This window comes from Phaeocystidibacter marisrubri (genome assembly GCF_008933165.1).
Classification (GTDB): domain Bacteria; phylum Bacteroidota; class Bacteroidia; order Flavobacteriales; family Schleiferiaceae; genus Phaeocystidibacter; species Phaeocystidibacter marisrubri.
Genome location: NZ_WBVQ01000002.1, coordinates 633,193 through 748,535, shown reverse-complemented (window position 1 = coordinate 748,535; position 115,343 = coordinate 633,193). Strand labels below are relative to the sequence as shown.

Annotated in this window: 106 protein-coding genes and 2 tRNA genes (2 of these 108 only partly in view); 49 read left to right on the top strand and 59 right to left on the bottom strand. The window is 45.1% G+C overall.

The window, feature by feature from the left end; translation table 11 throughout:
* Window positions 1–551, top strand: partial view of a T9SS type A sorting domain-containing protein gene (locus F8C82_RS10735; protein WP_170266232.1) — the 3' end only. It extends 1,441 nt beyond the left edge of the window; the window shows 551 of its 1,992 coding nt (coding positions 1,442–1,992); its start codon lies off the left edge, out of view; its stop codon occupies window positions 549–551.
* On the opposite strand, the gene F8C82_RS10730 is transcribed toward F8C82_RS10735, so the two are convergent.
* Window positions 534–1,421, bottom strand: a complete 888-nt coding sequence (locus tag F8C82_RS10730; RefSeq protein WP_151693585.1) for a T9SS type A sorting domain-containing protein — start codon at window positions 1,419–1,421, stop codon at window positions 534–536. The genes F8C82_RS10735 and F8C82_RS10730 overlap by 18 nt on opposite strands.
* A gap of 33 nt (window positions 1,422–1,454) precedes the next feature.
* Entirely contained in the window at window positions 1,455–1,832 is a 378-nt protein-coding gene (locus F8C82_RS10725; RefSeq protein WP_151693584.1) for a phage holin family protein, read from the bottom strand.
* 50 nt (window positions 1,833–1,882) lie between these two features.
* Between F8C82_RS10725 and F8C82_RS10720 the strand changes: the two genes are divergently transcribed.
* The 4 genes from F8C82_RS10720 (at window position 1,883) to F8C82_RS10705 (ending at window position 6,901) form a co-directional block, all read left to right on the top strand.
* Window positions 1,883–3,757 carry a M1 family metallopeptidase gene (locus F8C82_RS10720; protein ID WP_151693583.1) on the top strand — a complete coding sequence of 625 codons (1,875 nt, stop codon included), beginning with the start codon at window positions 1,883–1,885 and terminating at the stop codon, window positions 3,755–3,757.
* Between the two features lie 10 nt (window positions 3,758–3,767).
* Window positions 3,768–4,730: a glycosyltransferase family protein gene (locus F8C82_RS10715; RefSeq protein WP_151693582.1), complete on the top strand. Its 963-nt coding sequence runs from the start codon at window positions 3,768–3,770 to the stop codon at window positions 4,728–4,730.
* Between the two features lie 7 nt (window positions 4,731–4,737).
* Entirely contained in the window at window positions 4,738–5,457 is a 720-nt protein-coding gene (locus F8C82_RS10710) for a DNA alkylation repair protein (protein WP_151693581.1), read from the top strand.
* A 70-nt stretch (window positions 5,458–5,527) separates the two neighbouring features.
* Window positions 5,528–6,901, top strand: a complete 1,374-nt coding sequence (locus tag F8C82_RS10705; RefSeq protein ID WP_151693580.1) for an aldehyde dehydrogenase family protein — start codon at window positions 5,528–5,530, stop codon at window positions 6,899–6,901.
* Here the strand turns inward: F8C82_RS10705 and F8C82_RS10700 are convergent.
* The 5 genes from F8C82_RS10700 to F8C82_RS10680 form a co-directional block, all read right to left on the bottom strand.
* On the bottom strand, window positions 6,898–7,473 hold the full coding sequence (locus tag F8C82_RS10700; protein ID WP_151693579.1) for a hypothetical protein: 576 nt from the start codon (window positions 7,471–7,473) through the stop codon (window positions 6,898–6,900). The genes F8C82_RS10705 and F8C82_RS10700 overlap by 4 nt on opposite strands.
* 6 nt (window positions 7,474–7,479) lie before the next feature.
* Window positions 7,480–8,175, bottom strand: a complete 696-nt coding sequence (locus F8C82_RS10695) for an alpha/beta fold hydrolase (RefSeq protein WP_151693578.1) — start codon at window positions 8,173–8,175, stop codon at window positions 7,480–7,482.
* Window positions 8,172–10,160 (bottom strand): DNA primase, encoded by a 1,989-nt coding sequence (gene dnaG / locus F8C82_RS10690; RefSeq protein WP_151693577.1) that lies wholly within the window; start codon window positions 10,158–10,160, stop codon window positions 8,172–8,174. Before dnaG ends, F8C82_RS10695 begins: the two co-directional genes overlap by 4 nt.
* A 173-nt stretch (window positions 10,161–10,333) precedes the next feature.
* Window positions 10,334–10,837: a hypothetical protein gene (locus F8C82_RS10685; protein WP_151693576.1), complete on the bottom strand. Its 504-nt coding sequence runs from the start codon at window positions 10,835–10,837 to the stop codon at window positions 10,334–10,336.
* A gap of 60 nt (window positions 10,838–10,897) precedes the next feature.
* Window positions 10,898–11,872 carry a polyprenyl synthetase family protein gene (locus tag F8C82_RS10680; protein WP_151693575.1) on the bottom strand — a complete coding sequence of 325 codons (975 nt, stop codon included), beginning with the start codon at window positions 11,870–11,872 and terminating at the stop codon, window positions 10,898–10,900.
* A gap of 125 nt (window positions 11,873–11,997) precedes the next feature.
* Between F8C82_RS10680 and F8C82_RS10675 the strand changes: the two genes are divergently transcribed.
* Window positions 11,998–12,654: a SanA/YdcF family protein gene (locus tag F8C82_RS10675; protein WP_151693574.1), complete on the top strand. Its 657-nt coding sequence runs from the start codon at window positions 11,998–12,000 to the stop codon at window positions 12,652–12,654.
* Here F8C82_RS10675 and F8C82_RS10670 read toward each other — a convergent pair.
* Window positions 12,651–13,415 carry a TerB family tellurite resistance protein gene (locus F8C82_RS10670; protein ID WP_223279537.1) on the bottom strand — a complete coding sequence of 255 codons (765 nt, stop codon included), beginning with the start codon at window positions 13,413–13,415 and terminating at the stop codon, window positions 12,651–12,653. The genes F8C82_RS10675 and F8C82_RS10670 overlap by 4 nt on opposite strands.
* A 20-nt stretch (window positions 13,416–13,435) precedes the next feature.
* Between F8C82_RS10670 and F8C82_RS10665 the strand changes: the two genes are divergently transcribed.
* Window positions 13,436–14,200, top strand: a complete 765-nt coding sequence (locus tag F8C82_RS10665) for a DUF1853 family protein (protein WP_151693573.1) — start codon at window positions 13,436–13,438, stop codon at window positions 14,198–14,200.
* Between the two features lie 2 nt (window positions 14,201–14,202).
* Here F8C82_RS10665 and F8C82_RS10660 read toward each other — a convergent pair whose 3' ends face one another.
* The 8 genes from F8C82_RS10660 to F8C82_RS14960 all read right to left on the bottom strand — a co-directional run bounded on the left by F8C82_RS10660 (window position 14,203) and on the right by F8C82_RS14960 (window position 20,419).
* Window positions 14,203–14,424 carry a hypothetical protein gene (locus F8C82_RS10660; protein ID WP_151693572.1) on the bottom strand — a complete coding sequence of 74 codons (222 nt, stop codon included), beginning with the start codon at window positions 14,422–14,424 and terminating at the stop codon, window positions 14,203–14,205.
* 178 nt (window positions 14,425–14,602) lie between these two features.
* Window positions 14,603–14,785: a hypothetical protein gene (locus tag F8C82_RS10655; protein ID WP_151693571.1), complete on the bottom strand. Its 183-nt coding sequence runs from the start codon at window positions 14,783–14,785 to the stop codon at window positions 14,603–14,605.
* A gap of 116 nt (window positions 14,786–14,901) precedes the next feature.
* Entirely contained in the window at window positions 14,902–15,384 is a 483-nt protein-coding gene (locus F8C82_RS10650) for a hypothetical protein (protein ID WP_151693570.1), read from the bottom strand.
* Entirely contained in the window at window positions 15,372–15,722 is a 351-nt protein-coding gene (locus tag F8C82_RS10645) for a hypothetical protein (protein ID WP_151693569.1), read from the bottom strand. The genes F8C82_RS10650 and F8C82_RS10645 overlap by 13 nt, the downstream gene beginning before the upstream one ends.
* A 90-nt stretch (window positions 15,723–15,812) precedes the next feature.
* On the bottom strand, window positions 15,813–18,320 hold the full coding sequence (locus F8C82_RS10640) for a ribonucleoside-diphosphate reductase subunit alpha (protein WP_151693568.1): 2,508 nt from the start codon (window positions 18,318–18,320) through the stop codon (window positions 15,813–15,815).
* 48 nt (window positions 18,321–18,368) lie between these two features.
* A complete protein-coding gene (locus tag F8C82_RS10635; protein ID WP_151693567.1) occupies window positions 18,369–19,358 on the bottom strand; it encodes a ribonucleotide-diphosphate reductase subunit beta in 990 nt (329 codons plus the stop codon).
* Window positions 19,359–19,683: 325 nt separating this feature from the next.
* Complete coding sequence (locus F8C82_RS10630) at window positions 19,684–20,256, bottom strand: DUF3109 family protein (protein WP_151693566.1); 573 nt, start codon at window positions 20,254–20,256, stop codon at window positions 19,684–19,686.
* Window positions 20,257–20,293: 37 nt separating this feature from the next.
* Entirely contained in the window at window positions 20,294–20,419 is a 126-nt protein-coding gene (locus tag F8C82_RS14960) for a hypothetical protein (protein WP_262714055.1), read from the bottom strand.
* Window positions 20,420–20,551: 132 nt separating this feature from the next.
* Between F8C82_RS14960 and F8C82_RS10625 the strand changes: the two genes are divergently transcribed.
* The gene (locus F8C82_RS10625; RefSeq protein ID WP_151693565.1) at window positions 20,552–20,785 is read left to right on the top strand and encodes a hypothetical protein; all 234 of its coding nucleotides are present in this window, start codon (window positions 20,552–20,554) and stop codon (window positions 20,783–20,785) included.
* On the opposite strand, the gene recJ is transcribed toward F8C82_RS10625, so the two are convergent.
* The 4 genes from recJ to F8C82_RS10605 form a co-directional block, all read right to left on the bottom strand.
* Complete coding sequence (gene recJ / locus F8C82_RS10620) at window positions 20,772–22,475, bottom strand: single-stranded-DNA-specific exonuclease RecJ (protein WP_151693564.1); 1,704 nt, start codon at window positions 22,473–22,475, stop codon at window positions 20,772–20,774. The genes F8C82_RS10625 and recJ overlap by 14 nt on opposite strands.
* A gap of 66 nt (window positions 22,476–22,541) precedes the next feature.
* Complete coding sequence (locus F8C82_RS10615) at window positions 22,542–23,642, bottom strand: chorismate mutase (RefSeq protein WP_151693563.1); 1,101 nt, start codon at window positions 23,640–23,642, stop codon at window positions 22,542–22,544.
* A gap of 40 nt (window positions 23,643–23,682) precedes the next feature.
* The gene (rsmI, locus tag F8C82_RS10610) at window positions 23,683–24,345 is read right to left on the bottom strand and encodes a 16S rRNA (cytidine(1402)-2'-O)-methyltransferase (protein ID WP_151693562.1); all 663 of its coding nucleotides are present in this window, start codon (window positions 24,343–24,345) and stop codon (window positions 23,683–23,685) included.
* A 62-nt stretch (window positions 24,346–24,407) separates the two neighbouring features.
* Window positions 24,408–25,130, bottom strand: a complete 723-nt coding sequence (locus tag F8C82_RS10605) for a hypothetical protein (protein WP_151693561.1) — start codon at window positions 25,128–25,130, stop codon at window positions 24,408–24,410.
* Window positions 25,131–25,200: 70 nt separating this feature from the next.
* Here F8C82_RS10605 and F8C82_RS10600 point away from each other — a divergent pair, with 70 nt between their 5' ends.
* From F8C82_RS10600 to F8C82_RS10590, 3 genes are read left to right on the top strand one after another with little or no spacing between them, the layout of a single operon-like run.
* Window positions 25,201–25,791: a thymidine kinase gene (locus tag F8C82_RS10600; RefSeq protein WP_151693560.1), complete on the top strand. Its 591-nt coding sequence runs from the start codon at window positions 25,201–25,203 to the stop codon at window positions 25,789–25,791.
* The gene (locus F8C82_RS10595) at window positions 25,788–28,274 is read left to right on the top strand and encodes a bifunctional UDP-N-acetylmuramoyl-tripeptide:D-alanyl-D-alanine ligase/alanine racemase (protein WP_151693559.1); all 2,487 of its coding nucleotides are present in this window, start codon (window positions 25,788–25,790) and stop codon (window positions 28,272–28,274) included. The genes F8C82_RS10600 and F8C82_RS10595 overlap by 4 nt, the downstream gene beginning before the upstream one ends.
* Window positions 28,274–29,440, top strand: coding sequence for an O-antigen ligase family protein (locus tag F8C82_RS10590; protein ID WP_151693558.1), 1,167 nt, complete (start codon window positions 28,274–28,276; stop codon window positions 29,438–29,440). Before F8C82_RS10595 ends, F8C82_RS10590 begins: the two co-directional genes overlap by 1 nt.
* On the opposite strand, the gene F8C82_RS10585 is transcribed toward F8C82_RS10590, so the two are convergent.
* The 6 genes from F8C82_RS10585 to F8C82_RS10560 form a co-directional block, all read right to left on the bottom strand.
* Entirely contained in the window at window positions 29,362–30,555 is a 1,194-nt protein-coding gene (locus F8C82_RS10585) for an O-antigen ligase family protein (protein WP_170266231.1), read from the bottom strand. The genes F8C82_RS10590 and F8C82_RS10585 overlap by 79 nt on opposite strands.
* A 106-nt stretch (window positions 30,556–30,661) precedes the next feature.
* Window positions 30,662–32,320, bottom strand: a complete 1,659-nt coding sequence (locus F8C82_RS10580) for a S41 family peptidase (protein WP_223279536.1) — start codon at window positions 32,318–32,320, stop codon at window positions 30,662–30,664.
* Between the two features lie 83 nt (window positions 32,321–32,403).
* Window positions 32,404–32,775 (bottom strand): ribonuclease P protein component, encoded by a 372-nt coding sequence (gene rnpA, locus F8C82_RS10575; protein WP_151693556.1) that lies wholly within the window; start codon window positions 32,773–32,775, stop codon window positions 32,404–32,406.
* A gap of 95 nt (window positions 32,776–32,870) precedes the next feature.
* Entirely contained in the window at window positions 32,871–33,617 is a 747-nt protein-coding gene (locus F8C82_RS10570; RefSeq protein WP_151693555.1) for a uroporphyrinogen-III synthase, read from the bottom strand.
* A gap of 35 nt (window positions 33,618–33,652) precedes the next feature.
* Window positions 33,653–34,291, bottom strand: coding sequence for a DUF4271 domain-containing protein (locus F8C82_RS10565; protein ID WP_170266230.1), 639 nt, complete (start codon window positions 34,289–34,291; stop codon window positions 33,653–33,655).
* A 75-nt stretch (window positions 34,292–34,366) separates the two neighbouring features.
* Entirely contained in the window at window positions 34,367–35,182 is an 816-nt protein-coding gene (locus F8C82_RS10560; RefSeq protein ID WP_151693553.1) for a T9SS type A sorting domain-containing protein, read from the bottom strand.
* Window positions 35,183–35,288: 106 nt separating this feature from the next.
* On the opposite strand from F8C82_RS10560, the gene F8C82_RS10555 reads away from it, so the two are divergent.
* On the top strand, window positions 35,289–36,467 hold the full coding sequence (locus F8C82_RS10555) for an acyl-CoA dehydrogenase family protein (RefSeq protein WP_151693552.1): 1,179 nt from the start codon (window positions 35,289–35,291) through the stop codon (window positions 36,465–36,467).
* A gap of 54 nt (window positions 36,468–36,521) precedes the next feature.
* Here F8C82_RS10555 and F8C82_RS10550 read toward each other — a convergent pair whose 3' ends face one another.
* From F8C82_RS10550 to F8C82_RS10530, 6 genes are all read right to left on the bottom strand, one after another.
* A complete protein-coding gene (locus F8C82_RS10550; RefSeq protein WP_151693551.1) occupies window positions 36,522–36,833 on the bottom strand; it encodes a DUF962 domain-containing protein in 312 nt (103 codons plus the stop codon).
* Window positions 36,834–36,887: 54 nt separating this feature from the next.
* Window positions 36,888–38,339 (bottom strand): M20/M25/M40 family metallo-hydrolase, encoded by a 1,452-nt coding sequence (locus tag F8C82_RS10545; protein ID WP_151693550.1) that lies wholly within the window; start codon window positions 38,337–38,339, stop codon window positions 36,888–36,890.
* Complete coding sequence (locus F8C82_RS14755; RefSeq protein ID WP_170266229.1) at window positions 38,336–38,488, bottom strand: hypothetical protein; 153 nt, start codon at window positions 38,486–38,488, stop codon at window positions 38,336–38,338. The genes F8C82_RS10545 and F8C82_RS14755 overlap by 4 nt, the downstream gene beginning before the upstream one ends.
* A gap of 43 nt (window positions 38,489–38,531) precedes the next feature.
* A complete protein-coding gene (locus tag F8C82_RS10540; protein ID WP_151693549.1) occupies window positions 38,532–38,984 on the bottom strand; it encodes a hypothetical protein in 453 nt (150 codons plus the stop codon).
* A gap of 119 nt (window positions 38,985–39,103) precedes the next feature.
* The gene (locus F8C82_RS10535) at window positions 39,104–39,859 is read right to left on the bottom strand and encodes a LytR/AlgR family response regulator transcription factor (protein ID WP_151693548.1); all 756 of its coding nucleotides are present in this window, start codon (window positions 39,857–39,859) and stop codon (window positions 39,104–39,106) included.
* Window positions 39,856–40,929, bottom strand: coding sequence for a sensor histidine kinase (locus F8C82_RS10530; protein WP_151693547.1), 1,074 nt, complete (start codon window positions 40,927–40,929; stop codon window positions 39,856–39,858). The genes F8C82_RS10535 and F8C82_RS10530 overlap by 4 nt, the downstream gene beginning before the upstream one ends.
* A 119-nt stretch (window positions 40,930–41,048) precedes the next feature.
* Here F8C82_RS10530 and F8C82_RS10525 point away from each other — a divergent pair, with 119 nt between their 5' ends.
* The 3 genes from F8C82_RS10525 (at window position 41,049) to F8C82_RS10515 (ending at window position 45,035) form a co-directional block, all read left to right on the top strand.
* Window positions 41,049–41,495, top strand: a complete 447-nt coding sequence (locus F8C82_RS10525; RefSeq protein ID WP_151693546.1) for a hypothetical protein — start codon at window positions 41,049–41,051, stop codon at window positions 41,493–41,495.
* Window positions 41,492–42,688, top strand: a complete 1,197-nt coding sequence (gene hflX, locus F8C82_RS10520) for a GTPase HflX (protein ID WP_151693545.1) — start codon at window positions 41,492–41,494, stop codon at window positions 42,686–42,688. The genes F8C82_RS10525 and hflX overlap by 4 nt, the downstream gene beginning before the upstream one ends.
* A 61-nt stretch (window positions 42,689–42,749) precedes the next feature.
* Window positions 42,750–45,035, top strand: coding sequence for an NADP-dependent malic enzyme (locus F8C82_RS10515; RefSeq protein ID WP_151693544.1), 2,286 nt, complete (start codon window positions 42,750–42,752; stop codon window positions 45,033–45,035).
* A gap of 15 nt (window positions 45,036–45,050) precedes the next feature.
* Here F8C82_RS10515 and F8C82_RS10510 read toward each other — a convergent pair whose 3' ends face one another.
* Window positions 45,051–45,773, bottom strand: coding sequence for a Crp/Fnr family transcriptional regulator (locus tag F8C82_RS10510; RefSeq protein ID WP_151693543.1), 723 nt, complete (start codon window positions 45,771–45,773; stop codon window positions 45,051–45,053).
* Between the two features lie 116 nt (window positions 45,774–45,889).
* Here F8C82_RS10510 and F8C82_RS10505 point away from each other — a divergent pair, with 116 nt between their 5' ends.
* Window positions 45,890–48,265 (top strand): heavy metal translocating P-type ATPase, encoded by a 2,376-nt coding sequence (locus F8C82_RS10505; protein WP_151693542.1) that lies wholly within the window; start codon window positions 45,890–45,892, stop codon window positions 48,263–48,265.
* A 34-nt stretch (window positions 48,266–48,299) separates the two neighbouring features.
* On the opposite strand, the gene F8C82_RS10500 is transcribed toward F8C82_RS10505, so the two are convergent.
* Complete coding sequence (locus F8C82_RS10500) at window positions 48,300–48,755, bottom strand: GatB/YqeY domain-containing protein (protein WP_151693541.1); 456 nt, start codon at window positions 48,753–48,755, stop codon at window positions 48,300–48,302.
* 111 nt (window positions 48,756–48,866) lie between these two features.
* Here F8C82_RS10500 and F8C82_RS10495 point away from each other — a divergent pair, with 111 nt between their 5' ends.
* Window positions 48,867–49,748 (top strand): T9SS type A sorting domain-containing protein, encoded by an 882-nt coding sequence (locus F8C82_RS10495; protein ID WP_151693540.1) that lies wholly within the window; start codon window positions 48,867–48,869, stop codon window positions 49,746–49,748.
* 38 nt (window positions 49,749–49,786) lie between these two features.
* Here the strand turns inward: F8C82_RS10495 and F8C82_RS10490 are convergent, their stop codons facing one another.
* Complete coding sequence (locus F8C82_RS10490) at window positions 49,787–50,905, bottom strand: tetratricopeptide repeat protein (RefSeq protein WP_151693539.1); 1,119 nt, start codon at window positions 50,903–50,905, stop codon at window positions 49,787–49,789.
* Between the two features lie 135 nt (window positions 50,906–51,040).
* Here F8C82_RS10490 and F8C82_RS10485 point away from each other — a divergent pair, with 135 nt between their 5' ends.
* From F8C82_RS10485 to F8C82_RS15000, 4 genes are all read left to right on the top strand, one after another.
* On the top strand, window positions 51,041–52,141 hold the full coding sequence (locus F8C82_RS10485; RefSeq protein ID WP_151693538.1) for a hypothetical protein: 1,101 nt from the start codon (window positions 51,041–51,043) through the stop codon (window positions 52,139–52,141).
* A 141-nt stretch (window positions 52,142–52,282) separates the two neighbouring features.
* Window positions 52,283–52,355, top strand: a tRNA-Met gene (locus F8C82_RS10480).
* Window positions 52,356–52,462: 107 nt separating this feature from the next.
* Window positions 52,463–52,780, top strand: a complete 318-nt coding sequence (locus F8C82_RS10475) for a hypothetical protein (RefSeq protein WP_151693537.1) — start codon at window positions 52,463–52,465, stop codon at window positions 52,778–52,780.
* 362 nt (window positions 52,781–53,142) lie between these two features.
* Complete coding sequence (locus F8C82_RS15000; RefSeq protein WP_151694080.1) at window positions 53,143–53,391, top strand: tyrosine-type recombinase/integrase; 249 nt, start codon at window positions 53,143–53,145, stop codon at window positions 53,389–53,391.
* A gap of 228 nt (window positions 53,392–53,619) precedes the next feature.
* Here the strand turns inward: F8C82_RS15000 and F8C82_RS10465 are convergent, their stop codons facing one another.
* A complete protein-coding gene (locus F8C82_RS10465) occupies window positions 53,620–53,937 on the bottom strand; it encodes a hypothetical protein (protein ID WP_151693536.1) in 318 nt (105 codons plus the stop codon).
* Window positions 53,912–54,316 (bottom strand): hypothetical protein, encoded by a 405-nt coding sequence (locus F8C82_RS10460; RefSeq protein ID WP_151693535.1) that lies wholly within the window; start codon window positions 54,314–54,316, stop codon window positions 53,912–53,914. Before F8C82_RS10460 ends, F8C82_RS10465 begins: the two co-directional genes overlap by 26 nt.
* A 682-nt stretch (window positions 54,317–54,998) precedes the next feature.
* On the opposite strand from F8C82_RS10460, the gene F8C82_RS10450 reads away from it, so the two are divergent.
* Window positions 54,999–55,886 (top strand): hypothetical protein, encoded by an 888-nt coding sequence (locus F8C82_RS10450; protein WP_151693533.1) that lies wholly within the window; start codon window positions 54,999–55,001, stop codon window positions 55,884–55,886.
* A 2-nt stretch (window positions 55,887–55,888) separates the two neighbouring features.
* Here F8C82_RS10450 and F8C82_RS10445 read toward each other — a convergent pair whose 3' ends face one another.
* Both F8C82_RS10445 and F8C82_RS14750 read right to left on the bottom strand, forming a co-directional pair.
* Window positions 55,889–56,944 carry a DNA methyltransferase gene (locus F8C82_RS10445; RefSeq protein WP_151693532.1) on the bottom strand — a complete coding sequence of 352 codons (1,056 nt, stop codon included), beginning with the start codon at window positions 56,942–56,944 and terminating at the stop codon, window positions 55,889–55,891.
* A gap of 1,485 nt (window positions 56,945–58,429) precedes the next feature.
* Window positions 58,430–58,633 carry a hypothetical protein gene (locus F8C82_RS14750; RefSeq protein ID WP_170266228.1) on the bottom strand — a complete coding sequence of 68 codons (204 nt, stop codon included), beginning with the start codon at window positions 58,631–58,633 and terminating at the stop codon, window positions 58,430–58,432.
* Window positions 58,634–59,345: 712 nt separating this feature from the next.
* Here F8C82_RS14750 and F8C82_RS10440 point away from each other — a divergent pair.
* The 5 genes from F8C82_RS10440 (at window position 59,346) to F8C82_RS10420 (ending at window position 65,666) form a co-directional block, all read left to right on the top strand.
* Entirely contained in the window at window positions 59,346–60,392 is a 1,047-nt protein-coding gene (locus F8C82_RS10440; protein WP_151693531.1) for a DUF262 domain-containing protein, read from the top strand.
* Window positions 60,389–61,075, top strand: coding sequence for an MAE_28990/MAE_18760 family HEPN-like nuclease (locus F8C82_RS10435; protein ID WP_151693530.1), 687 nt, complete (start codon window positions 60,389–60,391; stop codon window positions 61,073–61,075). Before F8C82_RS10440 ends, F8C82_RS10435 begins: the two co-directional genes overlap by 4 nt.
* Before the next feature lie 733 nt (window positions 61,076–61,808).
* Window positions 61,809–62,684: a GTPase Era gene (gene era / locus F8C82_RS10430; RefSeq protein ID WP_151693529.1), complete on the top strand. Its 876-nt coding sequence runs from the start codon at window positions 61,809–61,811 to the stop codon at window positions 62,682–62,684.
* A gap of 281 nt (window positions 62,685–62,965) precedes the next feature.
* The gene (gene der / locus F8C82_RS10425) at window positions 62,966–64,273 is read left to right on the top strand and encodes a ribosome biogenesis GTPase Der (protein ID WP_151693528.1); all 1,308 of its coding nucleotides are present in this window, start codon (window positions 62,966–62,968) and stop codon (window positions 64,271–64,273) included.
* An 85-nt stretch (window positions 64,274–64,358) separates the two neighbouring features.
* A complete protein-coding gene (locus F8C82_RS10420) occupies window positions 64,359–65,666 on the top strand; it encodes a TlpA family protein disulfide reductase (protein ID WP_151693527.1) in 1,308 nt (435 codons plus the stop codon).
* A gap of 1 nt (window position 65,667) precedes the next feature.
* On the opposite strand, the gene gldA is transcribed toward F8C82_RS10420, so the two are convergent.
* Entirely contained in the window at window positions 65,668–66,573 is a 906-nt protein-coding gene (gene gldA / locus F8C82_RS10415) for a gliding motility-associated ABC transporter ATP-binding subunit GldA (RefSeq protein ID WP_151693526.1), read from the bottom strand.
* A gap of 104 nt (window positions 66,574–66,677) precedes the next feature.
* Between gldA and rsgA the strand changes: the two genes are divergently transcribed.
* From rsgA to F8C82_RS10395, 4 genes are read left to right on the top strand one after another with little or no spacing between them, the layout of a single operon-like run.
* The gene (gene rsgA / locus F8C82_RS10410) at window positions 66,678–67,616 is read left to right on the top strand and encodes a ribosome small subunit-dependent GTPase A (RefSeq protein WP_151693525.1); all 939 of its coding nucleotides are present in this window, start codon (window positions 66,678–66,680) and stop codon (window positions 67,614–67,616) included.
* Entirely contained in the window at window positions 67,609–68,442 is an 834-nt protein-coding gene (locus F8C82_RS10405) for a 5'-nucleotidase, lipoprotein e(P4) family (protein WP_170266227.1), read from the top strand. Before rsgA ends, F8C82_RS10405 begins: the two co-directional genes overlap by 8 nt.
* Entirely contained in the window at window positions 68,442–68,894 is a 453-nt protein-coding gene (gene dtd / locus F8C82_RS10400; protein WP_151693523.1) for a D-aminoacyl-tRNA deacylase, read from the top strand. Before F8C82_RS10405 ends, dtd begins: the two co-directional genes overlap by 1 nt.
* Window positions 68,894–69,223, top strand: coding sequence for a nucleotide pyrophosphohydrolase (locus tag F8C82_RS10395; protein WP_151693522.1), 330 nt, complete (start codon window positions 68,894–68,896; stop codon window positions 69,221–69,223). Before dtd ends, F8C82_RS10395 begins: the two co-directional genes overlap by 1 nt.
* Window position 69,224: 1 nt before the next feature.
* Here F8C82_RS10395 and F8C82_RS10390 read toward each other — a convergent pair whose 3' ends face one another.
* The 3 genes from F8C82_RS10390 to F8C82_RS10380 are packed head-to-tail and all read right to left on the bottom strand — an operon-like array spanning window position 69,225 to window position 71,437.
* Window positions 69,225–70,247, bottom strand: a complete 1,023-nt coding sequence (locus tag F8C82_RS10390) for a cytochrome-c peroxidase (RefSeq protein WP_151693521.1) — start codon at window positions 70,245–70,247, stop codon at window positions 69,225–69,227.
* 9 nt (window positions 70,248–70,256) lie between these two features.
* Window positions 70,257–71,027 carry an MbnP family protein gene (locus tag F8C82_RS10385; RefSeq protein ID WP_151693520.1) on the bottom strand — a complete coding sequence of 257 codons (771 nt, stop codon included), beginning with the start codon at window positions 71,025–71,027 and terminating at the stop codon, window positions 70,257–70,259.
* Between the two features lie 35 nt (window positions 71,028–71,062).
* Complete coding sequence (locus tag F8C82_RS10380; protein WP_151693519.1) at window positions 71,063–71,437, bottom strand: hypothetical protein; 375 nt, start codon at window positions 71,435–71,437, stop codon at window positions 71,063–71,065.
* Window positions 71,438–71,581: 144 nt separating this feature from the next.
* Here F8C82_RS10380 and F8C82_RS10375 point away from each other — a divergent pair, with 144 nt between their 5' ends.
* Entirely contained in the window at window positions 71,582–74,611 is a 3,030-nt protein-coding gene (locus tag F8C82_RS10375; RefSeq protein ID WP_151693518.1) for a S8 family serine peptidase, read from the top strand.
* Window positions 74,612–74,668: 57 nt separating this feature from the next.
* Here F8C82_RS10375 and F8C82_RS10370 read toward each other — a convergent pair whose 3' ends face one another.
* The 3 genes from F8C82_RS10370 to F8C82_RS10360 all read right to left on the bottom strand — a co-directional run bounded on the left by F8C82_RS10370 (window position 74,669) and on the right by F8C82_RS10360 (window position 77,521).
* Window positions 74,669–74,959 (bottom strand): F0F1 ATP synthase subunit epsilon, encoded by a 291-nt coding sequence (locus F8C82_RS10370; RefSeq protein WP_151693517.1) that lies wholly within the window; start codon window positions 74,957–74,959, stop codon window positions 74,669–74,671.
* Between the two features lie 58 nt (window positions 74,960–75,017).
* Window positions 75,018–76,529 (bottom strand): F0F1 ATP synthase subunit beta, encoded by a 1,512-nt coding sequence (gene atpD, locus F8C82_RS10365; protein ID WP_151693516.1) that lies wholly within the window; start codon window positions 76,527–76,529, stop codon window positions 75,018–75,020.
* 128 nt (window positions 76,530–76,657) lie between these two features.
* Entirely contained in the window at window positions 76,658–77,521 is an 864-nt protein-coding gene (locus tag F8C82_RS10360) for a hypothetical protein (RefSeq protein WP_151693515.1), read from the bottom strand.
* A gap of 74 nt (window positions 77,522–77,595) precedes the next feature.
* Here F8C82_RS10360 and F8C82_RS10355 point away from each other — a divergent pair, with 74 nt between their 5' ends.
* Both F8C82_RS10355 and F8C82_RS10350 read left to right on the top strand, forming a co-directional pair.
* On the top strand, window positions 77,596–78,528 hold the full coding sequence (locus F8C82_RS10355; protein WP_151693514.1) for a bifunctional riboflavin kinase/FAD synthetase: 933 nt from the start codon (window positions 77,596–77,598) through the stop codon (window positions 78,526–78,528).
* Window positions 78,497–79,096 (top strand): leucine-rich repeat domain-containing protein, encoded by a 600-nt coding sequence (locus F8C82_RS10350; protein WP_151693513.1) that lies wholly within the window; start codon window positions 78,497–78,499, stop codon window positions 79,094–79,096. Before F8C82_RS10355 ends, F8C82_RS10350 begins: the two co-directional genes overlap by 32 nt.
* A 47-nt stretch (window positions 79,097–79,143) precedes the next feature.
* Here the strand turns inward: F8C82_RS10350 and F8C82_RS10345 are convergent, their stop codons facing one another.
* From F8C82_RS10345 to F8C82_RS10325, 5 genes are all read right to left on the bottom strand, one after another.
* Window positions 79,144–81,492 (bottom strand): TonB-dependent receptor, encoded by a 2,349-nt coding sequence (locus F8C82_RS10345; protein ID WP_170266226.1) that lies wholly within the window; start codon window positions 81,490–81,492, stop codon window positions 79,144–79,146.
* A 219-nt stretch (window positions 81,493–81,711) separates the two neighbouring features.
* Window positions 81,712–82,224, bottom strand: a complete 513-nt coding sequence (locus F8C82_RS10340; protein ID WP_151693511.1) for an AAA family ATPase — start codon at window positions 82,222–82,224, stop codon at window positions 81,712–81,714.
* Complete coding sequence (locus F8C82_RS10335; protein WP_151693510.1) at window positions 82,214–82,489, bottom strand: hypothetical protein; 276 nt, start codon at window positions 82,487–82,489, stop codon at window positions 82,214–82,216. Before F8C82_RS10335 ends, F8C82_RS10340 begins: the two co-directional genes overlap by 11 nt.
* Window positions 82,486–83,247 (bottom strand): phosphoglycerol geranylgeranyltransferase, encoded by a 762-nt coding sequence (locus tag F8C82_RS10330; protein ID WP_151693509.1) that lies wholly within the window; start codon window positions 83,245–83,247, stop codon window positions 82,486–82,488. Before F8C82_RS10330 ends, F8C82_RS10335 begins: the two co-directional genes overlap by 4 nt.
* Window positions 83,248–83,279: 32 nt before the next feature.
* On the bottom strand, window positions 83,280–83,918 hold the full coding sequence (locus tag F8C82_RS10325) for a 4'-phosphopantetheinyl transferase family protein (RefSeq protein ID WP_151693508.1): 639 nt from the start codon (window positions 83,916–83,918) through the stop codon (window positions 83,280–83,282).
* 71 nt (window positions 83,919–83,989) lie between these two features.
* Between F8C82_RS10325 and ahcY the strand changes: the two genes are divergently transcribed.
* The gene (ahcY, locus tag F8C82_RS10320) at window positions 83,990–85,306 is read left to right on the top strand and encodes an adenosylhomocysteinase (RefSeq protein ID WP_151693507.1); all 1,317 of its coding nucleotides are present in this window, start codon (window positions 83,990–83,992) and stop codon (window positions 85,304–85,306) included.
* A gap of 76 nt (window positions 85,307–85,382) precedes the next feature.
* Here ahcY and F8C82_RS10315 read toward each other — a convergent pair whose 3' ends face one another.
* Window positions 85,383–85,808, bottom strand: a complete 426-nt coding sequence (locus tag F8C82_RS10315) for a hypothetical protein (RefSeq protein ID WP_170266225.1) — start codon at window positions 85,806–85,808, stop codon at window positions 85,383–85,385.
* Window positions 85,809–86,023: 215 nt separating this feature from the next.
* On the opposite strand from F8C82_RS10315, the gene F8C82_RS10310 reads away from it, so the two are divergent.
* The 5 genes from F8C82_RS10310 to F8C82_RS10290 all read left to right on the top strand — a co-directional run bounded on the left by F8C82_RS10310 (window position 86,024) and on the right by F8C82_RS10290 (window position 95,756).
* On the top strand, window positions 86,024–89,635 hold the full coding sequence (locus tag F8C82_RS10310) for a TonB-dependent receptor domain-containing protein (RefSeq protein ID WP_151693505.1): 3,612 nt from the start codon (window positions 86,024–86,026) through the stop codon (window positions 89,633–89,635).
* Between the two features lie 27 nt (window positions 89,636–89,662).
* Window positions 89,663–93,697, top strand: coding sequence for a T9SS type A sorting domain-containing protein (locus F8C82_RS10305; RefSeq protein WP_151693504.1), 4,035 nt, complete (start codon window positions 89,663–89,665; stop codon window positions 93,695–93,697).
* A gap of 28 nt (window positions 93,698–93,725) precedes the next feature.
* Complete coding sequence (locus F8C82_RS10300; RefSeq protein ID WP_151693503.1) at window positions 93,726–94,769, top strand: PorV/PorQ family protein; 1,044 nt, start codon at window positions 93,726–93,728, stop codon at window positions 94,767–94,769.
* Window positions 94,770–94,877: 108 nt separating this feature from the next.
* Window positions 94,878–95,351, top strand: coding sequence for a transcription elongation factor GreA (greA, locus tag F8C82_RS10295; RefSeq protein WP_151693502.1), 474 nt, complete (start codon window positions 94,878–94,880; stop codon window positions 95,349–95,351).
* 9 nt (window positions 95,352–95,360) lie between these two features.
* Window positions 95,361–95,756 (top strand): HIT family protein, encoded by a 396-nt coding sequence (locus tag F8C82_RS10290; RefSeq protein WP_151693501.1) that lies wholly within the window; start codon window positions 95,361–95,363, stop codon window positions 95,754–95,756.
* A 2-nt stretch (window positions 95,757–95,758) separates the two neighbouring features.
* Here F8C82_RS10290 and ruvC read toward each other — a convergent pair whose 3' ends face one another.
* Entirely contained in the window at window positions 95,759–96,310 is a 552-nt protein-coding gene (gene ruvC / locus F8C82_RS10285; protein ID WP_151693500.1) for a crossover junction endodeoxyribonuclease RuvC, read from the bottom strand.
* 35 nt (window positions 96,311–96,345) lie between these two features.
* On the opposite strand from ruvC, the gene F8C82_RS10280 reads away from it, so the two are divergent.
* Window positions 96,346–97,452: a glycosyltransferase gene (locus tag F8C82_RS10280; protein WP_151693499.1), complete on the top strand. Its 1,107-nt coding sequence runs from the start codon at window positions 96,346–96,348 to the stop codon at window positions 97,450–97,452.
* A gap of 195 nt (window positions 97,453–97,647) precedes the next feature.
* Here the strand turns inward: F8C82_RS10280 and F8C82_RS10275 are convergent, their stop codons facing one another.
* The 3 genes from F8C82_RS10275 to F8C82_RS10265 are packed head-to-tail and all read right to left on the bottom strand — an operon-like array spanning window position 97,648 to window position 102,258.
* Window positions 97,648–99,036, bottom strand: coding sequence for a mechanosensitive ion channel family protein (locus F8C82_RS10275; protein WP_151693498.1), 1,389 nt, complete (start codon window positions 99,034–99,036; stop codon window positions 97,648–97,650).
* Window positions 99,037–99,051: 15 nt separating this feature from the next.
* Window positions 99,052–99,906, bottom strand: coding sequence for a DUF4249 domain-containing protein (locus tag F8C82_RS10270; protein WP_151693497.1), 855 nt, complete (start codon window positions 99,904–99,906; stop codon window positions 99,052–99,054).
* A gap of 3 nt (window positions 99,907–99,909) precedes the next feature.
* Window positions 99,910–102,258 (bottom strand): TonB-dependent receptor, encoded by a 2,349-nt coding sequence (locus F8C82_RS10265; protein ID WP_151693496.1) that lies wholly within the window; start codon window positions 102,256–102,258, stop codon window positions 99,910–99,912.
* Between the two features lie 225 nt (window positions 102,259–102,483).
* On the opposite strand from F8C82_RS10265, the gene F8C82_RS10260 reads away from it, so the two are divergent.
* Genes F8C82_RS10260 through aat form a run of 3 tightly spaced genes read left to right on the top strand, consistent with a single transcriptional unit; the run spans window position 102,484 to window position 106,300 of the window.
* Window positions 102,484–104,565 (top strand): carboxy terminal-processing peptidase, encoded by a 2,082-nt coding sequence (locus F8C82_RS10260; RefSeq protein WP_170266224.1) that lies wholly within the window; start codon window positions 102,484–102,486, stop codon window positions 104,563–104,565.
* Window positions 104,562–105,611 (top strand): ABC transporter permease, encoded by a 1,050-nt coding sequence (locus F8C82_RS10255; protein ID WP_151693494.1) that lies wholly within the window; start codon window positions 104,562–104,564, stop codon window positions 105,609–105,611. Before F8C82_RS10260 ends, F8C82_RS10255 begins: the two co-directional genes overlap by 4 nt.
* Complete coding sequence (aat, locus tag F8C82_RS10250) at window positions 105,608–106,300, top strand: leucyl/phenylalanyl-tRNA--protein transferase (RefSeq protein WP_151693493.1); 693 nt, start codon at window positions 105,608–105,610, stop codon at window positions 106,298–106,300. Before F8C82_RS10255 ends, aat begins: the two co-directional genes overlap by 4 nt.
* Here aat and F8C82_RS10245 read toward each other — a convergent pair.
* Window positions 106,297–107,670 carry a short-chain fatty acid transporter gene (locus F8C82_RS10245; protein ID WP_151693492.1) on the bottom strand — a complete coding sequence of 458 codons (1,374 nt, stop codon included), beginning with the start codon at window positions 107,668–107,670 and terminating at the stop codon, window positions 106,297–106,299. The genes aat and F8C82_RS10245 overlap by 4 nt on opposite strands.
* A gap of 191 nt (window positions 107,671–107,861) precedes the next feature.
* Between F8C82_RS10245 and F8C82_RS10240 the strand changes: the two genes are divergently transcribed.
* On the top strand, window positions 107,862–110,252 hold the full coding sequence (locus F8C82_RS10240) for an alpha-amylase family glycosyl hydrolase (protein WP_151693491.1): 2,391 nt from the start codon (window positions 107,862–107,864) through the stop codon (window positions 110,250–110,252).
* Window positions 110,253–110,514: 262 nt separating this feature from the next.
* Here F8C82_RS10240 and F8C82_RS10235 read toward each other — a convergent pair.
* Window positions 110,515–110,596 (bottom strand) — tRNA-Leu (locus F8C82_RS10235).
* Window positions 110,597–110,698: 102 nt separating this feature from the next.
* Here F8C82_RS10235 and F8C82_RS10230 point away from each other — a divergent pair.
* Complete coding sequence (locus tag F8C82_RS10230; protein WP_151693490.1) at window positions 110,699–111,601, top strand: flavin reductase family protein; 903 nt, start codon at window positions 110,699–110,701, stop codon at window positions 111,599–111,601.
* Between the two features lies 1 nt (window position 111,602).
* Complete coding sequence (locus F8C82_RS10225; RefSeq protein ID WP_151693489.1) at window positions 111,603–111,971, top strand: DUF3127 domain-containing protein; 369 nt, start codon at window positions 111,603–111,605, stop codon at window positions 111,969–111,971.
* Between the two features lie 122 nt (window positions 111,972–112,093).
* Here F8C82_RS10225 and F8C82_RS10220 read toward each other — a convergent pair whose 3' ends face one another.
* Window positions 112,094–113,233 (bottom strand): SPOR domain-containing protein, encoded by a 1,140-nt coding sequence (locus tag F8C82_RS10220; RefSeq protein WP_151693488.1) that lies wholly within the window; start codon window positions 113,231–113,233, stop codon window positions 112,094–112,096.
* A gap of 174 nt (window positions 113,234–113,407) precedes the next feature.
* On the opposite strand from F8C82_RS10220, the gene tig reads away from it, so the two are divergent.
* Window positions 113,408–114,757 (top strand): trigger factor, encoded by a 1,350-nt coding sequence (tig, locus tag F8C82_RS10215; protein WP_170266223.1) that lies wholly within the window; start codon window positions 113,408–113,410, stop codon window positions 114,755–114,757.
* 33 nt (window positions 114,758–114,790) lie between these two features.
* Window positions 114,791–115,343, top strand: the 5' portion of a protein-coding gene (clpP, locus tag F8C82_RS10210; RefSeq protein WP_151693486.1) for an ATP-dependent Clp endopeptidase proteolytic subunit ClpP. The gene runs 122 nt beyond the window's last position; only the first 553 of its 675 coding nucleotides appear in the window; its start codon is at window positions 114,791–114,793; the stop codon falls past the right edge of the window.

Here is a 115,343-nt window from a genome sequence, read left to right as displayed (position 1 = left end):
GCAATGAAACACATTGGGAGCTTTTCAACGACGCAGGTCAGATCGTAGCTTCACGCGATGGCTTGAGCAGTAACCAGTTCTTTTATGATACGCTCGACTTGCCGAGTGGTTGTTACGAATTGCGTGTTATGGACCGTGGCAAAGACGGACTTTCTTGGTGGGCTAACAATGATGGAGCTGGATATGTGCAACTCCGCAACAACGGAGGTACAACTCCATTGTTCCTAAAACTTCAGGCAGATTTCGGGACAGAGATTCGCCACATGTTCACCATTGATGGTGAGCTTTCCGTTAGTGAACACAACCTCGATGAATTTCTCGATGTAGCTCCGAATCCGAGTAACGGAATTTTCGAAATGCTGTACTCAGGAGATGCATCTCCCCAAGCATGGGTTGTTACCGATCTTCAGGGCAGAGTCATTGCTCAATCACATGGAGAAATAGACGTTCGCACAATGATCGATCTCAGTTCGGAAGCAGTGGGAATGTACGTGTTACGCTACACAACCGACCACGGAACCATCACCAAAAAATTAGTGATTAATCGCTAGTTTTTCGCGGTGAACAAGTTGATCTCCTTCAAACAGGAGCACCGTATATAATCCAGAAGGCAGATGCTGAACAGAGAGTTCGGCATCTGCCTTTTTTCTTTCTACTACCTGTCCATTAACATTGATTATTTCTACAAATCCATCCTGAAGAGGGCTGGAGAAATAAACCATTCCTGAGGTCGGATTAGGGTAGATTGTCCTCGTGTTCTTCTGGTTTTCGGAAGTAGAGAAGTTGCTATATCCACATTGATATTCGCCCACTGTTGGAAAGTAAGAGGTATCATTCACACTCGCGCAATCCAAATAGTCTAAGCAGTCGATTCCTTGGTAGTTATGCTCTAGGAATCCTCGCAGGTTGCCAATGCCATAGACCCAATATTGTCGGGAGTAAACGGAAGAGTCTTGAAATTCGTTGAGTCCGAGGATGAGTGAATCTGAAGAGAGATTCCAGAAGGTGCCATTATCGGTAGTGTCTAATACGACGTAATCTCTCAAATAATTGGAGCTTCCAAATTTGGAGGAATAGACATTTCGAATGGTGTCTCCTATTTCTAAAGAGAAATCTAGGAAAATGTATTCTGATGTGTCATTGGCCGGATATATCCACGCCCGAAGCGAGTCCGCTCGTATGCCACCCACAAATTGACTGTGGTGAATGTCGCCGAATAACATTCTATAGGTGACCCCTCCAATGGCCGTGTCTGCTGTTCCGGTTGAATAGTAGGAAAAGCGAAACTGAGGTGGACTCCATTCGTTGTCTATGCACTCGTTTGCGTTGATCCAAGTGGCATTATCTAACGGAATACACGTGGTTTGCCCCAATGTAAAAAGTGAGAAGCCAAAGAGGAATAGGGTAAGTAGACTTTTCATAGAGAGAGATTTAGCTCCATGAAAGTACTAAAATTATTCTGCTGAACGATCGCCCAATCGGTACAGGACGCTGTTAATGAGTGAGATTAGAAGGCTGAATAGAACGGCCCACCAAAATCCATGGACGGTGAATCCACTGATCCAATCGGCTGCAATGTAGATGACAATGGCATTGATGACCAGAAGGAACAGTCCAAAGGAGAACACAGTAAGCGGTAGTGTCAATAGAATCAACAACGGCTTAATGGTTACATTGAGGATGGAAAGGGTAATGGCTACCCAAATGGCGGTAGTTACAGAATCTACAATAACACCGTCTAGGAGGTAAGATGCAGCAAAAATGCTAAGTACATTTACCACCAATGAAATTAAAATACTGCGGGGTCGACCTGACTCATATCGAATTTCCATAGCTCGAATCTACGACAATTTTTACCTTGAGCCCTCTAAAGTGAAAACCCATGAAAAAGTTAGCGATCCTTGCTGCGGTTGCCTTGGTTGGATGTCAGTCCAATGAATCTCAACCTTCAGAATCTGAAGAAACTACCATGAAATACGCAAACGATATTCACAGTTTTAGCAAGCCAAATGAGGCTGCTGTGAAGCATTTGGATATTTTTTTAGATGTCAATTTCGACACGAAGATTATTACGGGTGTGGCTGACTGGACCATTGAAAGTGCAGAAGGGGCTACGGAAATCATCTTCGATACGTACCACTTGGGGATTGAATCGGTTTCAACCGACGATGGCGGTCAAGTTGATTTTTCCATGTCGGATGAAGATGAAATCTTGGGTTCTGCACTACACATTCCGATCACGAACGAAACAAAACACGTAGTCATCAACTACGAAACATCGAGCGATGCCAAAGCGCTTCAGTGGTTAGATCCTGAACAGACTTCGAGCAAAACCGCTCCATTCTTGCTCACTCAAAGTCAGGCGATCCTAGCCCGAACTTGGCTCCCTTGTCAGGATGGCCCAGGTATTCGCTTCACCTACAAGGCTGAGGTGAAAGTTCCAGAGAACTTGATGCCAGTGATGAGTGCAGGAGGTAATCCTACCGAATTGCATCCAGATGGTTCGTACAACTTTGAAATGCCTCAAGCCATTCCTAGCTACTTGATGGCCTTGGCTGTTGGCGATATTGAATTCAGAGCCATTGGTGAGAATACGGGCGTTTATGCTGAGCCAACAATAGTAGATACAGCGGCTTGGGAATTTGCCGATATCGATGCGATGATTTCTGCGGCAGAGGATCTGTATGGTCCTTATGCGTGGGGTCGTTACGACATCATTGTCCTTCCAGCTAGCTTCCCTTTTGGTGGTATGGAGAATCCTAGAATCACCTTTGCTACACCAACCATCTTGGCGGGCGATCGCAGTTTGGTGAGCCTCGTAGCCCACGAGTTAGCGCATAGCTGGAGTGGTAACTTGGTGACCAATGCAACTTGGAACGACTTCTGGCTGAACGAAGGTTTCACGGTGTATTTCGAGCAGCGAATCATGGAATCGGTTTATGGACGTGAATACTCAGAAATGCTAGCCAGCCTCGCTCATGAAGGTTTGAAAGATGAGGTGGCAGAGTTCATGCACGGACATGCAGAGGACACCAAATTGGCCATCGACTTGACCGATCGCAATCCAGACGATGGGGTGACGACCATCGCTTACGACAAAGGTTATCACTTCTTGAGATTGATCGAACAAACGGTGGGTAGAGATCGATTTGATGCCTTCTTGAAGAATTACTTCACTTCCCATGCCTTCCAAGTGATGACGACGGAAGAGTTTGTGAACTTATTAGAGTCTGATCTTCTCACTCCAGAAGAAGTAAAGGAGATTGGTGTTCAAGAGTGGATTTACGGCACAGGACTTCCTGAAAACTGTCCGGTTCCCAATGCGGTACGCTTTGAGAAGGTGGATGCAGCTGCATCGCTTTTCAAAACCGAAGGAACGTTGCCAACGTCAGAAGAAGCTGCCGCTTGGTCGTCTCATGAATGGATGAGATTTATCCAAGAACTCGGTGAGCTATCGGTCGATCAACTAACTGCGCTAGACAATGCATTCCACTTCTCTAAGAGTGGCAACTCTGAAATCTTGGCTGCGTGGTTCCAACCGACTATTCGTGCGGGATATGAGCCTGTTCGTCCGGTTGTAGAAGACTTCCTTATTCACGTTGGTAGAAGAAAATTCCTCACCCCTACGTATAAGGCCATGTTGGAGAGTGATAAGTCAGAATGGGCAAAAGAAGTGTATCAAAAAGCCCGTCCGAATTATCACGCTGTAGCCCGCGAAACCATGGATGACCTGCTTGACTATCAAATGGCAGAGTAACTAGAACACTATGAAAGTATCCGGCTTCACCTTTGTGAGAAATGCCGATAAGCTCTTTATCCCCGTTAAAGAGAGTATCCTATCCGTTTTGCCCTTGTGCGATGAGTTTGTCATCGCACTGGGCAACAACGATGAGGACGATAGGACAGAGGAGTTCATCCACAGCATTGGCTCTGACAAGATCAAGATTGTCCGCACGATTTGGGATAGCTCGAAGTATTTGAAGAATACGGAGTACGCCCGCCAAACGGACATCGCCAAAGAGCATTGTACCGGAGACTGGCTGTTCTACATCCAAAGTGATGAAGCGGTTCACGAAAAGGATCACGCGGAGATTCAATCTGCCTTAGAAAAGTATGTGGATGATGAAACGGTTGATGGGTTTGTTTTTAACTACAATCATTTTTGGGGAGATTTCAACCATGTGCATCGTTCCCATGGGTGGTACCGTCAGGAGATGCGTATCATTCGAAACCGTCCAGATATCCATAGCTACAAGGATGCGCAAAGCTTCCGTATTTACGATTCCTTCCGAGAGGGAGATTACAGAGAATATCTCCGTACAGAAGGGACGCACAAGTTGAACGCCGTAGCACTGAATGCAGACATCTATCACTACGGATACGCTCGTCCGCCTTACATTATGGCGGGGAAGCGGAAGCAAACGCACGTAACCTTTAGAGGCACGGATGAAAGTGTGAAGGAGGCAGAGGCCATGAAGCCCGATTACGATTACGGTCCACTGGATCGAATTCCGGTATTCAAAGGAACCCATCCTGCGGTGATGAAAGACTGGATTGCTCGCTTTGATTGGGCTGATCAGTTGCAATATTCAGGTAAGCCAGATCCCGAAAGGAAGCCTCACAAACACGAGAAATTGAAGTACAGAATGATATCTTGGGTGGAGAATAACCTTCGTGGAGGAAAGGCCATGTTTGCTTTCCGCAATTTTGAAATCATCAACCCCAAATAATTTGGCCATGGTTGTAGATGAGCTACTGGTTGCTCTTGAAGCACTCTCAATTCCCAAGCGGAAAGAGCACAATCCCAAGTTCTTTAAAGCGGGCAAAGGAGAGTACGCCGAGGGCGATAAATTCATCGGAAACAAGGTGCCCGATATGCGAACCGTTGCCAAGGATTTTGCTCCCAAGATGACCGATGCAGGCTTTGTACAAGGCCTGCATTCCGAATGGCATGAGCTGCGCCTCACCGTGCTGTTCATGATGATTATCCAGTACAAAAAAGCCAAGAAAGACCCCGTTCGCAGAGAGGAGATCATTCAGATCTACTTGAATAACTTAGAGGGAGTGAACAACTGGGATTTAGTGGATTCTTCGGCTCCTTATTTGTTGGGAGATTGGTTGATGGATAAAGACCGTCAATTGCTGCGAGATTTTGCCACTTCGGGGAATCTTTGGAAACAACGGATCGCTATGGTGACGACTTACTGGTTCATCAAGAAAGGGGAGTACAATGACACTCTAGAGTTGGCGGAAATCCTGCTTTTCCACAAGCACGATCTCATTCACAAAGCGGTAGGGTGGATGTTGCGCGAAATGGGGAATAAGAATGAAGATTTACTCAGGCAATTTTTGAAGCATCACGCCCATCACATGCCAAGAACAGCACTTCGGTATTCCATAGAGAAATTGGATGCCGAAGAAAGGCAACATTGGATGACGGCCAAGGATAGAGTTTGACTATCTTGGTGAAAGGAGATGAAAGGGTATACGTTTATCCCTTTCCAACACCGATCGAATTCTGCATTTTATGGATCTCAAGGACATCAGCGCCCAGCAAACCGCGTATTACAAAACTCGGGTCACCCGCCCCATTTCCTTCAGGAAAGAACAACTGCGATTGCTAAAACAGGCTATCCAGAAACATGAATCTGAGATTACGGATGCACTTCACCGCGATTTTAAGAAGCCAGCTTGGGAAGGATGGGTTTCGGAAATTGGAGTGGTGTATGCAGAAATTGACCACACCCTTTCCCATTTAAAGAAATGGGCCAAACCAGAACGCGTTAGAACGCCCTTAGCGCTATTGCCCTCTTCAAGTAGGGTGTATAAAGAGCCCGTTGGGAGGAGTTTCATCATTGCTCCCTGGAACTACCCTTTTCAATTGGTTATGGCTCCCTTGATAGCATCCCTTGCTGCTGGGAATACGGCTCTCATCAAACCTTCAGAACTGACGCCAGCAACATCGGCTATTATAAAGAAAGTTTTAGCCAGTGTTTTCTCTCAGGAATATGTAGCTGTGGTACAGGGAAGTGGAGAAGAGGTTGTTCCCCGAGTGATGGAAGAGTATGTGCCTCAACATGTGTTCTTCACAGGATCACCAACGGTGGGGAAGATTATCGCGAAGCAAGCAGCCGAACGCCTCATTCCTTGCGTACTTGAATTGGGAGGGAAGAGTCCGGTGATTATTGACGGTTCCGTAAATATGCGGGTGACTGTTCGCCGAGTTCTGTTCGCTAAATTTGTGAATGCTGGACAGACGTGTATTGCACCGGATTACGCCATTGTTCACAAGAGTGCCGTTGACTCCTTTTTAAAAATATTTAAAGAGGAGCTCCAGCGCAGTTATGGCGACAATCCTTTGGAGTCTGATGACTTCGCCGCTATCATTCATGAGCGTGCCTTTGATCGCCAGTTAAAGCTGATGGAGGGAGCGAATATCGAATGGGGAGGTAAAAGTGATAGAACGTCTTTGAGAATAGAACCAACACTGGTGACCAAGACGAGTATGTCCTCTGCTCTGATGCAGGAGGAAATCTTCGGCCCAATTCTGCCCATACTCACGTATGATAAAGAGGAGGAAGTCTACGATATCGTTCAGGAGAATCCAGACCCGTTGGCTTTATATGTGTTTACTTCCAATCGACGATTTGCAAAGCGAATTATCCGAGATATTCCCTTTGGTGGGGGCTGCGTAAACAACGCTCTACTACACATTGCGAACACTCACTTGCCGTTTGGAGGCATTCGAAACAGCGGGTTAGGGAGTTATCACTCCAGCAAGGGTTTTGAAGCCTTCTCACATTCCAAGTCCATGTTGCTCAGTTCAACTTGGTTTGATCCAAAGTTCAAGTATGCACCGTATTCCAACTGGAGTTTGAAGATTATCAAGAAACTTCTCTAATCCAGAGTCTCCATTTCTAGATCATTGCTTTTCATCAGGCGAACTATCCAAAGTGTTGCAATAAACGATATAGTGGATAATAGTATGAATGCTATTGGCCCTAGAATAATCCAAGTGTAGTCAGGGCCAATAAAATCCCGATGAAAGGAGGAGAAGGAAATGATGAAACGGTCGATGTTCAAAAGGAAGAGCACCGCGAAGGAGTACATGAATCGGTAGAACACAGATTGCTTTAGGGCTTTCACGCGAAATAGCTGTCTGCCTAGAACCACGGTTGTGAAGACGATTCCCCAGTAATAAAGAAAGTCACTAGAGAAGTAACCAGCGTGCCCGTGATAGGCCAATTCTCTCACCAAATTGAGGTAGATGACGGATATGAGAACAAGCGAGGCGTAGGCAATTCCAGAAGTAATAATCACTTTGGAGAAGCCTTTGTCTAATTTTTGAATTCTCGGTTTTGACCTCCCAAGTAGCGCAATCACATTCCAGAAGAAGGCACCCGAAAGAACCGTACGAATGAAGCGGTCTGTGATGTAGAAAGCCATTTCCAGTATATCCGTGAATGCATACATAATGGGCTATCCTAACTTCTTAAGAATATAGGCCGCTAATTCTTCCGTAGGCAAAAGCTGAATGGGATGCGGCCAACCTTCAATCTCTTCATACGTTGCATCCGTTAAGGAAGTCGCCATGGTCTGAGTTTCTTCTGCACTCACCATGACATCTCTACTACCTCGGGCTAGTACAACAGGATGCTGAATGAAGTTTGCAGTATAGTCGTCCAGTAGTGGATTGTCACCAAGCTTGTGCATGAGCTTGGCCGTAGCTCTCAGCACGTTCTCCCAGTTTCCACCGTGTAACGACTCCAGATAAGTAGCGAACTTTGGAACCTTTTCACGTATTTTCTCAGGAATAATCTGACTTACCTCTGCTTTAGCCGATTCTGCTGCCCAGTGAAATTTAGTTCCCAAGGTGAGAATGTGCCGAATGCGTTCAGGGTGATTTCGAACGGCAAGTAGGGCAATGTATCCTCCCATGCTGTATCCAAAGATGTCGGCTCCCAGTAAGTTATTTTTTCGCAGGAATTTTCCAAAGTTGATCGCGAGTTCTCCCATTTCAAATCCGTTTTCGGGAATGTTGGAAGAATCCTTTCCGTGACCCGGACAATTATATATCCAGATTTCTCGATCGGTGAGAGCTGCCAATTCGGATTTGAGAGCTTCTAACTGGGCTCCACATCCCAAAGCGCCATGTATCAATACCAAGGGGTTCATAGTACCCTGTTTAGTTGGTGATTGATTTTATTGCGCATCGCTGTGTATTTCGAAATTTGAACCAGCAACTCCGTTTTATCTTCTACCGTATGATCGCGAAGTTTCTCCTTGGCATCAGCGATGAGTTTTTCAACTTTGCACGCCTTGAAGCGAAGGACACTCTCCATGGTGTATCGAGAGAGGTGAACGATTTTATCGGTTACAAATACTTCCTTCCGTTTCCAATCGCTTAAGGCATGGCGTTCCGTCATTAAGTCGGTAGCCATCGAAGCAATGGCTTGATCTTCAGATCTGGCAAACTCTTGTCCCGAAGGAATAGTTTCGTCTTCGTCGTATTGCTTTGCGATGATGTTGTAGACCTTTTGAAAAATGGCGTTTTCAAAGGCGAACCCGTCGTGAAAGAGTTCTTCCATTACAAACACACCTGCGGGTTCTTCGATCTTTTCCTTGTTTTCCGGATTGTCGGGTTCCGCATCGTAGCGAATCTCGTCGGCAGCGTGGTTGAGTAAGATCCAAATGATGGCTTCTTCTTGCTTGTAATGAAGGCTGTCTTGTGCATCTGAGAGAAAAGCCTCGGGATACATTTGAGCCAGCACTTCAGGTGGAGGAGTATTGTCTCGTACCACTTCCATTCTGCGTTCGTCAGAACGGGTGCGCTTGGATTTATCGTCTATGTGTTTCTTGCGGAGTTGAGCGAGCTCAGAATAGAGCACTTTCTCCTCCATATCCATGATGCTCGCACATTCGCGTAAGTACACATCTCTGGAGATATCGTCAGGAATTAGAGCGATGCTCTGAACGATATCTCGAATCACATTGGCCTTCCCAATAGGGTCATTTTTGGCATCAGCCATGAGGAGTTTGGCCTTAAATCGAATGAAGTCGGTTTCTTCTTCATTGATAAAATCTTCCAACTCATGTGCGGGGTGCTTTCGGGCAAAACTATCGGGGTCTTCTCCATCGGGGAAGAGCAAAACGCGAACGTTCAAACCCTCCTCTAAAATGAGATCTATCCCTCGGAAAGATGCTTTAATACCTGCGGCATCGCCATCGTAAAGAATGGTGATATTATTGGTAAGTCGACGTACCAGTCGAATTTGCTCAACCGTAAGCGCAGTACCCGAACTGGAAACGACGTTCTTAATTCCGGCTTGTGACAGGGAGATTACGTCGGTATACCCTTCAACAAGAAGACATTTATCGGCCTTTACTACGTGAGTTTTAGCTTGATAAAGGCCGTACAAGATTTTACTCTTGTGGTAAATTTCGCTCTCTGGAGAGTTGAGGTATTTGGCCGTTTTGGCATCGCTGCGAAGAACGCGGCCTCCAAAGCCCAGAGTTCTACCCGAAAGGCTATGGATAGGGAACATGACACGTCCCCAAAAGCGATCGACCAACTCACCATTATCTCGCTTAATACTTACGCCACTCTTAACGAGGAATTCCTCTACATAGCCTTTGCTGAGGGCTTCTTTGCTAAAGACACCTCTGCCGTTGGGAGAATATCCCAAGTGGAAACTCTTGATGGTTTCTTCGGTAAATCCCCTCTCCTTAAAATAGCTCAGGCCAATGCTTCTTCCTTCATCACTATTCCAAAGCTGGTCCTCGAAATACTTCTGTGCATATTCACTGATGATGTGGAGACTCTCCCTTTCTGTAGCCGCTTCTTGCTGCTCTGTAGAAAGTTCGTCTTCTTCAATTTCAATGTTGTATTTGCGAGCTAGGTAACGGAGCGCTTCTGGGTAGGTGAAATGCTCGTGTTCCATCAAAAAAGTGACAACCGTTCCCCCTTTTCCGGAAGAGAAATCTTTGTAGATCTGCTTCGCTGGAGAAACGATAAAGCTCGGTGTTTTCTCATCCGTAAACGGGCTCAAGCCCTTCAGGCTGGCGCCGGCTCGTTTCAAGTTTACAAACTCACCGATTACTTCTTCGATGCGCGCAGCATCAAATACTTTTTCAACGGTTTCTTGAGAAATTCTACCCATGTGGCTAAGGTAAGAGATTGTTGGGTTATGGGAAGGGGGAGAGAGGTTTATGGGGTTTTATGGGTTTAGAGGTTTAAGGGGTTTAAGAAGTTTTATGGGTTAAAGGGGTTTAAGAGGTTAAAGGAGGTGAGTTTTAGTGGTTAGGCTAAGACTGGCGACTAGTGCTCAGCTCCTCATTTCATCTTTTGTTGGATGAGTTCAGCCACTCTCCAGAGGCTTACGCCGCGGTCGTCTATCTCCCATTCGGGATCATTGAGGGCTCGTTCAAAGAAGGGCTTTCCACCTTGAGAAAGGCTCATTCCAAAGAGAATGCCCGCTGATCTATCGTTGGAAATCCATGTCCCAATTTCGTAATACTCTTGAAGCTTTTCGGTGGTCGGATGAATGTGCGGAAGCATTCCGGGTAGCCATTCGTTAAATGAATTGTCGCGGTTTACGACATGAAGCGCAGATTTAATTCTCTCGCGATGTTCTGACAGATCCCATGAATGAAGCCCCTGAACCGCATGCATACAACAGTAGTAATCCGTGGATTCTAGTGCGTAGTAGAGCAAAAGGGGTAAGGCGGGAGCGTATAGTCCTTCACCAAGCGTTAGAAGGACCTCTGATTCCTCTGAATCCACTAAGCGGTTGTCTTTTACTTTCTCCTGATATAATCGGTAGTGTTTTGTCGACATATCACAATGAGTTTGAGAAGCTGGGACACGGCTCCAGGTTCCGGCTACTAGCCAACAACCCTACTTCTTCCTATCAATCACATACGCCACCAACTCGAGAAGAGCGGTTTTGTAATCGGATTCGGGGTAGGATTCGAGAACTTCTAGGGCCTTGTTTTGATATTCCACCATTCGGGAGTGGGCATATTCAATTCCGCCGCTTTTGTGGACGAAGTCGATGACCTCAGCGACCTTCTTTGGGTTATTGTGATGTTTCTTCACAATTCGAATCACACGCTTTTTATCGGCAGGAGTAGCAGTGTTCAAGGCGTAAATCAAAGGCAAGGTCATCTTTTGCTCCTTGATGTCGATACCCGTTGGTTTACCCGTTTTGTTCGTCGCTTCGTAGTCGAATAGGTCGTCTTTAATTTGGAAAGCGATGCCGAGCCATTCTCCGAATAGGCGCATTTTTGCTACGGTTTCCGCGTCGGCTCCAACACTGGCAGTACCTACTCCACAACATGACGCAATGAGCGATGCTGTTTTTTGACGGATGATTTCGAAGTAAATTGATTCATCGATGTCCAGGCGACGCGCCTTTTCGATTTGGAGCAATTCGCCTTCAGACATTTCGCGAACAGCAGTAGAAACGATCTGCAGTAATTGATGCTCTTCATGTTCAACGGCGAGGAGCAATACTTTTGATAGTAAGTAATCACCAACGAGAATGGCGATTTTATTTTTCCAAAGTGCGTTGATGCTGAAGAAGCCACGACGCATATTGGAGTCGTCTACCACATCGTCGTGTACCAAGGTGGCGGTGTGCATCAACTCTATCAAACTGGCACCTCGGTAGGTAGATTCATTTACTTTCCCGTGCATATTCGCTGTTAGGAATACGAGCATGGGACGCAATTGCTTGCCTTTTCTACGTACAATGTAATGGGTGATTCTATCGAGTAGAGCAACACGACTCTTCATCGCCTCTTTGAACTTAGGTTCAAAGGCGGCCATTTCACTGGCGATAGGTTTTTTGATGTGGTCGATGCTGGCCATGGATCGGGATCAAAGGTAGCAATCCGTGCGCTTTTGTGGATGGTTATTTCGTCTTTTTGAAAACTTTCGAATTTCACCCCCTTGAGAATGCAAGAGAGTCTGTTCTTTTTCGTTTTTTCACAAGTATGAAATGGCGTCCCTCCAAGAAGTGGTTAAAGCGAATAATCGCGACCTTGATTCTACTCATCGCATCCGTGTTTTGGGTGGATCATCACGTAGCGTCATATTCGTCTCCTTTCTGTTCATCCTCGCTCTCGGATATGCCACATGTACACGTTGGAGTTGTTTTGGGGACAAGTCCAAAGCTCTCAAATGGTCAGGATAATTTCTATTTCAAGTATAGAATTAAAGCGGCAACGGAGCTCTATTTTGCTGGGGTAGTTGACCGAATATTGGTGAGTGGAGATAATCGGACGGTTTATTACAATGAGCCTGTGGAAATGCAAAAGGCCCTTATTGAGGCAGGGATTCCCAAAGATCATATTCACTTGGATTTTGCTGGTCTACGAACCTTAGATTCTATGGTGAGATCTAAGGAGGTGTTCGGCCAAGACAGTATCGTAGTGATTAGTCAGGCTTTCCATAATGAAAGGGCCATTTATCTCGCTCGTGAAAACGGAATTAAAGCGTGGGGCTACAATGCCAAAGACGTTTCAGCCAAAATGGGCTTCAAAACGAGAACTCGCGAGTACTTTGCACGATGTAAAATGATGCTCGACCTCTATATTTTAGGAACGGATCCACGTCATTTGGGGGAACCTGTTGAAATCCCGGCCGACTAGCTGATGCCTTTTGCTTTACAAATCGCATCGTAGGCTTCTTGAACCTTGATGAATTTTTCCTGTGCGGCTTTTTGCACGTCTTCTCCCAAATGTTGAAGCTTGTCGGGGTGATATTTAACCGCCATTTTACGGTAGGCCTTTTTGATTTCGGCTTCTGATGCATCTTCTGATATCTCCAAAATCACGTATGCAGCTGCGAGGTTGTTGGCTGGCTGGAAAATGGCCTTAATCGATTCAAAGTCGGCATCGCTGATGTAGAGATTTCGCGCAATTCTGCGGATCACATCAACTTCGGAAAAATCTGTTGTTCCATCTGCACCAGCTACTCCAAATAGGAAGTAAATGAGTTGCAAACGGCTACTGTGAGCCATATTGCGACGAATCTGTTCGCAGATCGGTGTTACCTTAATGTCTTTATTGACGATGGTTTTAAAAATCTCAAAACTCTCATTGGCCTTTTGCTTTCCAAACATCTGCACGAAACGCTGGCGTACATAGTCCAACTCTCTTTGATCAACTACGCCATCTGCTTTAATGACAATTGCAGAAAGCACAAGTAAACTCACATGGAAATCGCCGGGTTGTACATGTTGATCTTTGGCTGATCTTCCTCCAGTACGGAAGGCATCAGCCGCTCTTCGTTTTGGACCACTTTGATCGGTTGTAAGCAATTCAGCTAGGGCAAATCCAATGAGACCACCGATTGGACCACCCATGAGCCAACCGCTCACTCCGCCAATTACACTCCAAATTTTCTTCACTATTCTCTTATCTTAGATTCATGTTGACGCTCCCCAGCCACAAGGAATTGAAAACCGCCATAGAATGGATTATTCACTCGCCTAATTTACTGGTGTTAGACGCAACATGGAATTTTCCAAACGATTTTTCTGATGGAATTGTTTCAGAGGTGCTCGATTCCGAGTTGGAGCAGATTTCAGAGTGGTTGGCCACGAGTAAAGTTCGCTTAGGTCGACTCTTTGAGCGATTAGTTCTTGCCGCATTTGAAGCCCATTCAGAATACGAAGTATTGGAGCGCAGCATTGATATTTTTGAAGGGAAGCGCCAGTTGACGGAATTGGACTTCATCATTCGAAAGCCAGACGGTGGAATACTTCACCTTGAGGTATCGGTAAAATTCTATCTCTATATCTCTGTAAATGGGATGTATCAAATTTCAGGATCAGACGGGAAGGATGTGATCGATGAGCGCTTGATGAAGTTTGATCGACAATTGCGAGAAGGAATGAAGTATACCCAAGAGCACTATCCAAACGATAGGGTGGAAAGTAGAATTTTGTCGAAAGGCCGACTCTTTGAAGAACGAGGAGGAAAGCATTGTGAAGATCCATTGATTCACCCAGATTCTGAGCGAGGAGAGTGGACATTTGATACACCTGATGGCGACGAGCACCCCTTTAAAGGAAGGTGGAATTGGATCAGTTGGCCACCGGAACCATCTTCAGAAACCATTGTGCGGTTAGAGGGTGAGCTTCATGCTTGGAAAGAGGGACCCAAGCACATCATCTTTAGAAGGAACGCCTAGCGCTATTCCTCTTCCGTTCGTTTCGATTTTTCCAATTCCTCACGATGAATGGTATTCTTGGAATCGTATCGATAGAACAAGAACAGAGGTACCCATAAAAAAGCAAAAGCCAGCATTCCCGCTGGGAATGCATGGCTAGTAAAGTTGTCTTCTCCTGTGGGTAGAATTCCTACTAACAAGAGGAGTGCGACAAGTCCTGAAACAATTTTTACAGCCGTTTTCACAGCGCAAAGATACGTTTCAATCTCGGGGGTTACGCACCTGCTGCAGATATTGCGAAGCCGACAATTAATGCGATGATTAAAAGGACCCCTGCAATTTGTAGATTAAAGGCTTTCATAATCAGTAAGTTGGGATTGTTCGACTATGAAAATACAATTAATTACAATTGTAACCAAATTCTTACAATTGGTCGGCCATCCAAATTGCGGCGGCTACGATGGCGCCAATCACTAGGATCACAAAGAAAATTTGGGTCCATTCAGCCTTCGTCAGCTTTCGACTTTGGGTTTTCTGAATTTTTTTAGCGCGTTGACGAATTGCCTGTCGTTGCCGGTAGCTTCGTCGGTCACGTGGATCACTCATGTTCGTTCAGGTTGTTGTTCTGTTTGAATATACACAATTGACCTGAAAGGGATTACCAAAGAGAGTGAGTTCTTACGCTTTTGTGGATAAATACTCCTTTTATAAACCGATTCACATTAGTCAAGTAGGTAATAGCTCTTTTCGTGGGTGAGGAATATCCTCAATTTATCCAATTCGATGACCAGGTATTTTTCATCAATGTACCAGATGTCCAATTGCTGTTTTGGGCCATTGGCTTCAGTGAATAGGGATAAGGTGTAGTCACTTCTGCGGTACTGACCTTTTACTGAGATGCCCACCTGGCGCGGATTGTTGGGGTCGATGAGATCAATTTGAAACTCACTTTCTCCAAAGGAATATCGATCTCCTACAGCTTCTTGTAGCGATTCTACCGTTTTGGGAGTCGTCATGTCCCAGTAGGCAAGCGCTTCCCACGAACCCGCTGCCAAGAGCGAATCGATATTTCCATGGGCCGTATGCTCTTCCGTAGTTAGTGCGTTGAGAACGACGGTCATCACGCTATCGGGATCTATCTGCGTTTGGGCCATGGCAGTTGTGCCTAGGATTAGGAAGGATAGAAGGTGGATTATTTTTGCCATAGGGCTTTGATCAGTCTTTGATTGTCAAACGCACTCATTGCACAGAGTGTTCCAAAGAGCAGGGCTAAGTAAAAGTTTTGATAGTGTAGGGTGTAGAAGAAAGTCCACAGATAGAGTACGAATTCTCCTATGAAGCGAATTCGATCCGGAATCAGCTTAATATGCATGGGGAAAAAGATGCGATTTGGAGATGGAAAGAGGAGCCACAACGCAGCAATGAGCCCTGCACCTACTCCAATGCCAAAGGAAGGCACATGCAGTCGGTAAAGCGCCCAAATGAGTTCGTAAATACTGAATAGCATAAGGGCCATCGCAGTGAGAATCTTTTCCACTTTCATATGTACTAAGGTAAAAAGAAATGCCCCGCACTATGGAGATGCAGGGCATGACTTACCGGAAACCGGCGCGCTATGAACGTTTAAGATGATTTATGAGCCACAAGCTTCACATTCATCTGGATTGTCAATGGAACAAGTAATCATTTCTTCGTCGGTGTACGACTTACCTTGAACAGGCATAACTACTTGGTTTTCCATCGTCATCGACTTCTGAGCTTCAGCGAGCTTCTGAGCATTTGCTGCTGCTTGAGAGGCTACTTGGGCTTCTGCTGCCGATGGTGCAGTTGTATTGATTTTACCTTCTGTTACAGGCTCAACTTCAGACTTTGCTTGTTTAGCAACGGTGAATTTGATAGCAGCTGATGCTGCTTTTGTTCTGAGGTAGTACATACCGGTTTTGAGACCTTTCTTCCATGCGTAGAAGTGCATAGAAGTAAGTTTACCCATGTTCGGTGCCTCGATAAACAAGTTGAGGCTCTGAGATTGGTCGATAAATGCACCGCGATCTGCAGACATATCGATGATATCTCTCATGGACAATTCCCAAACGGTTTTGTACAATTCTTTGATGTTTTCAGGAATGACATCGATGTGCTGAATAGAACCATTGGCACGCATGATTTCATTCTTGATGTCTTCGTTCCACAAACCGAGGTTTACGAGGTCTAGAAGGAGGTGTTTGTTCACAACGATGAACTCACCCGAAAGAACTCGACGTGTGTAAATGTTTGAGGTGTAAGGCTCAAAACACTCGTTGTTACCCAAGATTTGTGAGGTAGAAGCGGTTGGCATTGGAGCGAGTAGAAGTGAGTTTCTCACACCTGTTTTCACCACTTCTTTGCGAAGGTTTTCCCAATCCCAGCGTCCGCTCAATTCGCTTGCAGAGATTCCCCACATATCGAATTGGAATTCGCCTTTAGAGATCGGAGAACCGGCCCAAGTTTCATAAGCACCTTCTTCTTGAGCGAGATCCATTGACGACTTCAATGCAGCGAAGTAAATCGTTTCAAAGATGTCTTTGTTCAACTGCTTCGCTTCATCCGAAGTGAATGGATAACGCATCATGATGAATGCATCGGCCAAACCTTGAACACCGATCCCAATTGGACGGTGGCGCATGTTGCTATTGCGCGCTTCTGGAACTGGGTAGTAGTTGCGATCAATGATCACGTTCAAGTTACGCGTCACCTTATAGGTTACATCGTAAAGAAGTTGGTGGTTGAATTCACCATCTTCAATGAACATAGGCAATGCGATAGACGCGAGGTTACATACTGCAACTTCGTCTGGTGCAGTGTACTCAATGATCTCTGTACAAAGGTTAGAACTGCGGATGGTACCGAGGTTCTTTTGGTTACTCTTGGAGTTAGCCGCGTCTTTGTAGAGCATGTATGGAGTTCCCGTTTCAATTTGAGACTCCATGATTTTTTGCCAAAGCTCACGTGCTTTGATGGTCTTGCGACCTTTGCCTTCAGCTTCGTATTTGGTGTAAAGTGCATCAAATTCTTCGCCATAGGTATCACATAGATCCCCACACTCGTTTGGATCCATCAATGTCCACTGTCCATCTTCTTCAACGCGCTTCATGAAAAGATCGTTCAACCACATTGCGTAGAAGAGGTCGCGTGCACGCATTTCTTCCTTACCGTGGTTCTTCTTCAAATCGAGGAATTCGAAGATGTCAGCGTGCCATGGCTCAAGATATACGGCGAATGAACCCTTGCGTTTACCACCACCTTGGTCAACGTAACGAGCTGTATCGTTGAATACGCGAAGCATTGGAACGAGACCGTTTGAGGTGCCGTTTGTTCCGCGGATGTAAGAACCTGTTGCACGAATGTTGTGAGCGCTAAGACCAATCCCACCTGCACTTTGTGAAATCTTAGCACATTGCTTCAACGTGTCGTAAATACCATCAATGCTATCGTCCTTCATTTGAAGAAGGAAACAAGATGACATTTGAGGTTTTGGAGTACCTGAATTGAAAAGGGTTGGAGTTGCATGTGTGAAGTATTTCTTCGACATCAACTCGTACGTTTCAACAGCAGCTTCCAAGTCTTCTTTGTGAATACCGATAGAAACGCGCATCAACATGTGTTGTGGACGTTCGGCAATCTGACCGTTTACGCGAAGAAGGTATGAACGTTCAAGTGTTTTAAACCCGAAGTAGTCATAACTGAAATCGCGGTCGTAGATCAATGCTGAATCTAGGAACTCTGCGTTCTTCTGGATGATCTCATGCACATCATCAGCAATTAACGGAGAGTGAAGACCGGTTTTTGGGTTCACGTACTCGTGCAAATCGTTCATGGTTTCAGAGAACGATTTGGTCGTGTTTTTATGAAGGTTAGAAACCGCGATACGCGCAGCTAGTTTCGCATAATCAGGGTGCTTGATGGTCATTGAAGCTGCAATCTCAGCAGCTAGGCTATCTAACTCCGAAGTGGTCACTCCGTCGTACAAGCCCTCAATAACACGCATTGCAACAGCGGTAGGGTCCGTAAGCGGACTCAATCCGTAGCAAAGCTTCTGGATTCTCGCTGTGATTTTGTCAAATTTAACGGCTTCTTTCCGTCCGTCTCTTTTTAATACGTGCATGATAAACAGGGATTTAGGTGGCGTTCTATACTCAGTGGTGGGTGTTCTTTAAAAATCGTCGTCGAAGCTGAACGAGTTCTCCTCTTTTTCTTCGTCGGCTTTTCCAGTTCCAACTCCAGCTTTGCGGTAGTCTGATACTCTCTTTTCAAAGAAGTTGGTCTTTCCTTCTAAAGAGATCATTTCCATAAAGTCGAATGGATTGCTAACGTTGTAGATCTTATCACACTCTAGTTCAACAAGCAGACGGTCTGCTACAAACTCGAGGTATTGAATCATGAGCTTACTGTTCATACCAATCAAATCCACTGGAAGAGATTCGGTGATAAACTTGCGCTCTATATCGAGGGCTTCCGTGATGATTTGAACAATGCGCTCTTTTGGCACCTTGTTCACCAAGTGATTGTTGTGAAGGTGGCAAGCGAAATCACAGTGCATACCTTCATCTCGAGATATCAACTCGTTTGAGAAAGTAAGTCCAGGCATCAAACCGCGTTTCTTCAACCAGAAGATGGAACAGAATGAACCAGAGAAGAAGATCCCTTCCACTGCTGCGAATGCGATGAGACGCTCGGCAAAAGATGGAGATTCAATCCAACGCAATGCCCATTCTGCTTTCTCTTTGATTGCATCAAAGGTGTCAATCGCGTGGAAGAGGTGATCTCTATCCGCAGGATCTTTGATGTAGGTGTCAATCAACAATGAGTACGTCTCACTGTGGATGTTTTCCATCATGATTTGGAATCCATAGAAAAACTTGGCCTCGGTGTATTGAACCTCATTTACGAAGTTCTCCGCTAGGTTTTCGTTCACGATACCATCACTTGCAGCAAAGAATGCCAACACGTGCTTGATGAAGTAGCGCTCGTCGTCGTTGAGTTTGTTCTCCCAATCTGAAAGATCTGAATGAAGGTCGATTTCTTCGGCTGTCCAAAAACTCGCTTCTGATTTCTTATACCATTCCCAAATGTCGTGGTGCTCAATCGGGAATAGTACGAACCGATCTTTGTTCTCTCTGAGAATAGGTTCTACGTTACTCATGTCGTCAAATATATAAGGGCGCTACGCTCTGCAACGCCGATTAGTAGTGTTTATGATGCTGATTATAAAGACGTTAGGTCTTTTGAAACATGCGACTCGTTTGTAGGGTCTGCGTCATGTTCTATTACAAATCTGGAAAATGGATCTCCTCAATCCAAGGAGGGGTTATTCACAATTTGTAGGACTTTTCAACATGTGTTGAATTGCCCCTACGACGTAAAGCCCTGTGTATTCTGAGTTAGAAAAAATGCAAACGGATTTGACAAAAAACGACTCAAAGAAATCAACACTGATTGTTGAAAACCATGAGCGGAGAGACCTCCTTTTACCGATTGAGCCAGGCTTGTGCTACTTCATCCAGCTCTTTGTACCATTCTTCGCCGTATTTCCGCTCAAGTGCCTCGCGTGCAAATTGATAGGTTGGCACCTTGAGTTCTTGACCTAAGGTGCAGGCGTCGGAACAGATGTCCCATTTGTCATAGTTGACCGCATCAAAGGATGGATAGCTCTTGATGCGGATGGGGTAGAGGTGACAAGAGACGGGTTTTCGGAAATCAACCACACCATCTCGCCATGCTTTTTCAATGCCGCACAAAGTGGTGCCTTTCTCGTCGAATACCACATAGGCGCATTCGGCATTGTTGACCAGTGGGGTAACCAAATCTCCATCAGAATCTGCCGTCCACGTGCCCTGCTCGGCTATGGCAGCCCTGCCTTCTGGACGCAGGTACGGGTCTACAGCCTCTCGAATGGACTCGAGGATAGCTGTCTCACTTTCAGAAAGTGGTGCGCCTGAGTCGCCTTCAACACAACATGCACCCTTGCATGCGTTGAGGTTGCAGACGAACTCCTTTTCTATGATGTCTTCTGATATAAGTGTTTTCCCGATCTGAATCATGCTGCAAAGGTAGAATATGCGTCGGGCTTTGACGAGTCTAGCGCTTACTACTTCGCTTCAATTTCTTCAAATTGTCAATGGCCACTTTCATGGTTATGATTCCAGTGATCAGTGCCAACACGCCTATGGGATCTAAGTCGGTCATAATCTTGTGCTTACCCATAGTACGTGATGCGCTCTTCTCTCAAGGCCAACTTCTGTGGGATTTATTGAGTGAACCTCTCGCGTTTGGGATAAGGATTTTTATTAAACCATCAGATAATGAACGATATACGTTTTCTGTTGTTATATGTGTATGGAACTTTCAAAACGACTTCAACGGTGGGTATATGCCCTTTCAACATGTGTCGCTGTATATATGGTGAGCTTCTTTGTTCCGCTACCTGAGGCGGAAAGAGTATCACTCTTCCTAGGACTCGCTATTCCCATTGCAGTGATCCGTATGGTCTATGTTATTCTCAGAAATGAGCGGCCATCAGAATGGACGTTTGATTCGCATTTCTACGAAGATGGTCCTAGCCGACTGTAGGTGAGTCTAATGGCTTAATATCAATGACCCGAACTTGTTCAAACTTGACGTTTCGGAATTCATTGTATTCCAAATGGTAGGCGATCTTAACGCGCTCGTTCACAAGGTCTTCTAACCAATTCGCACATCCAAATGCAATGCAATCAACCCCTTTCCATTTGAATTTGAGATGTGATTTATCTGCCCCAATTACCTTGACTTCCTCGATCCCTTTAGGAATTCCAATGAAGGTTGGTAGATCGTTCTGTGGTCCGTGTGGGTGGAAGAACATCAGGCGCCTCATCCATTGATCATTTAGGTCCTCAACGTCGAAGGACGCATCAATCAACAGGTCTTCTACTTTCTGCTCCTCGGAGATGTTTTCGCGAACATAGTTCTCAAAAGCCGATTTGAAATCGTGGTACTTTTCGGGTGCCATGGTCATTCCAGCCGCATATTTATGTCCGCCAAATTGAATGAGGTGTTCGGAGCAGGCGTCCAGTGCGTCGTACACGTTAAAGCCCTTCACGCTTCTAGCGCTTCCCGCCAAAATGCCCTTGTTTTCTGTAAACACAACGGTGGGACGGTAATACGTTTCAATGAGTCGAGAGGCGGCAATTCCAATCACACCTTTGTGCCAACTACTGTCGAATACGACGCTGCTGTAGGTGCAATCCGCATCCTTTTCTAGCATGGCCAAAGCACTGGCAGCGGTCTCTTTATCGAGGTCTTTTCTGGTTTGGTTGAATTCGTTAATCTCTTTGAGAATGGACTGTGCTTCGTGCGTGTTTTGGGAGTTGAGTAGCTGGACCGCAGCATTTGCGTGATCTATTCGGCCTGCAGCATTGATGCGCGGAGCGATGGTGAAAACTACGTCGGTAATGTCAAATACCGACTTCTTTGCCTGTTGCATGATGAGGCGAAAACCAGGGCGTGGATTTCTATTCAGTCGTTCTAATCCCAACTGTGCCAAGATTCGGTTTTCACCGGTAATGGGAACGATGTCGGCTCCAATGCTTACCACCAATAAGTCGAGCAGTGGTTCCAGCTCGGATTCTGGTCGCCCGAATCGCTCATTAAGCGCTTGGCAGATTTTAAACCCGATTCCACAACCTGAGAGCTCGTCGTACGGGTAGGAGCAATCGCTTCGCTTTGGATCGAGAATGGCAAAGGCCTCGGGAAGCTTCGGTCCAGGTGTATGATGGTCGCCAATAATGAGATCGATGCCGTTTTCCGATGCAAACTTCGCCTGTTCTACCGCTTTGATGCCGCAATCCAATGCGATGAGAACGGTACAGCCATGGTCGGATGCAAACTGAATTCCATCCATGGAAAGTCCATAGCCTTCCTTGTATCTGTCTGGAGTATAGGTGATAATACGATCGGTGAAGTTGCTGAGATAAGAAGAAACGAGAGCCACCGCTGTTGTGCCGTCTACGTCGTAATCTCCATAAATCATGAGGGTTTCTCCTTCGTTAATGGCCCTCATGATGCGTGGAACGACGATGTCCATATCCTTCATCAAAAGAGGGTTGTGGAGGTAGCTCCAACTCGGTCGGAAGAATCTTCTTGCCGCTTCGAAGTCGCGAATCCCTCGTGTCCACAAAAGTGCGGTTAGGGTTTCGTCAAATCCCAATGCCTCTTGAAGTGCGGTAAATTCGGCATTTACTTCACAGGTGCGAGTGATCCAATTCTTCTTGTCGTTCAACATAGTGCAATGTTAGGAAATGCTTTCCTGAAGAATCGTTTGCAAACGTGTGTATATGAGTGCAGCCGTTTATGAACGGTTTTTATTTTGGAAGACTTCGTTCTGACGCTCCACGCTGTATTTGTGGATGGTTTGGAAAAGCTCTTGAATGAGTGCTGTGTTCAACTCGAGTTCTTTCCCTTGGAGTCCGCGCTTGGCCAAAATTTCAAACCATCGGTCCATTTGAAAAATGGAGATGTCGTTGTCCACTTTGATTTGGCCGATTTCACGAACTAAGTCCATGCGATCTTTGAGTAAGTTCACTATTTGCTGATCGAGCCCGTCGATTTTTGTGCGCAATTGATCGAGCTCAAGGTGAGCATTCTCATTCCTCGGTTCACTAGAGCGCAGAATAAGACGATTGATCATGGAAACGAGATCAGCAGGAGTGAGTTGTTGAGCGGCATCGCTTAAGGCCTTTTCAGGCGTGATGTGGCTTTCAATCATCAAGCCATCTAGATTGATATCCAGTGCGGTTTGACTCACTTGTTCTACTAGGTTTCGCTTCCCGGCTATATGACTTGGGTCGCAAATGATTGGGATGTCTGGAGCCTTAGCGCGCAAGGCAAAACTCATTTCCCATTTGGGTTCGTTTCTAAAAGGCGCGTCAGAGTCGGTGTAAAATCCGCGATGAACGGCAGCGAGTTTCTGAATACCCACCTTTTCCAATCGCTCTAATGCACCTACCCATAATCCGAGATCCGAATGGATGGGGTTCTTGACGAGGACGGGAATATCGGTTCCCTTAAGTGCTTCGGCTATTTCTTGAACGTAGAATGGGTTGACCGTGGTTCGAGCGCCAATCCATAAAATGTCTATTCCCGCTCTAAGGCAATGTTCAACGTGTTGGGCATTGGCCACTTCGGTGGCGACAGGGATTTGCAGTTCTTCCTTTACTCGAGTGAGCCATGGGAGGGCGTGAGGACCGATTCCTTCAAATGAATTTGGGCGAGTTCGAGGTTTCCAAATACCCGCACGTATCGCACTCACTGCGCCGCTTTCCACCAGTTGTTTAGAGGTCTCAAAGAGTTGTTCCTCGCTTTCGGCTGAACAAGGGCCGGCAATGACTAAAGGTTCTCTTCGAACGTCAAACCAATCGCGAATCGCTTTCAATTTCAATGCTGCAGTCATATCGGTATTTGAAGGTACAACACCTCCGTGGAGAATTGGTTTAGGCGCCGCCTAAGATGAGAACGAATTCTCCCTTGGGTGCTGTGTTTTGAAAGTGCTCGAGAACTTCTCCCACACTTCCGCGAATGGTCTCTTCGAATTTTTTACTGATCTCTCTGCTCACGCTACATGGGCGGTCGGCTCCGTAGTGTTCGGCAAAATCCCCAAGTGTCTTTACGAGTTTGTGCGGACTTTCGTAGAAGATCATGGTGCGTTTCTCCTCTACTAATGAAAGGAGCTTGGTTTGTCGGCCTTTCTTGGGAGGAAGAAATCCTTCAAAGGTGAATCGATCGCTTGGCAATCCGCTGTTCACTAAGGCTGGGACAAAGGCAGTTGCACCTGGTAGGCACTGAATTTCAACGCCTTGCTTCACTGCTTCCCGGATCAATAAAAATCCTGGGTCTGAAATACCTGGAGTTCCTGCATCGGTTACCAGGGCCATGGTTCTGCCGCTAGCGAGCTCATTTGCCAATCCTTCTACAATCTTGTGCTCATTGTGCATGTGGTATGAACGCATTGGCGTTTCAATTCCATAGTGCTTGAGCAAGAAGCCCGTTGTTCGCGTGTCTTCAGCCAAAATCAATTCAGCTTCTTTCAAGACGCGAATGCTTCTGAAAGTCATGTCTTCCAGATTGCCAACAGGGGTGGGAACTACAAAAAGCATGGGGCAAAGGTACAATGGTGAAATTCAAACCTCATTATGGAGTGCCCCGTGGTTTTCAATTTTTATCGATTAAAGCGATTGGCGACTAGGTCTAAGAGGCGTTGTTCGGTCTCTTCTACGCTGCTCCAATCGTAATCAGGCTTCACCACATTTTTGATGAAATCGATGGTTTCACCGTATTCATCCATGGTGTTAATCTGGCTTATTACTCGTTGGTAATCTTCTTGAGACCCCATGAATAGCTGCTTGACGAACGCTATGCGATCGTTTAGTCCGATGTTCAACTTGGTCAATCTCGAGTTGGATGAACTCTGCGCAGGTTGGGACGGAACGGTGCGTTCTTCCAATACTCTACGAAGTTCTTCTGTATGTGAAACCGGTTCTTTTACAGGAGTCGGTTGAGGGGTTGGTTCTGGTTCAGGAGTTGTTGTAGGCTTCACCTCTTGAGCGGGAGCGGTTTGCTCTTCCCTTGGGGTTGGCTTTGGCGGACCTTCCGGATGTGGCAACACTTTTACTTCGTCACCATACTTAGCGGCGGTACTCTGATCCGGTTGAGGAGTGGATGCTGGAGCAGGTGCTTCTGGTGTTGGAATATTCGCGGCTCGATCTCGAACGTTTTGGTGAATAGCCGACATTTTTTGTTGTCGGATTTGCAGAAATTGCTCCAAAAGAGCCTCTTCGTAGAGTCGTTCTATCTGTTGAATAAGGTCGTCATTCATTCCCCCATCCGCTTGTAATATTCGGTTACAGATCGCTTTAAGGGTTTCATTGTGCATGTTGGACATCTAAAGGGCTTTTTGCAAATGGCTTTTCTTAGCTTTGCTTTCGTTCGAAAAAGCGGTTGGAAAGTACAAAATGTTTCTCGAAAACACAGTTAATCACCAGCAACACAGTGGCTGGATAGAAGTGATCTGCGGGTCGATGTTCTCCGGAAAGACGGAAGAACTATTGCGTCGTTTAAATCGCTCAGTTATTGCACGTCAGAAGGTTGAGATCTTTAAGCCGGCTGTAGATAAGCGCTATCACGACACTTCGGTAGTGTCGCATGATAAAAAGTCGATTTCATCTACACCCGTAGAAAGTGCCGAACACATTCTGCTTCATGTCAGTAAAGATGTAGATGTGGTGGGTATTGATGAGGCACAGTTTTTTGACGAGGCCATTATCGACGTTTGCAATTCGCTAGCGAACCGTGGCGTTCGGGTGGTTGTGGCTGGACTAGATATGGACTTTGAAGGCAGACCATTTGGTCCGATGCCTTACCTGATGGCGGTTGCAGAGTATGTAACTAAAGTCCATGCGGTTTGCGTGAAGACGGGAAACTTAGCCCACTATTCCCATCGAAAAGTAGAAGACACCTCCAAAGTTCTTCTGGGTGAACAGAATGAATACGAACCCGTTAGTAGAGCAACATTTTGTGAGCTCAAAGACAAAAAGCACAAATGAATAAAGAAGGTTGGACTACCGGAGAATTAGCCAAGGTTCTCAATGCCGAGCTTTACGGTAGCTCTGATATTCACATTCATCAAGTTCTCACCGACTCTCGGCGTTTGAGCTTTCCCACCGATACGGTGTTTTTTGCTCTGCGTTCCTTCAAGAACGACGGACATCGATATATTCCCGAATTGTTTGCAAAAGGAGTGCGTGTGTTTGTGGTGGATAATATTCCTCAAGTACATCGCAGTGAAGCGGTGTTTCTCCTTGTGAAAGATACCATGGACGCACTCCACGATGCAGCATCTGCCTGGAGAAGCGCATTCCATTTCGCCGTTTTGGGCATTACGGGCAGCAATGGAAAAACAGTGGTGAAAGAATGGGTTCATCAACTTCTCCATCACCAATTCAGAATTGTCCGCAGTCCGAGAAGCTACAATAGCCAAGTTGGTGTTCCGCTTTCGCTTTTTCACATGAGAAGCGGGCATGAGCTAGGTATTTTTGAAGCAGGCATTTCTCAGATTGGAGAAATGGAAAAGCTGGAAAAGCTCATCCGACCTACCTGGGGAATTTTTACCAATTTGGGAGATGCTCATCAAGAGCACTTTGCCAATAAAGAAATCAAGTTACAGGAAAAGCTGAAGTTGTTTGAGCATGCTGAACACTTGATTTATTGCAGTGATGTAGAAATGGTTCGGAATGCCATTCTCCATAAATTTCAAGACTCTAAAGTACAGTTGCTCTCTTGGGGGCATCAAAAGGAGCACTCGGATATTTGGATAGAGAAACAACGTACCAAAGGAGCTGGAACCAAGTTGAAGGTGCACTGGAAATCAAAAGCGCTGGATGTCCATTTGCCTTTTACCGATGATGCGTCCTTAGAAAATGCAATGCACGCCTTGGCGTTCTCCTTGGCTTTTGGCGTAGGGCCGAAAGTTTTGTTGGATGGAGTGAAGCGACTCTCCTCCATTGCCATGCGCCTGGAACTTAAGAAGGCTAGGAATGATTCGGCGGTCATTAATGATTCGTATAACTCCGACCCTCAATCCATTCGTATCGCACTCGATTTTACGGGCCAACAGGCGCAATACTCCAAAAAGGTTGTCATCCTTTCGGATCTAGAGCAGAGTGGTGTGGATGATGCGGAGCTCTATCCGATGTTGGCAGAAATGCTAGAGCATAGAAAGATAGATTTGTTGATAGGAATTGGTGATCGAATCTCTGAATTTAGGAGCTCATTCCAGATTCCCGCGCACTTCTACCCCAGCACTTCCGCATTCGTCGCGGAACTTCCCCTTTTCGATTTAGGGGATTCCATCATCTTGTTGAAAGGCGCCCGTCGATTTGCCTTCGAGACCATCGCCCATCATTTGGAAGAGCGCGTTCATCAAACTGTTTTAGAAATCAATCTCAGTGCAGTTGCCCACAATTTGAACTATTTCCGCAAGCTCATCCGACCCGAAACCAAAATAATGGCCATGGTTAAGGCCTTTGGCTATGGTGCGGGGAACTACGAATTGGCGAATGTGCTAGAATATCACAACATTGATTTTTTGGCGGTGGCGTATGCCGATGAAGGTGTGGCGCTGCGTCAGGCAGGGATTACCGCCCGTATAATGGTGATGAATCCAAGTGAAGAGAGCTATGAACAAATATTGGAATACAAGCTCGAGCCTGAGATTTACTCGCTTTCAGAGTTGTATTCCTTCCATCGTTCGGTGCAGCATTATTCAGGGGAAATGCAAGATTTGGCCGTTCCTGTTCACGTAAAAGTTGACACTGGAATGCGTCGTTTGGGTTTTGAACCCGAGCAAATGGAAAGGGTAGCCGATGAGATTTTGGCAATGCCGGGTATTCGCGTGGCTTCCGTTTTTTCACACCTTGCAGCAAGCGACGATCCTTCAGAATCTGCCTTTACAGAGGCTCAGATTTCAACTTTCAGAGACGCAGCTGCTCGCTTGGAAAGTGGATTGGGTTATGTTGTTATCAAACACATTCTGAATTCATCCGGCATTCACAATTACCCTGAAGCCCAGTTTGATATGGTCCGTTTGGGGATTGGTTTGTACGGTATTTCCTCCGTGTCGTGGGAGCGCCATCACTTGAAGAGAGTGAGCCGATTGATTACCCGAATATCGCAGATCAAGAGTATTTCTCCAGGTGAATCAGTGGGATATGGCCGATCCTTCAAGGCCGAACGCTCTATGAAATCAGCAACTTTACCCATAGGTTATGCTGATGGGATTGACCGAAGATTGAGCAATGGTGCAGGCGAAGTTTGGTTGAATGGCCAACGAGCGCCTATCATTGGAAAGGTGTGCATGGACATGATTATGGTAGATGTCACTACTATTGATTGTCAAGAAGGTGATGAAGTAGAGATTTTCGGGGATCACATCTCGATCTATGAATATGCCGAACGCACAGGAACCATACCTTATGAAGTTCTGACATCTGTATCTTCGCGCGTCAAGCGAATCTATTTTCAAGAATAATGAAGAAGGCCTTAGAGATTTTGTGTGGATTGATGCTTGTGGTATTTCCCATTTGGGGACCAGGAGCTTCGTTCTTTATGATTTTGTCGGGTCTTTTGAGTGTGTACATCCTTATTCAAAACCGATCGGCTTTCGATTGGAAATTGTGGATGCCATTTGTGGCTTATATCGCTATTTACGCCTTTGGAATTCTTTGGTCAGACAATGTGGATTTGGGGATCGCTGCTGTTCGCGTGCGTTTGGGGATGATCGTTTTACCGCTCATTGCCATGGCTGCTGTTCACGTTGGAATTTCACGAAGAGGTTTATGGAGTGCAACGGCCTTGGGGTTCCTCGTTTCTATGGTGTTTATGGGGGTAGATGTGGTTTCTCATGTGTTGGACGGTGAATCATTTCGGGATAGCATCGACGGGAGTCAGCTGTGTTTGCCTTATGCCCATAGAGCTTACTTTATGAATTACCTGATGGTGGTTCTTCTGGGGTGGTTGTTTGTATACAAAGAGATGCCCAAGTGGTATTCATGGCTGTTTTACAGTTTTGTGATTGCTGTGTTCTGGACGCTTCAAGGGCGCATGAATATCGTTGCAATGATGGGAGTTTACGCCCTAGCATTATTGTACGCCATCTTGAAAAAGCAGAACAGAGTTTTGTTCGGTTCTGTGGTTGGTATCGCGATTCCTCTCCTGATGTTGATTACCAATGCAGTTCCCAATCGTTTTAATCCGGATGGAATTGAAAGCGAGTTGGCGCTTCCTGAAGACGATGCCGCTCCAACCAGCGTAGCCAGAACGTATGTATGGCTGAGTGGAATTGAAGTTTACAAACGAAATCCCATTTTGGGCGTTGGATCGGGTGATATGCACCAAGAGTTAAATGCCTATTTCGAAGAAACGGGATATACGTTCGGACTAGAGCGTAACTACAACACGCATAACGATTACATCCAAACACTGATGACATTGGGACCGATAGGATTACTGCTATTGTTGCTCCTCTTTGTACGTCCCTTGTGGAAGGCGTGGAAGTCTGTGGATATGCTGCTGGTGCTTTGGCTCCTCTATTTTGGAGTGGTGATGATGAGCGAATCTTACTTCGACAGGTTTGCCGGTGTGTTCTTATTCGCCAGTGTTACCTCATTTCTTTGGGCAACCACTAAGAGGGCATAGAATACGGCAAACCACATTACGCCAGCCTGTCTTTCTAGCATAGATTCCGTCAAGAAACTTACGGTAGCCAGTATAATAAATCCCGACGTTAAGATGTCTCCGCGTTTTGTGGCGCGAACCAGTGGAATAAATAGAATAGCCACAATTAGAAGGAACCCAATGATGCCATGTGTCATCCAAGCCTGTAGGAATACATTGTGGGCATTGTATTCCTTTTGATAGAGGTAGTAGACGTTGCTTCCATCCCAATACTTGGCGTCACAGTCTTTCAGGTTTTCTCGAAGGGCTGCATTGCCTCCGCCTGTTCCCGTTCCCAATAGCCAGTTTTCGCCGATGGTTTCGCTGGCATATTTCCATAGGTAAATGCGGTGATTGGTTTGCTTTTTATCCACCACATGGTTGATGCTGCGCAATTCGTGATACGTCTCAATGATCCGTCTTTGCGTACCCGGAAGAATGGCAATGACGGCCAAAAGAACCGCTCCAATTCCCAATCCTTTGAGAATGCCCCTTCTGGTGAGGAGGTGTTTCCGCTTTGCGGTGAGCAGTAAAGGTAAAATGGCTAGAGGAAAAGCGATAAACTGATTTCGAACCGAAAGAAGCCCTTGCGTGAGCAGGAATAATGCGATCAGAATGTAGAGCTCAATGTGTTCTATGGTTCTGAAGGATTTTCGTTTGAAGAACCAACGGAAGATGAGGATGATGATTGCAAAACTTACATACATGCCCATGTAGTGTTGGGGAACCAAGGGCCATGCCGACAAGTTTTTGTAAAAGAAATGAGAAGAGTTGCCATCTTCCAAATAAGCAAAAGTGGCAAGCATGAGGCAGAGTACAACCGATACACCCATAGCTCTTACAAAGAGCATAGTCAATCGATCGATCATTTTCTGGTTCACTACATTGAGAGCAGCCAGTCCAAGTGGCCAAGCTAAAAGTGAGATTTGGACTTGAAGATCGGCGCCACCTTCTTTTGGGAAATCGGTGTAGGTGAGTCCGATGGCCACCCATGCGTAGTAAGCGAGGATGAGCTTGAAGTAGAGGTTTGAACGAATGTTTTTGAGGTAATCCCTATCTATGAAAAACAGGAAGACTACGCCTAGTAGCATAATCATCAAGGAGATAGGGGGGAACTTCCATTGGAAGGGAAGCAAAACGACAAAAGCTGAGAGAACGAATTCCGTAGAACGTTCTCGCAGCTTTGTGTTTGTGCGCCAACTCTTAATTCTGTGGAGAAAGGAGTTGGTCATATTTTGCTCTATCACGTAATACCATCAATGCTTCTTCGATCTCTGGATCATTTCTCAGCATGAATTCAATTTCGCCTTCTTCGTAGTAATATCTACCGATAATTTCGCGCTCAAGAAGCTGTCTGATCTGTGTTTTGTACACTTCAATGTCGTCTTCCTTGCGGTCTTCATAGGCGGCCTTTAGCGAAGCGATTTCGCTATTCAATGCCTCGTTGTATCCCTCTCTTTCAGCAGCTTTTTCTAGTCGCTCTATCACTTTTTCCGTTTCCGTTACATAGTGATACTCCTTATCGCTCAAGAAGTGGAGAAAGTCGTCGTACTCTCCTTTGGTAAGTGCGAATTCAGAAGGGGAAGGCAATTGCGGGTGAGATTGGACGTACTTGGTGGCGTACTCGAACAAAAGGCCTTTTACTACAAGTGAATAGAGAACACCGCTCACTTTGTCTGGGTCAACCGCTACATCTGGATCAATACCACCTCCGTCGAGTACGGTTCTTCCATTAGCCGTTTCGAAGGCTGTTCTCAGACTGTCTGGAATACGAGCAACCGAACCATCTTCATTCCTTTCTGCGTAGTTGATGGCCTGAATACATCTGCCCGAAGGGGTGTAATACTTTGCAATAGTGATCTTCACTTGAGCGCCATAGCTGAGTGGACGGCTTTGTTGAACCAGCCCCTTGCCGAAAGAACGCTGACCAATCACAATCCCACGATCGAGATCTTGAATGGTGCCGGCTACAATTTCAGAGGCGGAAGCGGAGCCTCTATCGATGAGAACGGTAAGTGGCATTTCTGTGTCAAATGGATCGTTCAATGTGCGGTACACTTGATCCAATTCAGGCAGACGACCACGGGTGCTTACCACTTCGGTATTTTTAGGGATGAATAAGTTAGCCACGTTTATAGCTTCGCTTAAAAGTCCTCCAGGGTTGCCTCGAAGATCAAGAACAAGTGATTTCATTCCGTGATTTCTCTTGAGGTCGGTAATGGCTGCCTTTATTTCTGGACTTGCTTTGTCGGTGAAACTGCGCAATACAACGTAACCCGTTACATCGTCGATCATTCCATAGTACGGAACCGATTTTACTTGAATTTCTTCTCGTTTCAATTCTACCATCTGGCGCTCTCCGTAGCGTTCAATTTCCAGTTTAACCACACTTCCAGGAGAGCCTTTTAGCAGGTTGCTCATGTCCGATGGAGTGGCGCCCTTCATGCTTTTTCCATCTACAGAAATGATGAGGTCGCCCGATTTTAATCCGGCTTTATCCGCTGCATACCCTTTGTAAGGTTGATCGATGGCCACATAATCTCCAATGGTGCGAATGGTAGAGCCAATGCCTCCGTATTGCCCTGTTTGTTGGATGCGGAAATTTTCAACGTCATCTTCGGGAATGTAAACGGTGTATGGATCTAGCTCCTTCAACATGTCATTGATCGCATCTTCCATCAGTGCGTCTGGCTCCGTTTCATCCACGTAGTAAAGGTTCACTTCGCGGAAGAGGTTGGTGAAGATATCCAGTTGCTTGTTGATTTCGAAGTAATCTAACTTCCAAGCAGAAAGTCCGATGAGGAGCACTGCAATGCCCATAACACCCAAAAGTCGGCGGGTGATTTTCTGTCTAAACATCATGCTTATCGGGAATTTTATAGGTTCAAGAGCAGTAATGCGGAAGATACGATATTAACGCAAATGACCCTAATTGCGTATACGTCTCACTTTTTAGATTTCCACTTGTCAATGGCTTTTTCCATTACAGGTAGAAGTTCGTTGAAATCGAGCATCTCGCTAGACACATATACGATGAGGAAGGCGTATTGTACACCGTCAATTTCGCGAATGACTTCCGACTTTTGATGTCGCCATGCTTCGCGGAGGACACGCTTCATCCGGTTTCGGTCGACTGCTCTTTTAAAACGTCGCTTGCTGACCGAAAAGGCGATTTGGTAAGGACCTTCATGAGAAAGCTTAACCTCTTTCCAAACCAATCTGAGTGGAAACGCCGTGAAGCCACTCCCATTCTCCATGAGATCGGCGAACAGGGGTTTGCTGCAGAGGTGTTCAGATTTTGGAAAGCGCTTGTCCATGGCGCGAAGATAGCTCAACCAAGTTACACGCCTGAAGGGGGTAAACAAAAAAGGGCTCCGAATGGGAGCCCTTTGTATTGTGATCAGTCGGGTGATTATTTGTTCACCTTCTTGATGTATTCTTCAATCGCTTTCGTCATGGATGGAGCTTCTGGAGTAGGAGCTGGGATATCGAGGTTGAGACCTGCTTCACTCACAGCCTTTGCGGTAGAAGTACCAAATGCTGCGATTCGGGTGTTCTTTTGCTCGAAATCAGGGAAGTTCTTGTACAGGGAACGAATTCCTTCCGGCGAGAAGAACACGAGAATGTCGTAGTACACATCGGCTAAGTCGCTCAAATCGCTAGCAACTGTGCGATAGAGAATAGCTCTAGTGTAGTTGATTTTATTCTTTTCTAGGGTTGCTGGAATCTCAGGCTTAAGGATGTCAGAAGATGGAAGGAAGAAGTTCTCTCCTTTGTTCTTCTTCAACATTGGAATCAAGTCTTCGATGGTGCCATTACCGTAGTAAATCTTGCGCTTGCGATAAACCACGTACTTCTGTAAATAGTAAGCAATTGCTTCAGAGATACAGTAGTACTTCAAGTCGTTGCTAACGGCTACACGCATTTCTTCACAAATGCGGAAGAAGTGATCTACAGCATTTTTGGAAGTGAAGATAATGGCCTTGTGATCTGCTGGATTGATCTTCTCCTTGCGAACATCTGCGGCCTCTACCCCTTCCACGTGAATGAAAGAGCGGAAATCCACCTTGACCTTTTGCTTAGAAGCAAGCATGTGGAAAGGTGAATTCTCGGTTTTCGGTTCAGGCTGAGAAACCAAGATCGTCTTTACTTTCGTCATCTTTTGTACAGCGTTTCTGTTGATGTGTGTAGCGTTTAACTAACCAGAAAAATGAAAATGAGCACAGGGCTTATTTCCAAGGCGCAAAGGTACAAAAGATTGTGATACGGTCGGAGGGAAGATTTTCTCAGCAAAACGAGAGCGGTTCTGCCTAATGCCCAAAGGTAGAGTAGAATAAGAAAGATTCCGCCTGCAATTGCAAGTAATTCTCGTGGACCAATCCCGAAGCTGAGCCACCATAAGAGAGGGGTAATCCAGATGGCTGCCCATCTCAAAAACATGGATTTTTCATGCCATGCAGAACTGTAAGCTTCTTGGTCTTGAAAGATATAACCCGCTAGTTGATAAAGGAGACCTTGAAACGTGAGGAATACTCCAATAATCAAGGCGTATCGAACGGTGAGTGTCCAATCTGAAAATTGCAGTTCACTTTTTGAAACGAGCGTGATGGCCAAGGCCATGGCGGCAATGGACCAAAATTCAAGCGATCCATTGAAGAGATCCATTCTCAATTCGCTGGAATCGAAGTTGTAGTTCCTAAAGGGCAGGCGCAAGAGTCGAGTGAATCTGTGGGCGTATTGATAGCGCAAAAGTCCGATGCACAATGTACCGCCAACGAGGAGCCAAAACAACCAAGTGGAGGCGAGTTGAGGTATAAGTGGACTTTCTTGCATTTGCCAAAAATAGGGCAAAATAAAACCCCACCCATATTTAAACATACAGGTGGGGTGATAGGGTTTGGGCGAGGCTTATTTTACTGTGAAGCGCTCAGTGGTAGCCATTGATCCAGAAACGAGATGAAGGATGTAATTCCCTTTGGAAAGACGATTCACTCCAATGCGGAATTCACTGCTTTCTGAAGTTCCGTTTTCAAGAACACGACCATTCAAATCCAAGATGGTGTAGTCTACAGACGACGAGGTCTCCATAGAAATGTTCAAGTAATCAGCGGTTGGGTTAGGATATACGCTCACATCAGCGATTGCATTTTCTTCCATTCCAATACCACTAGCTTTATCCAATGTCAACATGGCTGTTCCAATGGCATCACCAGAAGTAGTACCGTTTCCATTGGCAAAGTTCACGGCAACGTACACAGCAGATTGATCTTCTGCAGTTCCAGAGTTCCAATTGAAGCTCCACGAACTACTTCCTGCGGTTGGCGTGGTGCCAGATGCTCGGTGGGTAATGAAATTGGCTCCTGTTTTTTGAGTGAGAATATCTGTTGCTGTGATGGTGCCTTGATGGGAACCACTGGCATTTTCAACACTGGCTTCAAATCCTATCTTGGTTCCCACACTACCATTCGCATTTGCGGTGATGGTAATAGTGTAATCGGTGTTTTCTACGAAACCAGTTGCTGGAATGTTGGATGTGATATCAATAGTTTGAGCTGAAATAGATGGTCCGCCTCCATGGCATCCACCAGTTGCACATGTGTTGTTGTTGGAGCCCGGACTCCCTGATCTTCCGGTGGGTGCTCCTCCGTTATTTGTAAAACCGGGTAGGGATAATCCAACTACACCAACGGCTGCTAGGGTTATAATGGATAGTGTTCTTTTCATTCTCTTGATTTGTTAATTCGATTTCATTCTCTCCGTACGTAAAGGTCATATTTTTGGTTGCTTATGCTTAACTAACCCTTACATTTGTCGTTCAAAATGTAACACAATGGCTCAAGACTTATTCCAATCTCCTGACTATTACGGTATAGATGACCTACTATCCGAAGAGCACAAGCTCGTTCGTCAGGCGACGAGAGATTGGGTAAAACGCGATGTTTCCCCAATAATTGAAGATTACGCTCAACGCGCTGAATTTCCTAAGCAGTTAGTTGCTGGCCTTGCTGAGGTAGGTGCATTTGGTCCTTACATTCCAGAAGAATATGGTGGACCTGGCCTCGATCAAATCAGCTATGGTTTGATGATGCAAGAAATTGAGCGCGGCGATTCAGGTGTTCGTTCTACCTGTTCCGTTCAAAGTTCATTGGTGATGTACCCAATTTACGCGTACGGTAACGAGGAGCAGCGCCGCAAGTACCTTCCGAAATTGGCCTCTGGCGAGTTTTTGGGAAGCTTCGGTCTAACGGAGCCTAACTTTGGGTCTAACCCAGGGGGGATGGTGACCAATTTCAAGGATATGGGCGACCATTACTTGTTGAACGGAGCAAAGATGTGGATTTCCAATGCCCCTTTCTGTGATATCGCCGTAGTTTGGGCGAAAAACGAAGAAGGCAGAATTCACGGCTTGATTGTAGAGCGCGGTATGGAGGGATTCACTACTCCAGAAACGCACAATAAGTGGAGCCTTCGCGCCAGTGCAACAGGGGAGTTGGTATTTGATAACGTAAAAGTTCCAAAAGAGAACTTGCTTCCTAATAAGTCGGGCCTTGGGGCACCGCTTGGTTGTTTGGACAGCGCGCGTTACGGTATTGCATGGGGTGCCATCGGTGCAGCCATGGATTGTTATGATACCGCACTTCGTTATTCGAAAGAGCGCATTCAATTTGGTAAGCCAATCGCTGCCTTCCAGCTTCAACAAAAGAAGTTGGCTGAAATGATTACCGAAATCACCAAAGCACAGCTTCTCGCTTGGAGATTGGGTGTGCTTAAAAATGAGGGAAGAGCAACTTCTGCTCAAATCTCCATGGCTAAGCGCAACAACGTTGACATGGCGATTAACATCGCTCGTGAAGCACGTCAAATGTTGGGCGGCATGGGGATTACCGGAGAGTACAGTATCATGCGACACATGATGAACCTTGAGTCGGTTATTACCTACGAAGGAACCCACGATATTCACTTGTTGATTACCGGTATGGACATCACAGGTGAGAATGCCTTTAAGTAAATAGCATTCTTCTATAAAAGAGAAAGCCGCTCAATCCGAGCGGCTTTTTTTGTTTTATCCAAATTGAATCTGTCGGGTGAGCAATTGCCAAAACATGATGAAATCACTGGCTAAAGAATACCCGGGGTATTTAAAAGTCGCCGGTTTGTTCTTCTCAAAAAAGAAGTGTCCTACCCAGGCAAAACCATAGCCCAACAGGGGAATAACGGCGAAGAATTTCCAGTTCAAGGTGATTACGAAAACGATAAAAGAGAGGATCACCAGTCCGGTTCCAATGAAGTGCAATATCCTCGTTGATCTCTTTTGGTGCTCACTCAAGTAGTACGGGTAAAAAGCTCGTAAGCTTGTGTATTCCTTTTGGCTCATACCATGTGGTTATTGGTTTCACTGAATGTACAAAAAGAACGAATAGACTGTATATCAGTTCGAAAGACTGGATATGGCATCCATGTAGAAAACAATGGCGTTCTCAAAATCGTTCACGCTCACGCGCTCGTTCACGCCATGCAGCCTCGCTAGGTCATCACCTTTAAAGCGGAATGGGAGGAATCGATAAACGTGGTCTGATACGTCCGTCATATATCGTCCATCGGTTGCACCGAGAACCAAGTAAGGGGCAATGAGACAATCGGGGTAATTGCGTTTTACCACATTGGCAAATTCCAAAAATTCTGGAGCCTTGTGATCGGAAATAGGAGATGGGTTCTCGGAAAAATCGTCGTGAACGGTGATTTTTACAGGAAGACCACTCAGGGCTTTTTCGTAATGGGCTATGACAGTCTCCTCTGTTTCGCCAGGAAGAATTCGAGAATTGAAAGTGACCAAGGCGCGCATGGGAATCACATTATCTTTAATGCCAGCTCTTGTTATGGTAGGTGTGCACGTGGTGTGAACCAATGCTGCTCCACTTGGCTTGGCGCTATAGGCATTGATAATGACGCCTTCAAACGCCCATCTATTGGCAGCGGCCATGCGGGTGGTGAAGGAGAAATGTGGACCTAAGTATTCTAGGAACCCTTCCATGGAACCGCAAAGTCTAGATTCAAACGGATGATTCCTCAGGGCGTTGATAACATCAGCAGCCAATGTGATGGCGTTAGTGTCTTGTGGCATGGAGCTATGTCCTCCTTCAAAGTGCGTTTCTACATCTAGACTGATATAGCCTTTTTCAGCGGTTCCAATCAAAGCGACAGATTGCTCTAGGCCCGGAATGATTCCCTCGGAGATGATTCCACCTTCATCCAATACCAACCGAAATCGAAGTCCGAGTTTCTCAAAATGTTGAGCGATCAATTGTGCGCCATTTTTGCCGCCAATTTCTTCATCCTGACCAAAGGCAAAATACACGTCGTGCTCTGGAATAAACTTGTTCTTAGCGAGCGCTTCCATTGCTTCAAAAATGGAAATCAATGCGCCTTTGTCGTCAAGCGCACCACGGCCATAAATGTAATCGCCCTGCACAAGATCGCCGAAGGCAGGGTATTCCCAATTGGCATTTTGATCAATGGGAACCACATCTTGATGAGCCATAAAGAGTATAGGCTGATTGGCACTTTTTCCATTCCACTTGAGGAGTAGGCTGTGGGTGCCAAAGGTATCTACCTCTAGAGTGGAAAAAACGGTGGGATAGGTCTTGCCAAGCCAGTTGTGAAAGTGATCAAAGGTCTCTGTGTCCATCATAGCAGGATGATGACTAATGGTGGCAAATGAGATGGCTTGAGCGAGGTGTTCGGCGGCCGAATCGAGTGGTTGATGGGAAGATTCAACAGCTTCTGCTGCCGGTTGAATGTCGGGTACAGAATAGGTTTTCACGAGGATGATGCCCACTAAAATGACAATCATCCCCACAACGAGGCCAAGAAATTTTTTCATTCGGATTCAGACTTGCGCACCATGCTCTTCACCTTCTTGTATCCTGAGATCAAGCGGTTGTTTTCTGGACGCCATAAACAAAGTGGACCTTCCACATTTGCTTTGCGCATTCCGAGCTTCTCTAATATGTTGGGTGCGGTCGTTCGCATTGGACATTGAAGTTAGGCAATGTCATGCGAGAATCCTATTCACCTAGAAATAAATTCTGTACTGAAACATAGGAAGTAATCCGATGGAATAAACCTTTACTTCTTCTTGTGCTGCTGGATCATACATTACATTTTGAATGTTGTTACGATTGGTGGCATTTTGTATGTCGATCGCCCATTCTTGCGTGACTTTTCGACCCTGCATACGATAGGCTACCCTTACATCAAGCCGCATGTACATTGGTAGTTGAAGTCCGTAAACTTGAGTTTCATCATAAACAGTTCTTCCTTCTTGCTGACTTTTTAGAAAGTCAATGGGTGTGTAGCGCTGACCACCGGAACCGATGAAACTTCCATCGAGGGTAATGCTATGTCTAGTTGAGGCCGTTGTGTTTTTAGTCAATACAAACTCTTTTCCCCTCACGGTTTGTTGGAGCGGTTGAGCAAGAGCTGACAAGCTCATGGTGAACATAGCGAGAACTACAAGCTTTTTCATATCGGTTCATTTTACCCATACAATCTCCGCCTGTTGAGTCGCTTCTTCCTGACTATTTGGAGTGAATGCCTTTTTATACTGAGTGAAATTCTTCTTGGTAAGAATGGAAGAACCCCATTTCAGTTACCAAGCCATTCTTTGAAAGCTCTGCTTCGATCTGAACTCACGCTCGCTTCCTTTTTTGAAGCGGGGTTGAGGTCTACAAGAAGGCGACTTTGTCCGTAGGGATGGACGCGCTCCACACTGTCGATGTGAGTAATGATCGCTCGGTTCAGACGAAAGAAGTAATCGGGGTTTAATCGCTCTTCCAACTGACTCAAATTACTCTCCACAAGATATTCTATACCTTTTTTGTCAATCAAGAAAGTGAACTTTCCATCGCCCATAAAGTGAGCTACATCTGAAGCGGGTATCATTTTGAAGTGTTGACCTTCGGGTACGAGGAATCGTTCTTGATAGGCTCTATTACCGCTTTTGAATTTCTCTAACGCGCTCAATATTTCAGAGGAGGAAGAAGAGGAATTTCGGAACCTTTCGAGCTTTCCGAAAGCGCGTTGTAAGTTGTCTTTGGAGATGGGTTTCAGCAGGTAGTCTACGCTGGTGATTTCAAAGGCCTTTAGCGCGTATTCGTCGTAAGCGGTGGTAAAAATTACAGGACATTTTACTTCAATTTGCTGGAAGAGTTCAAAGGAAAGTCCATCACTCAAGTGGATATCGGCCAAAAGTAAATCGGGGTGATCTTCACGAAAGTGTGCAATCGCATTACTCACGCTGTCGATGGGGTTCGCTATCTCGGCATCGGGTTGAAGTTGGCGAACGAGGGCTTGCAATTTCTTGCCTGCCAATTCTTCGTCTTCTAGAATCCAAATTTTCATACAGCACTATTTTTTAATGGAACACGAGCTTCAGCGGTGTCTTCTGGAATCAGTGGAATGCACACTCGATAGGGATCTGATTTTTGCACCCTGATGCTTGGAGCCCCAATGAGACGCAATCGCATTTGTAGGTTTTCTAAGCCTGTTCCCGTTCCAGGTGTGGGATTGTTTTTGGGGCGATATGCATGACTCACACAAAGGTGAGAGTGCTCGGTATAAAGGCGAATCACCAATGGATTGGATCGACTCATTTGATTGTGCTTGATGGCATTTTCGAGCAATTCTTGCAAGGCCAGTGGCAATAAGTACTTGCTCTTTTCTTCTTCGGGAATGTCATATTCAATTTGCAACGCAGAGGCAAAGCGCTCCTTCTGTAAGGTGAGATAGGCCTCCACAAAGCGGAGCTCCTCCTTTAGCGTGATCAGTTCATCTTCCTTCTTTTCCAAGAGTCGACGATAGAGTAGCGAAAATTCATCGATGAAATTTACTGCTCTAGGAATATCCCGATCTACTTCTAACATGGCCGAAAGCGTGTTCAGACTGTTAAATAGGAAGTGGGGTTGGACCTGTGCGCGCAACTGATCCAATTCGGCCTGTATTTGTTGTTTCTCCAAGCGTTGAACACGGGTAAGACTATCTCTCCACAGTTTAAAGAACTCAATTCCTTCCATGATGAGGAGTACGATCAGCGTGATCGTTAGTCCAAAGGTGATGTTGGAGATGTAGTGAGCTCGGATGTTGCGAATTCCCTCAAAGACCTCTAAGCTCAGAGTGATAATGAAAGCCTGCCATGCGGTACTCAATACAAAGCAAAGAACCAGTTCGAGCACAATCCGTTTGGATACGCTTTTCTGCCACGGAAAGTGTAGCTGAAGCCAGCGCAGAATGAGAGAGTTGATCACATAGAGACCAACGGTTACCAAGAGGGAGTATATTAAGTTGAGAAAACCTTGAGAAACATCCTGACTCATTTTGCCGTCGTACAGCAAATCCATCCCCATAAAAAAGAGAATGGGGAACAGGCTAATGAAGGCTATGGCGTAGTAATCGCCTTTTCGTAAGAATGACATAATTCGAAAGTACGCTAATCCAAAAGGGCGTGAAATATCAAAAGGAATGAATCCCCTAAAAATTGGAGTGGAGGTCACGCTCGCCCTTTGTACATTTGCTGTTCAAAAAATTGGAAAATATGTACACACCACTACTACATACACACTGGCTATTGGCCATCTTGGTTTTGCTAACCATTGCTGTTGGCGTCTTGAAATTTGCCAGTGGATACTTTGGAAAGAAGAGCTTTGGAAAGTTAGACGATAAGTTGAGTTTGTTCGGATTGATTTTCGCTCACCTTCAACTCGTAGTAGGCTTGGTACTCTACTTTGTATCTCCATTGGGATTCAAAGCTTTTGAAACAGGCGAAGCAATGTCAAATGCCGCATTGAGATTTTACAGTGTAGAGCATATTGCAATCAATATTATCGCGATCGTAGTTATTACAATTGGTAGAGCGGGTATCAAGCGCAAGACTACCGATGCAGCGAAGTTTCGTCATGTGTTGATGTATTTTACAGTGGGCTTCCTACTGTTGTTAACCCGCGTCCCTTGGGAAAGACTATTTGAATTGCCAGGTGCATGATTGAAATAAAGCCCAGATCTTCAGAAAGAGAAACTGCTGTTTTGGTTGGTATTATCAACCGATGGCAAGATGAAGAGAAGAGCGCGGAATATCTTGACGAACTCGAATTTTTGGCAGATACTGCCGGTTCGGATGTCGCCAAAAGATTCACTCAGAAATTAGACGTTCCTCATCCTAAAACCTTCTTGGGTTCTGGGAAGATGGATGAAATCCAAAGCTATGTCAAAGAACACGACATTGACATGGCTATTTTTGATGATGAACTCACACCTTCACAGCTCAAGAACATTGAGCAAATGTTGAAGTGCAAGGTGCTGGATCGTACCAATCTCATTCTCGACATCTTTGCGGCTCGTGCCCAAACGAGTTACGCGAGAACACAGGTAGAGTTGGCTCAATATGAGTACCTCTTGCCGCGATTGACCCGAATGTGGACTCACCTCGAGCGCCAGAAAGGGGGTATTGGTATGCGCGGTCCGGGGGAAACTCAAATTGAAACCGACCGCCGTATTATTCAACAGAAGATTAGTCTTCTGAAGGAAAAACTCACCAAAATTGACAAGCAGATGGCCACCCAGCGCGGGAACCGTGGAAGCTTGGTACGCGTAGCATTGGTGGGGTATACCAACGTTGGGAAGAGTACTTTGATGAACCGTATGGCCAAGAGCGAAGTGCTGGCTGAGAACAAGCTCTTTGCAACTTTGGACACCACAGTTCGAAAGGTGGTAATCGACAATTTGCCATTCCTTCTTTCAGATACGGTAGGGTTCATTCGAAAACTTCCTACGCAATTGGTAGAGAGTTTTAAGAGTACCTTGGATGAGGTTCGAGAAGCGGATGTGTTGATCCACGTGGTGGATATTTCGCACTCCAATTTTATGGAACACATTGAATCCGTAAACGAAACCATTGGCGAAATTGATGGTCAGGAGAAACCTACGATCATGGTGTTTAACAAGATTGATTTGTACAAACACGAAGAGCCAGAGGTAATAGATCCAGAAGAGGAATTAGAGGAGCGCTATTGGACGTTGGAAGACTGGGAGCGCACGTGGATGTCTCGCATGAACGGAAATGCGGTGTTTATCTCTGCGGAGAATAAGACCAATATGGACGAGCTGCGAAAAACCATCTACAAGGTTGTTTCTGAGATTCATTCCAAGCGCTTTCCATTTGAAAACTTTCTGTATTAATCGACTGACCGATACCTTTCGGGTCATTCAATTGATACATTTGTAGTACAATCCACAGATCATGGCTAAGAAGAAGAACCAGATCCGGAGAGAAGACGTGCTGGAGTATCACGAAGGCGGTCGTCCCGGAAAAATTGAAGTGATTCCTTCTAAACCGTCCAACTCACAACGCGATTTATCCATTGCGTATTCACCGGGGGTTGCGGAACCTTGTAAGGAAATCGAAAAGGATCCTGAAACGGCCTATAAGTACACTGCAAAGGGCAACCTTGTTGCCGTTATTTCTAACGGTACAGCCGTACTTGGACTTGGGGATATAGGACCATTGGCATCTAAGCCAGTGATGGAAGGCAAAGGCGTGCTTTTCAAGATTTTTGCTGATATCGATACATTCGACCTCGAGTTGGATGCAAACGATCCAGAGCTTTTTATTCAAACGGTAAAGGCGCTTGCTCCTACCTTTGGAGGTATCAACCTAGAAGATATCAAAGCCCCTGAATGCTTTGAAATTGAGCAACGACTCAAAGAGGAGTTGGATATTCCTATCATGCACGACGATCAGCACGGTACCGCCATCATTTCGGGTGCGGGCTTGTTGAATGCGTTGACCATTGTTGAGAAGGATATTGATAAAGTTAGAGTGGTGTTCAACGGTGCTGGTGCTAGTGCCGTGAGTTGTGCTTCTCTCTATTTGTCGCTCGGCGTTAAAGCGGAGAACCTTCTCATGCTAGATAGTAAGGGAGTCATTACAACAGATCGCGAGAACTTGACGCCCGAGAAGAAGCGATTCGCTCGAGATACAAAGTTGAACACATTGGAGGAGGCGGTAGAAGGAGCCGATGTGTTTGTTGGCCTTTCACGCGGAGGAGTGCTTTCGAAGAAAATGGTGAAGTCGATGGCGGCAGATCCCATTGTATTCGCCCTCGCCAACCCCGATCCGGAAATTACGTACGAGGAAGCTGTTGCAGCCCGTAAGGATGTGGTGATGGCTACCGGGAGAAGTGACAATCCGAATCAAGTGAACAACGTACTTGGGTTCCCATTCATTTTCCGCGGGGCCTTAGACGTGCGCGCTAGCAAGATTAACGAAGAGATGAAGTTGGCGGCAACCTATGCCATTGCCAATTTGGCGAAAGAAGCGGTTCCAGAAATCGTGAACCTTGCCTATGGTCAGAAGAACATGAGCTTCGGTAAGGATTATATCATTCCAAAGCCTTTTGATCCAAGGTTGATTTACACCGTTGCAATGGCGGTGGCCAAAGCTGCGATGGACTCAGGTGTAGCCAAGAATCCAATCACGAATTGGGCGCGATACAAAGAGGAGCTCATTACCAGATTGGGAAGAGACGACAAGTTTATCCGTCTGGCTATGGAGAAGGCGAGAGCCAATCCTCAACGCGTGGTGTTCAGCGAAGCCGACAACTTTAAGATGCTTAAGGCAGCTCAAATTGCCTACGATGAGGGAATTGCTATCCCTATCCTTTTGGGAGATGAGAAGCGCATTAAGCAAATCGATAAGCAGTACGATCTAGGCATTGCAGGAACCATGGAAATTGTGGATCCGCGAAGCATGCCAGATGCGGCTGAAGTTTATGCACAGCAATTCTACGAAGAGCGCAAGCGCAAAGGGGTAACTGAGTTCGAAGCTCGTCGCCTCATGAAGAACCGCGATTACTTCGGTCCGATGATGGTGAAGCACGGTGATGCCGATGCATTTATCACTGGATTGACCATCAAGTATCCACGTGCGGTACGTCCTCTTCTAGAAATATTGGGTCCGAAAGATCACAAGAAGCGCGTTGCAGGCATGTACATCATGCTCACCAAGCGTGGCCCGATCTTCTTTGCAGATACCACCATAAATGAGGAACCAGATGCGGAGGGTATTGTAGATATCGTATTGAGCGTAGCAAGAACGGTTTCCCGAATCAACTTGAAGCCAAAGGTTGCTCTACTCAGCTACAGTAACTTTGGGTCGCATCACGGAAAGGTGCCTACCAAGATGAACAAGGCGGTTGAACTCTTGAAACAGTCACACCCAGATTTGATTGTGGATGGAGAAATGCAAGCCAACTTTGCAGTGAACAACGAACTTTTAGAAGAAGTATTCCCGTTCTCTGACTTGGTGAATCACAAGCCGAATATCTTCATCTTCCCAGATCTAGCTGCGGGAAATATTTCCTACAAGTTATTGCAATCCCTAGGTGCCGCAGAGGCTATTGGTCCAATCCTTATCGGCTTGGATAAAGCAGCACATGTATTGCAAATGGGAGCAAGTGTGAGAGAAATCGTCAACATTGTAGCAATGGCTGTTGTCGACGCTCAAACACGCTCAGAAAATCACTAAATAAGGGAAGTCGATTTAATCGAATACCTTACCGATACGCAACAAGGCCGGTTCGTCTAATACCAAGATGTGCCGGCCTTTTACTTCTATTACACCGTCTTGTTTAAACTCTGAAATGAGACGAATAACAGACTCTGTGGCCGTACCTACCATATTGGCAATTTCTTCTCTGGTGAGGGAAATGTCAATGGCTCCAGTTTCTTCATTGGTGCCAAACTGTGATTTCAACATCAGGAGAACTTCAGCTAAACGCTCACGAACAGATTTTTGTGCAATATCTGTGATGAGTTTGCCAGCTTCGCCAAGTTCATGACAAGCTGTGCGCAAGAGGTTTAGAGAAAACTTTGGATTGGTTTCTAGAAATCCAAAAAGCACTTGCTTTGGAATGTAACAAGCGTGCACATCTTCCAATGCTTCCACACTGGCAGATAGAGGTTCGTTGCTCAAAAGTGAGCGATATCCGATGAGATCACCTTGAACGGCAAAACGGATAATTTGATCTTTTCCATTCTGACCCATGCGAATGAGTTTCGCTTTACCCGAATGAATGCAATAAACTCCGTTCGGACGATTCCCTTCGCCCATGATGATCTGCCCTTTTCGGAAAGAAGTGCAGGCCTTGACGTTGTTCAGCTCATTCAGTTCCTCTTCGCTAAGGTCCTTGAAAAGAGAAAGATGTCGTTTCCCACAATTCGCACAATCGAATGGTATGGGGGTTTGTGTGGTCTTAACTGGCATACATCCAAATTTAGTAAATACTTCTCTGAATGAGAATAGAAATTGGATCAGGTATGTGACGAATATCATGGTTTAACTTAGCGCTTTCTAGCACTTTTGACTCATTCTTTTGAACTATGGCGAAATCGCACAAATGTGACCACTGCGGAACCGCTTGCACCGATGAAATTCATCTGGATGACAAGGTGTTCTGTTGCGAAGGATGTAAATCTGTTTACTCTTTACTGTGGGCGAATGGAATGGAGTCGTTCTACAATCACCTCGATGCCGACGGGAAACCCGTGGAGTCTGGAGGTGAATTTGCCTTTTTAGACAATGAGGAAATTCGCAGTCAGGTGATGGACTTCTCCGATGGTAGAATTGGGGTGGTCCGACTCTTTTTGCCTGCCATTCATTGCAGCGCTTGTTTGTGGTTGTTGGAACGATTGCACAAGTTGAACCCCGGCGTGGTTTCTGTCCGCGTGGAGTTCTCCAAGCGCATGGCGCACATCCGCTTTAATGAGGAAGTAATGAACCTTCGTCAGTTGGCAGAATTGCTGGACAAGATTGGTTATCCGCCGCATATCCGTTTGGCAGATGGTGAGGAGGAAGTGAAGAGTACCAAAGACCGCCGCTTGATTTACCAGTTTGGAATTGCGGCTTTCGCCTTTGGGAATATCATGTTAATGGCATTGCCAGAGTACCTATATCCAGAAGACAACAGTCTACAGGAGTACTCCACTTTCTTCCGATGGTTGAGTGTAGCTCTGATCTTGCCCGTGTTGTTTTATTCAGCCAGTGATTACTTCATCAACGCCTATAAAGGATTGACCATCCGCAAGGTGAATATTGATCAACCAATAGCTCTTGGGATTACAGCCTTATTTGCACAAAGCATGTACGAGATTCTATTTGAAGTAGGATCTGGGTATTTGGACAGTTTGGCGGGGCTGGTGTTCTTTCTGTTGATGGGGCGACTCTTCCAGCGAAAGACGTATGAATCGCTTTCATTTGAACGAGACTACAAGAGTTATTTCCCCTTGGGAATTACGGTGATAAGGGAAGACGGAAAGCACGAAATCATTCCGGTTCAATCGGTAGAAAAAGGGCAGGTGCTCTATGTTCGAAACGAGGAGATTATCCCGGTGGATGGAACCATATTAAGTGGTGAGCCCATTATTGATAATGCGTTTGTGACGGGCGAATCCACACCTGTTCGGAAAGCCGTTGGCGATAAGATTTTTGCAGGAGGAAAGCAGTGCGGTGGTGCCATTACTGTTGAAGTGGAGCGACCGATGGATCAGAGTTATCTCACGCAGCTTTGGAATGATCAGAATTTTCATGGAAATAAGTCGGATCGCTTTCACACCCTAACCGATCGCGTTTCGGCCTACTTCATTTCTGTCATTCTCATTCTCTCAACGGGAGCTTTCGCCTATTGGACTCTTCAGGGAAGTTTGGGAATGGCCGTTCATGTGTTTACCGCAGTGCTCATTGTGGCTTGTCCGTGTGCGCTTGCTTTAGCGGCTCCTTTTGCCAATGGACACGCCATGCGGATTATGGGTCGAAATGGACTGTACCTAAAGAAAGCTGATGTGATTGAAGCTCTGGGTGAAATCAACCGAGTGGTGTGGGATAAAACCGGTACGCTCACTAGCGTGGCGAGTAGTGAGGTAAAGTGGAAGGGAGAGGAGCTGAGTGCCAGTGATAAACGCGCTTTGGCGGGATTGATGGCCTCATCTCGACATCCATTGAGCACTCGAATAGTGGCCTTTCTTCAAGTGGCTTTTGAACCTGTGGATTCCTTTGAAGAAGTAGTGGGGTCCGGAGTGATTGGTGAAGTGAACGGCGTAAAATGGAGAGTGGGTTCTACACAATGGATTGGGGAGGATGGAGAATCGCTTCCGAATAAATCCGTGGTTTGGATTGAAAAGAATGGAGAGGCTATTGGTCACTTTGCCCTAACGCATGCCTGGCGAGAGGGAGTTTCTGAAGTGGTGGAATCTCTGGCTCCTTACGCAAAGCAAACCGTGGTTACTGGTGATGATTCCGGTGAAGAAGGTGCACTTCGCCAGCTCTTTGGAGATGAGGTTGATTTGCGATTTAAGCAGAAACCTTCTGATAAGTTGAAGGTGGTGGCTGCACTTCAAGATCAATCTTACCGAGTGGCTATGATTGGCGATGGCCTAAACGATGCAGGGGCGCTAAATCAAGCGGAAGTGGGCATTAGCATTGCAGAAGACATCAACAACTTCACACCAGCAAGCGATGCCATTTTGCAAGCGTCTGTGTTCGAGTCATTGCCACAGTTCTTCCGACTAGCTCGTTACACCAGGAAAGTGGTGTACTGGAGCTTTGCGATGAGCTTCGCATACAACATTGTAGGATTGTCCTTTGCGATTACCGGAATGCTTAGTCCGCTGCTATCGGCTATCTTGATGCCGTTGAGCAGTATATCTGTGGTGGCGTTTGTATCCTTTACAGTAAGCCGTTTCTCCTTCGCGAAGAAATAGCAAAAGAAAACCCCGACGATTGCCGGGGTTTAAATTATAGTGATTGAAGTTGTTTTCGAACTTCGCCTGCAATGGCTTTGCCTTCGGCTTTTCCTGCAAGTGTAGAAGAGGCCATGCCCATCACTTTGCCCATGTCGCCCATTCCAGTGGCGCCAGAGGATGTGATAATGTCTTTCACCGCTGCTTCTAGCTCTTCGGCCGACATCATTTCTGGCAAGTATCCTTCAATAACTTTGGCTTGCATTTCTTCCACTTCGGCAAGATCCGCACGATTCTGTTCGCGGTAAATGGCCGCTGCATCGTCGCGTTGTTTTTTCAATTTCTGAAGGAGCTTCATGCCATCTTCATCTTTGAAAGTACCGCCAGAACCTACTTCTGTTTTGGCATTGATAATTGCTGCGCGGATAGAGCGAATGGCCTCTAGCGCGTCGCGATCTTTGGCCTTCATGGCCGTTTTCATATCTGCTGTAATGCGTTCTTCTAGTGTCATGTGGCAAAGATACTCGCATTTTGTGAAAAGTGCATAGAAGTTACGCTTCTGATATTATGTGCTTTAGTATCCATAATTGACTAAATTTAACCGTATAACATCTCTGCTCTCATGAAGTATTCCATTACAATTCTAGCTCTCCTCACAAGCGCGATGCTTTTCTCGCAAGGCACATACTTGAGATTTGATGTCTTTCAGTTTGATGTGGGTGATGAATTTCAATACCGCGAATCCAGAGGCGTGGGAGCTTTTGGTTACAACAGTGCAAAGCATAGTCATAGAGTCATTGGCGTTTCATACAACGCTGATTCAACGGTAGTAGAATACACCTGGTTTGTAGAAACCAAGGACTCGTGGTTAGATAACAATTACAATTGGAGTACCAGTTATTACACCGATACGTTGACGGATCTGATTGACGGGCTAGACTTGACTTTAGCGGAGTATGATACGCTATTCAACCCTTACTTCGATACGACGGGGTACGGAATGAGTACGACTCCCTTTTCGGATATAGAGCAATGGGCTTGTGATTCAACCGTTCAGGGATACTACTACAGTACAAGTTTTTTTGAAGGTTATCATTTCGAATATGCCTATGGTTTGGGTCTTGGGTGTGTAACCTCCAATTATGTGGATGGAACTAACCCGTCGTACAGTGGCAATCCTTACCATAATTGGGGAATGACTGGCTTTGTAAAAGACGGGGACACCTGTGGCTATGTAGTTTCCACGGCATTAGACGTACCTGAGCATTCAGCGTTGACATTAGAAGTTTATCCTAATCCATCTACAGATTTTATCTCCATAAAAGGGGCGCCAGAAAATGCGACTTACTGCATTGTAAATCTGTCAGGACAATTGCTTGCGAGCGGTGAGCTCACGTCAGAACAACAACGCATTTCGGTATCGAACTTAAGGAACGGGTTATTCATCATTCAGATTGAATACAACCACGTTGTTTGGGTAGAGAAACTTCGTGTAGTGAACTAGAAATAGGTTCACTTACTCTCGCATCTCATTCCTAACTTCTAGTTCGTTCCAACCGCTTTCAGGTATTTTTCCGCAGCCTGTCCAACCCAAGTAGCCATATTGTGAATTTTAGCTTCATTCTTCTTCACCCAAGAGGTAGCTTCTTCCATTCTACCATTGGCAAGGAGGTAGCATGCAGCAGGAAAATGTTCAGACTCGGCTAATTCGTTTAAAAGTGGGAGGACGAATTGGTAATACTCTGGAAGATGTTCGTTTTCAGAGAGGTATTTGCCTGCCGTCATAGAAGAGTAAGTGTACACGACGAAGTTCTTAAACTCTTCACTCATATCGTCTTCAAAGCGATTGGCTTTATCACCCAATAGGGAATCCAAAGGCTTGCGAATATCCATCGAGGCTGACAGTCCAATCATAAGGTCGGAGGAGGTAAATGCTTCATCCGACTGAGGTGAGTCGCTTCCAAACATGCTCAAGCTGATGGTGCTTGTTTTTTCATCTTCAATTTTAACAGTCCGTTGCCATCTCTGGAGAAAACTGTCAAAAGTGTTGTCTGATCGTTCGCCGCTGTTCTCTAGCAATAAGAACCATACTTCAGAGGTTAACGAACGTGTCATGCTGCCGTTTCTGTTCTCTAGCAACACTGCTAAGAAGTAGTTTGAACTGGCATGGCCAGGGTTTATGTTCAAACTGGACATCATTTCATTTTCAGCTTCCTCTAATTGATTTATCCGAAGTAGAGTGATGCCTAGATTATAGTGCAAAAGGAAGTTTTCTGGATGGTTATCAATGGCCTCTCGGAAGACAGAAATGGCTTCATTGGACTTTCCCAAGTCGTCTAGGCAGTTGGCATAACCTTGATACACTTGAGCAGAGAATTTCGGGTTAAGCAAGGATTGTTGTTCAAGGATTGCTTTGTAATCGGAGATAGCTTGATCACATTTGCCTATGGCTGCGTAAGAGAAGGCTCTTTCGTAAAGTGCGCTGGAATTGTCTTCGTCGATTTCAAGTGCGTCTGAATACTTTTCTATGGCACCTTCGTAGTCACCCGCATCATGGAGATTAATGCCTTCTGAAATTAGGGCATCAACGGGATTCTCTTTTTGAGCGAACAAACTTGTGGAAAGGCCAAAGGCGAGGAGCAGAGAGTAGCTGATTTTCATGAGAGTGTTTTAATTTGGGATTGAAATATACTTAAAATCACCAAACATCTGCCCGTGTTAAATTCTGGATAAAGTGGTAATGAAATGAATTCTCTAAGTCCAAGGTGTGCTACATTTCGGTTAAAATCATCAACCTTGCGATCTCTTTGCTACCTCCTTTTTGCCCTTGTACTTTCCAGTTGCCAAGAGACGGATACGTCCGTAGCAGAACCGCAGATATCTTTTGCCAAAGAGGTGAGACCACATGCTTACTATGTGGAGCAAGCCGAACTTTGGTGGGAAGAGGTGCAGAGGGATACAACGTCTGAAATGGCTTGGTACCATTATTATCGCGCTTGTAGAAATGCTCAAGGAACGGCAGATTGGAAGGAGGACTTTGTTCTCGAATCTCCTGCATTGCGCCTGGGTAGAGATATCGTTCCACTGATGGAGCGGGCTATCCCCAACAGTTTCATCTACTACTTTGTGAGTGGTTCTACGGGCGGAGTGGATGCCAATGAGAACCTCTTAAAGGCTTACGAACTCAATCCAGATTTCACGCCCATACACGGCCCCATGGTGACGTATGCGGTAGGTACGGATGATGGTGATTTGCGAAAGGTGGTGAACGCCAACTGGAACGCAGCCGATGAGATGAACCCCGGTTTATTGGCGTATGCGGAAGATGTGCTCGCCTCCGTTGAACCCCATGGAATACTCTTAACTCAACACGACAACGATTCGTATCCCGCATGGATGCTTCAAGATGTGAAGGGGTATAGGTCAGATGTTTGGGTAATCAATATTGATTTCTTGCTGATGGAGTCGTATCGCGATATGGTTTTCGACTCTCTCGGGATTCCTCCTTTAGCGTTGAATGAAATTGATGTGGATGAATACCGAGAGAACTGGACGAATGTTGTACAGCATCTGTTGGCCAACCCTCCAAAGGGGCGCCCTGTACACATTGCCATGACCGTATCTGATGAGTGGTACAGTGGGTTTGAGGATAGACTTTCCGCTGTTGGACTCACTTACTTGCTCAATGGAAGCGAAGACCATGTGCGTTTGCGAAATGCCGAGTTGTGGGAAAAGCAATTCGAATGGAGTCGAATGACCATGGAATATCCAACATATTCCAACGAAGCCAATCGGAAATTGATCTTTCAGAACTATCAGATTCCTCTTCAGTGGAAGTTGGAGCACACCGAAGAGCATGTGGAATACGCTAAAACGTTGGAACTCTTGAAGCATTAGCAAGACTGAGCGGTCCTTCTTCCTGTGTGTATTCAGATAATTTGAAATTCTTCACATGATTCCCTTGTCAGTTTAAAAACCTGTCTTACATTTGCACTCCCAACAACGAAGAGACGCTGATTACAGCACTCAAACATATATCGCGGGGTGGAGCAGTTGGTAGCTCGTCGGGCTCATAACCCGAAGGTCGTAGGTTCGAGTCCTGCCCCCGCTACTAGGAAAAGCCCGAAAAGCCTGTAAACACTGGCCTTTCGGGCTTTTTATTGTTCTAAACGGCACTAAGCCAGACAATTTTGCGAGGAGTAGATAGTTTTTATCGGTATGAAAGACCGCTATTCTCCCATCACACCCATGGTGGACTTCACTCCGGAACAACTTCACGAAGGCAAGTCCACGTGGTACATCTCATTCGAAGCGCGCCATCCAGAAACAGGACAACTCCGAGAGGTCTGCTACAAATTCAACCGCATTCGAAATCTCGAGAAGCGAAGGCAAGAAGGTATCAAGCTTTGCAAGGATTTGACTATAAAATTGGCAGCAGGCTGGAATCCTTTTGTTGAAAGCCAGAGTGAACTAAGCATTTGTTCCTTTAAAAGTGGCTTTCGAGGAGTTTATGCGCGAGAAAGCGAAACTTGCTGAGGAAGGAGGTATTAGGGCGGACACTATCCGATCCTAAACCTCACACCTAAAGAATTTTGAGAAATGGTATGGACTAAAAGGGCTTGGTCAAAGGGCTATTCGACTGACCTTCCAATAATTGATCAGTTTTTAGTTCACATCATGAAAGAGCGTGGGCGTTCGGCCCGCACCAGAAATAACTAGTTGTCCTTCTTCCATCGAATCTGTACGTGGGTGGTGTAGAAGCGCTATTTACCTTCCGATCCGATCGAAGCCATACCCAAACTCCCTGAGTCAACTAAAAGAAGGAAGATTATTCCACGAACCGTGCTAGTTGATATACTCAAGCATTTGGAGCAGATCCAGGTTATCGGACACTTTGCCTGACTAGATATTACACGTTCGTCCGAAGAAAGGAGTTTTGTAGCATAAAGGTGAAGCATCTTAACCTCGACTTACATACGCTTTTCATTCCTGAGGAATATTCCAAGAATAGAAAAAATCAAGTCGTGATGGTACCAGATGACTTGGCAAAGGCTTTAAGAAAACACACGAAGGGAGTAGTTGCAGGCCACTATCTTTTCTCACTTCGAAATTGTAAGCTTGGGCCCCAAGAGTTGTCGCCAAAGTAAGTCTCAGACCTAAGGGCTCATATGAAAAGAGAACTGGACCTACCTAGTTACTACCAGTTTTGTAGCCTTAAAGACACCGGGAAAACGAATATGTTTCGTCAAGGAGTTACGACCATCGTTATACGTGATCAAGCTCGGCCTTATGGCATCTCAGTTACTGATCGTTACACACCTAAGGAGGATCAGAATGCTATCCCTGAGCTTTTGAATTACTCGCAGGGGTTATGACTAGTCCTTGTCCAGAAGTTTCATGATTGCCCATGCAAGTAGCGCTCCAAGACCTATAGTTATAAGCCCTTCGGCCCAGTTATTTGACGGCTGTTTGGCAAGCTTGACGGACAGCTCGTCAATGCTAGAGGCATTATTGATCATCATCAATCGACTTATCTCTTTTTCGGCTTCCGCACCTTGATCTTGCAATGCATAGAGATAGCGGCGTACTTCAGATGAAGTGACGGGAAGATTCCTTTCGAGCTTTCCCCGTATTAAGGCAAACTCCTTTGGGTCCATACGTTCAGATCTATTTACCATCACTTTTCTTTTCATGAGAATCATTGTCCATAGCTTGGAATATCTTCTCCGTCTGAGCATCAACCATTTTTCTGAGAGGGCTGAGTAGTTGTTCATGTTTAGACAACTCATTCCGGAGCGAATTTAGGTCATTTCGAAGTGAGGTTATCTGAGTGTCTTGCTTATCGTCCACCTTTTCCCAATCAGGTTTGGCTGAATTTATTTTCTTATCAACGTGGTTATGCAGATAGGCTGTAACGCCTACGGCAAGAGCTATGATGGTCAATAAACTAACCCCTAAACCAATAACAAGTTGTCCCGTATCGATAACATAATAAACATCTTGAAGTTCAGCAAGAGTGATGTTTTCGCCTGCCTTATGAACTTCAACAGCAACAGTGTCTAGTTTACTCATATTAGTTCGTGTGACATGGGTATGAGCAGTGCTTGCACCCATCAATTTTTGCTCTTGGATATCGCAGCCTTGCTTGTTGAACTGCTGACTGGCAGTTTAAGTGAAACCCAAGATCTTCAAAGTTAGAAGTTGGAACCCAATTACACGTTGTAGTGTGAACTTCGTGATCGCCATTGTTTTGGGCGTTATGGTTTAATCTATAATATGGCATGATTGAAATTGATTAATTGCGCGATAAGATCGAATTTTATATCAGGGTAAACAACCGTATTTCTACTACTTCTTATCGTAAGATTACGAGGCTTTATAGAGAATATTAATATGGTAAAAATGAATAGAGTATTACGAAACACAAGTTGTTGAGGTACGAGGTGAAATATCGTAAAAAATTGATAATCAATATTATGCATGCCAAATACTTCAGCCGAAACTTACCACAACTCCTTTGAAGCGTGCGTGAAGAGCGTCCCAGATCTTGACAATCAACAAGCTCTCCGTTATTCCTTGTAAAGGCGGCAGGGGAATAATAAAAGATGCATTCTAAAAGATAGTAGCCGCTTACATAACTATCGTAACAGTAGGGAATTGGTACGTATCGAAACGATACACGACCTATAATATCTATCTATTCCAACGCTTGTAAGGATAAATTGTAGTAAATATGAAGTAATATTCTCAACCCATGCCCACTCTCAATCAACAGCTCACGACTCCGCAAGGTAGTTTGCAGGATTTTGCAGATCTAACAGTACGAGTCTTGGGACATTTACCCAATGTCGTATCCGGTAGAATTGCCGACGGTAATTATGAAATTTGGACACAAGTTGTCACAAATACAACGACCTACATTAGACCTGTGAATGTCTCGCTATTTGAGCAAGACCCGACTGAGTTCAAGCTTCTGTTCTCAGATTTTCTAATCACGCTAGACAGATTAGACCGAAGCACAATTGGAACATTTACTGCTCACGATCATAAAGTGGTTAACAGAACTTTATATACAATTCAGCAATCGCTAGGGGTTGGGATGGATTTGCTTATCAACCCAAATGCTGCACGGAAGCATGTTGGCAACCGATTTGAAGAATTGATGCGTTGTGTATTTGATGAAGTTAGGATTTCGAATAGCCACACGGTACTTAAAATTCCCTATGGTGCATCGAAGAGTGAAGAATATAGCTGTGAGAACGATGCGATTATATCTTCGGCTTCTTCAGTTCGTTCTACGAATAGTACTATACACCCTGATGAAGTGGTGGTCTCCATCAAAACTTCTTCTAAAGATAGAATGGGTAAAATGTTCATTGATAAAATGCTGCTTGAGAGATTCGTTGAACATCCTGTAAAGGTGATAGGCATATTTCTCAATGATGTGCAGCGTAAAGGAGTAAACAAGGTCAGCTATACGCTTGTTTCTAAGCAGTTTATGGTGTACTCTAAATTCCTCACACAACTTGAAGGAGTGTACTATTTGGATCCGCCTTCCAGCGCTCTGAGACGTCCTTGGAATCAACACATGAAAAAGGTTTCCAATTTATTGTTAGATGACTTATTCAGGCTTCTCAAGTGACGTCATTCGGCATTTCGGAGAGACCTCCTTCTCGAGGCTGCTTTTCGAGCATCAGTCCCGTCTTTGATTCGATTCAAGTGTCGAAAGTCAGATAAGCGCTCTTGAATTAGTTCGCAATAGGTGCTTTCGAGTTCAGAGCCTTTCCATTTTCGGTCAAAAGCTTCTGCCACTGCGTAAGTAGTTCCAGATCCACCAAATGGATCGATCACAAGGTCGCCAGGATTTGAAGATGATCGAATAATACGACTTAGTAGTTCTACCGGTTTCTGAGTTTCATGACTATGACGTTCCCATGTGCCATTTGAAAGAGTCGGAATCTCGAGTACATCTTTTGGTTTAGCGCCTAAGGGGTTTGGCTCCCATTCGTGCTTCTTTCCATTAGAATATTGGGAAGATTCACCTTGGGCCCGCTTTGGGTATTTTAATGTGTGGTCATTATACGGGATCCGGACTTCGTCGACGTTAAATGTGAACTTCTTAGACTTTCTGAAGTGTAGAATGCTCTCGTGCGATCGTCCCCAGTCATTTGATAAATTCGCCTTGTTTCTGTAGAACCATACGAGCCATTTACAACCTTCAAATAGGTGGGAGGCAGCCCATTTCACATCAGCAAGTATTTCTGAAAATCCACATATATACAAAGAGCCTGTGGGCCTAAGAACCCTGGCAGCTTCTTTAATCCAAGTCATACTCCATTCAACATATTCACGTTGCGACTTGAAAGAGTCCCATTGGGCCTTTTTAATATTGTATGGAGGGTCTGCGAATATCAGATCGACAGATTGCGGCTCAAGCGATTTAAGAAATAGGATCGCATCAACGTTGTACAATTCGCCAAGCTCAGTTTGAAAAAAAGGTGAATCAATTTTAATGGTGGCAACATTGGGGTTAGTCAGTGTCGACGCAAGAGATTCAAGCTCTTCCCGAGCATACACTCGATAGTTATTCATGGGATGACGCTTGCTGACAAAACGACCAGAGTTATCCCATCTGCGAAGAGTTTCAGCGCTTACACCTAGAAAATCAGAGGCTTCTTTAACGGTGAGGTATTCATTCATATCCTTACACAAGGTTATACAAGGTTACACTGTGCAATATATAAAATAAGGCGAATAAATCGCCTTTACTCTTTTAAATACTGTATTCCATTTTGATGCCTGTTGAAGCGATAGTTGATCAGGCTCTTGAATGAAACAAATTCAATACTTTTTACAGGTTATTCTTTGATTTGTTGAATTTGAGTCTTCACATCCGGCGTATTGGACTTGAGTACTTCTAATTCAGTATTCATCCGAAACAAAGAAGTAGCAGTTACAATGACTACGGCAGCGCTCAGCGTACTCAAAACTGGCTGAATGAACTGATAGAATCAAACTTGCATGCTTTGTCGTTTCATTTCCTTTGACTTGCGATTCCACAATACCCAACTGGCAGAACGGGCAGCTGCATAGGGTATCATGGTTGTGTGTTTTTTTCATGCCGGACTCTTTCATAATGTGATGGATGATGCGGTCGCTACGACGTCGGGTTAAATTGAAATTCTTGCCTCGCCTCGATTAGTTCATCCATCAAAGCTTCATATCTGTTTGTGACAAATGCCCCATTTTGATGTAAATATAGTCATGCATGAGGCTTGAGGCTCGCAAGAACCTATCCAGATGGATTCCACTCGATGTCCATAATAATCGAGGCGCACTAGCTCCATTATGAATGAATCGTGGTGCAATATTGAGCTTGTACAATTCATATTCTACAGAATAATTGAAGGTGGATATATAAGGGCTATCCGAAGTGTATTCCTCATCTGAATTAGGCGTAATGCATGGCTGAAATAACGAAATTCTCAGGCAGCTCATTCATCTAGGCTGTTTCCCGATTTTCTGCAAGCAGACGCTTGCACACAAAACAGGCTTGAACGAGCTAGATAGCAGCTTCCTCGGTCTGAAGCTCTATTCGGGTAAATCCTGCTTTAATCAAGCCTTTGAAAATTAGATATAGATCTTATAATGAAGAGACCTTATAATTTAAGGCCTTTGATTTGATAATCTTCTCACGGTTATAATAATTTGAGGAATTACCACTGCGCCCTTGAGCAAGTTCATGCTGGAATGTTCTTCCGCCACAAAGCACACACCTGATTCTTTTTCGCACGATCAAATCCTCTAAGTGTTGATTCACGATTACCCATTAAAGAGCATGAAACAAGAATCACTTAGCTCTCTTTGAAATCCCTTTCTCTGAAATACTTGTAATCGCTATGCGTTGATGTAAGGATAGTAGGTGAGCTTTACCAAGCCGATGATTTTTACTGACTCGAATGTTCCGGTGTCACAGCAACGAATGAGGATTTAATTTGGGCTTATAGTTAAATCAGCGCCTACATTGTAATTAAATCCAGTGGTTGTGTTTACTGAACGGTCTTTGTAGAAAATAGTCCAGTATTTGCCCCATATGAAGTCACGCTCAAGTCTCCTTCGATCTTGGAGTTTTTAACAGTAATTACTGGTCCTACACCTGTGGAAAGTGCAGTACGAAGACGTACTTTAAAAAGCCAAGTGAACCCTTCGGATCTTGTTGAATCCTTTCAAGATGAGCGGAATGGTCTGAATAGACGATTTCACTACTACATAGCTTTGGTCAAAAGTACCGTCAAGGTCATTCAAAGTGCCTCCCTTGAGCTCCGCGACCATTCCTAGGGCATCGAAAATCACGTGGTCCTTCGCTGCGCTACTACCGGAATTGTCCAATGTGAAGCTCAGGATTTATCCGAATGGGTTTTGTATTGCAAGGGCTTGACAAGTGTTGCCCACCCCCACTGAGTTGAGAAATCTCTTCAGTGGTAGTTCTTACCTCAGGTCGTTACTAGCTGCTACATTACTTGGGCAATGTTTGCTGGCATTATGATTTGCTTCGATTGAAGAGGCTTCACGGCATGGCCGTTTTTCACCACTTGGGCTATAATCTTCAGAATTTGTTTCGACTTGATTCAATGCTCGATTGAATCACAAAACTGTGAAGCTAACAAGCTGGCATCTAGTACATTCTTTTATTTCTATGATGAAGAAAAGTCACTTTAATGGAAGTACAGATTCAGATTAATTAATAGTTGACCTCCATGAAGCTATTTGCGTTAAAGCATGAAAAATTTCTAGATTTTTGCGGAATGTCAAACAAGATATATCAGAGATTTCCGCTTCGCACTTTTGCAAATGCTTAATGCTTCCGTCTGTAAAAATCTTCTTGTATTTGATTATAGGATTTATGTTCTAGATCACTACAAATAATGAGTACAGTTAAAGTTGGGCTTATACAACCGGATATGACTAATGATAGATAATTTGTCGAACTTTGGATAAATTGATTGATAACTCACACGACGTACTCATTCTCGATCTAAAATGCAATCAAGCATAGCCGAATGAATCATGAGTCACTTGTGCGCAATTATAAATCTTTATTATGGATCAGAAATTCAGAGAAGCGGCTGAGGGTCAAATTATTGAGAAACAGAAGGTCGTTGACTATGATGTCAAAGAGTTCACACTTGAACTACTAAACCATAAGTACATAACGGGACTTCAAGACGACACTAACGAGATCTTTATACCGAGCTACCAGAGAAAATTTGTTTGGGATCAAGAAAGACAGGCCAAGTTTATTGAGTCAATTTTGTTAGGTCTTCCAATTCCCTACATATTTACGGCTGACATTGATAATGGAAGATTAGAAGTTGTTGACGGATCGCAAAGGTTAAGGACAATAAATAACTTCTTAGAGAACAGATTAGTGATAAAGAATCTTGATGTTTTGACTAAGCTGAATGGGTTTAGCTTTAACGACTTAACTGTTGCAAGACAAAGAAGATTCAAGAACTCAACAATTCGAATGATATCCCTTTCGGAGAAAAGCGATGATGAGATTAGGTTTATGATGTTCGAACGAATCAACACTGGTAGCATGATTCTAAAGGACATGGAGAAGCGACAAGGCATTTTCGGCGGAAAGTTTATACAATTTGTAAAGAACAAGTGTGCTACCCATCCTCTTTACAAGCGGCATACGGAATTTACAGAAACCATGCTTTCACGAGGTGAGGATGAAGAACTCATCATTCGATTCTTTGCTTTTTCAGATAGATATAGAGTCTTTAAAAGTGGTGTAAACGACTTTCTCAATGACTATACAGATGATTCAAATAAAAAACTGGAGAAAGACAGGTTGTTAAGTGAGTTTGAACGGATGCTTGAGTTCGTTGACAAGTTTCTTGATCATGGGTTTCTCAAAAAGGAAGGTTCTAAGAAAACTCCTCGTGTTCGATTTGAGGCTCTTTCGGTTGGAATCAACTTGGCTTTAAGGGAGAAGCCGGATCTGATCAATAGTCAGATTGACATGTCATTCATAGAAAATGATGAGTTTGTTGGACTAACTACCGGCGGAAGTCACAATGTTCAGTCTAACGTTATTGCTAGAATCGAGTACGTCAGAGATAAACTGCTTTCTCAATGAATGCAGTAATTCAAGAGTTTGAGAAAAGGGTGGATGAGATTGATGTGTATTTCAAGCACCTTGAGGCATTCTTGGAGGATGATGCACAGGTCTATTTCCCTAACAAGCAAACTCATAAATATAAAACTCCTGACCCCACTCTTCAAAAGGTGCTCAAGGCTAATTGCTTTCTATTAATCTACAATTTGGTTGAATCTTCTGTAAGGCTGGCAATAACCCATGTTCATGACCATGTTTCAAACGAAAGACTGACATATAGAGAGGTGATAGATGAGATTCGATTGATTTGGATAAAAGAAGAGCACAATAAATTTCGGGATATGGCGAACTCTATCATTGTCGAAACTCTGAGGAACTTGGAGAATGAAGTTTTCAATCTTGAGTACACTTCTTCTGGTATATCTGGGAATATAGATTCTCGTAAGATCAACGAGTTCTGTGATTTGTATGGATTTCCAAAGAGGGTACATCATACAGCTGGTGATGGAAGCCAACTTCATATTGTCAAGCAACAACGTAACAGCTTGGCCCACGGTAACATATCATTTTCTGAGTGTGGTAGGTCATATACTTTCGAACAGCTTATTGACATCAAGGTATATGTGTCGAGGTATGTAAAACAGTTTCTTAATAACGTTAGTAGATATTTAAGAGATCAACAATATCGTACTGCGCGGAACTAATAATTTGATTGTTCTAAAATGTAGATTTGAGGAGTGTCTTTTCTTTCGGGGGGCATTTTCCAATCTTTTTAATCTATTGTTTTCTATCGAAGGTAGATTCAAGTTGAAAACACTCAGAAGCAGATCGCCAAGATTTGCAACCAACCTAACCTAAATGTCTATCATTCTACACTGCTTTTTTGGGGACTCCTTCTGTCCATCTTTAGTTATCTCTCTTTGAGTTTATTCTGTTGATTACTCCCATGTTAGGCTTGGTATTAATGCAAAATGATTTTATCGTCCATTTTCTTCGCATGACGTACATCTCTTGACAACCCATAGAAATATGAATCTTTCTTGTCTGACTGGTTAGGTCCAATCATTTGAAATCGCTCATGAAATCTGTAGAAAGTTTCTCCTTTATGGGTTATGAACGATATTGTCTCTGTGTTCTTTGTAGAGTGTTCTTGGTTCAAGTTCCATATCACTGGTTTTTTATGAACTCAAAATGGTAAGGGTTGTTGGAAGTGGCTTGATTAACGCGTTCTTGAGCGGCTATTAGTTTAGTTGGATCCTGCCCCCGCTACTAAGAAAAGCCTGAGTTAACGCTCTGGCTTTTTTTGTTTCCATTATCGTGATTCGAAGTGCAGGTGCACGGGCTCTCGTAATTGGGGGATAGACTTTCGACTTCGGACTGCAGTCTAAATTCTAAGACCAACGTGCCAATTCCCTACCTTTGCCAAAATATTCAATCATGGCGCACAAAGCAGGCTTCGTTAATATTATCGGTAACCCCAATGTGGGTAAATCGACTACCATGAATGCCATGTTGGGCGAAAGGTTGTCCATCATTACTCCAAAAGCACAAACTACTCGTCACCGTATTTTCGGGATTTTGAATGGCGAGGATTATCAGGTGGTGTTTTCAGATACTCCCGGCGTGATTCGTCCGGCGTATGCCTTGCAAGAGTCAATGATGCAGTTTGTCTCTTCTGCTTTTGAAGATGCAGATGTCTTCCTTTACTTGGTTGAAGTGGGCGAACGAGCCTTGAAAGACGAGAATTTCTACAATCAACTCAAGAATACCAAAACTCCATTGTTATTGGGGTTAAACAAGATTGACACCGTAGATCAAGACAAGCTAGAAGAGGAAGTGGCTTATTGGAAAGGCGAGTTTCCCAACGCGGAGATCATTCCACTTTCTGCCTTGAAAAAATTCAATACCGATCACCTCCTTTCTAGAATGATCGCGCTTTTGCCGGAATCACCGCCGTATTTCGCAAAGGATCAATTAACCGATCGTTCGGAGCGTTTCTTTGCTTCTGAAATCATTCGTGAGAAGATCCTCATGAACTATAAAAAGGAGGTTCCTTACTCAGTAGAAGTCAACATCGATGAGTTCAAAGAGGAAGAGGATATCATTCGCATCCGTGCGGTAATTCTCGTTGCTCGTGAGTCGCAGAAGGGGATTATCATTGGTCACAAAGGAGCCATGCTCAAAAAAGTAGGCAGTGAATCTCGTCTTGAAATGGAAAAGTTTTTCCAAAAGAAAGTCTTCCTAGAAACCTTCGTAAAGGTGAACAAGGACTGGCGAGATGACCAACGGAAGCTGAAGCAGTTTGGGTATTAAGCTCACAGAGATGGGCTCTAGGCTCCTAATGGAACTCAACTACTATTCCACAGGTGAGAGTTGGGCGCTATGGATTTGATGTCATTAGCGTAAAGATGCCACTTATGATAGGAGCAAGAATTATTCTCAATTTTTAGAACTTGTTTTCAGAAGCCACCCTGCAGGCTTACTCCTCAATATCTACGGCCCAAGGTCTCTAGATTTGCGGCCGTTGCTTGGCGTCCAGAGTCAGACGTCTAATGACCAAAAATAACACGTACCTTTGCCGCAAATTCAGACTCATGTCCAATATCGTAGCCATTGTTGGCCGACCTAATGTCGGTAAGTCTACATTATTCAACCGTTTGGTTCAACGCAGAGATGCGATTACCGATAGTGTAGCCGGTGTAACTCGTGATCGTCACTACGGTCGCGTTGATTGGGTGGGACGTGAGTTTTCCATCATTGACACCGGTGGTTATGTAGATGGTTCAGATGACATCTTTGAAGGCGAAATTCGTCGCCAAGTGCGTTTGGCCATTGATGAGGCGAATTTGATTCTCTTTGTTGTTGACGTTGAAACGGGAATGACGGATTTCGATAAAGAAATTGCGGACATCCTTCGTCGATATAAAAAACCCATGATTTTGGTGGCAAACAAAGTGGACAATCCACAGCGTTTTGCCGAGGCAGCCGACTTCTACCGATTGGGTATGGGAGAGCCTTATGGAATTAGTTCTATCAACGGTTCTGGTACCGGTGAACTTCTCGATAAAGTCGTGGAGCTACTTCCTCCAGATCAAGATTTGGGTGAGGAAGAAGAACTTCCAAAATTGGCCATTGTTGGTCGACCAAATGTTGGGAAATCTTCTCTTGTAAACGCCATGTTTGAAGAAGATCGCAACATTGTTACAGAGATTTCTGGAACCACTCGCGATACGGTGAACACGCGTTTCACCAAATTCGGAATGGACTTCCTTTTGCTCGATACAGCAGGGGTTCGAAAGAAAACCAAGGTACATGAAGATCTAGAGTTCTACTCAGTAATGCGTTCGGTAAGAACCATTGAAAATGCCGATGTATGTATGCTCGTTCTCGATGCAACATTGGGAATTGAGAGTCAGGATTTGGCCATCTTCAACCTCATTCAAAAGAACAGAAAGGGTGTGGTGATTCTCGTGAACAAGTGGGACTTGATCAATAAGGACACCAATACCATGCGTGATTTTGAGGCATTGGTTCGCAAGCGTTGTGCTCCATTCGTGGATATTCCTATCTTCTTTACATCTGCGCTTACACGTCAGCGTGTACTCAAGGCTGTTGAAGAGGCAATGGAAGTTTATAAGCGCAGAATCACCAAGATTTCTACAAGCAAGTTGAATGATACCATTGTTCCCATTTTGAAGGACAATCCTCCTCCAATGACCAAGGGCAAGGAGATCAAGATCAAGTTTGCTACCATGCTTCCAACCCACGCGCCAACGTTTGCATTTTATGCGAACTTGCCGCAGTACATCAAGGAGCCTTACAAGCGCTTTGTGGAGAATCAAATGCGCAAATTGTACGACTTGAGCGGGGTGCCTATTCAGATCTTCTTCCGAAAGAAGTAAGAACCCTTCGTAAAAGCTTTTCGTTGCAAGATTTAGGGAATAGTTTCGTTGATAACCGTATCATTGCGAATCTAACCCGCTTGTTATGAAGTTCTACGCTCTCTTCTTGTTGAGTATTAGCTCAGTTTTTGCCCTGGCCCAACCGGATACGGTTTATCACGAAATTCCTGTCACTTTCCATAAGTCGAAGGCTCCTTTTTCGGATGGAATGGGCGTGGCACTTCCGCAACGACAGGATACGGATTTCCGCTATGAACGTGCGTTTAAGGCGCTTCCTAAAGGCTGGACAAAAGAAGAGACTTTCTTTGCACATCAGATTTTAGACTTCAATCAGCATGTGTATCAAAAACACGTGTTGGGCGAGTTCAACGACTCCCTTTTCGAGTTTATGAAGCAGCGTCATGAGAGCCTCCGCTTTGATGATGTAGTGGATAAAGATGTGGCGAGCATGATGTACATCGCCTATCGCCTAGATGGCAGTTGTATTGAGTTTGCTCTGGATGCCAATGCGAATTTGGATTTTTCGGATGATGAGATACACAAAGGATGTGCTCCTAATCGACATTTGAATCCAGAAGCAGAAAGGGAATATGTGGAGTTGGATTACCGCTATGAGTACGTGCAAGAGGGGCAGGTTTATGAAGACTCATTGACCGTTGTGCTCACCGTAGACTCGGCCAGAATCGGGCCTAATACATCTTTACTCGGACTACTCAATGCCACTTATGGCTACGGTGAATTCAAGTTTGAGGATGACACCGTTTACGTTCGGTCTAATATTGCTGGAAATTCCCTCGTATCCTATGCGAGCTTGTTTGTAGCACCAAATCTAGGCTATCAGGAGAACGCTTACGTTGGTGATTTTGTCCGAGTAGGAGGACGTATTCTTCAGTTTTCGAAGGTGCTCAACCATCCTGCTCGCATTCAATTGCGAGAGTTGGTGGAAGGGGAAAAGCCCGTGTCGGCCAAGGTTGGATTTTACCTGCCGTCTTTTGGCGGGGTCAATGTATTGACGGGCGATTCCGTTTACACCGAAGATTACAAAGGGAAATACCTCTACATCGACATTTGGGGCAGCTGGTGTGCCGGTTGCGTGATTGACCTGCCTAATTTGGTCATGTCGTATGCTGCGATGGATAAGTCGACCGTAGATATGATCGGTGTAGCCTACGACGTGCCTCAAAACCTGCAAAATGCCATTGAGAAATACGGCATTACTTGGCCGAACATCTTGAATTCAGATGAGAATAACATCACTGAATTGCTCAATGTGAACGGCTATCCAACCACGATATTGGTCAATCCAGAAGGTGTCGTAATTGCCACAGGGCTACGAGGTGAAAACCTGAACGAACTCATTCGTGAAGCCATCGAAAAAGACCGGGCAGAGTAGGTTATTCCGCGTTGCCAGTTAGTGTGCGGAAGATGTCTTCTAACTTCGCCTTTTGCTGCTGACTTTGAAGGATGGTGCGGTTTTGCTGAACGGCAAACTTGAACACATCGCTTCTCACATCTTTGGCTTCTGAGCACTCGATCAAGTACTGACCACCTTCTACATGTTGTACGCGGCGAACGCCAGCGATTTTCTTCAAACCAGAGAGGCTCACTTCGGCATCAAATTCAATGTTGAGGATTACCGTACCGCTAGCGTTCTGCATTTCAGAAGTCTTTTGATCTGCTGCAATCACTCCTTTGTTGATGATGATCACGCGGTCACAAACGGCTTCAACCTCTTGCATGATGTGGGTAGAAAGCATCACCGTTTTCTCCTTTCCGATTTCTCGGATCAGTTTGCGAATATCCACCAATTGGTTGGGGTCTAACCCTGTAGTTGGTTCGTCTAGGATGAGTACCTCCGGATCGTGAATCATGGCTTGGGCAAGACCCACACGTTGGCGATATCCCTTAGAAAGCTGACCTATTTTCTTGTGCTGTTCAGGAGTGAGACCAGTTATTACAATCATCTCATCCACTCGAGATTTTGGTGCCTTGTGAAGACCAGCTACAAACAACAGATACTCTCTCACATACATATCGGTGTAGAGTGGATTATGCTCGGGCAAGTAGCCCACTTTTTTTCGAACCTCAAGGGAGTCGGTACGAACATCAATCCCACATACTTCAACTTCACCCTCGCTTTGAGGGATGTACCCCGTGATAATCTTCATCATCGTAGATTTCCCGGCACCATTGGGCCCCAAAAATCCGATAACTTCACCTGAGTTCACTTCAAAACTCACGTTGTTAAGGGCCTTTTGTTCTCCGTATAGTTTGGTTACGTTGGATACGCGAATAGACATGTGTTTGTTGTTTGGCGCTAAGATAGGAAAAGGTGGTTAGGCAAGAGACAACAGGCACCAGACTCCAGTCGGCAGACTGTACTCCTTTATCTATCTTTGTCGATATGACGGGTACAGTAGTTCGCAGTACGGGAAGTTGGTATGTGGTTCGTTTTGAAGACGGATCTACCATGGATTGCCGTATTAAAGGCAAGTTTAGAATACAGGGTATTCGCAGTACGAATCCTGTAGCCGTAGGTGATGTGGTTGAGGTAGAGCCCGAAGAAGAAAGAGGGGTGATTACCGAGATTCACGATCGCCGAAATTACATCGTGAGAAGGTCGGTTAACCTCTCCAAGAAAACGCACATTCTTGCTGCGAATTTGGATCAGGCCATTCTAGTGGTAACCGTTGCTCAGCCCAAAACTCTTTACGGTTTCATTGATCGTTTTTTAGCCACTTGTGAGGCGTATGACGTTCCTGCCGTAATGGTTTTCAATAAGGTTGATATTTACGACGAAGACCAAATGGCCGAGCTCGATTATATGGAAGCGGCGTACGGTAGAGCGGGGTATGAAACTCTGGAGACCAGCGCAATTGAAGGCTTTAATATTGATGCTTTCGAAGAGCTTTTGAAAGGGAAAACTTCTTTGATTGCAGGTCATTCTGGGGTTGGGAAGAGTACCTTGATTAACCGAGTAGAACCTGATTTGGATTTGCGAACTAATCGCATATCCGATGCTCACGGTCAGGGTCAGCACACCACTACATTTGCCGAGATGTTTCCGCTTTCCATTGGCGGAGATATTATCGACACACCGGGCATCCGTGGGTTTGGCCTAATCGATATGGAGAAGGAGGAAATAGGGGATTACTTTCCTGAAATCTTTGAATTGAAAGGGGAATGTAAGTTTCACAATTGCCTCCATCTAGAAGAACCGGGATGTGCGGTGAAAGAAGCCCTAGATAATGGTAAATTGGCGCCAACCAGGTATCAAAGTTACTTTTGGATGGTGACTGGAAATGAAGATGACAATCCTTACAGACAAGACAATTATGCATAACACTTTGAAGCGTTATTCAGTAATCGCATTGGCAGCTATCACATTGGCTGCGTGTAAAACTCAACCGCAAACCGTTAAAGAGTCGGCTGACAATTTCAAGGCGCGAATCACTCAACAGAATGTAGACGCCACCATGTGGTTCAATACATCGGCGGAAGCACATTATATCTTCCTTCAAACGTACAATTACGCCACAGAGAGACTTAATATGGCGGTGACGAAATCAGCGGATGGAAAACCAACCGCTATTATCGTTGACCTGGATGAAACGGTACTCGACAACTCTCCATATCAACTTCGACGCATTGTAGAAGGGGAGGGATATTCCGAAGGTTCTTGGAACGAGTGGGTGAACTCAGCAAGTGCTAAAGCATTGCCAGGCGCACTGGAATTCGCCCTTCATTGCCAGAATAGAGGCGTGGAGATTTTTTACATCAGCAATCGCTCTGAGGAACTTTTGATTCCTACACTGGCGAACTTGAAGAATTTGGGATTTCCGTTTGCCGATGAAGATCACGTTTACTTGAAGGTAGGCGATGAATCCGATAAGTCATTTAGAAGAGAGCGCGTAGAAAGTACCTACAATGTTCTTCTGTATTTGGGCGATAACCTTAGAGATTTCAGAGAGGATTTTGTGGAGAGAAGAGCCGATTTCGGGAAGGATCTGACCACTCAGCTATCTACCGAAATGTTTGAGCGTTACATTCTTTTCCCGAACCCAATGTACGGTCAATGGGAAGTTCCATACGCAGCTGGCGATTCAGAAGAGGAGGCCAATAAAAAGGCATCTCTTATCGAACAACTTTCTACAGAAGAAGGCGAATAATGCGAGTTCTTCTTCAGCGCGTAAACGAGGCCAGTGTTACCATTGATGGGAATGTTCACTCTTCCATCGAAAAGGGTATGCTGATTCTTTTGGGAGTTGAAGAGGACGATACCGAAGAAGATGCCAATTGGCTCTGTTCTAAGCTGGCAAAGCTTCGGATTTATCCCGATTCGGAAGGGGTAATGAACCGATCCATTGTTGAGGTAGGTGGAGATTTTCTGGTGGTGAGCCAGTTCACGCTGCACGCCTCTTACAAGAAGGGAAATCGTCCCAGTTACATACGAGCAGCTCGCCCTGAGAAAGCAACGGCCTTGTACGAGTATTTCTTAGACCGCCTATGGCACGATACGGATCGACCTGTAAAGTCGGGTGTATTTGGAGCTGATATGAAGGTGAGCTTGATCAATGATGGTCCTGTTACCATATGGATGGACAGCAAGAACAAAGAATAATGAAACCACTAGAATCTCTTCAAGCTACAGTAGACGCTTGGATTCAGAACCACGGCGTTCGCTATTTCAACGAATTGACCAACATGGCTCAACTCACCGAAGAGGTGGGCGAAGTAGCGCGAATTATCGCCAGGCGATACGGCGAACAAAGCGAGAAGGAAAGCGATAAAGCCAAGGATCTTGGTGAAGAACTTTCTGATGTGCTCTTCGTGCTTTTGTGCCTGGCGAACCAGACAGATACGGATTTACAAGAGGCTTTTGACAAGAAGATGGATGTGAAGACGAAAAGAGATCACGACCGTCATCAAAACAATGAGAAGTTGAAGTGATTTAAGGTGCACTGAACTTTGAGTCTTGGATAAATTTGTGATCCGTCAACGTGTAAAGGAAGGCCAACAGGTCTTCCTTTTCTTTTATCGATAAATTCAGCGGATCTTCCAATCTAGGGTCGGCATTGGTTGTTTGAACACCATGACTGTAATGCTCCACAACCTCTTGCAAGGTGTTGAATCTACCGTCATGCATATACGGGTAAGTGAGTTCAATGTTCCGCAAGCTGGGAACCTTGAATTTTCCGTTGTCTGCCGGGTTCAGTGTAATTCGACCTCTTCCCAAATCGGAATAAACAGAATCTAGACCATTGTTCGCATAGCTAAAGTCGGAAAGCAACGGTTCAGCATGGCATGAAGAGCAATGTGTTTGAAAGAGTTGGTAGCCCCTTTCCTCGGAACCGTTAAGTTCTGTGTGGCTGATGAGGTGTTCATCGTATTTTGAGCGATTGCTCACCATTGTCATCATGAACTGTGAAAGGGCATAGAATAGTCTTTGGCTCGTCACAGTGTCTGAACCAAATGCTTGTTGGAAAGCCATGCGATATCTCTTATTCGCTTGGATTCGATGAATGGCGACCATCATATTCAGATTCATTTCGAGCGAATCTGTGATGGGGGCAAGCGGCATTACATCCAAGTGAACAATTCCTCCATCCCACATAAATGTAGGCGACCATCCAACATTGAAAAGAGCTGGGGCATTTCGCTTGCCTATCTTTCCGTTCACACCTGTACTGAATGTTTCTCCTGGATCAGAGAATGCATGGGATTGAATGTGACAGCTGGAGCAGTTGATAGAGCTATCTAAGCTGAGAGCGTTCTCATAAAAGAGCATTCTTCCCAATTGGACACCTGCTTCCGTAATGGGGTTGTCAGAATTGTTATAGGCGAATGGAGGAAAGGAAGATGGAGGCGAGAATGAGAATCGATCTACGGGCTCTTCATAGCTGCAAGAGAAGGCAAAGAGAGCACTCCCCACCGCGATGAGGAGTGCGTAAAAATATCTTCGTAGAATTCTCATGGGGAAGTATTAAAATACTTCATCTAATTGAGTCCAGACATTGAAGTCTTCGGCCATTTGTGTAGCCTCTGTTCCTGGCATATGGATGGTTTCACCGTTGGAAACACTTCCGTAAGTGTGCCATAAACGAGCGGGATTCGCCAACATCACAACGGTCATTGTTTCATCCTTGCCCAAAGCGTATGTCTCGCTATTTGGGAAGTTAAACGAGCGTGTAACCACTACGTTGTTAGCCCCCTGAAAGCCGCCAATGTGGTAGCCAAACGGTCCTGATGCCGATTGAGGACTTGTGCCTTCTGCCTTGATCATGATGTATCCAGAATTCCAGCTCCAGAACATGCCGTTTGCAGGGTCTAACGCACCCGTTTGTGCCCCACTCACATTGCGGAGACTGTCTACGCCAAAGGTGATTTCAATGCCGGTGTAGTCTCCTGTTGGAACATCTGTGAAGGTTACTGCCGTGGAAGCATCATTTGAAAGGTCTAAGAGGTGATAGCTCTCCGTTGCATCCCACGTACTGTTGTCGCTCTTTACCAATTTTACATTGCTGATGTAGTGCTTGAAAGTGGTAAAGGTGAGCGAGTCTCCACTGATGGGATGGTAGAGCGCACGGTTCATTTCGAAGGGCTGACTAGACATTGCCCAAACGTAATTGAAGTCAACTACAAGGGTAGCTGTTCCAGATGAATTATCGTCATTGTTGTTAACGTCTTCCTTTTTACAAGACGACAGCGTTAATGCAACGGCCAATGCCGCTACGAGAAGCGAAAAGCGTTTCATAGAAGTAATTTTATATGTGAATGTTGTGGTTTGGATTAGGACCATTCACTTACTTCTGGCGGTTTGTTTGGCGAGGTTATTCGAGATTCCGTAGCGTGTTCAACGTACGGCGTAAAGTGATCAAATGTGTCTTGGAATTGTGTAGCTAGTGAGAATTCAGCAACCGGAGAAATGATTTGAATCTCGGGCATGCGGACTTCAAGTTTTTGAGGCGATGAGTCCGATGTAGATTCGGAGGCCAACACCAAGTGACATTGACCGTTACACTGGAGTGCTGGCTTGTCTTTATTCTCACACAACACTTCAGCATAGTACTGATAGCGAACGCCATAATCCACCATTACACCCAGATTGAAAAGGGAGGGAAGCGTGAATATGAGAGTCAATATGTATGCGGCTAATTTTCGCATGCTCGTGTTAGTCCATAAGGTTGGACTTCTACAAATATAGTAGGTGAATGGTGGGGTCTACGTGATAAACGTCACCATTTGTCCTTCGGTTGAGCTGAGTGTGTAAAGGGTTCACTTTTAGGTGATTTTATTTAATTTCGGTGCATGACCAAACTAACCTTACTAGTTCTCCTACTGGTTATTTCTTTTTCACCTCTTTCCGCTCAAAATAAAACGGTGAGTCAGCGTGAAACCGTTCGTGTTGATTCACTTAAGGCTGGATCTTCGTTGGCTGTGAATCTGGAGGGGGATGGAATCGCCATTGGACAGTGGGAATCCTTTAGCGGTAGTAATGCTGAGGTAAATTCCAGTCTTTCGGATTTGGCCCACTTTACCAATCTGGACACTTCGGGCACGAGTGGCCATGCAACTACCGTAGCCAAGATTATGGGTTCCAAAGGTGCAACCAATGCTTCAGAGATTGGGGTGGTTCCCAATGCCACTTTCTATGTGTTTGACGTAGATTTCCCCTATTCCAATATGATCGCTGAATTGGCAGATGCCATTGATGAATACGATCTTCTCTTGTCTAATCACAGTTATGACGACAATGCGGGATGGCAACTAGACACCTTTTGGTTTGGAGTGAACAACATTTCAGAAACGGAGGATTACAAGTTTGGGTATTATGGGTATTTGGCACGCAAGTACGATTCGATCATGTACGCCCATCCGCATCATCTAATTGTGAAATCTGTTTTTAATGATAGAGGAGTGGTGGGGCCAGGAGGCAGCTTTTCATCCTATACAAAGAATGGAAGTTCGTGGGATTTGGTTACGAGGTCTTCACCTTATCCTGAAGCGGATGGAGGCACCGATGGCTACGATGGATTATCGCCAGATGCGACTAGCAAGAACGCTTTGGTTGTAGGAGCTGTTTCCAATATTTCGGGAGGCTATTCGACGTATACAGATATCGATTATTCATCTTCCCAATCACAATGGGGGCCAACGGATGATGGTCGAATAAAGCCAGATGTAGTTTCCCCGGGTGATTTGAGTGGAGGAACTGCGTATTCATCGTTTTCCACACCTGTGGTAACGGGGATAGCGGCCATGCTACAAGAGTATTACCACGATTTACACGGGCGATATATGCTAGCCTCTTCCGTGAAAGCTCTGCTCATTCATACTGCTGATGCAGCCACCGCGAATGGGAGTCCCAATGCGAGCTCTGGATACGGTTTAGTCAATGCCCATTCGGCGGGAGCGTTTCTGAAGAATTCAGATGATCGTCAGCAACTTATTGAAGGAGAGTTAGCGAATGGAGAAACCCACGAGTACAGCGTGTACTTAGATGGTACAACGGATTTTCGAGCCACATTGGCATGGACGGATCCTGCTGGGATTACACCGACTTTGGAGTATGATTCGACCGACTTGGATGATACCACTCATATTCTAGTGAATGACTTGGACATGAAGCTTTGGAATACTTCTGGGCCAAGTATGGTAGGTGCAGCTTGGAAGTTGGATGTTTCTTCACCGGGGTCTGCGGCCACCCAAGGAAATAACTCGGTGGATAATGTGGAGCGTGTGGACGTGAGTTCCGCTTCGCTTTCCGCTGGTTGGTATACGGTGAGGGTTTCCCATAAGGGAACAGTGGCCAGTCCGCAGCAGTATTCGCTATTAATCAGCGATGCAGGAGGAGTTACGTTCGAAGCAGGGGGGTGGTCGGCCGCTCCGAATACCTGGAGATCAGGAGTACTGGTTACGGTGAAGGACACTTCTACCATTGCTTTAGTTTCAGCGGATGTTAGCGTGGGACAACTTCGTGTGGTGCCCAATGGCAAGCTTCGCATAGCCGAAGGGAACACACTTTCTGTGATGAGTCAGGTTCATCTGGAGGCTGACGCTTCGGGAATGGCGATTATGAAGGGTAAGGTGAGTGGCGATGTTCGGGTGCATTTTTATATAGAGGGTACGGCGGGCTTTCGATATTTCGGCGTTCCCGTAAGAGCGAACGGAGCAGATTGGGAAGCGGATATGAATCGCGTTCATTTTAATGGTCATTCATCCCCTTCCATTTACGGTTGGAATGCGGCTACTGCGTCTTGGGTAGCGCTGAGTGAAAGCGATTCGCTTCACGAACATGGAGGTGTAGTTTCCTACATGGGGACCAATAATCATGGACAGTTCAGTCCTCTTCCGCTGTCCAAATACATCACGGGCGAACTGATGCCCCGAACGCAATCGTATACGCTTACTGTAGATAGCGACACCGATCCAAGCAATAGCGATGAAGGTTGGAATTTGGTTTCCAATTTCACCACTGCTCCTCTAGACGGGCAGAGCATAGATTGGTCAGGTACCGATGGAACGTATTACACGTGGGACAGCAATTTGGGAGATTACGCTTCATCCAATGGAATGAGTCACACAAAAGGAGGAGGTCGATACATTCCTCGAGGGCAGTCGTTCTGGCTTTATTGTCCATCGGGATCTACTGGACTACTCGCCATCGATTCGTCAGATGCCGTGCTAACAGCGAATCCCGACGTTAACAAGATGAACTATTTTGTTCGAATAAAATGGTACCTCTCTTCAGGGTCGTATGATGAGGTTTTCTTGCGATGGGACGGAAATTCTTCGAGGTCCTTTCGCTTTGGCGAGGATATGCTTCGTAAACCATTGAATGATGCAAGTAGGCCTGAGTGCAGGTGGAGGATAGAGGATATGGACTGTGTGATGGGTGTTTTTCCGTGGTCTGCATCGGATAGTTGCCAATTGCTTTGGAACGCCGGGATAGCTGGAATAGACAGTGTGGGAATTACGGCAGAACTACCTCGTGGAATGTCCGTCAAATGGAGTAAGAATGGAATGGATTACCCACTTTATCAATCCAACGTTCTACTGAATGGCAATGGTGCGGTTTATTTGAAATGGGATGCGAGCAGAGTTTCAGTTCATCAAAATCAAATCCACCGTGGAGCCTTTGAAGTTACAGGAAGAAAAGTGCGTTGGAATGGAGAGAAGCCCATGCGTGCTTCCTTTTACGATTTGAGCGGGAAGTTGTTGTTAGATAAGGTTTGGATGCCTGGGGAAGAGCAAATGATGGAATTTCATGCTGGGGTTTACACACTTGTGGACCAAAGGGGGGATGTGTTGAAATGCTCCTTTGGAACGCGAGAATAAGGCATAAAAAAACCCTGACCACAGGTCAGGGTTTATCGGATAAATCCGTGAGTCGTATTAGTTGGCTAGAACGATGATGTTGTTGTTCATCATTTCCACAACACCGCCAGTGATATCGATAAAAATCACCGTGTCATCTTCTGTGTCAGGGATGATTTCACCCGACATATGGTCAAGTGTTTTGTGGTTGTCTGCCAAATTCACTTTCACCTTACCGCTAGTAAGTGTAGCGATGATAGGTGCGTGATTTTTCAAGATTTGGAAAAGACCATCCGTTCCAGGAAGTTGAACTGCGTCTACTTCTCCTTGAAAGATTTGTTTTTCCGGTGTGATAATCTCGAGATACATGCGTATGCTTTTGAAAGATGGAGCAGACCAAAGGCCTGCTCCTCTCTATTCTAATTTATCAAGCTGCTTCAGCTTCAGCAAGCATTTTCTCGCCTGCTTCGATAGCTTCTTCAATAGAACCCTTCAAGTTGAAGGCTGCTTCAGGATACTTATCCAATTCTCCATCCATAATCATGTTGAAGCCTTTGATCGTTTCCTTGATGTCTACGAATACCCCTGGGATACCTGTAAACTGCTCAGCAACGTGGAACGGTTGAGACAAGAATCGTTGAACACGACGAGCGCGGTGTACGATCAACTTATCTTCTTCAGAAAGCTCTTCCATACCAAGAATGGCGATGATGTCCTGAAGTTCCTTGTAACGCTGAAGGATATTCTTCACGCGTTGAGCACAGTCGTAATGCTCGTTACCGATGATTTCTGGAGCAAGGATACGTGAAGTAGAATCCAATGGATCTACTGCTGGGTAAATACCAAGCGCTGCAAGCTTACGAGACAATACTGTAGTTGCATCCAAGTGAGCAAACGTAGTTGCTGGAGCAGGGTCAGTAAGGTCATCCGCAGGTACGTAAACCGCCTGAACAGAAGTAATGGAACCGTTTTTAGTTGAGGTAATACGCTCCTGCATGGCACCCATCTCTGTTGCCAAAGTTGGTTGGTAACCTACGGCAGAAGGCATACGTCCAAGAAGTGCTGACACTTCGGAACCTGCCTGTGTAAAACGGAAGATATTATCGACGAAGAAAAGGATGTCACGACCTTGGCCGCTTCCTTCGCCGTCGCGGTAGTACTCAGCAAGAGTCAATCCTGAAAGGGCAACACGAGCACGTGCACCCGGAGGTTCGTTCATCTGACCGAATACGAAGGTTGCTTTAGATTCCTTAAGGGCTTCGGTATCAACTTTAGTCAAATCCCATCCGCCGTTCTCCATGCTGTGCATGAATTCGTCTCCGTACTTGATAATGCCTGATTCAAGCATTTCACGAAGAAGGTCGTTACCCTCACGAGTACGCTCACCTACACCAGCAAATACAGAAAGACCACCGTGACCTTTTGCAATGTTGTTGATCAATTCTTGGATCAATACGGTTTTACCTACACCGGCACCACCGAACAAACCAATTTTACCCCCTTTTGCATAAGGCTCGATCAAGTCGATAACCTTGATACCAGTAAATAGAATCTCAGATGCTGTAGATAGATCTTCGAATTTTGGAGCTTCACGGTGGATTGGCAATCCAGCGCTCTCTTTAATGTTCCCAATTCCGTCGATGTCTTCACCTACTACGTTGAATACACGACCACGAATTTGGTCACCTGTTGGCATTGTGATTGGGGCACCTTGTGCGACAACCTCTTGACCACGTGTGAAACCGTCAGTAGAGTCCATTGAGATGGCACGTACTGTGTCCTCACCAATGTGTTGTTGTGTTTCCAAAACAACTTCCTGACCGTTCGCGCGCTTGACAACCAACGCGTCGTAGATCTTCGGCAAGTTCTCGGCATCTGCGAAGTAAACGTCGACGACCGGACCGATCACCTGGGCGATTTTACCTACTACCTGAGACATTATTCTTCTGATTAAGCGTTATTCTCGATCCCGTTATTACGGGACTCTCTATTTCGGGCGCAAAAATACGACTTATTCGGTCGCACTCACCCTATTGCATGGAAAAATTTAAAAGACTCTGTTTGAGCCTACTCTAAGTCCAGTATTTCGTCTAAATCAGAGGTTTGCGTCTCGCTGATTTCTGGTTCCATCTGACGGAAAATCGCCTGCATGAAACTAAATACAAGCGGCAAGATCACAAGGAACCAAATCAATGCACCGAGGATAGGGATAATCATAATGACTGCCATGATTGCAATGACAATGTAAAGCGAGATCATGATGAGGATAATAACTGGTAGGTTCTTCAAGCTGGAATTGATTCCCTTGCTCAACGCATCGCCTACGGAGTCATTTTTAAAGACCACATAGTAAGGAGGGAAGAAGAAGATGACACCCACTGCCAATGTAATCAGACCAACGATAGTGAGAACACCAATGTTTCCCATTATCAAGGCTACAATTTCTTCACCATACATCTGCATGTCGCCTGAATTGGTCATTCCCGATTGCGCAGATGACATGACTTCACTGAAGAGATTGACGAGTTCTATCACGTCCTGTCCCATCAGTGCATAGGTCAATCCAAGAAATACACCACCAGTTACTACAGCTGAAATTAAATACAACAAGAACAAAGGGACAATTTTCTTGTAAGTAGAGAAGGCAGAACCGAATTCTACATTCTTACCTTGATAGGCATGATCGCTGATGACCGCAAAGCCGTACGTCAAAGGTGTTGTTGCAAAGGAAGAGAGCAACTGGTTGATGGCTATGGTACCTATCACTCCTAATAGACCTGAGAGAACGCCAGTAATCACACTTGTGAGAAGTGAAATCACCATAGCGGCGATGAAAAAGACGATTAAATAGAGGATTTGCCAACCCAAGGTTTTACCGAAAATGCGGAAACCCATGGAATAGGTTTTTCCGAAGGATACTTTGTTGCTCATGTGTTTGATAAGTTAAGTGTCTGTACCCGTAAATCTACTGGATTTTTACCTTTGAATTCAAATAGGCAATACAAATGAAAGTTTACCACTCCATCGATGAGTTCGAAACCCGTGCGAATGCGGTAGTTACGACTGGGACGTTTGACGGGGTTCATGTGGGACATAGACGTATTCTACAGCGATTGGTGGAAGTGGCCAAACAAGTGAATGGCGAATCCGTTCTTTTGACCTTTCATCCTCATCCTCGTACGGTACTTCAACCCGATATGGAGTTGAAGCTTCTTACCAACTTGGACGAGAAAATTCGTCTCCTCGAAGCAACAGGACTCGATCACTTGATCATCCATCCTTTCACTCTGGATTTTAGCAGAACGAGCTCTTTGGAGTTTGTTCGAAATTTGATTGTGAATAAAATTGGAGCGAAGCACCTAGTGATTGGTTACGACCATCACTTTGGCAGAAATAGGGAAGGGAGCTTTGAGCACTTGGTGGAATTTGGACCGGTTTACGGATTTGATGTGGAAGAAATTCCCGCCCAAGATGTTGACGATGTAAAAGTGAGCTCAACCAAGATTCGTGCGGCATTGAGTGAAGGAGATGTAGAATCTGCCGCGGCTTATCTCACATGTCCGTTCTTGCTGACAGGTAGAGTGGTGAAGGGAGATCAGATTGGGCAAACCATTGGATTCCCAACGGCTAATTTGGAGATCAATGATCCCAATAAACTGATTCCAGCCGATGGAGTGTATGCCGTAAAAGTCAATTTCCCACAGCGTCCAGATGCCGTTGCAAAGGGAATGTGTAACATTGGCCATCGACCAACGGTGCACGGGACCGAGCGTCGTATTGAAGTGAATATCCTAGATTTTGATGGAAATTTATACGGGGAGAAACTCGTTATTGAGTTTGTGAGCCGAATTCGTTCGGAGCAAAAATTTGAATCGGTAGACGACTTGAAGCAGCAATTGAAACGCGATGAAGAAGACGCACGGCGTACTTTGGCTTAGTGCCTTGTTAACAATCGTTTGCAGCACTGATCTTTGGAGTCAGGAGGGGAAGGTGTACACCGATTTGGAAGATGCACTTCGCACTCCCAAAGAAGTGATCCATTTGGAACTTCGCAAAGATGACTTGACATCTATTCCTTCGGAAGTTTGGCGTTTTACGAACCTCGAAATCCTCGATTTAGGCAAGAACGACATAACCTCTATCTCGGACTCCTTGTCCACACTCTCTCATTTGCGCATTTTAATTCTGGAAAAGAACGAACTCACTTCCTTCCCTTTAGCCATATTGGAGCTAGCATCCTTAGAAGAGTTGTATTTGGCAGACAATCGAATTGAGATGCTCCCCGATAGCATCCATCGTTTGAGCGCCCTTCGACATTTAGACATGTGGCATACCGATGTGTCAACTCTTCCAAGTACCATCACGCAAATGCCAGCCCTTCGAGAGTTGGATTTACGCCAAACCTATTTGTCGGAACAGGACTTTTATCGCCGATATCCAGAAGGGATTGAGAATGTAGAGGTGCATCTAACGTATGGATGCGACTGCGGCAAGAAAGGGCATTAAAAAGGGACCCTTTCGAGTCCCTTTCATGCATTCAATCTACAATAGCTTTAGAAGCTCAATTCGATCCCAAACATATAGTTGATTGGCGCTTGAGGATAGAATCCCATATATCCGCCGGAGGCGTATCCATTGGAGGCGTATTCTTCACTGAAGACGTTGCTGGCCATGGCATAGGCTCTCAATCTACTAACACCGTCAAAGCTCCAGCTACCACTAAGACGCAAGTCGGTGATGAAGTACTCTGGCAAAACATAGCGCTCATCGCCTTCATTGGTCAGGTATTGCTTGGAAACATAGCGCGGGATGATATCCAAATCCAAATTGAGTGGAAGATGGAGAGTCGCAGTGATGTTCGCAATGATTTGTGGTGAGTATGAGATAGGCGTAGAGCCCAAGTTTTGAGTTGTGGTATCTCCAATACTCTGGATGTAGTTCACATTCCTGTTGTTGCTAAATGTGAAGTTCTGACTGATGGTGAGAGGTTCGTTGATTTTCCACTTTGATGAAACCTCGATCCCTTGGCGATAGCTCGTTCCAACGTTTTTGCGGATTGGCGTGCCCACATTGTCCAATGCACCTGTTAGCACCAATTGGTCGGTGTAGTGCATATAATAGCCATTGATGCTCCACTGAACGAGTTCGGTTCCACCTTCATATCCTACTTCAATATCTTGCAATTGCTCTGGACGTGGGTTCTCGTTGTTGGGGGCGAACAGGTAGTCCTTGCGATTTGGTTCGCGGTTCGCCATGGCATAGGAAAGATAAAGTCGAGAATGATCGTTCACCGTATATGTAACCCCCGCTTTTGGATTGAAGAAAGTGAGGTTATCACTAAATGAAATGGGTGTTTGTTCTTCTTCAAGTCCTGCACCTGAATAGTCTACCCCGCGTACCTGCAAGTCGAGGTAAGCGCCCCACTTGTTATTTATGCGGTATTCGGCCTTGCCGTAAACGTTCCAAGCGGTTTTAATGCTGTTGTTGTCGTAGAAACGATCACCCGGTTTGCGATTGCTCGCGTATTCCGCCCATAGGAATGTCCCGTAGTGATCGCCATCGTATTGATTCCATGCAGCACCGATGGTCAAAGTGAGGTTTTCCCACTCTCCACGTAGGTTCGCCATGGCACCGTAGTAATGGTTGTCCAGCCAAAGTCGGCGAGTAAGGTCCGTGGTATTGATGGTATCTGTAGCCGTGTAAATCGGGTTCATACCATAATCTGCAAACGCTTGACCTTGCTGATATTCCTCATAATATCCCTTGCCTCTGGTGTAGAATCCAGAAACTCCACCACTCCAGTTGTCGTTGAACTTGTGGTTGACGTGGAGTTGATAATAATCTTGACCGTAGTTGTCTACTTGGTCATCGTAGTAATCTACAATGTCCCCATTGTCATCATAAATAGCCCCGGCATAGTTGAACCTTGGATTGACAGCATAGTTAGCCGAGTCGGTTCCATACCAAGCTTGGTACGTTCGCTCACGGCCCCCAAACACGAGTGCTTTAACGGTAGTGTTCCCTTGAATATATCCTAAGGCAAGGTAGTAGCTCTTTAAATCGCTGCTGGCGCGTTCTACCCAGCCGTCACTCTTAATTCGCGATGCGCGGGCGTCTAAGGTCCAATGTCCGTTAATCAGTCCCGTTCCAAAAGCCAGAGTGTAACGCTGCGTGTTGAATGAACCTCCACCCACGTTTAGACTACCGTATGCTTCTTTGGATAAGCTCTTGGTTTCCATGTTGATGGAACCTCCAAAGGCACCGCCTCCATTTGTGGATGTACCTACGCCACGCTGAATCTGTAGTTGACTCACGCTTGAAGCGAGGTCGGGCGTGTTTACCCAAAATACCCCTTGAGATTCAGCGTCATTTACAGGAACACCGTTGATGGTTACATTGATTCTCGATTGATCGCTACCGCGAATTCGCAGTCCGGTGTAACCCACACCCGTACCTCCATCTGAAGTAGAAACCACAGAAGGCGTGTTTTCTAGGATGTACGGCATGTCTTTCGCAAAATCCTGACTCTCGATGTCTTTTTCATCGAGGTTCGTTTTTGCAATGGGCGTCTCTTCACCCGCTCGCAACGCGAGAACTTCAATCGTGCCGAGTTTTTCGACGGCTGGTATGAGGCGGATAACGATTTCCCTCATGTTCGAAGAGGTCGTAACCGACTGCTCTTCGTAGCCAATGGCCGAGATAGTGAGTGTTTCTCCCGGGTTTACAGTGATTTCGAACTGACCTAAATTATTGGTCATCACTCTTTCGGAAGTGGATTTGATCACGGCAAAAGTGATTTTTTCACCGGATTGATCGTCTAGCACCTTGCCCCTAAAACTCGCTTGGCCGTAGACGACCGTGCTGAGTAGGAACAAAATGCCAAGCATAGAAAATTGCTTCATGATAATGTGCATTATCACGAATAACAGGGGCAATTACTCGCTTGGGTTTGTTTGTAAGTAAAAAAGTTCCCTTGGCAGCATTACCTGCCCAGGTTCAAAGGGTATAATCTCAGTCCAAACCGTAAAGTAAGGACACCCCTGTGAGATTGGCCGCGAAGGTAGGCACCAATTTCTTACATCACAAAGACAATGACAGAAGAATCGCTAGAGACCTCTTTCCTAGTAGATTGTGTGAATGGCAGCAAGGGCTTGATGAAACCGCTCCTCGCCGCTTCCTGAAATAATGGAATAGGGGATTTTACACTCCTCGATTTTCAACGTGTACCGCTCCATGAGTTCAGCCCTGCGGTGAGGATGCTCACGCAGTGGATCGTCTTCCCATGGAAGATCAATATCCATGATTAGGTAGAAATCCGGTAGGTTGTTCATCCACAGGTTCTTCCATGTATCTGGACATCTTCCAAACTTCACCTCCCACCAAATGATGAACGTGAGCAAATCGGTATCACACACTACTGTGTTGACATCTGAGTTTGCAGCATCTAGCTCCTTTTCAAACTGAAGATTTGCCATGGCATGCATGTCTTCTTCTGAATAAGGAGAATCGAGTTGCTCTAAATACCCGCGTGCCATTTCCGGGACATGAACAGCGTTCAGTTCCTCGGCCAGCAAAGAAGAAATGGATGATTTACCGGTAGATTCAGGTCCGGTGACGACGATCTTATTGGGCATAAGGTGAAATGTCCACCGATTGCGTCAAGTCTCCTCCTAGAACTTTCATCACAAATGAGGCTTTTCCGTATGTTTCAAATGAGTTTTGAATCTCTTTTTCAAGTGCGGGAAAAACGCTAGAGCTCGGTCCGATTACCAAGGTAGAACTGTGATGGGTTACCACTTTTAAATCAGGATACTGATTCATTGCAACAATGAAGCTGTCCACAATTTCAAGATAGTTCTCAGAGAGTGGATAGCAGGAAATTTCGACGGTGAAAATCATGCTTGGGTCTTAACCTTTATAGCGTGCACGTTGTGTGCAATATCTTCCAGGAGTTCAGGGTTTTTCTCTGCGGCATTGCCAACCACAACAATGTCGGCGCCAGCATTTGCAGCAGCCACAGCTTGATCAACCGTACGCATTCCTCCACCTACAATCAATGGGGTGGAAGTGACTTTTCGAACAGCGGCAATGATCTCTGCGGATACAGGATTCATGGCACCGCTACCTGCGTCTAAGTAAAGGTGTTGAAGTCCGAGAAGTTCACCGGCCATAGCCGTTACACTTGCAATATCGGGCTTGTCAGCAGGAAGTGGAAGGGTGCCAGAAATGTAAGAAGCGGTGGTTGGTTTACCACCATCTACCAACATATAGCCGGTGGAAAGTGCTTCCAAGTTATACTGCCGAATCATGGGAGCGGCGAGAACGTGCTGTCCAATTAACAATTCGGGATTTCTACCTGAAATGAGCGACAAGAAAAGTAATGCATCCGCTTCCGAACTCACTTGGAGTGAACTTCCAGGAAAGAGAATAACTTTTGCGTCGGTGATGGATTTAATGGTTCGAATGTGTTCGTCGAGTTCGTAACGAGTGAGCAAACTTCCCCCAAAGAAGATAAGCTCGATGCCACATCGATTAACAACATCAACCACACGGTGGAGATATTCGGTTCCTGCCTTATCTGGATCGATAAGAACTGCTAACCGTTTTTCCCCGTTGGAGCGAAGATTCTGGAGATATGTCCGTATGGATTGGTCCATTGGATGGTTTTTGCAAACCTACAAAATCGAGTTTAAAGCGCTATTTCACTTACGGCGTAAACTACGTATTGATTTTCGTGAAAGAAGTATCCGATTTTACAGGGTGTGTTTTCAGTTTCTGTTACAATTTTAGCTTTGAAGGTTCCCGACTTAGTACTCGGAATAGGGTCTAAAAATAAGTGCTTCTTAAATTCTATTCCACCCATTCGGTGTAATTTGAATAACGCTTCTTTGGCTCCCCACATTATCTGAAGTTTAAATTGCTCATTACCACGAGCGATATCATCTAATTCGGCTGCGTTTAAAAATTTCCTTGCCAGGGATTTAAGTTTGGGTCGCTCTGGTTCAACGTCAATTCCTACCCGCCGCGTTGGGTGATGAATGGCCGCTCCAAATTGGGGACTGTGTGCAAGGGAAATGAACCCTTTTCCATCTAAGATCGGACATCGTCCTTCGTAGTGAAGCATATAATTGGGCACCAAAATTCGCAAAGCGGTTCGGGCTGCAATGAATTCTCTTCGCTTCATCGCGTGGTGAATCTTCTCATCTAAACGCGCGATATCATTCGGATGAAGCCATTCTGCGTCTTTTTCATCAACCCAATCAATGCTAACCAGATTGATAGATACGTCGCTTTCAGGGTGATATAAGTAATGTTCGGGGGACTCCACTGTGAACCTGACTGTGTTTTCGTTGTTAGAATTGTATCTTTGTCAGCCGTAAATCATGCAAATTAGATAGAATGAGCGAGACGATCACGAACTACGTTCCATATAAGGTAAAAGATATTTCTTTAGCAGACTGGGGTCGCAAAGAAATCGAATTGGCCGAGGCAGAAATGCCAGGTTTGATGTCCATTCGTAAAGAATACGGACCGAGTAAGCCATTGAAAGGCGCTAGAATTGCAGGTTGTTTGCACATGACCATTCAAACCGCTGTTTTGATTGAAACATTGGTTGAATTGGGTGCAGATGTAACTTGGTCTTCCTGCAACATCTTCTCAACTCAAGATCATGCTGCTGCCGCAATTGCAGCCGCTGGAATTCCAGTTTATGCTTGGAAGGGCATGACCGATGAGGAATTTGATTGGTGTATTGAGCAGACTCTTTTCTTCGGAGAAGATCGTCAGCCACTCAATATGATTTTGGATGATGGTGGTGACCTGACCAACATGGTCTTGGATCGCTATCCACACTTGGTAGATGGTATTGGTGGTATTTCTGAAGAGACCACTACTGGTGTGCACCGTTTGTACGAGCGTATGGCCAAAGGAACTCTTCCAATGCCAGCGATCAATGTTAACGACTCCGTAACCAAGTCGAAGTTCGACAACAAGTACGGTTGTAAAGAAAGTGCTGTTGATGCAATTCGCCGTGCTACAGATGTAATGATTGCAGGTAAAGTTGCGGTTGTTGCTGGATATGGTGATGTGGGTAAAGGTACAGCGGCTTCGCTACGAGGTGCGGGTGCACGTGTAATCGTAACCGAAATTGATCCAATCTGTGCTTTGCAGGCTGCAATGGACGGCTACGAAGTGAAGCGTATGGAGAATGCTATTCCTCGTGCGAACATTATTGTTACAGCTACAGGAAACAAAGACATCATCCGTGGAGAGCACTTCAAATTGATGAATGATAAGGCCATTGTATGTAATATTGGCCACTTCGACAATGAGATTGACGTTGCTTGGTTGAAAGCCAATTACGGCAGTACACATGTTGAAATCAAACCACAAGTTGACAAGTATACTATTGATGGTAAAGACATTCTTCTACTTGCTGAAGGTCGCTTGGTGAACTTGGGTTGTGCTACAGGGCACCCTAGCTTTGTGATGTCGAATTCATTCACCAACCAAGTGTTGGCACAGATTGAATTGTACACCAAGGCCGATCAATATAAGAATGAGGTGTATACTTTGCCGAAGCATTTGGATGAGAAAGTAGCAGCTTTCCATTTGGATGCAATTGGTGTAGAGTTGGAGACACTTTCAAAAGAGCAAGCGGATTACATCGGAGTTACCGTTGAAGGTCCGTACAAGCCAGAATACTACAGATACTAAGCTGTGTTTTTGTCTCATAGAAAAGGGCGTCCAAAATTGGACGCCCTTTTTTTATACCACTATATATAGGGAAGTCTTAATTATTCGTGATGTGGAGTTTATCGCCCTGCCAATTTACGTGATAGGTGAGGAGAGGGTATTCTGCGGATCCTTTCACCAAAGAACCGTCGAACATCAAGAATTGAGTGTCGTCACATCCACAACCCAGGTAGATATCTTCTTCAACTTTTAGAAGTCCACAATCTCTGGAATAATGATCGGGGCAAGCGCGATCATAGACAACCCAGTCGTTGGAATCTCCGTTCATATACCTTCTGTAAATAACCAATCCGCGGTAGCCGCCTGTATGGTAAATGGACCCACCAATAAAATTGATGGCTTGAGAAGAAGGGTTATTGAGGTAAACATACTCGCTCACAAATACATTTGGTATTTGTTGAGGCAAGTCTTTCCCGCATCCGAGAAAAAAAAGTGGGGTCAGAAAAAAAAGTTTCTTCAGCATTTTACAAAGGTACAAAGTAGCTCTGTTAACATTTTGTTCACACAGAGCCAACCTGTTAGCGCATCGTTGCGTTTATTATTTTGAGTTCCCTAGACTGCCAAAAGGCCAAATCTCAACAGTTTGAACCTATTAGCGTTTGGTGTGACAGGTGAATTTCTTGTTATATTTACCCCTTTCTAATTGACTAGGGTACGTTGATTTAACTACTTGGCTATATGATGAAACGAATACTCACGCTACTTCTTGTGGTGTTATCAGCCGGAATTTGGGCACAGTCCAATGTTGGCCGACTCACCGGACAAGTGAAAAACAAAGAGACTGGAGAACCGTTGTTCCAGGTTCAAATTAAAGTCATGAACGGTGAAACAGTTGTTTACGCTGGATTGACTGATTTTGACGGTAAATACAACTTTGCACCGATTGATCCTGGCACCTATGACATTGTTGTTGTTGAAGGTCTGGAGAATGGAGGCATGAGACTCACTGGGCAAGTTATTAAACCTAGTGGTGCAACGGTGTTGAATATATCAGCACCACCTGCTTCAGCTCAGGAATTAGGTGAAGTTGTAATTAAGGCTGAACGAGAGCTAATTGACAAGGGTAATCCTACAGTAATAGAGACCTTTGAGTCTGAACAAGTGACTTCGCTTGCTACACGTGACATTGGAAGTGTTGCAGCATTGGCACCGGGTGTGACTCAGAATGAGGATGGCTCTTTTAATGCTCGTGGTACTCGTTCCGAAGGTAACCAAGTCTTTATCGACGGTGTAAAGGTTCGTGGTTCAGCGAATATTCCGCAACAAGCGATTCAATCTGTTGAGATTATCACTGGGGGATTAGGTGCGCAGTACGGTGACGCCTTAGGTGCCGTAACCAACCTTACTACAAAAGGAAACTTCACCGAATACTTTGGTACGGTAGAGCTTCTTTCTTCTTATATGTTGGATAATCAGAACTACAATCTCTTAGGTCTTACTGCTGGTGGTCCATTAGTTAAGAATGAAGGTAAGACTATTGCTAGTTTCTTGTTGTCAGGTGAGTTCGAATACCAAGAGGAGCCACGCCCATATATTATCTCACCTGTGCGCGTAAGTGAAAGCAAGCTTGCTCAGATTGAAGCTACTCCACTTCGACCATCAACTGTAGGTCAAGGGGTGCTGAATGAGGGTAACTTCCTTCGCGCTTCAGATTTTACTGAAATCGATAATCGATTGAATGTAGATCAAACAACTGTGCGTGCTACAGGTAGTATTAATTTTGCACTTAGCAAAACCATGAACCTAACTGTGGGTGGTCGTCTGACTTACTTCCGCGGAAAGAATGGTTCATTTGCGAGTTCATTGATGAACTGGAGTTCAAACTCAGAGTCAATCAACAGTGATTACTCCGGTTTCGTTCGCTTCCGTCAGTCTTTCCCTGGGACGGATTCTTCCCTTGTAAGTAATGTGTTCTACAGCATTCAAGTAGATTACACCCGTAACAATCGTAAGACATGGGATGCGGTTCATCAGGACAACTTCTTCCGTTACGGACACATTGGTAACTTTACTACTTATCAGCAACGTTTCTATACGTACACAGAGGATGAAACTACAGGTATCACTGCTTGGGTTCAGCAATTGTTCCAAGATACAGCTGTATTGTTTGATCCAAGTGAGTACAATGAGATTCGTGCCAACTACACTTCTTCATACTACGATTTCGTAGAAGATGGAAGCATCACCAACAACACATTCAACTTGACTAACATTCGTCAAGGTGGTGGTTTGATTAACGGTGATAACCCTGAAAGTATTTACGGTTTGTTCCAAGCAGTAGGTACGCAGCAAGCAGGCTACGGTACCACTCGCAACTCACAGTTCCGTGTAACTGCACAAACTACGTTCGATATCAAAGGCCATTCACTTATTGCTGGTTTGGAATTTGAGCAACGCATCGACCGTAACTACAATTTGAATGCAAACGGTCTTTGGACTCAAATGCGTCTCCTTCAAAACCAAGCGATTCTTCAGTTGGATTTGGATAACCCAATTCTTGTGTACGATGAGAATGGTGTGTTCCAAGATACGATCATGTACAACCGTGCATACGATGCGAATGTACCTCGTACATTTGATCGCAATGTGCGTGAGAAGTTAGGTTTGAATCCGAACGGAACTGATTTCGTGGATATTGATTCTTACGATCCTGATTTCTTTAGCCTCGACATGTTCAGTGCGTCAGAATTGGTGAACGTAGGGGGTACACAATATGTAGGATACTACGGTTACGATTACTTGGGTAACATCCAAACCGGAAACCCAACATTGAATGACTTCTTTACTGCAACCGACGACAACGGAAACTTGACTCGTCCGGTAGCTGCTTTCCAACCGCTTTATATCGCTGGTTACATTCAAGATCAATTTAAATACAACGATATCTACTTTAACGTAGGTGTTCGTGTAGATCGCTATGATGCGAACCAGTCTGTCTTGAAGGATCCGTATTCACTTTACCCAGCTTACTCTGCTGGCGATGTTCGCACCATGGCTTTGGGTAGCGAGATCCCAGGTTCGGTTGGTGATGATTACGTGGTTTACGTAAACGACGTAGATAACCCAACTGCGATTACCGGTTATCGTAATGGTGATCAGTGGTACGATGCTCAAGGTGACCAGATTTCTAACCCTAAGGATATTGCAGATATCTCTGGTGGTATTGCTCAACCTTATGTATATGGTCCAACTGATGATAACGGTGACTTCGTATTGAGTACAGATGGTTTTGAGGATTACACTCCACAAGTAACCTTCTCTCCACGTATCTCTTTCCAGTTCCCTATCAATGAGGACGCCGCCTTCTTTGCACACTATGATGTTTTGGTTCAGCGCCCTACTCCAGGTTTGGGTCGTTTCAATCCATTCGATTACTTGTTGCTCGATAACTTGACTAGCTCAACTATCGGTAACCCGAACTTGAAGCCTCAAAGAACTACCGACTATGAGATCGGTTTCGAACAGAAGGTAAGTGATGACTCTAAGATTCGCCTATCTGCATTCTACAAAGAGCAAAGAGATTTGATTCAGATTGTTAGTGTGAACGAAGCTTACCCAATCACATACTTGACTTACGGTAACCGTGACTTCTCTACTACAAAAGGTTTCATCATCGGTTACGAATTACGCCGAGTTAAGAATGTACGTGTGACCGCAAACTACACGCTTCTTTTCGCAGATGGTTCAGGTTCTGGTCCGAACACGGGTGCTAACCTAGCACGTTCAGGTCAACCTAACTTGCGTTACATCCTTCCATTGGACTTCGATACTCGTCATCAGGTGACATTGAATGTCGATTACCGTTATGGATTTGGAGATCGTTATGATGGTCCGAAGATGTGGGACAAGAACATTTTAGAAGGATTTGGTGTCAACTTGTTGACAAGTGCTAACTCTGGTAACCCATACACTGCGCGTGTTCGTGCATTCGAATTGACCACTGCTGGATCGAATGTACCATTGACCGGTCAGATCAACGGTTCACGTATGCCTTGGACGTTCAACATGAACTTGACAGTGAATAAGGTGTTTAGAATGACAAATACTCAATCCTTTGAAGTGTATGTATCTGTCCTCAACCTTCTCAACACTAGAAACGTTACCAACGTATACGCCTACACCGGTGCTGCAGATGATGACGGTTGGTTGTCGTCCCCTCAGGGTCAAACTTCAATCGCATTCCGTGCTGACGCACAATCTTACGCAGATTTGTATAACATCAGAGTTAACTCACCTTTCAACTACGCACTTCCACGTCGTATTCGTCTAGGTGTTCGTTACAACTTCTAATTGGTAAAAATTAAAAGCGATAGAATCATGATTAAAGGTCTTCGCATCTTACCGTGGCTTTTCAGCGTCTTTGCAGTAGTTTCTGCAAGTGGACGTGAAATCCCTGGCCTTCCACTTAGCACGAATAAGTCGGCCAATTCAAATAAAACAGTTGCTGAACTCTGTCAACCTGCACAGGCTCAGTCCGACCTTAACATTAATAATGTTCGTACGACCATCCTAGGTGGTGGTGATATGTGGTGGGATTTGAACCAAGCACGTTATGAGGTTCCGAAGGGAAGTAACCTTCACTCTATGTTTGCCGGTGCGCTTTGGCTCGGTGGTGTGGATGAAGGTAACCAGCTTAAACTTGCAGCAATGACTTACCGTCAAAAAGGTAATGACTACTGGCCTGGCCCGTTGTCAACCGACGGTTTGGCTACTGTAACCAAAGAAGTTTGTGATAAGTATGACCGTCACTGGATTATTTATCGCGAACAAGTAGACATCCACAAAGCGTGGTTGGATTGTCAGTCTGATCCAGACTGTGATGCAGCAGCTGAGTTCCCTGGATACGAAGGAAACATTCCTGATATCATCATGAACTGGCCAGCTCACGGTGTGGAGAACGAACTTCCATACCGTTTGGCTCCATTCATCGACCGCGATGGCGATGATACGTACGACCCAATGGTGGATTACCCAGCATACGATCTAGATCGTTCATACGACTGTCAGTTGAAAGAGGTGGATCTCCTTTATGGTGACCAAACGATCTGGTGGGTATATAATGACCGTGGTAACGTTCACACCGAGACTCAAGCTGGAGCTCTTGGTTTCGAAATCCGCGCTCAAGCTTTCGCGTTCACTACGAACGACGAAATCAACAACATGACTTTCAACAACTACCGTATTATCAACAAGTCGACTTTCCGATTGACTGATACATACTTCACCACTTGGTTTGACCCAGATTTGGGTAAGCCAGATGATGACTTGATTGGTTGTGATATTCCTCGTGGTTTGGGTTACTGTTACAATGCAGACCTTGAAGATGAAGGTCCGTTGGGTTACGGTTTCTACCCACCTGCGGTAGGTTTTGACTTCTTCCAAGGCCCATTTGCTGACTACTATGATGGTCGTGATAATGACCGCGATGGTTGTGTGGATGGTGTGCGTGACGAAAATGGTAACTGTGTGGCAGAAGATGAGACAGTGGGACGCAACGAGCGTATCATCATGTCTGGCTTCATGTATTTTAACAACACCGCTAACCCAGCTTCTGGTAACCCGAATTCAGCTGCTGAATTCTATAACTACATGCGTAGCCGTTGGAAGAACGGTAACCCGTTGGTGGTTGAGAATCCATCTGGTCAAGGTAACACGGCAAACGGTGATGGTTACACTGCTGATGGTTCTGGTTTGGCAACTTTGTTTGCTTACCCGGGTAACACATTTGATACTACAGGTGTAACGGCTCCTACTTCAGACCAGAACTGGTTTGAGTCTCCTTCTAACAAGGAAGATAAGCGTGGTCTTCACAACGCTGGTCCTTTCTCTTTGGCTCCAGGCGCATTGAACTTTATCACTACAGGTGTGGTTTGGGAGAGAAACTTCCAAACTCAAGACCTCTTTGCTTCCGTTGAGGAAGTGATCATTGCTGATGATAAAGCACAGCAATTGTTCGACAACTGTTTCCAAGTATTGAATGGTCCTGATGCTCCAGATGTTGAGATCATCGAACTCGATCAAGAGTTGATCATTACTCTTTCTTATAGCAACGCTTCTAACAACCAGAATTTGGATTACTCTGAAAAGGATCCATTGATTCCTGTTCCAGGTGGTAAAACAGAGGCGGAAGTAATTGCTAATAGTCCGAACTACTTTAATTACGTATTTGAAGGTTTCCAAATCTTCCAATTCGCGAACAAGGAAGTTTCTATTGCCGACCGTTACGATCCATCACAGTCTCGTTTGATTGCTCAAACTGACGTTCGTAACTCGGTTGAGCAGTTGGTTAACTGGGAGTTGGATCCAAACATCAACCAGTTGATTCCAAAAGACATGACTCTTGTGACTAACAACGAGGGTATTCAAATGTCATTTAGCATCAAAGAGGATGTATTTGCTACTTCAACTCGTACACTTGTAAACCATAGAGAGTATTACTTCACTGTAATTGCTTACGCTTATAACGAATACGAGCCATTCGATCCAGCAGCAAGTCCTGACGGTCAGCGCAAGCCTTTCTTGCCAGGTCGTAACAATATCCAGACTTACACAGGTATTCCTCACAAGACTGAATCTGAAGAAGGTGGTCTTGACCTAAACGGAGACTACGGTGATGGTATTGAGATCACTCGTATTGAAGGTATGGGTAACTCTGGTAATGATTTGGCCTTCCAAACTGAAACAGAAGAAGAGATCGTTAATGATTACAATGCTGAACGTGCACTTTACGTTCCAGGTCGTGGTCCAGTTGACGTGAAGATTGTTGACCCTAAGAATGTTCCTGCAGGAACTTCAACAATGATTTTCGACGGTGTAGATAACGATGCAAACTGGATGCTTATCACAGAAGGTGATACAGTATACTCACGTAGAAACATTGGATTCTTGAACGAACAGATTATTCCAGAATTGGGTATTTCTGTAACGGTTGAGAATGTTCGTCAGCCAGGAAACGATACAAACGGCGTATTCAACGGTGGTATTATTTCAACTTCACAAACCTTTAGTGATGCAACCGCACAATGGTTGACAGGGGTTGTTGATGATGACTCGTATACTCCGTTCAACTGGATCTTTGCAGGTACAAACACTACCGCAACAGAAGCACCAGCTGAATTGTACCCTGACTTCAATGGTGACCCTAAGCAGTACTTCGAGAAGATGGTTGACGGTACTTGGGCTCCTTTCTACTATGTGAGTTTCCTAGGTCGTGGTACGGCAAGTGGATATTCTATCTTCGGTATGGGGCCATCGGATTCTATTGTAGGTAATATTGGTGCTCGTCTTAAGCCGGCGAACCTCCACAGTGTGGATATCGTTTACACCAATGACAAGAGCAAGTGGACTCGTGTTCCTGTTCTAGAGATGGGTGAAGATCCTGCATTGACTCAAGGTAATGCCAACAAGTTTGACCTTCGTGAAGCTAACGGTTGGATCCTTCAAGGTGATCAACTTGTTCGTGACAATTCTGCGGCTGGTCGTGGATGGTCTTACTTCCCAGGTTACGCAATTGACCTTGAAACGGGTCAGCGTTTGAATATGGCCTTTGGTGAGAACAGCTTCATGGTTGCAGAGCGCGGTAACGATATGCTTTGGAACCCAACTTCAACTGTGGCAGTGAGTCCTGGTGATAACATTACAGGTGGTTACCGCTTCGGTGGTCAACATTACCTCTATGTTTTCGCTCCAGAAGCAATTGAAGGTATTACACCAGTAGACAACTCGTATAAGGGAGCTGATCAAACAGCCAACCCTATGTATAACAGATTTGAGAATATTAGCAGTGCAATTAACAAGCGCAGAATCTTTTCATCATGTCTTTATGCTAACATCCCTCTAACTACTGTGAAGTACACGGATGTTGACCCTTATACTGAAATGCCAAGTGAGGTTCGTACAAGCATTCGAGTGAATCGTCCTTATGGTACCTACCAACCTGCTGGAACCACTTCAGTGAATGGTGGAAATCCATTGTACGAATTCAGTACGACTGACTTCGCCACGAAGAGAAGACAGATGGCTACGGCTACAAGTGCTTTGGACAACATTCGTGTAGTACCAAACCCATACTATGCTAGAAGTGCATACGAAACTTCGCAGTTGGACAACCAAGTTAAGTTTACCAACCTTCCAGAAGTTTGTACAATTAGCATCTTTAGCACCAATGGTACATTGATTCGTCAGATCAATAAGAACAACGCATCTACATGGGTGAGTTGGGACTTGACAAATGACTACAACGTGCCAATTGCATCCGGTGTTTACATTATTCACGTAGACGCTGGTGATATTGGAGAAACTGTGCTGAAATGGTATGGTGCTCTTCGTCCGGTTGACTTGAACGCATTCTAATAGGGAACAACGCATTGACGCTTTGACTATGAGAAAATCTTTATATACTACTTTGATGGCTGCAACTGTGCTTAGCACAGCAGCCTTCGGAGGCAACCCTCAACGTGCCGGGTCAGCTGGTGCAAGTGAATTGCTTATCAACCCTTGGGCTGGTAGCGCAGGTTTGGCCAACTCAAACGTTGCGAGCGTAATGGGGTTGGAAGGATCCTTTATGAACATCGCAGGTTTGGCACATAACGAAGGAACAGAAGTAGGTTTTGCGAATACGCAATGGCTAGTTGGTTCTGGAATTTCTGTGAACGCTGCGGGTATCGCTCAGCAGGTAGGTGAGAACGGAAACCTAGCTCTTTCTATTCAGTCCTTTGATTATGGGGAGTGGGATATTACTACTGAAGACCAGCCGGAAGGTGGTGCAGGTACCATTTCTCCAACTTCAATTGTGATTGGATTGGGCTATGCTCAGCGATTTACCACCAATATCTACGGTGGTGTAAACATCAAGGTTTACAACTCTACGATCTCCAACTTGAGTGCTACGGGTATCGCTGTTGACGCAGGGGTTCAGTACATTACAGAAACGAAGAAGAACGAGAGAAACGTGCGCTTGGGTATTACATTGAAGAACGTTGGACCATCTTTCAGCTACGGTGGTGACGGACTTTCTATCAACCTTCCTGTTCCACAGGGTGGTTACTCACAAGCCTTTAACTCACGTTCTGCTGATTTCGAATTGCCAACTCAGTTAACATTGGGTGGTGCATACGACTGGAACATTGCTAAGAACATTCACCGTCTTACGATCAATGCGGCCTTCGTGGCAAACTCTTTCGAAAAGGATAACTACGTATTCGGTCTAGAGTATGGATTCAAGAAGTGGTTGGCAGTCCGCGCGGGTTACCGTGTGAACGACAATCGCGTAGACGGAAGAAATACGACGGCTCTTAGCGGTCCGAGTGCAGGCGTTATGTTTAACGCTCCAATGGGCAAAGCAAACTTTCGTTTTGACTACGCATACCGTGCTGCACAAAACTTTAGTGGTATCCACACTATCGGCGTAGCAGTAGCATTCTAAAAAGATTTCAGAGTCGTAAATTGCTAAAGTGGTTTGCGGATTCAACGAAATTGTATATTTGCAGGAAATGAGACCATATCGGTCTCATTTTCTTTTGATTATATACCTATGGCTCAGTTATCATATTATACCCCAGAAGGCCTTAAAAAGCTGAAGGAAGAACTCGATCACATGAAGAGTATTGAGCGACCTCGCATCTCTCAACAGATTGCTGAGGCTCGTGATAAGGGTGACTTATCTGAGAACGCTGAATACGATGCAGCTAAAGAAGCTCAAGGCCTGCTTGAAATGAAAATTGCCAAGCTAGAGACTGAACTTTCTAATGCGCGTATTATTGATGAATCGCAGTTGGATACTTCTAAAGTTCTCGTCTTGTCTAAAGTGAAAATCAAGAACCTTGCTAATGGCATGGAGATGAATTACACTTTGGTGAGTGAGAAAGAAGCAGATCTTAAACTTGGTAAGATTTCGGTAACTTCACCTATCGGCAAGGGACTCCTTGGTAAAAGCGTAGGAGACGTTGCTGAAATTGAAGTGCCAAATGGCAAGATTCAGTTTGAAGTGATTGAAATCTCTCGATAAATTCAGTGTATGGCTTCTATTTTCTCAAAGATCATCGCAGGTGAGATTCCGTGTTATAAAGTAGCAGAGACGGAAAGCGCCATAGCGTTTTTGGATGTGAGACCTTTAAAAAGAGGCCATACTTTGATTGTTCCCAAGAAGGAGGTTGATAAGCTATTCGACCTTCCTAAATCCGATTACGATGGCGTGATGGACTTGGCCTATCGAGTGGGCGCTGCAGTAGGAGATGCGATTCCTTGCGTACGCGTAGGTGTTGCGGTGTTGGGCTTGGAAGTTCCACACGCTCATGTTCATCTCATTCCCATTGACACTGAGAAGGACCTAAACTTTTCGAATGAAAGATTGTCTTTTGAAGAAGAAGAGTGGGTGAGTACAGCTCAGGCCATTAAAGCAGCGCTGAAGTAAGTCTATTTTAATCGATCGGGATTGTTCTTCAGGAATGCATCCCAACTTCCATAGCTCTTTTGGTTTCCTAGGATGGTGTTATTTTGGTAGTGGTGGCAGGTAGCAACAGCAAGTCCGTCCGTTGCGTCTAAGAGCTTGGGGATTTCTTTAAATCCATATATACTCTTTAGCATTCCCGCTACTTTTTCCTTACTCGCATTACCATCTCCCGTGATGGATTGCTTTACGCGCTTGGGAGAATATTCAACAACGGGAATCCCTCTTGACAACGCTGCGGCCATAACAACGCCTTGCGCCCTCCCAAGTTTCAACATCGATTGAATGTTCTTCCCAAAGAAAGGAGCTTCGAGCGCCATTTCATCTGGCATGTATTGTTCTACAATTTCGCTAGTGTTCTTGAAGATTTGTTCGAGTCTTAGATAGTGATCGTCTTTTGCTCGGAATTTCAAAACGTCAAATGCCAGTAGCTCTGCTTTCTTGCCAATTACTTTTATGACGCCATATCCCATCACTGTTGTTCCCGGGTCAATTCCCATGATGATCTTCTCCTGCATATCACAAACCTAGGCTTTTTTAGCTATTTTTCGCCGTGCTTTTACCATTCCTCCTCATCTTATATTTTGCCTTCGCCGCTTTCCTACTTGTTGGTTTCAAGAGGCGGAAAACCGTTGTGAATGGAACGGGAGAGGCGTTCACCGTTCTGATTCCATTTCGCAATGAAGGGGAAGTGATTGCCAAAACATCAAAAGCTATTATCGAGCGACTCATAAGTTCTCCATATGAGTTTGAAGTTATTTGGATCAATGACGGCTCCGAAGATCAGAGTGTAGACTTAGTAAGGGCAAATCTACCCAAGAATGATAATCGTTTTAGACTATCGAACACTTCGGGTGTGGGTAAGAAGGCAGCCATAGAAATAGGATACTGCACATCTTCTCATCCTGTAATTTTAACCATTGATGCAGATGTCATTCCTCAAGCTGGTTGGCCTAAAGGAATGATTAATCCATTTTCAGATAAGTCAACACAAATGGTTTGTGGAGATGTCTTTGTACTTCAAGATGGTGGTGTTCAGTCTTCCTTCGAGGGGATTGATACATTGAGCCTTGTGGGAAGCGCGCGTGGCCTCACCCAGAATGGATGGGCGGTGATGTGTAATGGCGCGAACTTGGCCTATCGGAAAATGGCATTTGAAAAGATCGGAGGGTTCGGACAACATGCACACATCTCCAGTGGTGATGATGTATTTACCTTGCAGCGCATGATGGCTCATTATCCCGATGGTGTACTGTTCGCGGATATCCAAGAGCTCTCGGGAGTTTATACTTATCCACAACAATCTTGGAAGGCTGTATTTCGTCAGAGAATCCGATGGGCGGGCAAAAGCTCCTCTTATACGTCTGCGAAAGCTAAGGCTGTAGCAGGTTTAATTGCCTTCCTCAGCCTATCTACCGTGGTCGGTTTGGTAGGGTCATTCTTCATTTCATCTATGTTGGTGCCCGTTCTCATATTGTGGTTGGGTAAGGCTATGGTTGATGTCGTTCTCCTGAAGCGATTTTCAAGGGCATACAAGTACGAACTGCCCTTTGGCGGGATGGTAGTCCAGAGTTTGGTTTATCCGTTTTATACAGCCGTTATAGTCGTCCTATCGTTTTTCGTAAAAGTGGAGTGGAAGGGAAGGAAGATTGCAGCTTGATCACTTCTTTTTGATTTGTGAGCTGTTTCCATCCTTAGCATTACGCTTATCATGTTAGAATATAATGTAGTGGGTAAAAATTAAACCCGCCTCCCCTTAGCATTAAGCTAGCGATTTCCATACCTCCATCAAAATAATAGCCGTTTACAAACGAAAACTATCATTTGCAAACGGCTATAAAAAGGTTGAATCAGATTATTGCTCTGAACTGGTCTCTGTGCTGGATGACGATTGTAGCGAATGACTCAAATCGTAACCGGACATTTCTTGGAACAAACGCAAGTCGAAGAATGCCGTGGCAGCATAGAGGTGGTCGAAGATGTCGCTTTGAATGCCTTCGTAGTTCTCCCACACGATATCGGCGCTAAAACAGTACACCTCCAACGGAATTCCCTTTGAGGTAGGTTGCAGCTGGCGAACCATTACCATAGCGCCGTCCTTCTTGGCAACTTTTGGATGTTTGTCCAAGTAAGCCTTGATGTACGCTCGGTAGATTCCAACATTGGTTTGGTGTCTTCCGTTGATGCTTGCCGCACCTTTGTCGAAACCGTGCTCGTCGTTGTATTTATCAATCTCTACTTGACGCGCTTCGATGTAGTCTTTAACAAGCGCTATTTTTCCATAGCGATTCAACATCTCATCATTACAAAGTGCGATACTGTTGATGTCGATGAGAATATTCCGCTTGATTCGACGCATGTTCACCTTCTTCATCCCTCGCCAATTGATAAAGGAATCCGAGACGAATGCTTTAGCAGGGATAGAGCTGATGGTGTTATCCCAGTTTCGAACTTTTACGGTGGTCAAATCAATACTCACCACATCACCATCTACTCCGTACTTGTCAAATGAAATCCAATCTCCCTTTTCAAGAAGGTCGTACATGGTGATTTGAAAGTTCGCCAGAAGACCATTGATGGTGTCTTGAAAGATCAAAATCAGAATGGCCGTGGTACCAGCCATTGCTCCCAAAACGGTCGTAATCTTTGTTCCGGTGAAAATTCCAAAGATGATGACCAATGCAATGAACACGTTCATTACCTGCATGACTTGGAGGACCGTTTTAACGGGCTTTCCGCGGAAAGTGTTGTTGTCTTCCGTATAGTTCTGCAGGGCCTTGAAAGCTTTGTTCAAGGCGATGGCAACAAGAATGGTGATGTAGGCCTTGAGTACAATTTGCGCAGGATTCAATGCAACCTCCACATCCCTAAAAAGAATCGGAAGTGCGTAGAGCGAAATGGTTGCCGGAATAATGTGGGCTAAATTTCTAAATACACGTTGCTCCAAAAAGTAGTCATCCCACTTGGCTTTCGTTCGCTTCACCAGTCGATGAGCTATCGTGAGCAGAATTTTTCGGGTGAGATAGTCGGCGATAAAGGCAATGACTAGCAATGTTGCTAAATCCAAGACCAATGTGAAAGCAGTAATCCAAAAGTCGGATAGTTCTTGCTTCACAAGCCAATCATGAGCCCAGTGCGAAAGGTTGAAAGACTCTAGTAGAGTTTCACTTTGCTCGGCAAGCTCGGTATTGCTCACGTCGGTTTGAAGACTATTCGCTGTGTCAGGAGGAACTGTTGGTAGCATGATGCAAAAGTAAGCTTATTGAACAATCACCGTTTCGGCGAAGTTCACTTTCGATGCATTAAAATAGCCCAAGGCGTAGTCGGTAGGATCTCCTTTTCTGTAGATGTTCCCAATGATCGCGGCAGGTGGAGGGTCAAATGTTCCACCTACTTGTGCGGTTTGCTGTCGAAGGATGTCTAAGAAGTCGAAGAATTGTGGTGTGATACTTCCCAATTCAATTTTATACGTTGTTCCAACCGGTTTGGGCCCATCTAGCGTAAAGGCCGGAAGTGGATCATTGTTGTAATTGAGACCATCAGCAAATTCGTCACTGAAGTATTGCAGATCGAATGGAGTGTTTAGAAGGGAGTCGTTTCTCCAAGCTCTGATTCGATAGTAATCGCCTTTGCCTTCTGCCTCGTGAAAATGCGCAGCTACATAATAACCTTCTGGCTGGAATAAAGACTTTTCACGGTACTCACTGTAGAATGAATCAATCGGTGGACATCTCTTTAGTTCCTCGTCTGAAGAAACCCAAGTACCGCTTTCGAATTGGGGATTGTTGGAACCAATTTGAACTTCGATAGAGTAGGTGCCGCCAACATATCCAACAGCACTTCCATAATAGAAACCAGAAGCAGTGTCTGATTCAATCAAGGAGTCGATGCGCACTCCATTTTCGAAGACGAAAACGGAAGCGTTTGATACACCTGGATTTGCTCCAGAGAAATATGGAGCACTGGTGAGTACCTGAACCTGTACCGGAACGGTGTCGGTAATTACACCGTTTACAATCAGTAGTGGTGCAGTGTCTGGGATGTCAAGTTCAATGATGTCTCGACATGAAGTGAGGCTGATCGCCACAAAGAAAATTGCAAGTAACTTTTTCATGGCTTAGAAGTTGAAATTGTACGTGATGAATGGGATAGGGGCAGCGAAGATGCTCAATTGCATCGCTTGAGGTTTGCCTGTGTCTAGATCTTGTTGAAAGAAGATGCTGTATGGATTCCTACGTCCATACACATTGTAGACGCCAAAGGTCAAGCTGTGTTCCCATTTTTCCGTTTTCTTCATTACATAGGTAGCACTGATGTCTAGTCGATGGTAGTCTGGAATACGCGCACCATTTCGATTGGTGTAAATGGGGTATGGAACACCTTGATAGTTGGCTAATCCATCTGGATAAGTCACAGGTCTCCCGGTTTGATAGGCGAAGTTCAAACCGATATCCCAGGTGTCAGACAAGCGGGCATTTGCCACTAAGGAGAAGTCGTGCGGTTTGTCGAAGTTGGCCTTGTACCAATCGCCGTTGTTGATGGTTGTCTCGCGAATCTCACCAGCTACCTGTCTTTCTGAACGGGCAAGGGTATAACTAATCCACCCCGTTAGCCAGCCGGATTTCTTCTCAATCATCAACTCTAAACCGTAAGCTCTACCTACACCTGTAAGGAGCTCGGTTTCGATATTGTCCTGGAAGATGAGATCAGCCCCATCTTTGTAGTCCACTAGGTTATCAAAGTATTTGTAGTAAGCTTCTACACTCACCTTAATGGAGTTGTCGAACAAGTTTTTGAAATATCCGATGGCAATTTGGTCGGCCGTAGCAGGTTGGATGTACTTGCCCGAAGGACGCCAAACATCTACTGGAGTAGGACTTGTTGTATTGCTGATGAGATGAATGTACTGACGAGTACGGTTGTAACTCAATTTGAGAGACTGCGTTTCATCAATGGTGTAGTTTAAGGCCAAACGCGGTTCAAACCCATCCAAACCATAGTAGGAAGCAATGATGCCGTTCTTAGGATAGAAGGTGGTGTCTACAATAGCGGAGTTTTCTCTGGTGGGAGCGTTTGGATCATAATTCACAATTTCCCGTGGACCATAGTTGGTGATGCCCGAATAACGCAAGCCTGCTAGAAGTGTCCATTGGTCGGTGATGTTCCATTCGTCTGAAATGTACACCGCACTTTCAATCGCGAACTCCCTTTGCATACTTGTGTTGATGAACCCCGTAATCTCACCTGGACTAAATACGTAGTTGGTTACGTTGTAGCCGAAGTCAACCTTGTGATGGTTAGAAGCATACCAAGTGAAGTTTCCATTTTGGATGTAGTTCTGAATACGGGAATCTAAATTGAAGTTGTTCACTTGATCTTCAGGAGTTCCGATGTTATAGGTGTAATCCGAATAGACTCCCGTTAAGTTCATGAACAACTTGTCGTTGATCAGATAGTTCCATCGAAGTGTGGTGGTTACGTTACCCCAGCCAAAAGAGAAAAGGTCGTTGAATCCCAAGACATCTCGCCCAAAGTAAGCAGATGCAAAGAGGCGACTTCGGTCGCTGAAGCGGTAGTTCAACTTTGCGTTTAAATCGTAGAAGTAGAGCGTGGTTCCGTCCAGATCATCATCATTAAAAAGAGGTAGGAAGATGTCCATGTACGATCTTCTGCCCGCCACCATAAACGACATTTTGTCTTCAATGATGGGCCCTTCCAATGTGAGTCGGCTGGATAGAAGGCCAATACCTCCATTACCCGCAAACTCTTTGGAGTTACCCTCTTTCTGTCGAACGTCTAGAACCGATGAAAGTCGACCGCCATACATGGAAGGAATTCCACCTTTAAAGAGCTTGACATCTTTTACTGCATCCGCATTGAATACACTGAAGAATCCAAACAGGTGTGAACTGTTGAAGACTGGAGCTTCATCCAAAAGGATCAGGTTTTGATCCACGTTACCTCCTCGTACATTGAACCCGCTGGCTCCTTCGCCTACGGTGGTTACGCCGGGAAGTAGGGTAAGGGAACGAACAATGTCGGTTTCACCCAACAATTGAGGTATTTTCTGAATTTCCTTGGTTGAGAGGGTCGTAACCGACATCTCTACACTTTTGATGTTCTCATTGGCTCTTTCGCCGGTAACAACTACTTCTCCAATTTCTTCAGTGGCTGGACGCATTTGGAAGTTTAGTTTCACATTGCTGGAAACATTGACGGTGAGCGTATCGGTTTTATAGCCGAGAATAGAAACTGAAATGCGATGTCGGCCGGCGTCCACATTCATGGAGTAGAATCCATAAGGGTTGGTGGCTGCAACGCCGTTGCCGTCAAGGTCTTTCACATAGGCTCCAATGAGACTTTCGCCAGTTGTGGCGTCCTCTACAGTCCCACTGATCGAGTAGGCTTGTGAAAAGAGGAATAGGGGACTCAATGTCAATACTGACATGAGAAGTAGATGCTTCATTTACCAGAAGTTAGGTTGGTGGTTTCTATCTAGCGTTCAGCAGCAAAAGGGGGTGTAAAAGTAATAAGAGCATTTAACATTTCATTATTACAATTGCTTCAACAAACGAATACATGAAGTCGTTGTTTTGTTTTAGCATGAATTTTTCTTCCACGGCTTGCTTTATAGAATATTCGGACTGATGGGAGATAGTTCTTACCTTCACGGCATATGAATTTGGAACAAATGAAAAAGAGCACCATTCGTTGGGGAGTATCAATAGTAGTTGGAGCAGGAGCTTTAGCTGTACTTGGTTTCCAACAATGGGGCAACGGCTACTCGAAAGATCAAGTGGTGATGCAAATTCTCAAAGAGGCATTGCAATCATCCCATTTTCAACCGGTAGATATAAATGACGATTTATCCGATCACGTATTTGTGAGCTTCCTAGATCAAGTGGATGTAGGTAAGCGTTTTCTAACCCAGGCAGATGTGAAAGCCTTGGGCAAGTTCAGAACACAACTCGACGATCAGTTCTTGGCGGGAGATGCTGCCTTCTTCGATATGGCGTATGCGACCATGCAGAAGCGCTTTGGCGAGGCGAAGGTGTACTACACTGAATTGTTGGCGCAGCCTTTTGATTTTGATGTGGAAGAATCCATCAACACCGACCTAGAAAAAGACGACTGGGCTGAGGATGAGAAGGAGCTAAAGGACCGTTGGAGAAAGCAATTGAAGTTGCGCGTTCTCAGTCGGATTTATGACGATATGGAAGCGGCTACCGATGAGGAGCCGTTTGATTTTGCCACTTCTGAAGCGAAAGCTCGTGAACGTGAACTCGAAGTTCATGAAGAGTGGTTTGAGAATTTAGAGGATATGGAGCGCGCTGAATGGTTTGGCGCTTACATGAACGCATTTACAACGCAGTTTGATCCGCACACGGAGTATTATCCTCCACGTCAGCAAGAGAATTTCGAGATTTCCATGACGGGTCAATTGGAGGGAATTGGCGCTCAACTTCGCGTTCGTGGTGATTATGTTACCGTAGAGAAAGTGGTTACAGGAAGCGCCTCTTGGCGTCAGGGTGATTTGGAAGAAGGCGACAAGATTACCCGTGTAGCACAAGAAGGAGAGGAACCTGTTGATGTCGTTGGTATGGGCATTAACAAGGTGGTAAGCATGATTCGCGGTCCAAAGGGAACCGTGGTGATTCTCACTGTGAAGAAGAAAGATGGGACGACCATGGAAATTGCCATTGAGCGCGATATCGTGGAACTCGAAGCAACGTTTGCACGCAGCGCTGTTTTAGGCGATGAGCACAAAGTTGGGTATATCCGACTTCCTAAGTTCTACGTGAATTTTTACGATAGTGAGAATAGAAACTGTGCGGAAGATGTTCGCCTTGAGATTGAGAAACTCAAGGAGCAAAATGTTGAAGGGATCATCTTCGACTTGCGTAATAACGGCGGAGGATCGCTTCAAGCGGCTATTGATATTGTAGGTCTCTTTATTGATAAAGGACCTGTGGTTCAAGTGAAAGAAAGACGTCGTGGTGCCCAGACTTATTCCGATAGAAACGGAGGTACTTCGTACGATGGTCCTCTAGTGGTGATGGTAAACGAAGGTTCGGCATCTGCCAGCGAGATTGTGGCTGCTGCCATTCAAGATTATCATCGCGGTGTAGTGGTTGGTTCTAGTCATACTCACGGTAAGGGAACGGTTCAGAATGTAATTGAAATCGACAATGTTGTGGGTTCTCAGTTCAACTCTGTAAAACCACTTGGGGCGTTGAAAATCACCACACAAAAATTCTACAGAATTAATGGACATACCACGCAGTTGCAAGGTGTTGAGCCGGATATCATTCTGCCTTTCTCTTGGCAAGATATCGATTGGGGCGAGAAGGAATATCCAACCGCTTTGAGCGTGGATGAGATTTCTGGCGCGTACTACGACATCTGGCCAGGTTACGAACCTGAGAAGTTGAAGAATGCAGTTCTAAACAGTGTAGCTCGAGTAGATACCAGTACGAAGTTTGCCCGAATCACTGCCTATGCAACCTGGTTGGCCGCGCAACAAGAAGATACAGAAGTGAACCTTCAGTATGATGCATACGTGGCTGAAACCAAAGCACGTGAAGAGAGTGCTAAGCAATGGGACAAACTCACTCGATTGAATGATAGTATGTCGGTTTCTGCTTTGCCTAGTCAGATTGAACTTTTCGAATCAGATTCAAGCAAAGCCGAAGATTACAGCCGCTGGTTTAAGGGGTTAAGTCGTGATTTGTATTTGCGAGAAGCAGTGCATGTGATGGAAGACGTACGATGAAATCATCCGCCTTTTGGAAGATTCTTAAAAATCCCCTTGGGGCTGTATCCATTGGATTAATCGTTTTGTTTGTGGTGATTTCCATTCTTGGGTACATCATCACACCCGACTCATCCCCTAGTTCAAATACGATGAACTTGGCGATGGCGAATGCTCCCATGGGAACGGAGGTTCTCATGCTGTATTCTCAGTCCGAGTCTTGCAGTGAGTCATCGGCCCTGGAAATGTGGTTCTTTGGTGACGCATGTCCCACTCGTATTACGCCTGTTGCGGAAGTTAGTTCGGATGGAGGGATGTATCGCGAGTATTTGGGGCCGGGCGAAGAGCAAGGAGAATGGACAGAGATTGTCGAAGGACAGTACATTCAGGAATACACCTACCTGCTAGGAGCCGATAAGTATGGTAGAGATTTGTTGAGTCGTCTCATTTTAGGCGGACGAGTTTCTATCGCGGTCGGATTTATCAGTGTTTTCATTTCTCTATTGATTGGAGTGCCTTTGGGTGCAGCCGCTGGTTATTTTGGAGGCTGGGTAGATAAGAGTGTCATGTGGCTTGTCAACGTGGTATGGTCTATTCCTACTCTCTTAATGGTCATTGCGCTCACTTTTGTTCTGGGAAAGGGGTTTTGGCAAGTGTTTGTGGCCGTTGGACTCACGATGTGGGTAGAGGTTGCCCGTGTGGTCCGAGGGCAAGTGATGGGCCTACGCAAAATGGAGTTTGTGGAAGCGGCCAAAGTCTTGGGCTTTTCATCTTCGCGAATTATCTGGAAACACATTTTACCCAATGCTTGGGCACCGGTTATTGTGATTAGCGCAGCCAATTTTGCCTCAGCGATATTGATGGAAAGCGGATTGAGCTTTTTGGGAATTGGCGCTCAACCTCCCATCCCAAGTTGGGGTGGAATTATCCGAGATCATTACGCATATATCATTACTGGAGAAGCACATCTCTCCGTATTACCTGGACTCTGCATTATGTTGCTCGTATTGAGTTTTATGGTACTGGGGAATACGTTGCGAGATGCCTTGGATGTTCGATCTGCATGAATTGGGTGATCCTACAAAATGAAGCACAACCTCTTCCTCTCGCCAGTCAGGCAGATGCCGAAGGATTGGTGGCTATTGGAGGGAAGCTGACTTCCGTTCGTTTGAAAGAAGCGTATAGCAAGGGCATTTACCCGTGGTATGATGAAGAAAGTCCTATCCTTTGGTGGAGTCCAGATCCTAGAATGGTGCTCTTTCCGGAAGAGTTGCACATCCCCAAAAGTATGCGGCCTCTACTCCATAAAAAGGCATTTAGAATTACGCTAAATGCTGCATTTGAAGACGTGATACGCAAGTGTGCTGAAACGGCTCGGCCCGACCAAGATGGAACTTGGATTCTAGATGAGATCATTTCGGCATATGTGCAATGGCACCGTGAAGGCTTTGTGCACAGTTTCGAAGCTTGGTTAGACGAAGAGCTGGTAGGGGGATTCTATGGGGTGAATATCGGTAAAGTGTTTTACGGGGAATCGATGTTTGCTTCTGTGCCTAATGCTTCAAAATATGCTTTCATCAGAGGGGTGCAGTGGATGCAAGAGCAGGGAGTTGAGCTCATAGATTGCCAAATGGAAACAGATCACCTGAAGAGATTTGGCGCTGTTTCCATTGATCGAGAAGTTTTCATTCAGCAGGTGGATCGCCTCGTCTCATCCCAGAATGCAATACCCTCTGAAATTCGTGATCTTCCTTAAAAGAGCAGTAGTGCGGAGGTGTAAACTATGAATCCTATCACCATTAAAATAAGGGTGTAAGGGAGGATTTCTCTCGCTTTCAACTTGGTGATGCCCAAGAGAGGCAACGCCCAAAACGGTTGGAGCATATTGGTAAGCTGATCCCCATAACTCAAGGCCATAATGCTTTTTCCCAGTGATACATTCAAGGCTTGAGAGGCCTCGATTAGAATAGGACCTTGGATTGCCCATTGCCCGCCTCCGCTGGGAACGAATACGTTGATGATCCCGGCCGATAGTAAAGTGGTGATGGGAAAGCTCGTTTCATTACTGTGAGCGATGAGTTCGTTGGTGATGCTGAGAATCAACCCGGAGTCTCTCACCAAGGCCATAATTCCAAAGTAAAGGGGGAATTGAATTAATATTCCCGCCGCTCCAGAAATGGCTTCTTCAAATGCGTTCATGGCTTTGGACAGTGTTCCGTGGGCAATGAAAATGGCTCCCAGCAGTATGAAGTTGATAAAATTCGGGGTGATGAAGGAAAGTCCGCAGTGGCAAGTAAGTGCACTATATACCGACCATCCTATAATTAGAGCTCCCCAGAAATAAGCCATACCCTTTTTCTGATCGAGTTTTTCGGCACCAATGGCAGGTCCGGCTTCTTCGCTTATTTGAACATTTTTAGTGAAAGCCTTTGGGATGGAGGTAGGAACATACTTGCTGAGTAACCAGAGTGTGAGGGCAACTGTAAGTAAGATGGCTAACGTTGCATAGGCGTTCATTGAACTGAAGATGGTGTCAGATAGAGAGACGTGATCTGGAACATTTGCCGCGTTGGGCGCCATTTCAGTAATGTGACCTGTCTCGTTTGCTTTGAGTGGTGCGGAACCTGAAATTCCTCCGTGCCATATCATTAACCCTGAATAACCCGCCGCACCGATGAGCGGATAGGAGATGGGGATGTTATTCCTGTGAGCCATTTCGGCTACTTTGCGAGCGAAGATCGCCCCGAAGATGAGCCCCAATCCCCAATTAAAAAATGCAACTAACATGGTGAGAACTCCTACAGTAACCGCCGCTTGATTGCCAGACTTTATTCTACCACACAATTTGTCGATGAACCTTGATATAGGTGGACTCAAAGCAAGTGCATGACCCAATACAAGGATGAGCATCATTTGAACGGTGAAAGCCAGCAAGGAGCTTTGCCACATTCCGGTTTGCCAAATGCCAAGTAAGTTAACCGCGTAAGCTGCATAAGAGGTGTCAGCCGGACACGTGCTAAAGAGCGCAACGCCAAATGCGATGAAGGTAAGAATCAACGCTATCGCAAGAGGACTCGGTAGTGTTTTTCGAAACACGGTTTCAAAACGTTCGGCAAAAGTCGGCATGCGTTCAATTTTTGCCTAAGGTAAGGAGGTGACAACAAAAAGGGAAACCACGTTATGTGTTGAGTCGATTCGTGTTTTTGGGGTCTATAATCCGAGGTTGATGATATAAAGGTTTGATTTTCGGTAGATTAGTTTATCTTTATAAAGTGTATAAAGTACACTTACTATCATTTTAACCAATCATAACTGTTATGAATAGAAAACGCCTCATGCTCTCTCTCGTGATTACGATGTTTTCATTTGGGAGTATCGTTCATGCTCAAACGACGGTAAAACCTGTCGTCTTACAAGGCTTTTGGTGGGATTACTGGAACAGTAATTATCCCGGAAGTTGGGCCAACTATTTAACTGAACTAGCTCCGCGTTTGCACGACATGGGGATAGATGCGATTTGGATTCCGCCTATTACCAAAGGGAACAGTGGAGAAGGGTCAGTAGGATATGATGTTTTTGATCAGTATGATTTGGGGGATAAGTTTCAGAAGGGAAGTACCAATACCCGCGTAGGAACCAAGGATGAGGTTTTGCGCATGATTGCCGTGATGCACGCCAATGGTATTCAGGTGATCCAAGACGTGGTTCTCAATCATACCATGGGTGCGGGGGATCAAAATGGTTCACTGGGTTCAGATGTGAATGCTCCCGATGATCCGTATAAGATTTTCAGATATGCTTCATACGCAACACCTGCGGTGTATTCACCAAGTGACAACTACCTGAGCAGATCAGGGAGATGGTTTAAAAATTATCAGAATTTCCACCCAAACAATGACCACAATTGCAACTCGGGAGACATCTGTCAGCAAATGTTTGGTCCGGATATTTGTTACTACAGTGGGGCGTACGGGCAGGCGACTAGTGCGACTTACAATCCAACTCAATCAGCCAACTATATGAGAAATGAAGCCCGAAATTGGGTGATGTGGTTGAAGAAACAAACGGGAGTAGATGGATTTCGATGGGATGCAACGAAGCACTTTCCAGTATGGGTTCAGCAAGATCTCAGCTATAATTTGAAGTATGTATTACCCGCTTGGAGTCAAGGAGGAGAAGCCATGTTCAATGTGGGGGAATATGTTGATTTCAACGCTGGTGGACTGGATGGCTATGTCAATTCAGTTGCTACCGCTAATGGCGGATCTGAATATATGATGGGCGCCTTTGACTTCAGTTTGAGAAGTGGGATCTACAGTATGGTGACTGGATCTGGATTTTACGATATGTCGTCTTTGCCAGGTGCTCAACAAAGCTCTAGAGTAGCATACTATGCTTCGTCCAATACGTATGTGCATCGCACGGTTCCATTCATCAATAATCATGATACGTTCCGACCGCAACTTGATTCGGATGGTAATTATACGGGATGGAATACGGGAGATGAATTGGGACCACACATTGATCCGTTTAACAGCCGTTTACCACTTGCTTATGCTATCGCATTTTCGGTGGATGGATCTCCGCAAGTGTTCTTTGAAGATCTGTTTAATATTGGAGGTAGCGGTAATAGATGGTCGCACGACCCTGCCAACTCTGCTTCTCTAGCGCAAAGAGATGCCATTGTTAATATCATCAAACTGCACCAACAACTCGACTTTAAAAGTGGAGCTTATAAAGTGAGATCTACTAGTGCAGGCGGCAATGCATGGTTCCCTTCAGGAAGCAGTGCGGCAGATTTACTCATTGTAGAGCGCTCTGCTAAAGCCATCATTGCTATGAGCGACAATGGAGCGTCTAGTCAACAAGCTTGGGTAGATACCGATTTTCCTGCGGGTACAATTCTCGTAGATCATGCGGGATATGTGAGTGGTACATCCGTTGTGCAAGGAGATCAACGCGCATTAATTACTGCTCCAGCGGTCAATCCTTCCAATGGTACTTACGGTTATGCCGTTTGGGGTCCGCAAGGAACTCTGCCGACCTATACACCATCGGGAACTACTTCCACCACGCAAGAGTGGGAATTTAGTGACGACTTGGGAGATAGTCATGCGAACAGTTTACAGCAAGGAGGTAGAATTCCTGATTACTCACCTTCTTGGCGTTATGCAGGGAAGATTTATGTAGATGGAACGAGCAATGTGAGTTACACCCTCTATGGCGAATCTGGAAAGATGCTCACCGTGAACTTCCTTGGCGAAAATGGTCAGATGGTTCATAGAGATTCAGGCGATGGGACATATTCCAATACTTTCACTCCTTCTCAAGCCGGATGGTTAACCATGAGGGTGAAGAACAGTAGAGCGAATCAAAGTGGACAAAACTGCTTTTTGAATGTAACCTATACCGCGCCCGCTGTTGTGGATGTATCGAGTAGCTCAAAAATGAATGCTACCGAAAATGAACCATCAGCATCAAATTCGAGCAATGAGCTTGTGGCCTTTTATTCCAATGGTGTAGTAGAAGTAGAATTGCCTTCGGATGGCGGACAGTACCGTTTGGTGGACAATATGGGCAGAACCGTAGCTGCAGGAGAGTTTTTGAATCGAAAAGATGGATTTCAAGTAAGTCAACCCACAGGGGTTTACACACTTACCGTTTCACACGATGGGAACACCTCAGTAGCACGTGTTGCAATTCCCTAATGAATAGAAGACAAATAGGGTGAAAACGACGATTATTCTTAAAGTTGTTTGAAGAGAGAACACGTTTTCTTGACATCGACTTAACGTTCCCCTTACGTCACGCCTATAGCTTCGTGGCATTGTCTTCAACCGTTCTGTAGTTCCGTTTCGACGGGACGGAAAAGGTGGCCTTTTGGTCACCTTTTTTTGTTTTTACGATGTTGCGTACGGCGATTTTTGGCAAGAAAAAACCCTTCAACATTTCTGCTGAAGGGTTTCTCTGTGCGGGCGAAAGGACTCGAACCTTCACACCTTGCGGCACTAGATCCTAAGTCTAGCGTGTCTACCAATTTCACCACGCCCGCTGTTGTGGGGTGCAAATATATACTTTATTCTGATATTCACATTTGAAAAATGAAACTTCCATTCTCAGCTTTGTTATTTTTGCGTCACTAAAAAGGTAGAATATGTTGCGCATCGATCCTAAAGAGTTGGAAACAAAAGAACTACATTCACATTTGCTGAGTTCTATTTCCCCTCGCCCCATTGCATTAGCCAGTACAATTGATGAAGATGGGAATGTAAATCTCAGTCCATTCTCATTTTTTAACGTGTTCAGTGCAAATCCACCGATTGCGATTTTTTCGCCAGCACGTCGCGTTCGCAACAACACCACTAAGGATACATTGAGCAATGTGAAAGCTACCAAGGAAGTGGTGATCAACATTGTAAACTATGCAATGGTAGAGCAGACGAGCTTGTCTTCTACCGAATATCCAACGGGAGTAAATGAGTTTGTAAAAGCTGGATTTACAGAGTTGGAAAGTGAGGTGGTTCGCGCACCTCGTGTGGCAGAATCTCCGGTGCAAATGGAGTGTATTGTGAAGGAGGTGATTGAACTCGGTGATCACGGTGGTGCGGGTAACCTAGTGGTTTGTGAAGTGGTTTTGATGCACATCGACAAGAGTATCTTAGGTGAAGATGGAAAAATTGATCAACACAAGATTGATACGGTTGGTCGTTTGGGCAAAGACTGGTATGTTCGCGCCTCGGGAGATGCCTTGTTTACCGTGGAGAAACCGTTGAGTAGATTGGGCATTGGTGTAGACCAAATTCCAAAGCGCATTCGCGAGAGTTTTATCTTGTCAGGCAACGATTTGGGAAAACTTGGAAATGTAGAATCGCTGCCAAAAGACAGTGAGATTGAAGAGTTTTCAAAGCACCACAGAATCCAGTCGATTATGGATTCCACCACCGATGGTTTGGAGCGCAGAGAAATGCTTCATTACTATGCAAAGGAGTTATTAGAAGAAGGTAAAGTTGAGAAAGCCTGGAAGGCTCTCTTGGTAGATAAATTAAATAGAAGTTGACATGGAATTGACCGGAACCGTAAAGAAGGTATTTGACGAACAGCAAATCTCATCATCTTTCAAAAAAAGAGAGATGGTTTTGACCACAGAAGAACAGTATCCACAATCTATTATGGTGGAGTTTGTTCAAGACAAAACCGATTTGTTGGATCGTATTAAAGAAGGAGATCGCGTAAATGTTTCCATCAATATCCGTGGTCGCGAATGGCAAAGCCCACAAGGTGAAACGAGATATTTCGTAAGCATCCAGGGTTGGAAAATTCAAGCAGAACAACCTGCTGCAGCTGCTGGAGGTTCAGAGCCTCCAATGGATAGCTACTCTGCTTCAGATTTCCCATCTGACGAGCAAGAAGATGATCTTCCGTTCTAATCCGATTGGAACCACATAGAATCCCGACATGCGTCGGGATTTTTTTGTGCTCATTTGAAAAGAATAAAAGAAGCCCCTCGACAACTGCCGAGGGGCTTCTTTAATGATAGCGTAAAGAGTTCTTAGAATTTAATGATCCAGGCTTCTCCAATAACGTGACGAACCGTGGTGAGGTCGGCTTTTGCTGCGGCAAGTGAGCCATAGCTATTGTAAACCACTCGATACGTTTTTAAGTCTTCAATAAAGACCACTTTGTAATCTCCTCCTTGAACCGGTTTGCGATCGGCAAATTCACGTGCGCCTTCTGCTGTAGGGAAGCTACCAATAACAATTCTCCACATGGCATCAGCTGCATTTGCAGAGGTGGTGCCCGCAGGGTTGTTTACGGTGTACTCACTTACACCCGCTTCATTAGACGCGTTTGGATTGGTGCGCAGCACCGTAATTTTATCGTTCAAGCTATCAATATTGTTGTTCATGATAGAGAGAACATTGTAGAGGTCTTCAATTTGGGCGTCGTAACGGCGACGAGAAGTTTCAAGTTCTTCTTGAGCTTCGTCTCTGTCTTGTTCCGCTTTGCGCTTGGCTGCTACCAAGTCGTCATAATCTTCTTGCGTAACTTCTGCCATTGGCGTATGTCCGTTCAGGGCAAATCGAAGACCGATAAACGCCTGACCAATATAATCGTCGTGTTCACCACCTTTGCGAGCATCTACCCAGTCGTGATCGTACATCATATACATGCGGTATCCCGCCATGATGTCCACTTGATTGCTCAATGGATAGCTGAAGTTTCCTCCTATCCCCAAAACAGGAGCGCTTGAAAAAGCACCTTCAGCCGGAACCTTGGCAATCAAATCATTCGTAGCGGCATCAAAACCTACCGCTTGAAGATAACTCCAGCCCAGACTCAAATCGAGATTACCTTGAAGCTTCCAGTCTTTCGAAATGGCACCGAGCACATCGTATTGAAGTCCGAGGGAGCCTTGTAAAAATTGAGTTTCAAAATAGAAGCTGGAGTTTCCTCCATTGGCAGAGCCATAGGTGAGGTCACCGTATACCTGAAGATTGGAATATGCCGTGTACTGAAGTTGAAAACCAGCACCCGGACTCAAAGCCTTGGTAGGGTGGTTGAAATCGGAGTCTCCATACATGAAACTATTCGAAGCATAAGGTACTGCCGACCAATCTCCTTGGTTTTGCGCAGTGGCCATTGTACTAAAGGTGAGAGGTACAAATAGCAAGTGTAGTATTCTCTTCATAGAGTGAGTGTTTCAAACGAAAATAAACATTTCGTTGAGATGTCCACGATTTCCTTACATATAGTTGATATTCTGAAAGTTATAATGGTGCGATATTTCGCGTCATATTTCCTACCTTTGCGCACCTTTTTAGGGGGTAAGATTATTGAAAATCAAATTGCTAAGCGAAATAAGATGAACATCTCAAAGCGACAAATAGATGACCTCAATGTGGTTGTAACGATTCAAGTTACACCCGAAGACTACGCTGATAAGGTAAAAGAGATCCTTGAGGATTATCGCCGTAACGCTAAGATTCCAGGTTTCCGTCCAGGTAAAGTTCCTGCGGGAATGGTGAAGCGTCAGTACGGTAAAGCGGTTACTATTGATGAGGTGAACAAGTTGCTACAGAACAGCATCTTTGAATACATTCAAGAAGAAAAGCTCGATATTCTCGGCAATCCACTTCCTGTTCAAAAGGAAGATATCGATTGGGATTCAACTGAGCCAATCGACTTCGAATTTGAGTTGGGACTTACTCCATCTTTCGAGCTTCCAATCAACAAGAAGACGAAGGTAGCTTACCACACCATTAAGCTCGATAGCAAGGCCATTGACAATGAAGTTGAAGGTGTTGCTCGCCGTTATGGCAAAATGAGTGAACCAGAATCAACAGAGCTAGAAGACATCCTTTACGGTATTCTTGAGCAAGTTGATGCCGATGGAAATACAGTAGAAGGTGGCTTCAATAAAGAAGCTCGTTTCGCTGTAAAAGAGTTGAAGACAAAGAAGAAGCAAGGTGAGGCGATGAAAATGGCCAAGGGTGATGTGATCGATATCAACCCGTCTAAGGACTTTGTGGCTGATTTCAACGTAACCGGTGCTTTGGGTGTCTCTGCAGACGACCTCAAGAACATGGAAGGTGTGAAGTTCACTCTTTCTAATGTTTACCGCATTGAGCCAGCTGAGTTGAACCAAGAGTTGTTCGACAAGGTGTTTGGAGAAGGTGTGGTTACTTCAGAGGAGGAGTTCCGCGCTAAGCTCGAAGAAGAAATGGGCAAGGCTTACGGTCAGGAAACTGACAACTTCTTCTTGAACACGGTTAGCGATATGCTAATGGACAAGGTAGAGTTTGATCTTCCTGTGGCCTTCTTGAAGAAGTGGATGCGTACTGCTGGTGAAACTCCAATTACTGAAGAAGAAGTGGAAGCACAGTGGGACAACACTGCTAAAGGTTTGAAGTGGCAGTTGATCGAGAACAAACTCGTTAAAGACAACCACCTTCACGTTCACAAAGAAGAGTTGGAAGACTACGCTGCAGGATACGTTCGTCAACAAATGGCACAATTCGGTCAAGCGAACCTCGACGATGAGCAAGTGAAGAACATTGCTCAAAGTGTTATTCAAGATCAAGAGCAAGCTCAAGGCATGTCTGATCGTATTTTGAACGACAAGATGATCGCGTTCTTTAAGGAAAACTTGAAGCTGGATGAGAAGGCTGTTTCCTATGACGAATTTGTTAAATTGGTGAACGAACAAAAGTGAGAATCACGCGTTCGTAATCACTAAAACAAGAACATGGATTTCGGTAAAGAATTCAAGAAATACGCGACGAAGCATCAGGGGATTCAGAGCATGTACGTAGATCAATACGTAGATGCTTCCCTGACCCCTTATATCATCGAAGAGCGTCAGCTCAACGTAGCTCAAATGGACGTTTTCTCTCGTTTGATGATGGATCGCATCATCTTTCTAGGGACAGGCGTAAATGATCAGATTGCGAATATTGTTCAAGCGCAACTTCTCTTCTTGGAGAGTGCAGATGCGAAGAAGGATATTCAGATTTACATGAATTCCCCAGGAGGAAGCGTATACGCTGGCTTGGGTATTTATGATACCATGCAAGTGGTCTCTCCAGATGTGGCTACAATTTGTACAGGTATGGCCGCGTCTATGGCTGCTGTACTTCTTTGTGCAGGTGCTGAGGGAAAACGTACGGCGCTACCACATTCTCGCGTTATGATTCATCAGCCAATGGGTGGAGCTCAAGGTCAGGTTTCTGATATGGAAATTACCTTGAAGGAAACGATCAAGCTGAAGAACGAACTTTACGATATTATTTCTAAGCATT

Excerpts from the sequence above, each read along its gene's own strand:
- F8C82_RS10730 (WP_151693585.1), bottom strand. The coding sequence starts at position 1,421 with ATGAAAAGTCTACTTACCCTATTCCTCTTTGGCTTCTCACTTTTTACA.
- F8C82_RS10725 (WP_151693584.1), bottom strand. The coding sequence starts at position 1,832 with ATGGAAATTCGATATGAGTCAGGTCGACCCCGCAGTATTTTAATTTCA.
- F8C82_RS10720 (WP_151693583.1), top strand. The coding sequence starts at position 1,883 with ATGAAAAAGTTAGCGATCCTTGCTGCGGTTGCCTTGGTTGGATGTCAG.
- F8C82_RS10715 (WP_151693582.1), top strand. The coding sequence starts at position 3,768 with ATGAAAGTATCCGGCTTCACCTTTGTGAGAAATGCCGATAAGCTCTTT.
- F8C82_RS10710 (WP_151693581.1), top strand. The coding sequence starts at position 4,738 with ATGGTTGTAGATGAGCTACTGGTTGCTCTTGAAGCACTCTCAATTCCC.
- F8C82_RS10705 (WP_151693580.1), top strand. The coding sequence starts at position 5,528 with ATGGATCTCAAGGACATCAGCGCCCAGCAAACCGCGTATTACAAAACT.
- F8C82_RS10700 (WP_151693579.1), bottom strand. The coding sequence starts at position 7,473 with ATGTATGCATTCACGGATATACTGGAAATGGCTTTCTACATCACAGAC.
- F8C82_RS10695 (WP_151693578.1), bottom strand. The coding sequence starts at position 8,175 with ATGAACCCCTTGGTATTGATACATGGCGCTTTGGGATGTGGAGCCCAG.
- dnaG (WP_151693577.1), bottom strand. The coding sequence starts at position 10,160 with ATGGGTAGAATTTCTCAAGAAACCGTTGAAAAAGTATTTGATGCTGCG.
- F8C82_RS10685 (WP_151693576.1), bottom strand. The coding sequence starts at position 10,837 with ATGTCGACAAAACACTACCGATTATATCAGGAGAAAGTAAAAGACAAC.
- F8C82_RS10680 (WP_151693575.1), bottom strand. The coding sequence starts at position 11,872 with ATGGCCAGCATCGACCACATCAAAAAACCTATCGCCAGTGAAATGGCC.
- F8C82_RS10675 (WP_151693574.1), top strand. The coding sequence starts at position 11,998 with ATGAAATGGCGTCCCTCCAAGAAGTGGTTAAAGCGAATAATCGCGACC.
- F8C82_RS10665 (WP_151693573.1), top strand. The coding sequence starts at position 13,436 with ATGTTGACGCTCCCCAGCCACAAGGAATTGAAAACCGCCATAGAATGG.
- F8C82_RS10655 (WP_151693571.1), bottom strand. The coding sequence starts at position 14,785 with ATGAGTGATCCACGTGACCGACGAAGCTACCGGCAACGACAGGCAATT.
- F8C82_RS10650 (WP_151693570.1), bottom strand. The coding sequence starts at position 15,384 with ATGGCAAAAATAATCCACCTTCTATCCTTCCTAATCCTAGGCACAACT.
- F8C82_RS10645 (WP_151693569.1), bottom strand. The coding sequence starts at position 15,722 with ATGAAAGTGGAAAAGATTCTCACTGCGATGGCCCTTATGCTATTCAGT.
- F8C82_RS10640 (WP_151693568.1), bottom strand. The coding sequence starts at position 18,320 with ATGCACGTATTAAAAAGAGACGGACGGAAAGAAGCCGTTAAATTTGAC.
- F8C82_RS10635 (WP_151693567.1), bottom strand. The coding sequence starts at position 19,358 with ATGAGTAACGTAGAACCTATTCTCAGAGAGAACAAAGATCGGTTCGTA.
- F8C82_RS10630 (WP_151693566.1), bottom strand. The coding sequence starts at position 20,256 with ATGATTCAGATCGGGAAAACACTTATATCAGAAGACATCATAGAAAAG.
- F8C82_RS14960 (WP_262714055.1), bottom strand. The coding sequence starts at position 20,419 with ATGGGTAAGCACAAGATTATGACCGACTTAGATCCCATAGGCGTGTTG.
- F8C82_RS10625 (WP_151693565.1), top strand. The coding sequence starts at position 20,552 with ATGGAACTTTCAAAACGACTTCAACGGTGGGTATATGCCCTTTCAACA.
- recJ (WP_151693564.1), bottom strand. The coding sequence starts at position 22,475 with ATGTTGAACGACAAGAAGAATTGGATCACTCGCACCTGTGAAGTAAAT.
- F8C82_RS10615 (WP_151693563.1), bottom strand. The coding sequence starts at position 23,642 with ATGACTGCAGCATTGAAATTGAAAGCGATTCGCGATTGGTTTGACGTT.
- rsmI (WP_151693562.1), bottom strand. The coding sequence starts at position 24,345 with ATGCTTTTTGTAGTTCCCACCCCTGTTGGCAATCTGGAAGACATGACT.
- F8C82_RS10605 (WP_151693561.1), bottom strand. The coding sequence starts at position 25,130 with ATGTCCAACATGCACAATGAAACCCTTAAAGCGATCTGTAACCGAATA.
- F8C82_RS10600 (WP_151693560.1), top strand. The coding sequence starts at position 25,201 with ATGTTTCTCGAAAACACAGTTAATCACCAGCAACACAGTGGCTGGATA.
- F8C82_RS10595 (WP_151693559.1), top strand. The coding sequence starts at position 25,788 with ATGAATAAAGAAGGTTGGACTACCGGAGAATTAGCCAAGGTTCTCAAT.
- F8C82_RS10590 (WP_151693558.1), top strand. The coding sequence starts at position 28,274 with ATGAAGAAGGCCTTAGAGATTTTGTGTGGATTGATGCTTGTGGTATTT.
- F8C82_RS10585 (WP_170266231.1), bottom strand. The coding sequence starts at position 30,555 with ATGATTATGCTACTAGGCGTAGTCTTCCTGTTTTTCATAGATAGGGAT.
- F8C82_RS10580 (WP_223279536.1), bottom strand. The coding sequence starts at position 32,320 with ATGATGTTTAGACAGAAAATCACCCGCCGACTTTTGGGTGTTATGGGC.
- rnpA (WP_151693556.1), bottom strand. The coding sequence starts at position 32,775 with ATGGACAAGCGCTTTCCAAAATCTGAACACCTCTGCAGCAAACCCCTG.
- F8C82_RS10570 (WP_151693555.1), bottom strand. The coding sequence starts at position 33,617 with ATGACGAAAGTAAAGACGATCTTGGTTTCTCAGCCTGAACCGAAAACC.
- F8C82_RS10565 (WP_170266230.1), bottom strand. The coding sequence starts at position 34,291 with ATGCAAGAAAGTCCACTTATACCTCAACTCGCCTCCACTTGGTTGTTT.
- F8C82_RS10560 (WP_151693553.1), bottom strand. The coding sequence starts at position 35,182 with ATGAAAAGAACACTATCCATTATAACCCTAGCAGCCGTTGGTGTAGTT.
- F8C82_RS10555 (WP_151693552.1), top strand. The coding sequence starts at position 35,289 with ATGGCTCAAGACTTATTCCAATCTCCTGACTATTACGGTATAGATGAC.
- F8C82_RS10550 (WP_151693551.1), bottom strand. The coding sequence starts at position 36,833 with ATGAGCCAAAAGGAATACACAAGCTTACGAGCTTTTTACCCGTACTAC.
- F8C82_RS10545 (WP_151693550.1), bottom strand. The coding sequence starts at position 38,339 with ATGAAAAAATTTCTTGGCCTCGTTGTGGGGATGATTGTCATTTTAGTG.
- F8C82_RS14755 (WP_170266229.1), bottom strand. The coding sequence starts at position 38,488 with ATGCGAACGACCGCACCCAACATATTAGAGAAGCTCGGAATGCGCAAA.
- F8C82_RS10540 (WP_151693549.1), bottom strand. The coding sequence starts at position 38,984 with ATGAAAAAGCTTGTAGTTCTCGCTATGTTCACCATGAGCTTGTCAGCT.
- F8C82_RS10535 (WP_151693548.1), bottom strand. The coding sequence starts at position 39,859 with ATGAAAATTTGGATTCTAGAAGACGAAGAATTGGCAGGCAAGAAATTG.
- F8C82_RS10530 (WP_151693547.1), bottom strand. The coding sequence starts at position 40,929 with ATGTCATTCTTACGAAAAGGCGATTACTACGCCATAGCCTTCATTAGC.
- F8C82_RS10525 (WP_151693546.1), top strand. The coding sequence starts at position 41,049 with ATGTACACACCACTACTACATACACACTGGCTATTGGCCATCTTGGTT.
- hflX (WP_151693545.1), top strand. The coding sequence starts at position 41,492 with ATGATTGAAATAAAGCCCAGATCTTCAGAAAGAGAAACTGCTGTTTTG.
- F8C82_RS10515 (WP_151693544.1), top strand. The coding sequence starts at position 42,750 with ATGGCTAAGAAGAAGAACCAGATCCGGAGAGAAGACGTGCTGGAGTAT.
- F8C82_RS10510 (WP_151693543.1), bottom strand. The coding sequence starts at position 45,773 with ATGCCAGTTAAGACCACACAAACCCCCATACCATTCGATTGTGCGAAT.
- F8C82_RS10505 (WP_151693542.1), top strand. The coding sequence starts at position 45,890 with ATGGCGAAATCGCACAAATGTGACCACTGCGGAACCGCTTGCACCGAT.
- F8C82_RS10500 (WP_151693541.1), bottom strand. The coding sequence starts at position 48,755 with ATGACACTAGAAGAACGCATTACAGCAGATATGAAAACGGCCATGAAG.
- F8C82_RS10495 (WP_151693540.1), top strand. The coding sequence starts at position 48,867 with ATGAAGTATTCCATTACAATTCTAGCTCTCCTCACAAGCGCGATGCTT.
- F8C82_RS10490 (WP_151693539.1), bottom strand. The coding sequence starts at position 50,905 with ATGAAAATCAGCTACTCTCTGCTCCTCGCCTTTGGCCTTTCCACAAGT.
- F8C82_RS10475 (WP_151693537.1), top strand. The coding sequence starts at position 52,463 with ATGAAAGACCGCTATTCTCCCATCACACCCATGGTGGACTTCACTCCG.
- F8C82_RS10465 (WP_151693536.1), bottom strand. The coding sequence starts at position 53,937 with ATGAAAAGAAAAGTGATGGTAAATAGATCTGAACGTATGGACCCAAAG.
- F8C82_RS10460 (WP_151693535.1), bottom strand. The coding sequence starts at position 54,316 with ATGAGTAAACTAGACACTGTTGCTGTTGAAGTTCATAAGGCAGGCGAA.
- F8C82_RS10450 (WP_151693533.1), top strand. The coding sequence starts at position 54,999 with ATGCCCACTCTCAATCAACAGCTCACGACTCCGCAAGGTAGTTTGCAG.
- F8C82_RS10445 (WP_151693532.1), bottom strand. The coding sequence starts at position 56,944 with ATGAATGAATACCTCACCGTTAAAGAAGCCTCTGATTTTCTAGGTGTA.
- F8C82_RS10440 (WP_151693531.1), top strand. The coding sequence starts at position 59,346 with ATGGATCAGAAATTCAGAGAAGCGGCTGAGGGTCAAATTATTGAGAAA.
- F8C82_RS10435 (WP_151693530.1), top strand. The coding sequence starts at position 60,389 with ATGAATGCAGTAATTCAAGAGTTTGAGAAAAGGGTGGATGAGATTGAT.
- era (WP_151693529.1), top strand. The coding sequence starts at position 61,809 with ATGGCGCACAAAGCAGGCTTCGTTAATATTATCGGTAACCCCAATGTG.
- der (WP_151693528.1), top strand. The coding sequence starts at position 62,966 with ATGTCCAATATCGTAGCCATTGTTGGCCGACCTAATGTCGGTAAGTCT.
- F8C82_RS10420 (WP_151693527.1), top strand. The coding sequence starts at position 64,359 with ATGAAGTTCTACGCTCTCTTCTTGTTGAGTATTAGCTCAGTTTTTGCC.
- gldA (WP_151693526.1), bottom strand. The coding sequence starts at position 66,573 with ATGTCTATTCGCGTATCCAACGTAACCAAACTATACGGAGAACAAAAG.
- rsgA (WP_151693525.1), top strand. The coding sequence starts at position 66,678 with ATGACGGGTACAGTAGTTCGCAGTACGGGAAGTTGGTATGTGGTTCGT.
- F8C82_RS10405 (WP_170266227.1), top strand. The coding sequence starts at position 67,609 with ATGCATAACACTTTGAAGCGTTATTCAGTAATCGCATTGGCAGCTATC.
- dtd (WP_151693523.1), top strand. The coding sequence starts at position 68,442 with ATGCGAGTTCTTCTTCAGCGCGTAAACGAGGCCAGTGTTACCATTGAT.
- F8C82_RS10395 (WP_151693522.1), top strand. The coding sequence starts at position 68,894 with ATGAAACCACTAGAATCTCTTCAAGCTACAGTAGACGCTTGGATTCAG.
- F8C82_RS10390 (WP_151693521.1), bottom strand. The coding sequence starts at position 70,247 with ATGAGAATTCTACGAAGATATTTTTACGCACTCCTCATCGCGGTGGGG.
- F8C82_RS10385 (WP_151693520.1), bottom strand. The coding sequence starts at position 71,027 with ATGAAACGCTTTTCGCTTCTCGTAGCGGCATTGGCCGTTGCATTAACG.
- F8C82_RS10380 (WP_151693519.1), bottom strand. The coding sequence starts at position 71,437 with ATGCGAAAATTAGCCGCATACATATTGACTCTCATATTCACGCTTCCC.
- F8C82_RS10375 (WP_151693518.1), top strand. The coding sequence starts at position 71,582 with ATGACCAAACTAACCTTACTAGTTCTCCTACTGGTTATTTCTTTTTCA.
- F8C82_RS10370 (WP_151693517.1), bottom strand. The coding sequence starts at position 74,959 with ATGTATCTCGAGATTATCACACCGGAAAAACAAATCTTTCAAGGAGAA.
- atpD (WP_151693516.1), bottom strand. The coding sequence starts at position 76,529 with ATGTCTCAGGTAGTAGGTAAAATCGCCCAGGTGATCGGTCCGGTCGTC.
- F8C82_RS10360 (WP_151693515.1), bottom strand. The coding sequence starts at position 77,521 with ATGAGCAACAAAGTATCCTTCGGAAAAACCTATTCCATGGGTTTCCGC.
- F8C82_RS10355 (WP_151693514.1), top strand. The coding sequence starts at position 77,596 with ATGAAAGTTTACCACTCCATCGATGAGTTCGAAACCCGTGCGAATGCG.
- F8C82_RS10350 (WP_151693513.1), top strand. The coding sequence starts at position 78,497 with ATGAAGAAGACGCACGGCGTACTTTGGCTTAGTGCCTTGTTAACAATC.
- F8C82_RS10345 (WP_170266226.1), bottom strand. The coding sequence starts at position 81,492 with ATGAAGCAATTTTCTATGCTTGGCATTTTGTTCCTACTCAGCACGGTC.
- F8C82_RS10340 (WP_151693511.1), bottom strand. The coding sequence starts at position 82,224 with ATGCCCAATAAGATCGTCGTCACCGGACCTGAATCTACCGGTAAATCA.
- F8C82_RS10335 (WP_151693510.1), bottom strand. The coding sequence starts at position 82,489 with ATGATTTTCACCGTCGAAATTTCCTGCTATCCACTCTCTGAGAACTAT.
- F8C82_RS10330 (WP_151693509.1), bottom strand. The coding sequence starts at position 83,247 with ATGGACCAATCCATACGGACATATCTCCAGAATCTTCGCTCCAACGGG.
- ahcY (WP_151693507.1), top strand. The coding sequence starts at position 83,990 with ATGAGCGAGACGATCACGAACTACGTTCCATATAAGGTAAAAGATATT.
- F8C82_RS10315 (WP_170266225.1), bottom strand. The coding sequence starts at position 85,808 with ATGCTGAAGAAACTTTTTTTTCTGACCCCACTTTTTTTTCTCGGATGC.
- F8C82_RS10310 (WP_151693505.1), top strand. The coding sequence starts at position 86,024 with ATGATGAAACGAATACTCACGCTACTTCTTGTGGTGTTATCAGCCGGA.
- F8C82_RS10305 (WP_151693504.1), top strand. The coding sequence starts at position 89,663 with ATGATTAAAGGTCTTCGCATCTTACCGTGGCTTTTCAGCGTCTTTGCA.
- F8C82_RS10300 (WP_151693503.1), top strand. The coding sequence starts at position 93,726 with ATGAGAAAATCTTTATATACTACTTTGATGGCTGCAACTGTGCTTAGC.
- greA (WP_151693502.1), top strand. The coding sequence starts at position 94,878 with ATGGCTCAGTTATCATATTATACCCCAGAAGGCCTTAAAAAGCTGAAG.
- F8C82_RS10290 (WP_151693501.1), top strand. The coding sequence starts at position 95,361 with ATGGCTTCTATTTTCTCAAAGATCATCGCAGGTGAGATTCCGTGTTAT.
- ruvC (WP_151693500.1), bottom strand. The coding sequence starts at position 96,310 with ATGCAGGAGAAGATCATCATGGGAATTGACCCGGGAACAACAGTGATG.
- F8C82_RS10275 (WP_151693498.1), bottom strand. The coding sequence starts at position 99,036 with ATGCTACCAACAGTTCCTCCTGACACAGCGAATAGTCTTCAAACCGAC.
- F8C82_RS10270 (WP_151693497.1), bottom strand. The coding sequence starts at position 99,906 with ATGAAAAAGTTACTTGCAATTTTCTTTGTGGCGATCAGCCTCACTTCA.
- F8C82_RS10265 (WP_151693496.1), bottom strand. The coding sequence starts at position 102,258 with ATGAAGCATCTACTTCTCATGTCAGTATTGACATTGAGTCCCCTATTC.
- F8C82_RS10260 (WP_170266224.1), top strand. The coding sequence starts at position 102,484 with ATGAAAAAGAGCACCATTCGTTGGGGAGTATCAATAGTAGTTGGAGCA.
- F8C82_RS10255 (WP_151693494.1), top strand. The coding sequence starts at position 104,562 with ATGAAATCATCCGCCTTTTGGAAGATTCTTAAAAATCCCCTTGGGGCT.
- aat (WP_151693493.1), top strand. The coding sequence starts at position 105,608 with ATGAATTGGGTGATCCTACAAAATGAAGCACAACCTCTTCCTCTCGCC.
- F8C82_RS10245 (WP_151693492.1), bottom strand. The coding sequence starts at position 107,670 with ATGCCGACTTTTGCCGAACGTTTTGAAACCGTGTTTCGAAAAACACTA.
- F8C82_RS10240 (WP_151693491.1), top strand. The coding sequence starts at position 107,862 with ATGAATAGAAAACGCCTCATGCTCTCTCTCGTGATTACGATGTTTTCA.
- F8C82_RS10230 (WP_151693490.1), top strand. The coding sequence starts at position 110,699 with ATGTTGCGCATCGATCCTAAAGAGTTGGAAACAAAAGAACTACATTCA.
- F8C82_RS10225 (WP_151693489.1), top strand. The coding sequence starts at position 111,603 with ATGGAATTGACCGGAACCGTAAAGAAGGTATTTGACGAACAGCAAATC.
- F8C82_RS10220 (WP_151693488.1), bottom strand. The coding sequence starts at position 113,233 with ATGAAGAGAATACTACACTTGCTATTTGTACCTCTCACCTTTAGTACA.
- tig (WP_170266223.1), top strand. The coding sequence starts at position 113,408 with ATGAACATCTCAAAGCGACAAATAGATGACCTCAATGTGGTTGTAACG.